The following is a 112,412-nucleotide window of genomic DNA, read 5'->3' on the forward strand; positions in this document are numbered from 1 at the left end:
AGACGATGACCCTTTCCCTAAAATGGGAGAGGGTCATTCGTTACTAACCACTAACCATCAACCACTGCTCTCTATAAAAAAATCTTTATACCGAGGGAGGCGAATTTAAAATCTTGTCAAAGAAATATTTTAAGAGGGTGAATATTAACGAATTATTTTAGGTGCGGAAAAGTTATAAACAAAAATCATTTTTTTGTGGATAACTAAGAAAAAAGCAATAATTTTGCAGCAGGGAAAAACCTCTTATTTAGGGACAAATGATAAATGATTAGCGACTATGAGTCTTTGTTAATCATTGATCATTAACCATTGATAATCAACTATTAATCAATATATCTAAAACAATAAAAAACAGCAAAAAAGTATGGCGATAGAATTTGACAATGCGACATTTGACCTTCCTAGGACTGCAGGAAGTTTGATTAAGGTAATAGGTGTAGGTGGAGGTGGTGGAAACGCCGTGAACTACATGTATAAGCAAGACATCCGCGGGGTGGATTACATTATTTGTAATACAGACCGCCAGGCCTTGGACAAGAGTCCTATAGTGAACAAAATTCACTTGGGTGTGGAACTTACCGAAGGCTTAGGAGCAGGCTCCAACCCAGAAGTAGGAGAGCAGTCCGCTATAGAAAGTATAGAGGAAATAAAGGCTATGTTGGGCAATAATACCAAGATGGCTTTCATCACTGCTGGTATGGGGGGCGGTACGGGTACAGGAGCAGCCCCTGTAATTGCCAAAATATGCCGTGATATGGGGATCCTTACCGTGGGTATCGTTACCAGTCCCTTCAAGTTTGAAGGGGAAATACGCTTGGCACAAGCCCAAAAGGGAATCGAAAACCTACGCGAACAATTGGATTCACTCATTGTGATCAATAATAATAAGCTCAGAGATACTTATGGCAACTTAGGAATCAAAACGGGCTTCGCTAAGGCGGATGAGGTACTTACGATCGCTGCCAAAGGTATTGCAGAGGTGATTACCAAGGAGTTCGAAGTGAATATTGACTTGCGTGATGCCCATACGGTACTTTCCAATAGCGGTACGGCTATCATGGGTACTGGTTATGGGACAGGGGACAACCGTGCCTTGAATGCCGTAAAAGCAGCCTTAGAATCGCCTTTGCTCAATGACAACCGCATCACTGGTGCTAAAAATGTATTGCTACTTATCCTCTATGGGAAGGAAGAAATCACCGTGGATGAAGTGGGTGATATCAACGAATACATACAAAAAGAAGCAGGAAATACCCAAGAACTGGGTGTAGGTTATAAGACCAATATTATCATGGGAATGGGTGAGGAAGCAGCCTTGGAGGATAAGGTGATGGTAACAGTTGTAGCTACCGGATTCTCCACCGAGCAGCAACATGAAATCATAGATGCTGCCCCTAAGAAAATTGTCCATTCCTTGGACGAGGATACTTCCATGGTAAAAGAATTGGATACAACCTCTTCTTTCACCGATATTTCCTTCGAAAATTCAGTAAAGAAAAAAGAAAAGGTGGTATATCATTTGGAAGATACCCCTCAAGCGGCAGTACCTGTTCCCTCTGTGGAGGAGCCTGCTACCAAAAGCAGTATGGGAATTACCCTGCATACAGAAGAGAAGAAGATAAAGACACTAAGGGTAGAGGAGAGTCTCTATCGTGTGCCGGTACATTTTGAAGTCGTGCAACGTATAGTACCCCTACAGCAGGAGGAATTTGTCATCTATCAAGAAAAAAAAACGGCACCCCAGAGACCAGCCCCAGCTAAGGTACAAATGACTATGGCCAAAGAACCTGAGGTGGCCACCGCTACCCTACAAGAAGGAGGAAAAATCGTACATACCCTTGATGATTATATGGAAGTGGAAGAGATGCTCACTCAGGCACGCTCTCCATACGAAGAAGATGACTTCAAGGCTGAAATACGAATCAAAGAACCTGTAAAGGCTAAAGAACAAGTCAAAGAAGCGCCTACAGAGCCTAATCAGAACGTTTATATGGCAGCTCTTAGGGAGAACGCAACCCATCGAAAGGCTACTTTTAAGCATATGAGTCACCAATTCTCCAATCAAAATAACTATAGATTGGAAGATCTAGAGAATACACCGGCCTATATGCGTAAGAATGTGGATATTTCCTCCACAACAGCAACTCCTTCTGTCTCTCGTAGTTCTATTAGTTTAGATTCCAATAATATAGTGCAGATACGTGAGAACAATAGCTATTTGCACGACAATGTAGATTAAAAGTAATGCAAAAACCCAGTATACCCAAAGGTACGCGTGATTTCACTCCAGAGGAGGTGGCCAAGCGTAACTATATTATACAAACCATACGGAAATCATTTGAACTATTTGGTTTTCAACCTATTGAAACTCCCAGTTTTGAGAATATGGAGACCCTCATGGGCAAGTATGGAGAGGAAGGTGACCGGCTTATCTTTAAGATACTCAACTCCGGAGATTTTCTAAAGGAGATACCCGATGCACTTTACCAAGAGCGTAATAGCTTGAAGATCAATTCTTTTATTAGTGAGAAGGCACTTCGCTATGACCTTACGGTACCTTTTGCACGCTATGTAGTGCAACACCAAAATGAAATTACCTTTCCTTTCAAGCGTTATCAGATACAGCCGGTATGGCGTGCCGATCGCCCACAGAAAGGGCGCTATCGAGAGTTCTATCAATGTGATGCCGATGTAGTAGGCTCCAAAGGGCTTTGGCAGGAGGTAGAATTTGTTCAGCTCTATGACCAAGTCTTCACAGACCTGAAGGTAAAGGGAGTTGCCATCAAGATGAACCACCGCAAGATACTCTCCGGCTTTGCTGAAATTATTGGAGCTCCAGATAAGCTGATTGACTTTACAGTGGCTTTGGACAAGCTCGACAAGATAGGCAAAGAAAAGGTAGAAGAAGAGATGCTATCCAAAGGTATTTCTCAGCAGGCTATTGACAAAATCCAACCTGTATTCTCCTTAGAGGGCAATTTTGAGCAGAAAATAAGCCAGCTCAAGGACTTACTTTCCACCTCTTCCATAGGGCAAGAAGGAATAGCCGATTTGGAGTTTGTTCACACACAAATCCAACAGTTAGGCCTACAGACAGCCACTTTGGAACTAGAGGTAACCTTAGCCCGCGGGCTGAATTACTACACAGGCGCCATTTTCGAGGTAGCTGCCCCTAGTGAAGTCGCTTTAGGCTCTATAGGAGGAGGAGGCCGCTATGATGAGCTAACCGCTATCTTCGGGCTCAAGGGAGTCAGTGGAGTAGGTATCTCATTCGGTTTGGATAGGATTTATCTTGTCTTAGAACAACTGGGACTTTTCCCTGAAGCCATAAGCGAGAGTTTGGAAGTGCTATGTGTCAATTTTGGAGATAAGGAGGCTTTGGCTTCGTTTGTCTTGGTACAACAGCTTCGCGCTCAAGGTCATAAGGCCGAGCTCTATCCGGAAGCAGCGAAACTCAAAAAGCAATTGGCCTATGCAGACAGCCGCCATGTGAAGTATGTAGTGCTTATTGGCCAAGAGGAACTCTCCTTAGGTACAGCCATCCTTAAGAATATGCACTCCGGCGAACAAGCCTCTTATCCTATAGGAGAAATAGGAAAAGTAATAGCTGAAAAATAAAAGTAATTACTTATAAATAATGAAGAGTGAAAAGTGTAAGCGCATGATAGCGTTATTCACTTTTCACTCTTCTCTTTTTACTTAAATAGACTGAATGACCGCTTTTTCGGCTTCTTTGCGGGAGCCATCAAAGCCATCAACCCCCGCTACAGTGGTATATTTGAGTACATACTTCTTGGTAGGATAGAGGCGGTTATAGACCCCTTGGCACATCAGGGTGGCCTCATGGAAGCCACAGAGAATGAGCTTGAGCTTACCAGGGTAGGTATTCACATCGCCTATGGCATAGACCCCTTCAATATTGGTTTGATAATCAAGGGCGTTATTGACCTTGATCGCATTGCGTTCGATCTCCAATCCCCAATCGGCAATTGGCCCAAGCTTAGGGGTGAGTCCAAAGAGAGGAATAAAGTAGTCGGTAGGCAATTCCTCTTGAACCCCTTCCTTCTCTAAGACCACGGAGGAGAGTTGTCCTTCTCCTTTGAGAGCGACTACTTCAGCAGGGGTGATAAGATTGATTTTGCCAGCAGCCTTAAGTTCCTTTACTTTCTCTACTGAATCCAAGGCGGCACGGAACTCATTACGGCGATGTACTAAAGTCACCGACTGGGCAATATTGGACAAGAAGATACTCCAGTCCAAGGCAGAGTCGCCCCCACCGGCAATCACTACTCGCTTGCCAGCGAAACGTTCGGGCTGGCGAACGAAGTATTCTACTCCCTTATCCTCATAATCCGCCAAGTTGCTAATTTCAGGTTTGCGTGGCTCAAAGGTGCCTAAGCCCCCCGCGATAGCCACAGCTTTCCCTTTGATCTGAGTACCCTTGTCAGTGGTCACGATAAAGGTGCCATCGGCTTGTTTTTCAAGGGTTACCGCTGTTTCAGAAAGGGTAAATTCCGGCTGGAACTGTTTGATTTGTTCCATAAGGTTATCTACCAGCTCCGCAGCGCCTACACTGGGATAGCCAGGAATATCGAAGATAGGCTTTTTAGGATAGAGCTCAGTGAGCTGTCCTCCCGGTTGGGGGAGCGTATCTATTAGGTGACACTTCAGGCGCAAAAGGCCAGCTTCAAAAACGGCAAAAAGCCCTGTAGGCCCCGCCCCTATGATGATAATATCGGTTTCTTTCATGAAAGTTGGTTTGATTGTGCAAAAATACGAATTTTAATTATTAATAGTTAATGGTTAATTGTTAATTTCTAATTACTTATTTTTCACCTTTCATTGGTGCTGAAAACCATTTCACAAGACAAGGGGTTAGTAAAGTAATTTGACTTCTTTAAGTGAAAAAGAACTCATCAGGGCATCTTCTTGTTCTACTTGGAGTTGGCCGTTGTGATCTACCCCTCTGATATAGCCCATAAAGCGCTGCCCGTTCGGGTACTCAAAGGTAGAAGGCTTGTCCTTTCGAAACAAATGAGAGTGGTACTCCCGTAAAACGGTCTCAAAGCGGGTAGGGGAAAGGCTCAAAAGGGCTGCTTCCAGCTCATGACCTATAAGGAGTAAGATCTCCTCCAAGTCAAAGGGGTGTCCCATGATTTTCTGCAAAGAAGAGACATGTGGGAGCTCTCCAAAAAATAGCTGATTGACATTTAGCCCGATTCCAATAACTGAAGCGGTAATAGCTTCCTTCTGTAGCGTATTTTCTATCAGTATTCCACAGATTTTCTTTTTGGCTGACAGAATGTCATTAGCCCACTTGACAGCCAAGTCGGGGATGTATAATTTTTTTAAGGTGCGGAAGATAGCCAAAGATACTTCCATATTCAGCAAGAAGTGATATTCAGAGGGGAGCGCCTCGAATTTCTTCAAAAGACTGAAAGTAAGGTTTTTACCAGGCTCTGCTACCCAGGTAGCACCCTGTTGTCCCCGCCCTTGGGTCTGTGAAAGTGCCCATACACAACTAAGGTCTTCTACAGGTTTTTCCTTGATGAGATTTTTAAGATAAGTATTGGTAGAATTTGTGGCATTAAGTTTGATAATTTCCATAAAATGTTATACCTTTGTCGCTTTGCAAAAGTAATTAAAAAAATTGAATGTCAGAAAAAAATAACACAGAACAAATCCTCGCTTCTGTACTGGAAGGTATACAGAAAGTAAAGGGTCAGGACATCACCATTTTAGACCTAAGAGGAATAGAAAACGCCGTATGTAGCTATTTTGTGATCTGCTCAGGAGGCTCCAATACCCAAGTGGTAGCCCTATCGGGAGCTGTACAGCGCCAAACACCACAGAAGCCTTGGCATGTAGAAGGCGAACAAAACGCCGAATGGGTACTGTTGGACTATGTGGATGTAGTGGTACATATTTTCCAAAAACCTATACGCGAATATTATGATATAGAGGGCTTATGGGGAGATGCCCAAATAACCCATATAAATACAAACGAATAGTTATGAACGAAAACAAACCCTCTCGATTCTCTGCTTTTTGGTTCTATGCAGGGCTTGCTATTATCTTATTTTTTATCCTTAATCCGATTTCAAGTTCCGGATTATGGAAGCAACCAGAGGAAATCCCACAGACTGAATTTGAGAAATTTCTCCAAGATGGAGACATCTCTAAGGTTGTGGTTGTCAATAAGCATCAGGCACGTATCTATCTTTTCCCAGAGGCTTTGCAGAAGCCGGATCACAAAAAGGTACAAGCTGAAAATCCTTTGTTCAAGCAAGGAGCAGAGGCAGATATTCCCCAATATAAAATGGAAGTGGGGGTCTTGGAGAACTTTGAAAATCGCTTCAATAAGATTGTAGCAGAGAACAACCTCTCCAATACCCAGCTGATCTACCGTACCGAGCAGAATTTCTTGGGAGATATGCTCATCACAGTGATTCTTCCCTTAGTGCTTTTTGTAGGTTTATGGATCTTTATGATGCGCCGAGCAGGAGGCGGATTTGGTGGAGGGCAGTTCTTCAATATAGGTCGCTCACGAGCCAAACTCTTTGACGGGGCTAAGGATAAGAAGATAACGTTCCAAGATGTAGCAGGCCTCGAAGGCGCCAAAGAAGAGATACAGGAGATTGTAGATTTTCTTAAAAACCCTGAAAAATACACCTCTTTGGGAGGAAAAATCCCTAAGGGAGCTCTTTTGGTAGGCCCTCCAGGAACAGGGAAAACCCTCTTGGCCAAGGCGGTAGCAGGTGAGGCACAGGTGCCTTTCTTCTCTCTTTCAGGCTCTGACTTTGTGGAGATGTTCGTCGGGGTAGGGGCTTCTCGTGTAAGAGACCTATTCCGTCAGGCAAAGGAAAAATCTCCTTCTATTATCTTTATTGATGAGATAGATGCCATAGGACGCGCCCGAGGCAAGAATAATATGACCAATGCCAATGATGAGAGGGAAAATACACTCAATCAGTTGCTTACAGAAATGGATGGCTTTGGTACTACTACTAATGTGATTGTACTAGCGGCTACCAACCGAGCGGAGATATTGGATAAAGCCCTCTTGAGAGCAGGACGTTTTGACCGACAGATCTATGTAGACCTCCCCGATCTGAATGAGCGTAAGGAGATCTTTAAGGTGCACCTACGACCCATCAAGATTACCGAGGACTTGGATATAGAGTTCTTAGCTAAGCAGACACCAGGTTTCTCTGGAGCGGATATAGCCAATGTATGTAATGAAGCCGCCCTTATCGCTGCCCGACGAGGCAAAGAATCGGTGGATAAGCAAGATTTCTTGGATGCGGTGGATAGAATTATCGGAGGTTTGGAGAAGAAGAATAAGATCATCACCCCAGAGGAGAAAAAGGCTATCGCTTATCATGAGGCGGGACACGCTACCGTAAGCTGGCTCTTAGAACATGCCGCTCCGCTGGTGAAGGTTACCATTGTACCGAGGGGGCGCTCACTGGGTGCTGCTTGGTACTTGCCAGAAGAGCGACAGATTGTCCGTACCGATCAGATTGAGGATGAGATGTGTGCTGCCCTCGGTGGGAGAGCTGCCGAACAGATTACTTTCGGAAAAATCTCTACTGGAGCCTTAAGTGACTTGGAAAAAGTAACCAAACAAGCACGTGCAATGGTTACCATCTATGGATTGAATGATAAAATAGGGAACCGCACTTATTACGATCCTACCGGTGAGGAATACGGATTTACTAAGCCTTATAGTGAGAAAACGGCTCAAGTGATTGATGAAGAGATTAGCAGTATCATAGAACAACAATACCAAAGAGCTCTAAATATTCTTACAGAAAATAAGGATAAACTCACTGCCTTGGCTGAATTGCTCTTAGAAAGGGAGGTGATTTTCAAGGAAGATTTGGAACATATCTTTGGGAAAAGGCCACATGATAATGACAAATAAAGAGTGAAAAATCAAGAGTGAAAAATGAAGAGTGAAAAGTGTCCCTAATGATAGTAAGAAGTAACAAAATAATAAAAGGTAAAAAGTAGCGACTACTTTTTACCTTTTATTTTTGGCCTTTTCTTACCCTATTAGAATTTGTAGGTGAATCCAGCGCCGAAGGCTTCTCTTATCTGGAAGGCTTTCGCTGCATCGTCATCATAAACGGCTTGTAGGGTAAAGTTAGCAGAAAGGAAGCTATTTACTTTCATCAGTACATTAAGGGTATAGTCTATATCTACATTTTGAGGCTTATCAAGGTAGTTGCTATAGAGACCAAGGGTATTTTCAATTGTTACATTCTTGATCAAGTCGTCAAACTTAGCATACCCATTGACAGCCGCACCGAACTCAAAGCGAGAGGTTTCCCCTTTTTCTACCCCAAAGTGAGGGCCGAACTCGGTGAATTTCTTATCTGTAAAGATAAGTCGAGCAGTAGCAGGAGAGATATTCACCTTTAGGTTGTCGTTTTTCTTCCACAACATACCGGGACCGAAAGAGAAATAAGCAGGAGCTAAGAAATTGGTTGTTTCGGTACGGATTTGGGCACCTGTATTGTCAGTCCCGTACTTATACCCCTTGGCCAATTGTGTCTGGAAATTAGCGAAGAAAGAAACAAACCAAGTATCGGTCAATTGTCGTCCTACCAAGGAAGTGATCGCAAAGCGGTCGTTGGTCTTCTTGGAGAAAGCATCCCCATCTACTCGGGTAAGCCCATAATCGATAAGGAGTTTGTTATCCCAAGTCCAAGCATCTTTTTTGTAGTTGGCATCGTAGGAAAGATTGAGGTTACCTCCGTAGTTATTTGTTCCTCCTCCTGTCCAATCATGGTTAAAGGCTGTTTGGTTGAATAATAAAGAGATAAGTCCAGCTCGTGTCCATGTTTTTTCAGAATTAGCAGAAGGTTCTGGAGCGGACATTACTTCCTGTTGAGCAAAAGCAGCAAATCCCCATAGGGCAAATGCTGAAAGCAACATTTTTTTCATCGTTGATTATTTAGATTATTAAAAAACGGGGCAAAGATACTTATATTTTTTGAATTTGCAAGTTGTTACCACTTATTTTTAAGAAGAATAAAAAAAGAGACTTCCTTGTCAAGGATAGTCTCTATCGAAAAGAATTGCGTTAAGGTTATTTTAGGATTTGAGTTCTTTTTCTTTCTCATAGGCAGACTTGTAGGGTCTGATAATAAGCCTAACCCCTTTGTTGTATTGGAAATACTGTACAATCCAGTTGGCCAAAGCCACCATCTTGTTACGGAATCCGACCAAAAAGGCTAAGTGAATGACCATCCAAAGAATCCAAGCGAACCAACCGGAGAAGCGCATACCGGCAACCTCTACCACGGCCTTGTTACGTCCGACTGTAGCCATGGCACCTTTGTCAAAATAACTAAAAGGAACGAGTGCCTTTCCGGCAATCTTTCTCTTGAGGTTTTTTCCTAATTGCTTGCCTTGTTGGATAGCTGGTTGTGCTACCATGGGATGCCCCTTAGGATACTTGTCGCTGATCATAGAAGCGATATCCCCTATGGCAAAGATATTTTCACAGCCTTTGACTTCATTAAATTCATTAACTGAGTAACGGCCGAATTGGATGCTTTCCTCAGGGAGGCCTTCTATGGTACTTCCTTTTACTCCGGCAGTCCAGATAAGGGTACGTGTCTCGAAATTATGCGTATTGGTTACTACATTGGTACCATCATAATCTTTTACAAAAGTATTGAACCAAATGGTAACTCCCATCTTTTCGAGGTATTCTCTGGCTTTCTCACTCGATTTCTCGCTCATTCCTACTAGCAGACGAGGATCGGCCTGAATGAGGTGAACATTCATCTTACGAATATCCAAATCAGGATAGTCGGTAGGGAGGATATGGCTTTTGAGTTCGGCAAAAGCACCGGCCAGCTCCACTCCAGTAGGGCCACCCCCGACGATAACAAAGTTCATGAGGCTGTTACGCTCTTCAAGGTCATTGGTCAGTATGGCAGCCTCCAAGTTTTGGATAATAAGGCTACGCATATCTATGGCCTCGGGAACGGTCTTCATAGGCATGGCATATTTTTGGATATTGGCATTGCCATAGAAGTTGGTCTGTGAGCCAGTAGCGATGACAAGATAGTCATAGGAGAGGTCACCTAAATCAGTTTCGATATACTTCTTGTCTGGATTAATTTTTTTTACCTCCGTGATGCGGAAGTGAAAGGTTTTTACTTTTTTGAAAATAGAACGCACGGAGTGTGCGATAGAATCAGGCTCGAGTCCAGCAGTGGATACCTGATAGAGGAGCGGCTGGAAGGTGTGATAATTGGTTTTATTGATCAGTACCACTTGCATTTTGGTAAAATCCAGCTGCTTTACAATGTTGATACCCCCGAAACCAGCTCCAATAACGACTATACGAGGGAGGTTGGTGGTAGGAATATTCAGTTGAGTGATAGTACTCATAGGTGTTTGCGTGTTTCTTTTATAATTTTAGTAGCATTGCCCAGTACTAGATGGTCATCGATAACCAAAATAGGTCGTTTTAGGAAGGTGTAATGTTCCAAAATAAGATTTTTGTAATCACTCTCGGAAAGTTCTTTTTCGTTGAGTTGTCTTTCTTTGTAGAGTTTGGCTCTTTTGTTGAATAAGAGCTCATACTTTCCTGTAAAGTTTTTAAGGGTTTCTAAATCTGTCTCGCAGATAGGTTCTTCTTTCACATCTTGAAAGGTGAAATCCTCCAATACTCTGAGTTCATGGAGAATGCGTTGGCAAGTATCGCAACTGCTTAGATAGTAAATTTTCCGAGTGGGTGTCATTTTCTTTTAGGGTCATTAAGGTTAAATGAAAGCCAAGGATTTACTTCGGATAGAGGTATTCTAACCTCTAAGATTCCGGCACTATAAGGGGCAATTTCATAAGGGTTATACAATAATATAAGGTCGTTTTGGTCAAAGCCAATATTTTCAGGTAAGGAAAAGATATTATTTTGGAACATGAAGCCACTTTCATCGAAGTCTTGATCTTCGGAGAGGTGAAAGGTACTTCTGAAGTATTTTTCAGCTATGTCTAATATTTTGTTTCTATCTTTAAATAGTTTTATAGAGGGGATAGGATTTCCACTGGTAGTATCGAAGTTGATATACTTAACCCAAGAGAAAGGATGTATGCCTCCGAAGTCTTCGAATACGGAACGTTCTATAGAGATAAGGGACTCATGCTCTAATAAGATCGTATCCACGATTTGAATATGATAAGGAGCCACTGCATCGAACTGTTGTTTATCAGCCTTGTATTGAGCAAGGAATAGTTCCCCAGCCTCTTTGACACCCATTATGGTATCCTTAGCTGTGAGGATTTTGACCAATTGTCGTTGTATGGTGTCATTGAATACCTTGGCAAAGTCCTTAGAACTTTTGCAAAGCATGTAATTAACAGAGACTTCAGCACAGTCTTCTTCGGGACAGTCGTTGAGTATAATTTCTTGATTTTCAAAATGATACTTTCCGTATTGAGAAAATAAGAAATAGCCACCTACACCAAGGATAACGGCTACGAGCGCAATAATATAGTAATTTTTACGTGACATTTTTATTGAGAATGTGAGGGCAAAAATAGTTTATTTTTTAGAAATAAAAAAGAAAAATCGGACTTATTTGTTTTTTTTAACGTATATATTTTCGGCTACTATGGAAGAGATATTAATAGAATGGCTATCTAATTGAATTTCAATAGAATTGTCGAATGGATGAATTTCCAAAATCTTGATTTCTTTTCCTATGGAAATGTCTATCTTATTGAGATATTGCAAAAATTCTTTAGAAGTATTCTTTACCCCTATACACTGAGCGACTTCATCCTTTTTCATATGGCTCAGCAACTCGCTTTTGAGGGTAGGCATATGGCCATATTTGTCAGGGATAGGGTCTCCATGAGGGTCTTTTTCAGGGTAGAGAAGTAGTTTGTCTAATTCCTCTATGAGCTTATCGGACTGTATATGTTCCAGTTGCTCGGCCACTTCATGAACTTCGTCCCACGAAAAATGGAGTTTTTCCACGAGGAAGACCTCCCAAAGGCGATGCTTTCGGATGACCAAGAGGGCGTTTTTGGCACCTTCCTTGGTAAGGCTTACCCCTTGGTATTTCTTATGTTCTACCCAGCCCTTTTCGTGTAGCTTCTTGAGCATATCGGTTACGGAAGAAGCCTTGGTCTGTATGGCCTCAGCTATAGCATTGGTAGTCACCTCCTCTTGGCGTTCTTGGCCGAGGTGGTAAATGATTTTCAGGTAGTTTTCTTCGGAAAAGGTCATAGTGTAGGGAAATTCTGTTGTAGGATAGTGGCCATTTCTCTTTGTAGCGCATGGGCAGCCTCTGCTGCCTTTTGGGCAAAGTCTTCCCCTTGGGAGGCGTAGATCACCGCACGGGAGGCGTTGACAATCAGACCAACTGATTCGTTGAGGCCATACTTGCAAACCTGCCCTAGGTCGCCCCCTTGGGCGCCTACTCCTGGTACGAGCAGGAAGGCATGAGGGACGATGCGGCGAATTTCGGCCAAGTATTCCGCCTTAGTAGCCCCTACCACATACATGAGGTTTTGGGCATTGTGCCATTGTTGGGAGCGGGAGAGTACCTGCTGGTAGAGGGGTACCCCCTCGGTGGAGAGGGTTTGGAAATCAAAAGCCCCTTTGTTGGAAGTCAGTGCCAAAAGAATGGTCGCTTTGTCCTTGAAAGCCAAGAAAGGTTCTACCGAATCTTGCCCCATATAGGGTGCCACAGTGACACTGTCAAAGTTAAGATCTTCAAAAAAAGCCTTGGCATACATGGTAGCTGTATTGCCTATATCGCCTCGCTTGGCATCGGCGATGGTGAAAATACATGGGTGCTGCTCATTGAGATAGTCAATGGTCTTTCTTAGCGACTGCCAGCCCCGTTCCCCATAGGCTTCATAGAAAGCAATATTAGGCTTATAGGCAATGGTATAGGGGTGGGTGGCGTCGATAATGGCTTTGTTGAAAGCAAAAATAGGATCCTCTTCCTGGAGTAGGAAAGGAGGAATTTTAGCTAAATCTACGTCTAATCCTACGCAGAGGAAGGATTTTTTGGAGAATATTTCTTGACTAAGTGTTTCTAAAGAGAAATTTTTCATATAATAAATGTATATTTTAATAGTCTTTTTCAGATAAATCAATATATTTTTCTATAGGCATCCCCTTCACTTGTATGCCTTTGAGGACAACTTCTCCCTTGTAGATAACCACTTCGGCATAGGCTTCGTTGAGCAAGGTCTCGGCTAAGGGAGCTTTGTTTTCGTTCATATAATAGCGATTGGGAAAGTCTATCTTTATCCAACTCTCGGCATAAGTGGAGCCATAGGAGACTGTTTTTCCTTTGAGGTAGCTATCCGTATCAGTGGGAGGGTATGAACTCACCTGATCATAGACGAGCCTGCCTTGGCTATCTTTTTTTACCCTTACATAAAGTTCTTTCCCCTCTTCTATAGTGTCGTACTCTTGGGATAAGGGAACCTCATCGTCTTCGTAGGAGATCGTTACATAGCGGCCACGGAAGGCATCATAGGGGTCAAGCGGTTTGACCTTCATCAGAAAGGTTTCTCCCTGAAACAGAGATACTTCTCTACCCAGAATCATTTTTAAAGGAAAGGCTAATTGAGCCAAAACCATACAGGCAAAGGCTATGGGGAGGTATTTCTTACGCATTTTTCTTTTTTTGTTTTAAGATGAAATAATTGGCTACAAAAAAGCTCACCCCTAAGAGGATAAAGACAATTCCTTTGAGCACAAAGGGGAAATAACTATCAAAAAATCGTATAGCGACTTCGATAGAGATGACCGTAAGACCATAATTGACCACTAAACTACGTTCGCTTTTAAATCCTTTCCAAACATAGTAAGCGCCAAAGGCTAAAATAACTAAATCATATAGGTAAAGACGCGCTAAATAAACAGAAAAAATATAAAGCATAGGAAAAAATAATACAAGGTCTATTATTTTTTCCTTTTTATCTATATAATAATACTTTGTAATAAGTAAAAAATAGATAAATACTATAGCAATGGTCGTATATAGGGTGTAATTATTGCTAAAAGAAGGAAAATCTTCTATAAAGAAACAAATAGGAATACACAGAAGGGCAGCTATCTTATAAGCATTGTAATAAATACTTGTTTGTAGATATTTTCCTATCATAAGATAAATAGCGGAGAGTAATACAAACCAAAGAATAACATCATCATCATTTCTTATGCTTGTATAGAGGACGAACAAAGCTATTCCGATGAAGATTGCGGTAAGCCAGTGAAGAAAAGAAGTAATTGCACTATTTGCCTTATACCTTATATGCCAGATATAAAAAGGTAAGATAAGCGCAAAGGTAGCCAAAGAAGTATAGTAAGTAGTCCATTCTCTATACCCCAATATACAAAGTGCTCCTATACCTATATAGTAGAGTATAGCCGTAGCCCGAGAGCGCATCAGGTAGAGGGTAGGTAGCGCTAAGAGGAGCCAAAGGCTAAGGAAGCTGGCAAAGGAACTCTCTGGCAAGTTATATACCTGATGCACCATAGCGATGGCTGCACCTATGGCAAGGCTGGTAAAGGCGGCGGCAGCTTCCCTCCACCAAGAGGTAAGCCCTTTGTAGAAAAGCAGGTAGCCACAAGCAGCTTGCCCTATTAGCAAAGGAAGGAAGGAGATGAAGGTCTTTATCCAGCGAGGCAGTTCGTCCCAGTTATGCGCCAAAAGGACAATGATTCCCAAGGCAATGAGGATCGCCCCCAGTGCTCCGAAGACGGTCAGAAGCCTATGGGAGGAGTTACTCTGGGTGCGCTGCTGGGCATAGAGGCGAATGCGCTCGGCCACCTCGAGGGAGATGACCTCGGCGGCGGTGAGTTCGTCCAATTCTTTTAGGATTTTCATACAATTAGGTTTTTAGTAAGGTGATAAACTTGTCTATATACAGTTGTTTCTCCTTGGATTTGTACTGTTCTATATAGCGAGGGTGCTCCAGAACGACCATTTCTTGAAACAAGTTGGCTTCTTGGTTGAGTTTGTCTAAGTAAGTAGCGTTTTTCTTTCCTAAGACAAAGACTTTGTTGGTGTCTAATCCCAAGGCTATATGTTTTTGGAGGGTCTCTATCATATAGGAACGAGTGAGGGCAAAAAGCTCCGGATCATCGTAATAGTTGGCATTGAGCCAATTGCCCTGCGCATTCTTGCGGACAATAGCCAAAGGGAAAGGCGAGTTGATATAGTAATCTTTGTAAAAAGCGCTCACCCCTCCATACTGGGCAATCATATCATAGACGAATACCGAGGAGACTTCATGGGTGCGAGCCGAAAGCATGGGGATACCACAATCGTTTTCCAAGTGCTTGGTATCGGTAAAAGGCACCCCGGTAACCCCCGCCCCATGTCGGCTGGGATTGATACCGATGATAAACTTACGAGGCGCCTGGTCATTATAATATTTGTCATAAAAGGAGGTCATCACCTGTAGTGTCTCCGGATTGTCCAAATAAGGGTTTAGCACAGCAAAGCCCTCGGGGAGCTTGCCTGTATACTGTAAGCCTTTGTTAAAGGTGATGATACGCTGGCCAATGGTAGGGGTATCGGTAGGGGAGAGGTGAGTCATGGTCTATATAAGTTCTTTTTGGCTTAGGTGTTCGATACTTTCTTCTACCACCTGGTACACCCTATCGAGCTGTTTGTCGGTGATGATATAAGGGGGTAATATATATATGGTATGATATACCGGACGCAAGATCACTCCATGGCTGATATAGAAACGATAAAGTTCGTTGCGAATGGCTCCGTAATACTCCCCTGTATCAGGTACTTTCAAGTCCAAGGCGACAATTACCCCCAGGGTACGAGTACGGGCAACCTTAGGATGTTTGTCCATTTTAGCCGCAAAAGTAACATGCCTGCTGTGAATACGCTTGAGGTTGGCTTGCATCTCGTCCTCGGCTAATATCTTGAGGCTCTCCAAGGCAATAGCGCATCCGGTAGGATTGGCCATAAAGGTATGTCCGTGGAAGAGTGCTTTGCTAATATCATCACTATAGAAAGCCTGGTAAATAGCCTCGGTGGTGGTAGTTACTGAAAGAGGAATGGTACCCCCAGTAAGCGCTTTGGAGAGGCAGATCATATCAGGCATTTGCTTGAGGTAGTCACAAGCGAAGGTCTTGCCTGTTTTTCCGAAGCCCGTCATCACCTCATCGGCTATGGTAAGCACTTGGTGTTCGCGGCATATTTGGATCAGCTCGTCCAAGACCTCCGGAGCATACATACGCATACCTGCAGCACCGAGGACTAAGGGCTCAAAGATAAAGGCTGCACAAGGTTCTTTCGCAATGACCTCTAAGAGTCGTTGTTTGCAAGCCTCTTCCTGTCCTTTCTCAGGGATAGGAATGCGTACAACATCCAAGAGCTGTCCCTGAAAAGCAGTGGTATAGAGTGAGATGCCTGATACGGCCATTGCAGCGAAGGTATCCCCATGGAAGGCCTCCTCAAAGGCGATGAAGGTAGTACGCTTCTCTCCACGGTTGTAGTGATATTGTAAGGCTATCTTGACAGCCACCTCTACCGCGGTAGAGCCATTGTCGGAGAAGAAGACCTTGCTTTGGTTCTTAGGAAGGATCTTAAGAAGCGCCTCCGCTAAGTCGCAAGCAGGCTGGTGGGTAAAGCCCCCAAAGAGCACATGCTCCAAAGAGGTGAGTTGTTCGTAGGCCTTTCGAGCTAAGCGCTCGTTACTATGTCCGTACGGATTCACCCACCAAGAGGCGATGGCATCGATATAGGTATTGCCATTTTCGTCCCACAAGAGGGCATCTTTTCCCTTGGTAATGGCAATAGGGGTATCACTGGTTTTGTGTTGGGTATAGGCGTGCCAGAGGTATTGCTGGTCTTTCTCGGTCAGAGTCATGTTTTTTTGAAGGCAAAGGTACGAATAATTCCTCAATTAGCCAATGAGTTGAGGTGTCAATTAATTGGCAAATTGACAAATTGATTTATATTTTTTTGGTAATCTTGCGAAGATATCGTACCTTTGTCCCGATGAGTGAAAAATGAAAAATGAAGTGTTAAAAGCCACTATTCACTGATTCCTATTACTGAAAAAGATATACCGAAATGAAATACAAGAGAATCCTCCTCAAGCTAAGTGGAGAAGCCCTTATGGGAGACCGTCAGCATGGGATAGACCCTGCACGATTGAAGGAATATGCCTTGGAAATAAAAGAAGTAGTCGCACAAGGAGCCGAGGTAGCTATTGTAATTGGAGGAGGGAACATCTTCCGAGGGCTGGCAGGTGCCAGCAATGGTATGGATAGGGTACAGGGCGACTATATGGGTATGCTCGCTACTGTAATCAACTCCTTAGCCTTGCAAAGTGCCTTAGAAGCAGAGGGGGTACTCACTCGCTTGCAAACCGCCATTACAATGGAGGCCATCGCCGAGCCTTTTATCCGCCGTAGGGCAGTACGTCACTTGGAAAAAGGGCGTGTGGTGATCTTCGGAGCAGGTACCGGAAACCCTTACTTTACCACCGATTCGGCGGCAGTACTCCGCGCTATAGAAATCAATGCGGATGTAATTCTCAAAGGTACCCGAGTGGATGGCATCTATACCGCCGATCCAGAAAAAGATCCTCAAGCTACCAAGTATGAACACCTTACCTTCACTCAGGCGATAGACAAAAACCTTAAAGTGATGGATATGACCGCCTTTACCCTGAGTCAGGAAAACCACTTGCCTATTATTGTTTTTGATATGAATAAAAAAGGTAATTTGGCTAAGGTCGTGGCCGGGGAAGCGGTAGGAACGATCGTTAATGATTAGTTGTTAGTTGTTAGTCCATAGCAACTAACCACTAATTACTAATCACTAACCACTAATTACTAAAATTATGGAACATGATCACCACGACCATCATGGTCACCACCATCACCATGTGCCCGATTTGAAACGTATCAATCAGGCCTTTTATGTAGGGATAGGTGCTAATGCACTCTATACCCTGATAGAGTTTGTGGTAGGAATACGTATCAACTCCTTAGCCCTGATTTCCGATGCCAGCCATAACCTAAGTGATGTGGCTACGCTGCTTATCTCTCTGGTAGGTATGAAATTGGCACAGAAAGGAGCTACAGCGCTTTATACCTATGGGTATAAAAAGGCCTCTATCTTAGCCTCATTTGTCAATGCCGTGATACTCTGCTTGATAGTGATTAAGATAGGGGTGGAGAGTATAGAGCGCTTCTCAAATCCTCCTCAGATGCAAGGAGCGATGATTATCATCACGGCGCTGATAGGAATCTTTATCAATGGACTTTCGGCTTTTCTTTTCTATAAGGGACAGAAGGACGACATCAATATCAAGGGAGCTTTCTTGCACCTGATGGTCGATGCGTTGGTTTCCCTGGGAGTGATCGTATCAGGCGCATTGATTGCCCTGACAGGCTGGAATATTATAGACCCTATCATCAGTTTTGTGATTGCCTTTGTGATTCTCTTTTCCACTTGGGCACTACTCAAGGAGAGTGTCAAGCTCATTTTGGATGGAGTACCACACCAGGTCAATAATGAGAAGATACAGCAGCTACTGCTACAGCATCCTTGTATAGCCTCTCTACATCACTTGCATATATGGGCACTAAGCAGCTCGGAGAATGCCCTTACGGCACATTTGGTTATAAAAGAGGGGGTCACCTTAGAAGCTATAATGAAGCTCAAGCAAGAAGTCAAGCATACCCTCTATCATGAAGGGATACAACATGCCACCCTTGAGATAGATATCAGTGGGTATCGCTGTGGGGATACCACTTGTAGTTGTTATCATGAGCATGAAGATTAAAAAAGGGAGCGAAAGTCGCTCCCTTTTCTTTTAAGATTTTATTCTTATTTCAAAGCCTTAAGTGCGGCTTCATAATCTGGCTCGTGGGTGATTTCTTCCACTTGTTCCGTATAGAGGACTCTTTCTTCTTCGTCCAAGACGATAACAGCACGAGAGAGCAGTCCCTTAAGAGGGGTATCCAAGAGTTCCAAAGGATATTTCTTAGAGAAATCGCCACGGAAATCGGAAAGAACCACTACATTGTTCAGCCCTTCAGCACCACAGAAACGAGCCATAGCGAAAGGCAAGTCTTTGGAGATGCACAATACTTTGGTATTGGGAAGGTTGGCAGCTTCTTGGTTAAAGCGCCTTACAGAAGCGGCACATACGCCTGTATCTACGCTGGGGAATATGTTGAGCACCACGCGTTGTCCTTTGTAATCAGAAAGTGATTTTTCTTTCAAATCACTCCCTACAGCTACGAAGTTAGCAGCTATACTGCCTACTTTTGGAAGTTCTCCAGCGGTAGAAGCAGGTTCATTGTGAAATGTAATATTTGCCATAAAAAACTTATTTTAGCGGGTACAAAAGTAGGCAATTATTGTGAAATAAAATACTTCTTTGTCTTTAAACAAATGTTAAAGTTGCCCGTTTAAGTCCAAGCGGCCTAATAAGAATTTTTTGACCTTTTCTTTGTTATATCCTTTGCTTTCTTCCATATCTTCTGTCTTGCGAGTGGTGAGGATATTACCTCTTTTGTCAAGGATCAAAAAGGCAGGGTAGCCATATTTTTCACCAGGGTTTCCATATTTGGCAAAAGCCTTTTCATTCTTGTTCTCTGGGGAAAAATTTAGGTGATAATAGAGATATTTTTTGTCCAAAATCTTTTTCAGTTCGGGATCGGTAGTGACCAAATGGTTGAAGCGTAGGCACCATATACACCAATTGCCTCCGATTTGGACAAGGAGTCTTTTGTTTTTCTTTTTGGCTAATTTGAGTAGTTCATTGATTTTTTCAAGGCCATCTTCTTGAGGATTATAGGGCTTAGGTAAGGCCTCTTTTTCTTGAGCCAACTCCTCCTGTTGTTGGTTCTGTGCCCAAGCTATAGGAGTTCCTATACAGAGTAGCAGGGCTATAAGGAATAGTTTCTTCATAACAAGTCGTTTTTAATGGGGTCTAATAGCTTGCAAAAGTACTGATTAATTTTGAAAAGTGCAAGATAGAAGGGAATTTTATTATGAGAGTATTTGTAAATAATTCACTACCTTTGTCGCCTGAAACACATCACTTATGGCTACGGATAAAAACTACCTTAAAAAGACACTACAGATTGCCCTTCCCCTGCTCTTGGGCTTGTTTCTCTGTTGGTATGCCTTTGCCCAATTTAGTGCAGAGGAACTTACCCTTATCAAGGAACAATTTGTCAAGGCGGATTATTCCTTTTTATGGCTTTCGGTGGGGATGGGGTTTTTAAGCCACCTATCACGGGGGCTCCGCTGGCAATATACCCTAGCTTCCATGCACTACTTTCCCAAGCGGTATAACTTAGTCTTGGCCGTATTTATCGGTTATTTGCTCAATCTTACCATACCTCGTTCGGGAGAGGTCTCCCGAGCCTTGATTATCAATCGCTATGACAAGGTACCTTTCGACAAATCCTTTGGGACTATCCTTACCGAGCGGGCGATTGATATGTGTATTTTGCTCTTGTTCATAGCAGTTGTCTTTATCTTTCAGTTTGATTTGGTATGGCATTTCTTGGAAAGCTATTTTACCTTTTCCTATATGATAGTCCTATTATTAGGACTGGGATTGGCATTTTTAGCCTTTCTTTATTGGATTTACCGCTCCACTACATCTTTGGCACAGAAGGTGCGTCAATTGCTTTCAGGCATTAAGGAGGGGATATGCTCCATTGCTTACATGAAGAAAAAATGGCAGTTCATCGCCCATACCTTGTTTATTTGGCTTATGTATTTTCTGATGTTCTATGTGGTATTCTTCTCCATGGAAGCGACTAAGAATCTATCACTGATACAAGTGCTGACCGCCTTTGTGATTGGTAGCTTTGCCATAGTTTTTACCAATGGGGGCTTGGGTGCTTATCCGCTTTTTATCGCTAAGGTACTGTTGCTTTTTGGCATAACCGAGACAGTTGGTACGGCCTTGGGCTGGGTGATATGGATTGCCCAATTTTTGATGATTATCCTCTTTGGAGGATTGTCCTTTTTACTATTACCTATTATCAACAGACGTCGTTAGTCACTATTCATTGTTCACTATTCATTGTTCACTGTTCACTATTCACTATTCATTGTTCTCTATTCACTATTCACTGTTCACTATTCACTAAAAACTATGCATTGTTATCACTGTGGAAATGATTGTGACCCTAAGCACCCGATAGTCTTTGACGATAAGCACTTCTGCTGTCAGGGCTGCCAGACGGTCTATGAAATCCTTTCTACCAATAAGTTAGGCAAATATTATACCTATGAACAAACACCTGGAGCACGTCCTGAAGTGGCAGGGGAGAAGTATCACTTTTTGGACAATCCCCAGATTGTGGCTAAGCTACTGGAGTTTGACGAGGAAAACACCCAAATCGTCTCCCTCTATATCCCTCATATCCACTGTAGTTCGTGCATTTGGGTATTGGAAAATTTGCAGAAATTGCACCCAGGAGTACTTCATGCTTTAGTAGATTTTCCTAAAAAGACGGTGCGGATCAGCTATCTCAAGGACAAAATCACTCTCAAGGAATTAGTGGAGCTTCTCTCCCAAATAGGCTATGCCCCTTATATTAGTTTGGAAGATTATAACCAAAAGAAGGACAAAAAGGGGCAAAAGCAACTCCTGTATAAGCTGGGAGTGGCAGGTTTTGCCTTTGGGAATATCGGACTACTGTCTTTCCCTGGTTTCTTTGAAGACAACGAATTTTGGTTCAATCGGTATAAGGAATTCTTCCGCTGGCTAATGTTTGCCTTCTCCCTGCCTGTGATGTTTTATGCGGCGACAGACTACTTTGTCTCCGCCTATAAGGGAATTCGCAACCGCTTTCTCACCATTGATATTCCCTTAGCTTTGGGGATCCTCACCATGTTTGTCCGCAGTACTTACGACATCGTATCGGGTAGGGGGCAGGGCTTCTTTGATAGCCTGGCATCCTTGGTTTTTTTGTTGCTTATAGGGAAGTTTTTCCAGCAACGTACCTACTCCTTCCTCTCCTTTGAACGAGATTATAAGAGCTATTTTCCCATAGGGGTCACTCGGATAGAAGGAGGGAAGGAAACCAGTGTGCAGGTATATGACATCAAGGAAGGAGACCGCTTGCTTATTCGCAATGAAGAGCTGATTCCGGTAGATGCCGTACTGATCCAGGGCGTAGGCCAGATAGACTATAGTTTTGTAACAGGTGAATCCAAGTGGACAGAGAAGAATAGTGGGGACAAACTCTTTGCCGGTGGCCGACACAAGGGTACCGCCATAGAGATTGAAGCCACCAAGACGGTTTCTCAAAGCTACCTCACCCAGCTATGGGGACAAGAATCCTTTCAAAAGAATAAAAACGAAGGAATCAAAACCCTGACCGATAGCATCAGTCAGTACTTTACCTTCTTTGTGCTACTTATAGCCTTCCTAACCTTAGGCTTTTGGCTTATTTATGGTAGCCCTACCGAGGCTTTCAATGCCTTTACTGCGGTGCTCATTATCGCGTGCCCCTGTGCCTTGGCTGTTTCAGCCCCTTTTGCCTTAGGAAATATGCTTCGCCTCTTAGGCAAACGCCGTTTTTATCTCAAAGATACCCAAACTATAGAACAAATGGCGCAGGTGGATACCCTTATTTTTGACAAGACGGGTACCATCACCCAAAGTGATACCCAAGAAATTGCTTATGAGGGGCAACCAATGAGCTCGGAACAGCTTATCCTTCTCAAGAGCGTCTTGCGCAATTCCAATCATCCCCTCTCTCGCCAGCTATATGACTATCATAAGCAGGTAGATATACGCCCCTTGGAGCACTATGAGGAACATATAGGCAAAGGGATGGAGGCGATCGTAGGCGGCGAACGCATAAAAATAGGATCCGCTAAGTTTGTAGCGGCTACTGAAAACAAGGAAGAAACGGCTGTATATGTAGCTATAAATGGAGTATTGTTAGGTAAATATACCTTCAAGAACCCCTATAGGGAACATATATTTGATGTTTTTCGACAGCTCGAAGCCCAAGGCTATACATTGGCACTACTCTCAGGAGATACAGAGGCAGAAAAAGGCTATTTGCAAAGCCAGCTTTCTGCAAAAGTAGGCCTCCATTTTAACCAAAGTCCAGCCGATAAGCTCCGTTATATAGAACAATTGCAGAAAGAAGGCAAGAAGGTGATGATGCTGGGTGATGGGCTCAATGATGCGGGTGCTCTCAAGCAAGCCCAAGTAGGCTGTGCCGTAGCAGAAAATAGCAATACCTTTTCTCCTGCTTGCGAGGCCATCCTTCAGGCCTCTGAAATAGAGCAATTGCCACGCTTTCTCTCCCTAAGCAAGCAGACGATGCGGGTGATTAAAATGAGTTTTGTCCTTTCTCTACTCTACAACTGTATAGGTACCTCTTTTGCGGTGACAGGGCACTTAGAACCCGTCGTAGCAGCTATCCTCATGCCTATTAGCTCCATTAGTATTGTGCTCTTTACCACCCTGATGACGAATAAATTAGCCAATTAGTTAATGAGACAATTAGCTAATGAGGCAATGAGCTAATGAGTCAATTGACAAATTATCAAATTGACTTATTGAATATATGTCTTACAAAGAGTAAAATAGATACTTTTTAAAAAAAATAAATATTCTTCTTGTTTTATCAAAAAAAATACGTATTTTTGTGGCATAAATATGTATTTCTATTTTTTTAATGGCTTTTATAGATTTTTATTGATTTATAAAAAGAATTTAAAATAATGGAAAGAATGTTAAATAGCTATTTAAAACACTCTCTAATTACTTTTTTAACTGTTAAACAACTGGAATATGAACAACAAAACAGGATTACTATTGATTTTTGTCTTGTTCCCATGGTGGCTTTTAGCCCAAGAGATGAAAATAAAGGGGAACGTAAAAGACGATGAGGGCTTAGGCATGTTGGGCGTTTCCGTGGTGGTCAAAGGAACTACCAGGGGCGTGGCAACGGACAATCACGGTAACTTTGAACTCAAAGTAGATCGCAACGATGTGCTTGTATTCTCAAGTATGGGATATACAACTCAAGAGGTGAAAGTGGGCAAGCAAACCAATTTGAAAGTGGTGATGCTCCCTGAGGTAGAGGAATTGGTAGGGATAGAAAAGGTAGCCGTGGCCTATGGTACGGCCGATAAGAAGTCCTTTACTGGTTCTATGGCCACTGTTAAGGCAGAGGAGATACAGAACAAACAAACCACTGACGTAGCTAAGGCGCTCGAAGGGAGTGTCTCTGGGGTACAGATCTCCACCTCTACTGGGCAGCCAGGAGCCAATAGTGAGATACGTATCCGTGGGATAGGTTCTATCAACGGAAGTAGTGAGCCGCTTATTATCCTCGATGGGGTACCTTTTTCAGGAAACTTAAGTGCTATTAATAACAACGATATAGAATCGGTCAATGTACTTAAGGATGCGGCCTCCGCAGCCCTCTATGGAGCACGAGGTGCCAATGGGGTAGTAATCATCACTACCAAGTCAGGCGCACGAGGGAAACTCTCCATACATGTGGATACACGTGCAGGGTTCAACTATCGAGCTATTCCGGAGTATGACATCCTAAAATCTCCTGCGGAATATTATGAGACTTATTGGAATGCCCTCTATAATGATAGTTATTTTCAAGCCAGAGGAGGCGGAAATGCAGCGGCTGCTGCGGCTTATGCTTCTAAAAATCTCATCAAAAATTTAGGAGCTGGATATAATGTTTATGATGTTCCTGATGAACAATTGATAGGGGCTGATGGGAAGCTTAACCCTCAGGCTAAGCTTAAGATCACCGATCCGGATTTTAATAATTGGGAAAAAGCCTTGTTCAACTCTCGTGTACGTAAGGAACATAACCTAAGTCTTACCAAAGGAACAGAATTCAATAGCTTCTTTTTCTCCTTGGGTTACTTAGGTGATGAGGGGTATAACCTTAATTCTTATTTTAACCGTTATACGACCCGATTTGCTTACAAAGGAGAAATTACGCCATGGCTTAAGGTCAATGCCTCTACCTTACTTACCCATACCCAAAGACAAGGTAGAGAACAAAAAAATGCCTATGCAAATCCTTTTTCATGGACACGCAATATGGCTCCTATCTATCCTGTATATAAGCAAGGAGATCGCAGCAAAGGATATGACTTTGGGGAGACAAGAGCCTATCTGTCCAATGAGAACCCTGTAGGTACTCAGAATGAGAATCTTGACCTAAGAAAATCTTATTATCTTAACCAATCACTTTCTTTGGATTTGGATCTAACCAAGGAATTGAGATTCTCTACCACGGGGAATTTTTATGGAAATTTCGTAAAAAATAATCGCTTTAGAACTCCTATAGGAGGTTCTGCTAAAAAATATGGTGGAATTATCGAAAAATCTGATTATGATGAGATCGTAATGACCTTCAATCAATTGTTGAAGTATAATAAGAGTTGGGAGGACTATGCTATGGAAGCTCTCTTAGGACATGAGACCTATAAGGAACAGTCAGGCTATATGGAAGGAGGCAAACAAAAAATTGTAGATCCGAGTGGTACTTCTTTCAGGAATGCTGCTAAGATTACCGATCTTGACTCTTATGGTCATACCTATGCTGTGGAAGGTTATTTTGGACAGGTAAATGCTAATTACAAGCAAAAATACTTTGCTTCAGCTAGCTTGCGTCGTGATGCATCTTCTGTCTTTGCCCCTGAAAATCGTTGGGGTACCTTTTGGTCAGTAGGAGGATCTTGGCTGGTAAGTAGTGAAAAATTCCTAGAAAAAGTGCACTTTATCAATAGCCTTAAGCTCAAAGCTAGCTATGGCGTACAAGGAAATGATAATATCTACTTACCTGGAGATGAAAAGGAACGTTCCTATACTCCTTATATGTCCTTGTATAAAATTTCTTCTGATGGTAATGAACCAGGTTTGAAGCCTCAGTATAAAGGAAATAGAGCTATCACATGGGAAGAGAGTGGTAACTTCAATGCAGGAGTTGAAGCAACTTTTTGGGATAACCGTATCGACTTGGATGTAGACTTTTTTATAAAAAAGACTAACAACCTCTTGTTCAATATGCCGATACCTGCCTCTACAGGGTTTACAACTGAGCCTCGTAATGTGGCCGATATGAAAAACCAAGGAGTTGAGCTTACTCTTGGAGTAACTCCAGTGAAAACAGATAAACTTAGCTGGAAGCTTACCTTCAATGGCTTACACTATAAAAATGAGATTACCCGACTTCCTGATGAACTTCGAGAAAAAGGGTTAACTAAAGGAGTACAGAAATTATTAGAAGGAGGAAGTATCTATGATTTCTATTTGGTCAAATGGGGTGGGGTGAATCCTGAAAATGGAGATGCCCAGTATTGGATCAAAAATCCTACCACCGGAGAGTTCGAACTCAAGCCAAGTGCAGCTTATGAATCAGTAAATAGTACTCAATTGGTAGGAAGCGCTATTCCTGACCTACAAGGAGGTTTTGGAACTACTTTTAACTTCTATAATTTTGAGTTGGCCTTACAGTTCTCTTACCAATTAGGTGGAAAGTTCTTTGACTCTCAATATCTAGGACTTATGCATGCAGGAACTGCTGGACATAACTGGCACACTGACATCCGTAATCGCTGGACACCAGAGAATCGTAATACCGATGTACCTCGTTTGCAAGCCAATAGCCAAAATATAGTATCCACTTCGGATCGTTTTCTTATAGACGCTTCTTATCTATCACTAAGAAATGTCTCTTTGGCCTATAACTTCTCTAAAGAGGTAGTTGAGAAACTTCGATTGAGCCAATTGCGCTACTATATCACTGCCGACAATGTATGGTTGTGGAGCAAACGTAAAGGGCTAGACCCACGTGTGAGCTTGGATGGTTCTAATACTTATGCCGTGAATAGTCCTATTCGTACTGTTTCTATGGGATTGTCATTTACTTTTTAATTTTGTAACCTATGAAAAAAGAAATAAAGAAAATAGCTTCTGTAGTTCTACTCTCTGTGATGTGGGTAGGCTGTACCAAGGACTTCTTTAATCCAGAAGTGGATGAATATATCACAGATGAAAGAAGAAAAGAACTTCAGAGCAATGCAGAAACTCAGAAAAAACTCTTGGATGTAGAGCTTAAAGGGATCTATAATAATAATGCAGCTACCCAGAACAGAAATCACGATAGTTTTGGGCTCAAGGCCATAGATGTGGGCTTTGACCATACAGGCTTGGATTTGGTGCAGCAAGCAAGAAGTTGGTTTATCTTTGACTATAATGTTAACAACAAGAAAGCTAACTATCGTCGTCCTTCCTTTGTATGGAATTTCTTATACAAACAGATTAGTGCTATTAACATCATATTGGCTGACAATTTTGCTACAGAACCTTCTGACCCAGGGGTATATCAAAAATATGGAGAGCTAAAGACCTTACGTGCAATTTATTACTATTATTTGGTCAATAGCTTTGCAAAAACCTACCAAGGGAATGCAGGAAGCTTAGGGGTACCCCTGATGCTTAATCCGGGAGATGATAAGCTACCTCGCGCCACCATAGAACAAGTATATGACCAAATGATTCGAGATCTTGAGGTAGTGAATGATGCTCGCTTCCAAACTACAGAAGGCTCTCATGCAGATGCCGACAAGGCTGTGGGGGCTGCTTATTTGGCTAAAATCTATGCCTGCAAAAGAGATTGGAGCAATGTAAAACACTATGCCCTAATCGCTATGGGAGGTACTTCTACTCCTACCCTTACCCCCAGTGGAGATGTAGAGGCAGGAAAATGGGATATCAATATGCCTTCTTGGTTATGGGGATTTGATATCACTAAGGAATCCACTACTTTCTACAACTCTTTCTATTCTCATATGGATAATAGTATGTCTGATAACTATGCAGGAGGAGGCTCTTTTAGATTGATCTATAAGAACTTGTATGATAAGATAGGTGTAGGAGATGTACGTAAAAAGTTGTTCGTCAATTCCACACTTTTCCCTACTTTAGCACGCAAATACAAACAGTTGAATCCTAACTTACCTGAATATGCTAGTATGAAGTATGTGACTAATCCGGACTTTACCGGAGATTATTGCTTTCTACGTATAGAGGATCCTTTCCTACTCTATATAGAGGCTTTGGTGGAATTGGGAGAGGTGGATGCTGCTAAAACGGCTTTGGAACATCTGGTAAAGGACAATAGAGGAGATACCGCTTATGATCCATCTTCTTTTGACCAAGCACGCCTCCGAGAAGAGGTGCGTACCCAACGCCGTATAGAGCTATGGGGAGAAGGAACAGCCTTCTTTGATTGGAAACGCTGGAATGTAGGTATTGACCGCTATGAAGCAGGTTCTAACCACATATTCAAGATAGCTGTACCTGCTGGGGATGAAAAATGGACTTACCAGATTCCTAAAGCAGAAATGGAATCTAATCCTAATATGGTGCAAAACGAATAGTTGTAAGTTAATTTGCTAATTGTGTCAATTTGCCAATGTGTCAATTACGTGTATAGTGATTGACTCATTGGCAAATTGCTTTATTGGCAAATTATCTCATTGTATCATCATCTTGGTAGCTAAGATATGTTTGCATAATCCTCGATTCGTTTGGTGATTGGTATACCAGTTGCAAGTACACTGGGCGTGTTCGCCATCGAGGATAACGGTATGGGTAACTCCCCCTGTTCCTTTTACATGAGCTTTGACAAAGTTATCATGTTGTTCTATGAGCTGCACCTCATTGTTTTCGGTGAGTTTTTTAGCGTTCTGTAGGCGTGGATTGAGGCTGGCCAAGCGTTCTGGCTTGAAGGGAAGGCGGCGATAGAAGTAATTGCGATCTAAGAGGTTGTACCCTAATAGCCCAATACTGGAGAGCGAGGCCTGTAGGGTACTCATCGTACCTAAGTTGATATCATTCTCAATGGAGACCATAATGGGGGAGAAGACTTCATTGGTTTTGAAGAAGTTGTTGATTCCCACGAGCCATTCCATAGGGACGTCCTCTATCATATTTTCTAAATAACGTCCGTCCCCTGAGAAACCGCGATATACATTGTCTGAAAGAAGAAAAAGCAACTCCACTCTTTTGAAATTCAACACAAAAGCCACTGTTTGTTCACTGGGATTGCGATAGATAAAAAGGCTATCGGCTAGCAGCAACAAGCCCTGTAAGAGGTTGAGGCGGTGCGCTCCTCCTACCTTGATAGCATTCCCTGAAGGACTGGGAGCAAAAGTATAGACGATGCCTCGCTTGACCAAGTAATAATCAGTCTTTACCGCTTGTTTGGGCAAGGAACGGAAGAGCTGAATGGCTTCGGCTTTATTGAGCCGATAGGCCAATTCCATTTCAGATAGATATACCTGTACGTTGCCCAATCCCTTAATCCAGCGATTGGGAAGGGTGACTTTCTTTTCTATGGTTTTATGTTTGTCGGTGATAAAGTGGGTTTGTTTCTGTCCCACACCCAAGATCATTTTCTCGGAAGCGGTTACTGCATTGAAGGCACGTACCGTAGCATCATTGAAATCAATATTGGTACAGCCACTTTTGACAAACTCTCCATCGAGTACTTCGTTGTGAAGGGATACGCGTGCATACACGCTATTGCAGGAAGAAAAGGCCTCAAAAAGCAGCTGCTGATTCCCCACTGAGATGATAGGATCGCGCAGCTTGGCCAACATCCCTGGGGCAACGGCAAACTGAGAGGCGACCGTCTTGGCCAGTGTAGCGAGGCACTTAGCTACCACAAAAGGTTGGGTGATATTGCCCCAAAAAAAGCAAGGCACGGCATTGTCTTCTTTCAGTTCCGAACAGTGAGAAAAGATAAAATTCTTCTGGTGAGTGCTCTCCTCTTTTATCATAGAGGCAAACGGATAAGTATATTCAAAATCGTTCATTTCTAATTATTAATTGTAAATCATTAATTATTAATTATTTATAAAAAATCACTAGTCACTAGTCACTATATACTTGTCATTTTCTTGTGGTTTTTCGGTAACTTGTCTTGCTTTTTGACTTCCTCCAAGTAGAGTGCTACTACATCCTTGCCAAAGGCTTTCACGGCTGGTGGATTAGGACGGTCTAAGAACTCTATAAAGCGGGGAATAGTCAGGTAGTCCCAAGCCAGTACTTGAGCGAGATAAGTCTTTAAGTAAGTGAGGTCTTCTCCACGAGCAATCGCCTGGCAAAGGTATTCATAACCTAAATCACGAGACGGGCGTTTCTCAAAGAGCAAACACGCTCCTATATACAGCCAACCGCTATGGCGCACACGCAAATCATAACGCAAAACAGCTTCTAATGGTAGCTGCATATTGCGTATTTCATCTGCTCCACAAGCATTATTGGCTATATAACCTTTAATTTTAGGCGTTCCTCTTGAGAAAGACCAAAGCAAATAGTACGTATCGCAGTAAAATCATGAGCCTTAATGGCGGAAAGTAAGTTTTCTTTCATAAGTAAAAAATTAAAAGTGGATAGTGATTATCGTACCGAGGTCAGGTATTAAAATAAAGAGTTAATTCGTTAGTTTTTTCTCTAAAGACTTTAGGATTTCTAAATAATCTTCTTCTACAGTTGATAAGGTTTTGACTTGATATTTTTTAAATTCAATAGTAGCTTTTTCAATAGCTTCTTGATGGCTTACTCGTCCTGCATTTTGCAATACCTTTTCTCCTGTTGCTGAGAGAATGTTGTCTAATTGCTTGATATAATCAGCCATATACATCGGTTTTCGCTTCATTGCCTGTATTTCGGCAAAGTCAAAATACCCAGAAACTAAATTGTTGAGTACTTTGAGTTCCTCTTCTGTTAGGTAATTTTTAGCAATTACTACTTCTTTTAGTGAAGGGTGATCTCCTGCAAAAACGGTAAGTCCCATAAAAGGTTTATCACTATCGGCACGTTCATAAATTACCTCAGCGGCTGTATGTCCGTGAGCGGCATAGTGTAGTTTGTTCTGTACTATCTTAAAAAATGTAATAGATTCAGGAGTACGGGGGTCATAATCTACACTAGTGGCATACAAGTCAAGCACTTGCCTATACAACACTTTTTCGGAGGAACGAATATCGCGAATACGATTAAGAAGTTCATACCAATAGTTGCCCCCTGCATTCTGTTTCAAACGGTTATCATCTATAACAAAGCCTTTGATGATATACTCTTTGAGTCGCTGAGTAGCCCATATCCTGAATTTTGTAGCAATATGGCTCTTAATACGATAACCTAAAGAGATAATCAAATCAAGATTATAGAAAGCTGTATTATAACTTTTGCCATCAGTGGCAGTTGTTCGGAATTTCCGAACAACTGCTGTTTCTTCTAATTCACCTTCTTCAAAGATGTGTTTAATATGCTCACTTACATTGGCTTTACTTGATTGGTAGAGGGTTACCAACTGTGCTTGTGTGAGCCAAACATTTTCATTTTCAAGGCGTACTTCTATTTGTGTACTACCATTTTCATCTTGGTATAGGAGCATTTCTCCTTGTGATATATCTTTCATAAGTGAAAAATTAAAAGTGAAAAGTGAATAGCGAAAAGTAATTAACGAATGAACTCTACTAACTTCTTATGGTTGGTAGGTTTCTTTTCTTGTTTCTCGGCTAAGGGGAGGTAGGCTTCTACCACTGCCTTTTGGAAAGCCTTTACTTTAGGGTTGCGGGTAGGCATATCCAAAAACTCCACAAATCGAGCGATAGGGGCGTACTTATGGGCTAAGAGTGTCCCGATAGCCTCGGCAAGATAGGTGAGCGTTTCCCCTTTTTGCAGGCTTAGAAGTATATATTCGGTAGCCAGATCACGCAAGTTTTTTCTTTCGGCTAAAAGGCAAGTGGCGACCATTAGCCAACCGCCGTGATAGATAGGTAAGTGGTGCTCAAGGAGTAGACTCATCACACGGGTGGCTTCAGTGAGGCTCTCGCCCTCCACACCTTGGGCGTAAGTGAGTAGGTATTTGCATAGCCAGCCGTCAATATAGCGGGGGTTTAGACTGAGTTGGTAGTCAATATCCTCATCTGTTGCTTTGCTCATAGGAGATACATTGTAATAATTGGCTCCTAGGTCATTGTAGAGCGAATAAGTACTGTATTTTTTATCCCAATTGTCTTCCAAAATAATTTTATTCCGTTCTACACCGTTGATTTTGGTAGGTCTTACTCCATATTTCAGATAAAACGGACGTACTAAGCCCTGTAAGTTGGTTTTTTGAGAGATTTCCAATTCTGGAAATACCCCATCAATATCTTTTAAGCGCAGCACTTGCCCCCAGAGCACTCGTGTAGTATCGGTTACGGAGATGGTTTTGCTCACTTCAAAGTAATACTGTAAGGTAGCAGCATAATCGCCCGTAAGGGAATGAGCCAATTGTTTTTGCGCTTCTGTAATTTCTATAGGTAACAATCGGTTGAGCCCTACGACAACATCTTCTAACATCGGGGTTTTACCAGCTTTTTCATATTGTGCGATACGTTCTAAAAAGGTAAGCGGGTCTATATAAAATGGAGCGTGGGTGGGGGTACTGACAAACGGCAAGGTGTTGCCTTGCTTGAGTTTTAGGAGCAGTCGCTTGGTTTTCTCACGGAGGAACGGTGTAGGATTATAGAGTTTTCCACCGAAAATATCATTGGAGAGAGAGGCCTTGCCCTCCCATACATCAATCACCCAGCGCATACACTTTCGGTAGGTGGTAAATTCAAAAGGCTGCTCGCCCAATTGCTTTTGGTAGGGACTTATCTGCTGAGAGAAATTTTTAGAAATTTGCGCCTGCAACTGGTTCAAGCCCTCAAAGAAAAGATCTAAGACAAGAGGCGAACGCTCACGAATGCAGTCGCCAATGAGGAAGAGGAGGTCGTCCCAAGTGCGAGGAGTGCGAGCGGCAGGAGCAATTTTTGGGGTGCGAGCCGCACAGGCAGTTGGGGAGGTGCGAGCCGCACAGGCAATTTGGGAGTTCTCGGAGTTCTCAGAATTTTCTGAATTTTCCGATGGACTTAGGGTTGCAAGGAGGTCTTGGGCTTTGCCTTTTAGGTAATCACGGTAAGGAGCGATAACCTCTGGGAGACCTTCGTGGTTAAAATAGGTGGTGAGGAGGTTGGCAACTTTTTCTTGGAGTTTTACGTCAGGTATAGTGAAGAGTACCGCTAATTGCTCGCAGTAGTCTATATTTGTAGGGGCTTGTTTTTTGTAGTGCTTTTCTAAGATATTTAAACCTATGAGTTGAGATTTGGCTATTTTTGGGGTAGCAAAACACAGCACAAAGTTATCGGAAAAAGATTGGAAGTCAAAGTCTTTTTCATCAGCTATTTGCTTGATGAGCTTCATCACAAAGTTGATTACCGAGGTCTTATCGCTACTGAGCAGGGCAAAAAGGGTGCTTTGATGAGATAAAAGCTCTTGACGAGTAGGCTCAAATGTTTCAATAATACGACAATAGAAGTCAAGGATATTCTTTTTGTAAGGATTTAGGAGTGCCTCTATATGGCTACCTACGATACTACGGTCTGAGAAATATCCTTTAGCTTGTAAGATATGGTATAACTCCTTCCAAGCATCGGAAGGATAGGGTACCTCTTGGGTGATATGTTGGGGGACTATAGCAAAAATCTTTTCGCTGATTTGCTTGTTTTCCAATAGAAAATCGACAAAAGGTTCATCGGTGATATGCTTATTGTTCCAAAAGAAGAATTTTTCTATAAATAGGTCTTCATCAAAGGCAATGAATCCCTTTTGGTACAAAGTCCAGAGGTTCTGAAAGGTAGTATCTTGCAGAAACTGATTCTTTCTTAGAGATTGTAAGGAAGTGGTAAGGTATTGTCCCTCTTTGGTTGTAAGCAAATCCAATAGGGGCGGGAAATAAAACTGCAAGAACTCAGCTACAATATCTTTATCAGAGCTATAACACCCTTTTACAGCTTTCTTGAGGCTGTCACTACTGCGGGATACACATAAAAATATATAAGAAAAGCATACTATATCAAGGCTTTGTAAGCGTGGTGCACGCTTATCCGTGTTGTGATATAGTTGTTCCCAGCGGGCTGTCTGTAAGGTATGTATAAGGTCATTGCACTCCTGCTCCGACAGCGCAAAGCAAATATTGCGAATGGCGGTAAAATCGTGTGCCTTAATGGCGGAAAGTAGGGAATCGTTCATAGGGAAAAGTTAAAAGTGAATAGTTTTTCACCCACATAGCCAGCTCCAAGTATCAGCTAGCTTTACGCTTCGTTTATCATTCTCCGAAAGCTCTTCGGATAAGGGCATCGGGGGTGGGGTCTTGACCACGGAAGCGCTTGTATAGGAGGCTTTCCTTCTCGCTACTGCCACGTTCGAGGACTTCTCGGCGGAAGCGAGTAGCAACTTCTATGTTGAAAATGCCTGCTTCCTTAAAGGCTTCAAAAGCATCAGCATCCAATACCTCCGACCACTTATAGCTGTAATAGCCTGCGGCATAACCTCCACTGAAAATATGAGAAAAGGCAGGGGAGATACACATGGTTTCAATAGGCGGATAGAGTTGGGTCGCCTTGGTGACTTCCTGTTCAAAAGGGCGTACACTTTCCAAGCGCTCCAAATGAGGGTAGGTATGCCAGGCCATATCAAGGAAACCAAAATTGAGCTGGCGTACGCTTAGGATACCTTCCATAAAGGCGCTGGCTTCTTTTATCTTTTGTACCCATTCTATGGGTAGCGGTTCGCCCGTTTGGTAATGTGTGGCGAAAAGGCGCAAGGTTTCTTCTTCATAACACCAGTTTTCCATCAGCTGACTGGGGAGTTCTACAAAGTCACGGGCTACATTGGTGCCGCTCAGTGAAGGGTAAGTTACCTTGGAAAGCATTCCATGGAGGGCGTGCCCAAATTCATGGAAGAGCGTTGTTAGCTCGTTAAAGGTGAGCAAAGAAGGGGCGGTATCCGTTGGGCGGGTGAAGTTGCACACTATGGAGATATGCGGGCGGGAGTCGTTGCCCTGCTTATCCATATATTGTTCTTTGTAGGAGGTCATCCATGCTCCGTTGCGCTTGCCTGCACGAGGGAAAAAGTCGGTGTAGAAAAGGGCAAGGTAATGGCCATTCTCATCGGTTACCTTGTAGGTTTGTACTTCAGGGTGGTATTTTTCTACCTCATCGGTAGGGGAGAAGTGCAAGCCGTAAAGCTTGTGAGCAACGGCAAACATCCCCTCTACAGCCTTGTCCAAGGATAGATAAGGCTTGAGCAAGGAGTCGTCAATCTGGTAACGCTCTTGCTTGAGTTTTTCTGCATAATAGGCAAAATCCCACTGCTGGAAATCGGTAAGGCCCGAAAAGGTTTTGAGTTGTTCTAACTCCTTAAGGGCTTGTGGTTTGGCTTTGCTTAACAGTTCGCTCAGGAAGTTCATTACCTTTTCTGGAGTTGCTGCCATACGCTCCTCTAAGGCAAGTGCCGCATAGGAAGGATAACCCAAGAGGGTAGCACGGGCTTGGCGTAGCTCGGCAATGCGCAAGACATTTGCTTCGTTGTTATACAAGCTATCTCCCGCACAACGGCTGTGATAATTGGTAAAGAGCTTTTGGCGTAGGGCGCGGTTATCGGCATACTTCATCACGGCGGTATAGATAGGCATATCCAGGGTAATGACCCAACCTTCCACATGGCGTTTTTTAGCTTCTTGGGCGAGCATCTCAAGGACAAAATCGGGTAATCCACTGAGTTGTTCCTTATCGGTAATCACCCATTGGTAGTGTTGGGTTTCAGCCAGTACATTTTCAGAAAACTTTAGCTTGAGCGTAGCCAATTGCTTGTCTATTTCACGCAAACGCTCTTTGTCTGCAAGTGACAAATTTGCCCCATTACGAGTAAAACCTTTGTAGGTTTTCTCTAAAAGAGTTTGTTGCTCGGCGGAGAGTGAGCGTTTTTCACACTGGGTATATACTGCCTTTACCCGCTTGAAGAGCGCTTCGTTCAGGCGGATATCGTTGCTGTAGTCCGAGAGTAGGGGAGAGATACGCTGGGCTTCAGCTTGTAAGGTGTCGTTGGTCTCGGCACTATTGAGATTGAAGAACATAGCTGTAAGCCGGTCAAGCTCCAAGCCTGTGTAAGCTAAAGCTGCTATCGTATTGTCAAAAGTAGCAGTTTCTGGGTTTTGAGTAATATGGTCTATTTCAATAAGGCTTTCAGTAATAGCCTTTTGGATAGCCGGTAGGTAGTCGGTAGGCGCAAAATGCGAGAAAGGAGCGGAATTATACATAATGATTAATGATTAACGCCGATAATAGTTAATGTATAGTAGGCACGAGCTAAAGTCGCTGAATACTTGCAAGTGAGTATGTGACTCGCACCAGCACATGAATTGCTATAATAAAAGAGGGCGAATGACAATTCGCCCCTATATTTGAAATTTGAGATTTTAAAAAGCTTTATCGTTTTCCTCTGGGGTTACGCCCGCATAGCCCTTCATAATACCATGTTGGGAGCGGCGGACGAACTGTAGGATCTCATCGCGCTCGACGGTAGCTTCCATTTCAGCCTCTATATACTCTAAAGCGTGGGAGGTGCTGAGCTTCTTTTGGAAAAGAATACGATAGATGTTCTGTATCTCTCGAATTTTCTCGGTAGAGAAGCCACGGCGATGCAGCCCAATGGAGTTGACCCCTACATAAGAAAGCGGATTACGAGCAGCCTTGACATAAGGCGGTACGTCCTTCCCTACCAAAGAGCCTCCTGTAACAAAGGCATAGCTTCCGATAGAGCAGAACTGATAAACGGCCGTCATACCCGCCATTACAGCACAATCACCCACGGTCACATGTCCAGCGAGGGTGGTACCATTGGAGAAAATACAATTGTCTCCTACGATGCAATCGTGTGCGATATGGGAGTAAGCCATGATCAGACAGTTGTTTCCCACCACGGTACGCATGCGATCCACGGTTCCCTTGTTGATAGTAACACACTCACGAATGGTAGTGTTGTCCCCAATATGAGTGGTGGTTTCTTCCCCCTTATACTTGAGGTCTTGGGGGATAGCAGAGATGACCGCCCCGGGGAAGATCTTACAATTCTTCCCGATGCGTGCCCCCTCCATGATGGTTACATTGGGGCCTATCCAAGTCCCTTCGCCTATTTCTACATTTTTGCAGATAGTAGAAAAAGGCTCTACTACTACATTCTGAGCGATTTTGGCTTCGGGGTGTATATTGACTAAGGGATACATCATACTATTGTTAGTTTTCGTCACGTTTTACAATCTTAGCCATAAGCTCCCCTTCGGTAACAAGTTTACCGTTGGCGTAGGCATAGCCCTGCATATGGCAGATACCACGACGAATAGGAGTGAGTAGTTCCAACTTAAATATCAGCGTATCGCCAGGGAGTACAGGGTTTTTGAACTTGACATTGTCAATTTTCATAAAGTAGGTCAGGTAATTCTCCGGATCAGGAACAGAGCTTAAGATGAGGACACCTCCAGCTTGTGCCATGGCCTCGATCTGTAGAACTCCAGGCATAACAGGAGCCCCAGGAAAGTGTCCTACGAAGAAGGGTTCGTTCATGGTTACACTTTTGGTAGCAATCACATGCTTGTCGGAGAGCTCAAAAACCTTATCCACTAAGAGCATGGGGGGGCGGTGAGGAAGGAGCTTCATGATGCCTACTGTGTCAATCAGTGGGGCTTGGTTTAGGTCTATCTTAGGGATGTCATTCTTGCGTTCGTTGGCAATAATTTTGGAGAGCTTCTTGGCAAACTGGGTATTGGTAAGGTGTCCAGGCTTATTGGCTATCACCTTTCCTCGAATACGCACCCCTACCAAAGCAAGGTCTCCAACGACATCAAGGAGCTTATGGCGTGCCGCCTCATTGGAATAGTGGAGGGTGATGTTATCCAAAACACCATTGGGCTTTACCGTTACGTTATCACGGTTGAACACCTTTTTGAGTTTGTCCATTGTCTCGGCAGAGGGCTCTTTATCTACATAGATAATCGCATTGTTCAGGTCGCCCCCCTTGATAAGGCCTCGGTCAAGGAGTACTTCCAGTTCGTGAAGGAAACTGAAGGTACGTGCAGATGCGATATCTGTCTTGAACTCGGAGAGGGTATTCATATAAGCATTCTGAGTACCTAGAATCTTGGTGCCAAAATCCACCATAGTGGTTATTTGGTATTCATCGGCAGGGATGAGGGTAATCTCAGAGCCGGTTTCTTCATTTTTGTAAGAGATGACCTCACGTACTATATATTCGTTGCGTTCGGCTTCTTGTGCTACAATGCCTACTTTCTCAATAGCTTCTACGAAGTATTTGGCAGAGCCATCCATAATAGGAGGCTCAGGAGCATTGAGTTCGATAGAGACATTATCCAAATTCATACCCACCAAGGCAGCCAAGATATGCTCACAGGTTTGGATCTTCACACCTTTTTTCTCCAAAACGGTACCTCTTTCGGTGCTGGTGACATAGGAAGCATCCGCTTCTATAACGGGGTTACCTTCCAAATCCACCCGTACGAATACAAAACCCGTATTCTCTGGGGCAGGCTTTAGGGTGAGTGTCACCTCTTTTCCTGTATGAAGTCCTTTTCCTTGTAAGGTGATGGGGGCTGTTAATGTATATTGTTTCACAAGCTAATTATTTTAAATTACGTAATTTAAGTTATATTATTTTTCTTCTAGTTTCTTTTCTAATTCATCTATTCTCTTGAGAAGCTCTGGGAGTTTTCTAAAGACTACATAGGACTTGTTGTAGTCCATATAGGTGAAGGCAGGAGAGCCTTGGATGACTTCGTTGTCTTTTACATTGCGGCCAATACCTGATTGTGCCTGTATCTTGACATAATTTCCTATGGTGAAGTGCCCGGCAATACCTACTTGTCCACCTATACTACAGTGTTCCCCTATTTTCGAAGAACCAGCCACACCGGCTTGGGAGGCAATTACCGTATGAGCGCCTACTTCCACATTGTGGGCTATTTGTACAAGATTGTCTATCTTTACTCCTTGGCGAATGATAGTGGATCCCATGGTGGCACGATCGATAGTCGTATTGGCGCCAAGTTCTACATTATCTTCAAGGACGACATTACCTATTTGAGGGATTTTCTTATAAGAGCCATCTTCCTGTGGGGCAAAGCCAAAGCCATCAGCACCGATGACCACTCCTGAATGGAGAATACAATTGGCACCAATGACAGCATCAGCATAGATAGCTACATTGCTGAAAATGATCGTATTATCTCCGATGGTTACATTGTCTCCAATGGTCGTATGCGCATATATCTTTACGTTATTTCCTATTTTGCAATTTGCCCCAATGGAGGTAAAAGCCCCTACATAAGCATTTTCTCCCAAAGAGGCGGAAGGATCAATAGCTACAGGACTTTCTATTCCCACTTTGGCAGAGATCCGCATCTGGTTATAGAATTCGAGTAGTTGTGTAAAAGCAGAATAAGGGTCAGCTACCCTGATAAGGGTAGAAGAAATAGGATGTTCCGGTTGGAAATCATCCTTGACAATCACCACAGAAGCAGTAGTGGTATAGATAAAAGGACGATACTTAGGGTTGGACAAAAAAGTAATAGCACCATGGCCACCCTCTTCAATCTTAGCCAGCTTATAGACTTCTACTTCAGGGTCACCATCGAGTGTTCCTTGGAGGACTTGGGCAATTTGAATTGCTTTGAATTTATGAGACATAAAGACTTAAGTTCTTATGATACAGATGTTTATCTGTAGAAAAGCCTGTGCTTAAGAAAAACACCTACTTTTCATGGCACAAAAATAAAAAATATAATTCATATAGCTGCTATTTTTTTGATAATTTTCTTCACAAAATTAAAATTCGGTAGGGTAGAGCAGGTATTTTCTTCTCATTCTACCAAAGGCCTTGAGAGCCTTTTGCCAGCTTTGTCGGATCTCATTTTCTTCTTTGTGCTGCTGGAGTTGCTCCTTGAGGGTTTTGTTACCTGCTAATTTGTCAAAAGAGGAAGTAAAGAAAGGTGTTTTTATTTCAGAACTTTGCCTATAGGCCTTGATAAGCCAAGAGAGATTCAGCTCCGAGAGGGGAGGGGTTTGGGAAAGGTCTTCTCCGTAGCAGGTACGCCCATTGAATTTAGGGTTTTTATCTCCTGCATTGGGCTTAGGGACAAAGGTAAAGGCTGTTTTCTCGAAGTAGGGAGAGCCATATATCTGGAATTGCCACTTAGTACCACGCCCCATACTCACCTGAGTGCCTTCGAAGAAGCAGAGGCTGGGATAGAGATTCACGGCAGTGGCATTGGGCAAGTTCGGCGAAGGTGGTACCGGAAGTGGATAGATGGCCTTGCGGTCGTAACTCTTTAGAGGGATGATCTTTAGATTGCACTGTATACCTCCCTTGAGCCATTTCTCTCCATTAATCATTTGGGCATACTCGGCTATGGTCATTCCATAGACTACCGGGACGGGGTGCATGCCTATAAAACTCTTATAAGCGGGCTCCAGTACCGGGCCGTCCATATAATATCCGTTGGGATTGGGACGGTCGAGAATAACCAAGGGAATATAATTCTCTGCACAAGCCTCCATCACATAATGTAAAGTAGAGATATAGGTGTAGAAGCGCACCCCTACATCTTGCAAGTCAAAAAGCATGATGTCAATTCCTTTGAGCTGCTCAGCGGAAGGCTTTTTGTTCTTGCCATAGAGAGAGATGATAGGTAGTTTGGTTTTGGTATCTACCCCATCCTTGACAACTTCTCCGGCATCAGCGGTGCCGCGGAACCCATGTTCGGGAGCGAAAACCTTGGCTATTTTCACTTTTTTGGATAAGAGAAAATCTACCAAATGCTCCTGCTGTACGGTGATAGTACTATCCTTTTGGTGGACGATTTTTTGGATAATACCCGTATGATTGGTTACCACCCCCACTTGTTTGCCTGCGAGCATAGGGAGGTATTGGTAGTGTTGGCTGGCACCAGTGCCCACATATTCATATTTCTTGAAAGAAATATTTTGTGCAGAAAGTTGGCCAAAAATGCTGATAAATAATAAAAAAAGTGTAATTTTGCTCATTCTAATTTTGCGTTTTATATTTTGAATACTGAGTTTTTCATAGCTCGTCGTATGGTGCGACATTCGGGGGGCAAAAGTAGTATTTCTTCTCCAATTATCAAAATTGCCATCAGTGCCATAGCTCTTGGGGTGGTGATGATTCTCATAGCTGTGGCCACAGGGCGTGGTTTGCAGGAACGCATTCGTGAGAAAATAGCCTCACTGAATGGTCATATCCAGATATTTAACTATGACACCAATCATTCGGAGGTTTCAGTAGCACCTATTTCTATGGAAGAGGATTTCTATAGAGATCCGCAGTTTTTCAATCATGAAGGGAAAAAGGTGGTTCATATACAAGCGGTGATTACTAAGGGAGGCATTATTCGCACTGAAAAAACCTTCGAAGGGATCATCGCCAAAGGAGTAGGTAAGGATTTTGATTGGCGATATATGCGTGGCTATCTTAAGGTAGGGAAGCTCCCTCATTTTGCTTCAGATAGCATCAGCCATGAAGTTCTTATATCTGAGTACTTGGCCAATCGTTTGGAGCTTTCTGTGGGAGATATTTGTAATACCCTTTTTTTAAGAGAGGACAGCATGGGGATCCCCAACCAACGCAATTTTAAAATAGCGGGAATCTACCGATCTGGGTTCCAGCAGTTTGATGCTACCTATATATTGGTAGATATAAGGCAGCTACAGAAAATCAATAAATGGACAGCGCAGCAAGCAGGGCTTTTTGAAGTTTATATCAAAGACTTTGACCAAATGGAGCCAACAGGTGCCTATATCTACAACCATATTCCAGCAGAGTACGATTCGCAGACCATTGCTCAAAAATACCCTACTATCTTCGATTGGTTTCATACCTTTGATCTCAATATCTTGATTATCATTAGTATCATGGTTATTGTAGGGGGGGTGAATATGATTACAGCGATCTTAGTACTTATCTTAGAACGAACTCCTATGATAGGCACTCTCAAGGCCTTAGGGGCGACTTCCTGGAGTATCCGTAAGATTTTTCTCTACAATGCAGCTTACCTGATAGGATTAGGATTGTTTTGGGGCAATCTCATAGGATTGGGACTGCTTTGGGTACAATATTATTTTACCCCTTTGAAGCTCGATCCTTCTATTTATTACGTGTCAGAGGTGCCTATCTATATACACATGGGATATATACTGGCTCTTAATATAGGTATTTTGGTCATCTGCTTACTGATGCTTTTGATTCCTTCCTATATTGTGAGTAAGATATCCCCGATAAGAGCGATCAAATTTGAGTGAAAGGTGAAGAGTGAAAAACTTAGTTCTTCACTCTTCACTTTTCGCTTTTCACTATTCTATGAATACTCTTTTGATACGTCGGGAGAGGGAAGTGATCAGTTCGTAAGAGATTGTTTGAGCGGTTTCAGCAAGGGCTTCGCTGGTATGTCGCTCATCAAAAATCACCACTTCGTCCCCTTCCTCACAACCGAGGTCTGTGATATCCACCATGATCATATCCATACACACATTGCCTACGATGGGGCAGCGTTGGTCTTTGATAAATACAAAACCGACTTCCTTACCATAGATACGATTGAGCCCATCGGCATGGCCTACCGAAATGGTAGCTATCTCCATAGGTCTTTGGGCTTGGAAGCCAAAGTTGTAGCCTACATAATCTCCTGCTTTGATGGTATGAATCTGAGAGATGATACTCTTGAGCGTGGTGATAGGCTTAAACTCCTGTTGCAAACGAGGGTCATTGGCAAAGCCATACATGCCAATACCACTACGTACCATATCGAAATGCGCCTCGGGATAGTTGAGTATGCCTGAAGTATTGCAATTGTGGTAGATAATCTTGTGAGAGAAATGCGCCTCTAATTTTTTCTGAAAAGCCTTGAATAGGGCGATTTGCTTTTCCATAAAAGGGCGCGCTTCCAAGTCTTCTGAGGCTAAGAGGTGAGAGAAGGCTGTTCTTACCTTGAGCTGTTCATGCCCCTTGAGTAGCTCACAAATCTCATCTATTTCTTCTACTGAGAAGCCCAAGCGGTTCATGCCAGAATTGCACTTGAGATGAAAAGGATACTCATGGAGTCCTTTTTGTTGAGCAAAGTCGATAAAGTGAGTGATGAGCCTTTTGGAATAGAGGGTAGGGGCGAGGTTGTACTGGACAAGTTGCTCGAAATCCACCAATTGTGGGTGGAAGACTAAAATTGGGCGAGTCACCCCTGCTTGGCGTAGTTCGATACCCTCGGAGGTAAAAGCTACAGCAAACTCGTCTGCTAAGTTGTTTTTTTCTAAGTATTTGGCTACTTCTACGGAACTGTTACCATAGGAGTTGGCCTTGACTACTGCCAAGAAGCGAGTTCCTGGCTTGAGGTGTTTTTTGAGTTGGCGTACATTGTGTTGGAGATAGTCCAAGCGAATCTCCAAGGTAGTTTCTTGTACTGACATTTTTACTGTTTTTTATTTTTGTAATAGGAAAACAAAAGATAGCCCAGTATAGCCAATACTGCAAAGGGCAAGAGGCTCCCTATGAGGATACCAATGGCATAACCACTATCGGGAGCATGGGCAATCTTTTCTTGTATCTGTTCTATATTCTGCTGGAGTGGCATCATGAGTTTTTAGGTTTTAATTTGTCTTTGGTATAGGGCGATAAGGCCAAGCGTCCTGTAACGGAGGCATTATCAAAAAGGAGCGGATCCCAAGAGGGGTATCCCTTCCAGAGCATCTGCTTGATTTCTACTAAGGCCTCCAAGGGATAGGATGCGAGTTTGTTGTTAAAGTAGCCCAGTTCCTTGTCAAGGTCGGTGGTATTCTCAAAAACACGTGCATAAAGCCCTTTTTTCTCAGCCCAATACGCATTTTTCCATTGGTCAGGTGTGAGCGAAAGCTCTGCGAGGGCTCCCACGCCCATTTTTCGTTCGATGGCAGGAGCAATCACAAAAGGGCCTATCCCTATACTCAATTCAGGCAAGCGGATGGCAGCCGCTTCGGTCGCAAAGACATAATCACAAGCGGCCAATATGCCTACCCCGCCACCGACCGCCTTGCCATGTGCCCTTGCAATGACCGGTTTTTGACAGTTGCGAATAGCACAGAGTACGCGAGCAAAGCCACTGAAAAAGCACTGGCCACTCTCGGGAGAATCTACCTCTACCAATTCGTTGAAGAAAGCTCCTGCACAGAAGGCTTTTTCACCCTTACTTCTCAAGATGACGATCTTGACCGCTTCATGGGTAGAGAGGGCGTCTAACTCCTTGGCCAAACGCTGGAGTAGCTCCATGGAGAGTGCATTGGCCTGTTCGGAGGCAAATTCTATAGTGGCGATACTGCCGCCGAAGGTAGTGTATACGTAATCCATAGTTTTTAGTTTTTAGTAGTTAGTTTTTAGTAGTTAGTTTTTAGTAGTTAGTTTCTAATCACTAACAACTAATCACTATCCACTAAATCATATTTGATGATTCTTTCAGTTACTAAATAAATACCATTATCGCTGGAGGCGATTTTTTTAATCCAGTTGTCATGAGTGTCGTATAGATAAGTATAGTAAAAAAACGTCTTCTGCTTAACTTTGGGTCTTTCTAAGAGATCACCCTCTTCCTTGAGTTCAATGGTGAGATCGCCTTTTTCGTTATACTCATAGGTGTATTTGATAAAAAGGGTATTGTCCCACCAGTGTTCTTTTCGTATAACTCTCCCTTGGCTGTCATACCTATAAATATCACGATATAAGATATCACCAGAGGAGGTGTTCTCCCAACGGACTTTGGTCAGTTGTCCTTGTGGGTTATAGGTAAAACTAAGACAGGTATCATGAGAAGAAATCTTGTCCTGATTATGTTGTACATGTGTGATATTCTCCTCGATCAGTAGCCCTGAGCTATCATAAGTATAAGTCCGATGTTCGTTCAACAAATCCCCTTGATAGATGAGCGAAGAGATGATATTCGCCTTTGGATTGGGGTCATCTTGAGGATAGATATAGATGGCCGACCAATAGTTATCTCGCTTCTTATAGGAGGGTTCGGCCGTATCATAGAGCTGGTCATAGCCCATAGGACGAGAAAGGCTGTCGTATAAGAACACCTTTTTCATCATACAATGCTTAGGGGTGTCATATTCCTGATAGATCCACGTTCGCCCAAGCTCATCAAAGGTTAGGCTGCGCCTTACCACCTCTAAGGTCTTGTACTGCTTCTCATAGGTACGATTGCGGTAGTGCTCCAAGGAGGTATAGTAATTTTCCTCCACGAAAAGCACCTTACCCTTGAGGCTTTTGAACTCCTCATAGGAGGACACCTGCTGGGCTTTTGCATAAAAGCAAATAAACAATACCCCTAATAGTGACCAGCGGCGAATAACTAATGATAAATTCCAAGACATATCTACACCTCCCTCCTATAATCCTATAATTTAGAAAGTTACTATTTCTCCTCTCCAGAACTTCATAGCTGTTTCGGCAAACTCTTTTACATAGTCGTCTTCATCGTCAAGGAAAGGTTTTATATGGGCATCTACCTCCGAAGCAATAGAAAGAACTATGATAGAGTAGATATGAGAAGAACGGCTTTGATCGTAGCTCTCATCTTCTGTATCAAGGTTGTCAATCTCTTGGTATAACTGTTCTATAATTTGCTTTCTCCCTTGAAAGTCTTCTAAGGTTTTAGAAGGAAAATCAAATACATTTTCAGAGAGTTCTTTTAACTCGTAAAAGTCATAAGCTTCCTTGTGTTGCTCAATAACTTCAAGCAAACGACTGATGCTCTTAAAGCGAGGTTGTTGTTGGTCTTGTTCTTCATGATCAAGATGACAGACCATTCCCTTACGAGCTCCTCCTACAAAGACACACCAATAATTGGAATTTTCATCCGTAAGAATCACTTTCAAATCATTAAAGAGCGTATAATCATTAAAGAAATCCTGCATTCCCTCAAAATCCTTATCTTCAACAGCTATAAAACCATCTCTTCCACGTATAAAACGTTCTTCCCCATAGAATTTTTCCAATTCTTCTATGTCTTTACTATCAATTCCAGCTTTTCTAAGTTCATCAAATACTTTCATATATTTTTTACCCATTAAATGGTTCTATTCATAAGGCTTCGACCAAATTCTTTTAGAATATCCTTTTTCTCCTGAGGAATATCAAGGGTATCTAAGATAGTGAATGCCTCCATGGTGTAGGCTTCTACACGTTCTCTTAGATAAGTATGGCTTTGGGTGGCAACGAAAAGCTCGGTGACACGAGCTATTTTTTCTGCTTCACTCTTAGGCTCGGTCGTATAGAGCGTATGTAGCTCTTGCTTTTGTTCTGGTGTACCTTTCTCTAAAGCCTTGAGATAGAGGAGTGTTTTCTTATTTTGAAGAATATCTCCCCCGATTTTCTTGCCAAAGGTGTCATCGCCAAAGGTGTCCAAATAATCGTCCTGTAACTGGTAAGCAATGCCCAAGGTGAGTCCAAAATCGTATATTTTTTGCTTATTTTCTTCCGTAGTCTGTGCAATGATTGCTCCCATTTTGAGTGCAGCTCCTACCAGAACGGCTGTCTTGTAAGCAATCATCTTGAGATATTGGTCTGTGGAGACTTGTGCTTGTTGCTCGAAATCCACATCATACTGTTGTCCTTCGCATACTTCTACGGCAGTTTTGCTGAATATCTTGGCCAATTCCTGAAAGATAGCCGGTTCATACTGCTCGAAATATTGGTAAGCAAGAATCAGCATGGTATCGCCAGAGAGGATACCCGTGTTGAGGTTCCACTTGGTGTGTACCGTAGGCTGTCCGCGCCTTAGAGGCGCCTCGTCCATAATATCGTCATGAACCAAGGAGAAGTTATGGAAGATCTCCACAGCAAGGGCAGCATAGAGCGCCTTGTGATAATCCGTCCCAAAGATGTCCGCACTGAGCATCGTAAGGGTAGGGCGCAAGCGCTTGCCCCCTACCTGAAGAATATAGTGGATAGGATCGTATAAGTTCTTAGGTTCCCGCTCCACTAAGTGCTTTTTCATAAAGGCGAGAAACTCATTTTGGTAATCCGTAATGATTTGCATAGTTCTTACTGTTTGTCATTATTATCATCTACTCCATAGTATTTGACTCCTATCTCTATGCGTTCTCTGCCATGTTCCAAACGCCAACGATTGGTGTCGCGAAGGGAATAAGCACAACCGCAATACTCCTGCATATAGAAATGCTCGCGCTTGCTAATCTCCAACATACGTGCGGAACCTCCTTTCTTTCGCCAGTTATGTGTCCAATAGGTAAGTCCTTCATAGGGAGCTACTGCACGTAGACCGCTGTCATTGATTTGATCAAAATTCTTCCAACGGGAGATACCCAAGGAGCTAGTGATGGTGTCAAACCCATTTTCGTAAGCATAGAGGGCAGTACGCTCAAAGCGCATATCGAAACACATGGTGCAACGCTTCCCACGTTCAGGCTCGTTCTCCATGCCTTTGGCTCTTTCATACCAATTATCTACATCGTAATCCGCATCAATGATAGGAATGCCGAGTTTTTCGGCGAAACGTATATTCTCATTCTTACGAATTTCATATTCCTTTTTAGGATGGATATTAGGGTTGTAGAAGAAGATAGTGAACTCAATACCAGAGGCACTGATAGCTTCCATAACTTCTCCCGAACAAGGGGCGCAACAAGAATGCAAAAGGAGCTTTTTTCCTCCATTGGGTAAGACTAATTTCTCTCTTATAAATTCTTCCATAGTAAAGACTTTAATCTAAAAAAGACTTTCACGTGAAGATGAAAGCCTTTTTCAATTATCATATTATGAGCAACTATACTAAACGATTAGATCGATGCAAAGGTACGATATTTTTTGAGATATACAATGTTTTTTAGAATTTCTTTTAAGCGGAAAAGACTTGGGCTTCTTTGTTGATTTTCTTAACCAATCCCTGAAGTACCTTCCCAGGAGCGAGTTCATAGAACTCGGTGGCGCCATCGGCAATCATCTGCTGGACACTCTGAGTCCACTTCACCGGAGCGGTAAGCTGTGCGATAAGATTTTGCTTGATGGCTTCAGGATCGGTTACCGCAGTAGTGGTCACATTCTGATAGATAGGGCAGAGTGGTTTTTGGAAGGAAATCTCTCCGATAGCCTTGGCCAATTCCTCCTCGGCAGGCTTCATCAGTACAGAGTGGAAAGCTCCCCCTACCGCAAGAATCTGAGCACGCTTGGCACCTGCCGCCTTGAGGGTTTCACAAGCTTTCTCCACTGCCTCATAGGCTCCAGAGATAACCAACTGTCCTGGACAGTTATAGTTGGCTGGGGTTACCACACCCTCAGTATCCTTACATACTTGTTCAACTACAGCGTTGTCCAAGCCTAAGATAGCCGCCATGGTACCTCGCTCCAATTCGCAGGCCTTTTGCATAGCTTCGGCACGCTTGGCTACCAGGCGTAAGCCCTGTTCGAAGGTCAGTACGTCACTGGCTACCAAGGCGGAGAACTCGCCCAAGGAGTGTCCAGCTACCATATCAGGTTTGAAAGCATCGCCCAAGACCTGACGCTGAATAACAGAGTGAAGGAAAATCGCAGGCTGGGTAACACGTGTTTGCTTAAGAGCCTCTTCATCACCGGCGAACATGACTTCGGTGATAGCAAAGCCTAAAATAGCATTGGCTTCTTCAAAAAGCGATTTGGCAAGAGGACTGCTCTCATACAAGTCCTTTCCCATTCCCACAAACTGGGAACCCTGCCCAGGGAAAATATAAGCTTTTTTCATGGGTATTCTTGATTAAGTGTATCAGAGGGCAAAGATAGGTTTTTTTCGGGAGATGAGCAAGAGAGATTTTGAAATGAAATTTTATAAAAACAGGCTTGTATATTCGAAAAAAATAGTAAATTTGCACTTTGGAATGGCTATCATCTTGCTTAACTTATGAAAATATCAGTTGTTATCAATACCTATAATGCTGAAAAACACTTAGCTACTGTCTTGGAAACGGTGAAAGATTTTGATGAGGTAATCATTTGTGATATGCACAGCAATGATCATACGATTGCTATAGCAGAGCGCTATGGATGCAAAATTGTCTATTGTGAGCGTTTCCCTTATGTAGAACCTGCTAGGAATTTTGCGGTTGCTCAGGCACAGCATCCATGGGTGTTAGTGATAGATGCAGATGAAACCGTTCCTGCAAAGCTTCGAGAATACCTCTATCAAATCACTGAAGATCCTGCCATAGGAGGGGTGTATATTCCCTTCAAGAATTACTTTATAGACCAGTATATGCGGTCAGCTTATCCTGATTTCAAATTGCGTTTTTTCAAAAAAGAAGGAGCCGATTGGCCTAAAGAAATACATTCAACGGTAAAGGTACAAGGGGAGGTAATCAAGATACCACGCCATAGAAAAGACTTAGCTTCAGAGCACTTAGCTAATGATTCAGTAACTACCATTCTTAGTAAGAATAATAATTACAGTACCCAAGAAGTGGAACGTCGTAAAGGCAAGCGGATAGGTTGGGGCAAACTGCTCTTTTCCCCTTTTTTTTGGTTTGTAAAGTATTATTTTATTAAAAAAGGGTGCTTAGATGGCAAGAGAGGATTTATTTTTGCCGTTCTTAAAGCCCAATACAAATTCTCTTGTCTAGCAAAGCTATATGAATACCAGCAAAAAAACAATAAATAAAGAGTTCTTAGAAAAGAAAATTATACTGATAATGCCTCCTGATTTTGAGCTTTATAAAGTATTTGAACAACAGTTGAGCTGTATGGGCTTTGATCAAGTGGAGGTGATAGCGCCTATATTTAAATATAACTTAAAGGGGAAAGTTCTTAATTTTTTTCAAAAGACATTCTTTAAAAATAAGGCCTATAAAAAGCAATTAATAGATACACACTATGCTCAAAAAGTAGCAAAGGTGTTGGATGGGTTCTCCAAAGGAGGAATAGATTATGCAGTGGTAATTCGCCCTGACAAATTGGATATTCAGACTATAGAGAAAATACATCAAGTGGCTCATAAAGTAGTAGCCTACCAGTGGGATGGGCTTGCCCGCTTTCCAAAAGTATTTGATATTATAGGGTGTTTTGAACGTTTTTTTGTTTTTGATCCTCGAGATTTTTCTTTATATAAAGAAAAATATACTAATATACTTCCTTGTACCAATTTTTATATGGATTTTCAACAGGAAAATATTATTTCTGAAACAAAGGAAGTATTATATGTAGGGATGTATATTGAAGATAGGTTCCAATCATTACTGAGAGTAGTGAATAAATTGAGCCAATATGATTTAAACCTAAATATTAATCTCTTTTATGGAAGGAAAACACCTCCTTTTTTTCATCCAAATATCTCCTTCTTTACTAAAGGTATAAGTTTTCAAACATATTTATCCCTTGTCTGCAAGGCTTCAATTCTATTAGATATAAAAACAGTTGATCATGAAGGACTTTCTTTTAGAGTATTTGAAGCTATAAAATATGAGAAAAAACTGATTACAAATAACACAACAATTAAGCAATACGATTTTTATCATCCTAATAATATTTTTGTATTTGAGGAAGATAGTTTTCAAGGGCTTGAGTTATTCTTAAAAGGATCTTACACGCCATTATTAGAAGAAATAAAACAAAAATATAGTTTTACTAATTGGCTAAAATATGTGTTGAATATATCACCATATAAAGCATTGAATTATTGATAAATGAAGGTATCTATTATTGTAACTTGTTATAATCAAGAGGTGTTTTTTGATGAAACGCTTAGTAGCATAGCCCGGCAGACCTATACTGATTGGGAGTGTATTATTATAGATGATGGTTCTACAGATACATCTGGACAAATAGCCAAGAAATGGCAAGAAAAAGATAGTAGATTTCTATATTTCTATAAAAAAAATGGGGGTGTAAGTAATGCTCGTAACATGGGGCTTAGTAAAGTGACAGGTGATTTTATACAATTCTTGGATGGAGATGATACTATACAACCTACAAAATTGGAGGAAAGTATAAAGTTATTTATAGACAAAGGATGTGATATAGTGGTTACTAATTTCTATGAGATGAAGGGTAAAGAGGAGCGCCCTCCCTTCTGTGATCTTACGAAATATAAGTTTATCTATAAAAATATTCTTTTAAGGTGGGATATAGATTTTAATATCCCCATTCATTGTTTCCTCTTTACAAGGGCTATTATAGGAAATACGATTTTTGAAGAAACTATTTTTGCTAAGGAAGATTGGATTATGTGGATAAAAATATTTAAAAAATCTCCTAAAGTACTATTTATAGATTCTCCACTTGCGATATATAGAATTCACGAACAAAATGCAACAAGGAATAAAGAACTTATGGAAAGGAATACAGAGATGGCACTATCTTATATTTTGAAGGAAGAAAACTTGTATTTTGATGCTTTTTTTCTAAAGATAATAGCCCAATACAAAGAAAAAATACATAAAATACAATCACGTCCTTGGTATAAAAAAGTTTTTTATGCACTTATAGGAAAAGAATGAGTGTACTACTACTGTATTTTTGAATATTTAGGGGCAAATAGTATAAAAATAAACAATGGCATAAGGATATATGTACATTCAAATACATAAAAAAGTACATCTGTATTCATAATAGGCAGGAAGGCAAGAAGCATATACTGCTTGAGTATATCCTTTGAAAATAGAATTGCCCCAAGCCACAAAAGGAAAATACTTACTCCTAAGATACCTGTATCTACAAGGGTAGCTACAAAGTCATTATGTACATAATAAACGAAACCATCCATTATATATCTCTGGTAACCAGAGCCATTACCAATCCATATATTACTCTCCTTGATAGCTTGAAAGGCAGTTGTATATATTTGGTTACGAATAGGGTCTGAGAAATAAGCTGTATGAGTTGTCAGATATCCTACAATACCTATAGCCAAAAGACCTAATAAAACGAATAAGCTATATTTTATGGGTCTTGGAATTCTTTGCTCAAAGGAAAGATATACAAAAAAGGCCAATAGTATGAAGAATCCTATCATATTTACACGAGCCTGTATCATAAAGATAAAGCAAAAAAGTAGGATTGCATAGCAAATTATTTCAGCCGTAGAAATAATAGTTTTATTCTTCTTCCATAAAAGAATACCCAAGCCACCTATGAGAAGAACAATCCAAGAAATAAAACTAGGATGCTTAAACTTAGACCAGAATAATACCTCATAATAAGAAAAATATCCCTTGTCTAAGGTAAAAAAACTAAAAAAATGAATATTCTCAACTGCTTTTGTTGCAAAACTATAGAATACTATATTAGCTATTAGTAAAAGTAAAAAACCTTTGAAACAGATACCTATAAAGCTTATCTGTTGTCTTTGGCTTACTGAAAAGCCTAATAGTATAATAGGAATCAATAAAAAGAAAACAATACTCTCTTCTTCAAAAAGTATTCTTACTCCATAATCAAAATACTTTGCCCACGAAAGGGCTATGATTCGTATAATTATAAAGATGAAAAATAGAATAGAAATAGCTGTAGGCTTTATAATTTTTCGATGAATAATACCATATAGGGCACACAAAAAGAGAAATAAAATATCCAAACGGAAAGTAATCTTGTGCTTATAAGTCCATAAAAGAACAACTCCACAGCTTACAATAGTGATGGCATTCCTTAACCATTCACCTCTTTCAAACAAAGAAGAATGATTATGGTAGAGCCATAAAAGGATAAGAGTTATATCATAGCAGAAAATGCCATAAAATAATATATTTTTAGTGGTATCATTCCAGGTAGGTGTCGTCAATTGTAGGATAAAAAAGGTAATTACAAGAGGCAATAAAGCGAGGAGTAAAAACCATTCTTTCTGTAAAAAAGTCTTTATATTCATTTGTTTCTTTTATTGATATAATTATCTAAACTATCTAAAATTTCTCTATCTATTTCAGTATCGAATTTTCTTGCAAAGAGTTTCTCTTTTTGGGAAAGAATCGTTTTTAGGTCTTCTGATAGGAAGATATTATTCCCTCTAAAATAATTCACGTAAGTGATCTGTGGTTTGAGCTTGATTTGAGTGTCTGTTTGTTGTAGATTGATTAGGATGGAGTGGAAATAGATCTCATCAGGAGAGGAGGTATAGCGATAGTAATCTTCTAAAGAGGTACGGTGCTCTTTGATATAAGTGAGTACTTTATAGAAAGTTTTCTCTGAAAAAGCCCAAAACTGACTGCCGGCATATTGTTTTCTGAAAGGTGTGCTCCTGATAGGGAGTTTGCACAATAGCTTAAAGTGCTGCCAGGAGAGTCGTCCTTTGAGTAAGTGAAATAGCGTTCTTCCTTTTTGGAAAAGCGAACAATGTGAAAAAGGGGCATAACAGTTGCTATGGCCTCTCTCTTTAGAATGGAGTATGTGATAGTGCTCAAGCTTGTCCTTGACCATTTTAGTTTTCCATTTTTGTTCTAAGGGTAGGAAATCTATAAAATCAGAGTCATTATATTGTTCTAAAAAAGTGTTTATCTCCTTTTGAGAGGTGATAGGGTAGTCCTGCCCACTCATAAGGATAAAATAGCCTTTGGGTAGCGCCTTAGCAGCAGCTTCCATAAGGTTAATAGTAGCTCTGACGATAGAAAAATCACCCCAAACGCAATCCTCTCTCTGATCGATAAAAGAAACGGGTAGCCCTTGTAGGCATTCCTTAAAGGGAGTGATAGGACTTTTAGCATCTATATGGATATAGAAATGAGAAGTCTTATCGTGAAGTGCTTTCACCATTCTATAGAGTTGGTTTGGGTTTTTATGAGCAAGGATTAAGTAGTTTTTTTGCATAACATTATTGTTTCTAACTATTTTATTATGATAATACTATCCTCTGTAAGGGAATCAAAAGGGACATATTCACCTGTAAAAACTTTTAAAGTGTCAGAGGGAGGGGATAAGAAATTATAGGAACTATTTAGGCTACTTTCTTTGATACCAAGCCATTGGGCAAAACCTTCGATAAAATGATAGCCTGATTTGTTAATATGAACTTCTTTATGTAAGGTATCATTACTATTGATTATTACAAAAGGAACACGAAAGCTCGCTTTGGAAATACCATGAGCTAAGGAGGCTTTTGGAGAATTTCTATCCTTTGTCTCTAAGCCATGATCTGAGAAATAGAGAAGAGAAAAAGGGTGGTTTTGAGTTTGTAAGGTCTGATAGATTTGTTCTAATAGCTTGTCAGTTTGCTCAATAGTTTGTATATAGGAGGATAAATTGGTATTATAATAGCTATAATGGAGAGGAGCTTCCAATCTATTTTCAAAAAGCTGGTGAGAACCTACTAAATGAAGTATGAATAAGCGAGGACCAGTAGCAGGAAGAGATAAATATTCCTTGAAAGGTGCTAATAAACTGCTATCATATACTGGTTTAGATTCATAGTGACCCAATTTCATAAATTTTCTATGGTCAGCCAAAGAAGCTAATCTAGCCATAGGAGTATCCCATTCTCCTACAAGACCTTGATTAGAAAGCCAAAAGGTTTCAAATCCAGCCTTTTTGGCTAAACTGATGATATTATTTTCATATACAAAATCAGTTCCTTTCATTTGGATAAAAGTTCGTAGTAAAGAGGTTGTAGTATTGGCTGCGGTTGAAGTAAAACCTTCTAAAACAGTCCCCTTGACAGCTTTTAAAAAATTGGAATTCTCTACAGGAAACCCATAGAGAGACATATAATCACGGCGTACACTTTCTCCTATGACCAATACATAGTCTTGATAACGAGGAGTAACTGTATCTATTTTCCAAGAAGGAGGGAGATCTATCCCAATACTTTCTCGAAGCTTATAATAGTCTGTAATATCCTTGTAGAGGGAATCATAAAAAGAAAAGATAAGTGTATGTGAATGTCGAAATTCGAATCCTTTTTTTTCATCCCATTTCCTAATGGGGCGCTCAATAGTCAGTATAATAGCAGTCACAGCTATTAGAGAGGTAATAAGGATAGATTTTTTGTTATAGGTATACCTTTTCTTTTTTCCTAAATAAAGTATATATCCTGCAAAAAATAAAACAGCTATTGAAAGTATATAGGCATAGAGAGGTAATGATTGGGTGAATTCTTTGGCTTCTTGAAAATTTGTTTCAAGAAAAGCACTGATCATAGTAATAGTAGGATATCCAAACCATATAGTAGCAGGGAGCAATAGCGTACAAGTAAGGGTTATAAAGGAAAAACAAACAGCAAATAACCAATAATTGATATATCTTAGTACGATAAAAATAAAGAAAGAGGCAATCATCCCACCCACAGTCTCTGAGGTACCTAAGAGGTAAGGAATACCTATTGTAAAGCATAAAAGTAGGATCTCGAAAAGGTATGTTTTTAGATTGTTCATAAATAATATTTTAATTGGATAAGTTAAAATATTTCTCTAAAACCAAAAGACTGCATAGGTCTTCGGTGACAGGATTCCAAAAGGGAGCAGTATGAGCTTGAGCATTTTGGATAATTTCTTGACATTCTTTGGGGTGGCTGATATAGTAGCTTAGTTGTGTTTCAAGGTCGGAATAGTCGTCCTTGATCTCTATATAATGTATACCTCCTTGCAAGCTGCCTTCCATAAACCAAGTCTCTACGGTAGGTCTGGGCATGACAGCTATGGAGTTGGAGGACATAATCCACTTGAGGTTGGTAGCCACGTCATTTCCTTGTAGACTAAGGATAAATTTATAATCCAAGTGCTCTTCTAATTTAGTTTTAGGTTTCTCCCATTCAGGCTTTCCAATGCCATTTTTACTAACACTCCCTAAGTTACATAAGGGATGAGAAAAATATAGGTCATAGAAGTCATATCTATTTTGCTGATAGAGAGCTCCTCGACCTATGAGCATATCTTTTTTTTCACTAAAAGGTTTATCTTGGTTGACACGTATAAAATGTCTAACCTTATCCAGCTTTAGGAGGACGGAATTTTGATTGTTTTCAGTAATAGGGCGACTCTTTACAATACTTGGGGTATTGGGTACATGGATCACATCTCCAAATATGAAATCTATAAACTCATTTTCTGGGAAGTATCGGGTATATTCGTAAGTATCGAAGTAATAGGCCTTGGGGCTTTTAGGATTTTTGAGTTCTTTAAGCTGATGTAGACCGCTATTAGGTGTTTTTTTATCGAGCTTACAATAATAATCGACACGTTTTTGTATTTGTTCGAGAGTCTTAGTGTCTATTTTTTGCTTGAGAGTGTCAATGGCGTTCTTATAATCTCCTTTTTTACCTAAAAATAGGCGAAGATAGCTTTGTATGTAATAAAAGATTTTTATTTGTTTGGTAATATTCATTTCTCTATCAATTTTTTATAACGCTCTACTTTCCAATTTTTCTCTTTAGCAAAGCCAAGGAGCTTATCAAAACGAGTGATCATAGCTTCTCCGGTATTGCGCATGACGTAGGAAGGGAAGTTAAATTCCCTCTGATGTAAGTTGATAAACTCCCATGGGTGGAAGTAGAGGGCGGCATAGCCTAAGCTCCTAATGGTACGAACCAATAGGTACTTGTAATACCATAAGGGGAAGTTATGGAAGGAAAGCCAAAAGAGCGGAATACGCCAGGGGCTTACAGCGGCAGGTATTTGCCAAAGGTCACCCTCTCGGAAAAGGGCTCTGGGTACCTGTAGCTTATTATACCTACCGGGCAGGAAGGTGGGATTGACAGAGGAGTTGTAGCTATAGCCTGCTTGGCTAACATCGGTGGCGCTTACCTCCAGCATACGTGGCATACGGAGTCCCTCAATGCTTACACCAAACTGAGATTCCAAGGCCTCCTTAGAAGAACGCAGGTGCTCTATGGCAAAGTCGGAGTGGTAATAGGTATGTGAAGCCAATTCGTGGCCTTCGCTCAAAAGTCGCAGGATAAGGTCAGAGGCATTTTGAGCAAAAACGACGGTAGAGAAAAAGGTAGCCTTGGCCTCGTGCTTTTGGAGTAAGTCCAAGATAGCAGTAAGCCCCTCTCGAGAGATGGACATCTGTCGCTCAAAAGGAATATCAAAGCCGTATTCCTTAGGCATATCGAACTCTTCTATGTCAAAACTTAAATAAATCATAGGTTAGCTTGTTTTTCAAAAGGTTACAAATGAGCTTCCTGAATGATATAGGCAGGTCTTTCCTTGGTTTGGGTGAATATTTTTCCGATATATACCCCGATGATGCCTAAGATAATCAACTGTAAACCTCCAAAAAAGACAATAGTCATGATAAGGGAAGCCCATCCTGATATTTCCGAGCCATTGAGGAAGGAGTAGATCACATAGGGGATGTACAGTACCGAGAGCAAGGAAAAGAAAAAGCCTAAGAAGACCGCAAAATAGAGGGGTTTTACACTGAAAGAGGTAACTCCACTGAGGGCAAGTTGGAACATTTTCTTAATCGTGTATTTGGTCTCTCCCGAATGGCGTGCTTGCGCGGTATAGGGTATATACACTTGATTGAAACCTACCCAAGGAACCATACCGCGGAGAAAGGGTTCGTTTTCTTTCATCTGACGGATGACCTCCACTACGGATTGGTCAAGTAGGCGGAAGTCGGCCGAGCCTTCTTTGATTTCAATATCAGAAAGTAGGTTTAGCAGTTTGTAAAACTGCTGGGAACTCTTGCGTTTTTTCTTAGATATATCCGAGGGATAGGTGCGTAGGGTAGCCACTACTTGGGCTCCTTCTTCCCACTTGCGGATGAGGGAGGGAATTAGCGCTGGGGGGTGTTGCAAGTCGGCATCCATGGAGATGACCGCAGGGGCAAAAGCATGATCTAAGCCTGCTTTTACAGCGAGTTGGTGGCCAAAATTGCGGGAGAAGGAAAGATACTTCACCCGTCCGTCTTCCTTGGCCAATTGCTCAAGAGCAAGCAAGGAACTATCTTGACTGCCGTCATTTACAAAAAGTAAGTGGAACTGATAGTCGGGAAGTTCAGTGGCGAAGACCTCCTTGATGGCCTGATATAGCGGACGGATATTCTCACTCTCGTTATAGCAGGGTACGACGATATCTATCTTTTTCATGAGGCAACTTCTTTAGGGTTAGTCTCTTGTTTTCCATAATCCAAGCGACACATTTCCCAAATAAGGGTCAGCCATATCAGGGCTACTGGGACAGCCCTAAGGGAATAGCGAATGATATAGGGTTCCTTCAGCGGCTTGAATAGGTCGGTAGGGGAAAGTGAGGCTAAGAAACCTAAAATTAGCAGCGTGATTTTCAGGGCTTTATTTTCGTTAGGAGAAGCCATAAACCATAGGCCAATGCCTACATAGGCAATGATATAGGTGCTATTCTCGGTTCCGGTACTGAATAGGCATAAGAACATGCTCACCGAAGCTAAGAACATGAGCCGAAAGCGTAGGTGCTGGTATTGTCCTATTCGCAAGTAAGGGAGGGCAAAGAGGACTAAGGCAATGGAGATGACTATTAAGTTGTTATTGAACAAGCCTGTACGTTGCAGAAATCCTAAGAGAGAGAGGTTCTGGAGGTTATAGTGAGAGGTATCCATATTCTCTCCATTCTTTTCAGATAGAGAGACGTACCAATCATGATATTGGGAAAGCACATATTCAGGGGAGGAATATAGCATAGGCAAGCAAAAGAGCAAGGCTGCCCATAATAGACCTGACCATACAAAGCGTCCTTTGTCCTTGGCAAAGAAAAAGAAGGCCAAGCCGACAATTCCATAGAGCTTGGTCAAGGTGCCTATTACAATAAAAAGGGTTGCCCAGTGACTTTTCCCTTTTTCTACAAAAACAAAAGCCGCTACCAAAAGGGCGATGACACTGATGTTGAACTGTTGCATAGCCGCTGCTGTATACATATCATGGGCAGCTATCAGTAATATTCCTATAATGGATCCCTTGGACAGAGGCAATTGACGGATAGCCCAGTAAAGGAATGCCGCATTGGCCAAAATCCATAAGGTACATCCCAAAGAGGAGGGCAAAAGGGCAAAAGGAGCTATAATGGCGCTAAAGAATACCCCATAATGATTCATATCCCCATATTCTTCAGGATAGGGGATAAAGAGGGGGAGCTGCTTGAGGGTATGATTGAACACGCCCTCGAAGATAAGGTAATTGTTGAACCTACCTCGAATGACCACATTTTGCAAGATGGTAGCCAGTGCCAATCCTACCCAAAGGATAGCCGTAAAGCGCTCATTATAAAATAGTCTCTTTAGCATAGGAACAAGCTTAAGTTATACTTTCTTTCTCTTAAAGAACAGTAAAAACACCCCAGCCAAGATAAAGGGGATACTCAGCCACTGTCCGGTGGAGAGCAGGCCTAAAGTTTTTTCTATCCCTCCCTGGCTGTCCTTGACGTATTCTGCCAAGAAGCGGATAGTCCAAAGGGCGATTAGGAATACACCAAAGATAAAATAGGGTTGGTCTTTCTTATTTGTTTTCCAATAAAGGTAGTAGAGCAACCAAAAGAGAAAAAAGTAAGCGACAGCCTCATAGAGTTGGACTGGGTGGCGATAGGGTATTTGGTTATAGATCTCTGCAAACTGTAGATTGTGGGCGATGAGCTCGAAGGCATCTTTGGGGGTAGTGGCTCCGGTGAGCTGCATGGCCTCATGAGCGTTGAAGTCGCCTGATTGTAAGAATTTTACGGCAAAGGGAAAAGAGGAGTCAACGACCTTTCCTACGATCTCGGAGTTCATAAAGTTACCAAAACGAACAAACATCCCGCCTATGGTAATAGGAATCACGATTCGGTCAAGCACCCAGGAGAGTTTCATATCGGGATACTTACGGATATAGAGGAACATCGCGATGATGATTCCTACCGCAGCTCCATGGCTGGCCAGTCCTGCAAATCCAGTTACCTCAAAGGTAGGAGAGAAGCGGAAAGGAAGAATGATCTCCAGTGGATGTTGCTTGAAATAGTCCCAATCGTAGAAAAATACATGTCCCAAACGCGCTCCTAAAAGGGTCGCAAGCGCTACATAAATCACCAAAGCATCCAGCTTGTCAAGGCTTTTTCCTTCGGCTAAGAAGATCTTTTTCATGAGGTAAAAACCTAAGGAAAAGGCAATTACAAACATGAGGCTATAGTAACGTATCTGAATAATATGCAGGTCAAGCAATACCTGATCGGGATTCCAGTTCATGAGGGTTATTTTATAAGGGACAAAAGTACGAATTTTAAATGTTAATTGTCAAGGGTTAATTGTTAATTGTTAATCACTTTCTTTTGACAAGGCTTGCTTTGATAGGGTAGTGGTCGGAATAGGGTGTATGGCTATATACCTTGTGGGAGGTGATTTTGAAATAAGGGTCAGCTAAAATGTAGTCGATACGGAAAGGGAAGTAAGGGAAATCATAGGTGCTGCCAAAGCCAGAGCCTGCCTCCTGAAAGCTATCAATGAGGCCTCGGTCTTGGATTTTTTGGTAGAGATAGGAAAAGGCGGTATTGTTAAAATCTCCACAAACGACAATAGGATAGGGAGACCGATCAGCATGGGCATTGAAGAGCTCTACCTGTGCCTGCTGAATGGCAAAACGTCGGGGGAGTTTTAGGAAAATCCGCTTGGAGTTCTCTTGGCTGATCTCGGTGTCTTCTATATGAAAGGATTCAAAATGAAGACTATAGACCCTTAGGGTATCTTTTCCAGTTACGATGTCCGCAAAGATTCCATTGTTGCCCGTATGGGGAAAGTCCAAGGAACCACTCTCTATGATCGGGTAATCGCTTAGGATGGCCTGCCCTATTTTGTCTTTGGGGTTCTTATAGATAAATTTTTTATACTTGTAGAAGGGAAAGCTCTTATTCTCTTTGCTATAAAACTCCTGTAAGGCAAGGATATTGGGGTGCTCTTGCGCTATAAATTGGATAATCTGATCTCTAAGAGAGCTGTCCGGATTCCATTTGTAGTGATTGAAAAGGCGTACATTGAAGCTCATGATACTCAAGTGTTCCTTAGGGGCTTTCTTGCTCTTGGCGAACTGGACAAAGCGATGCATGAAGGGCAATCCGATAATAAACAAAACACTGGAGAAGAGGAACCACCAGCGACGACGTACGATCCATATCCCTATGAATATCATATTGGCCAACATCAGAATAGGAGTAAAGACAGTCAAGGAGGCGTATTCGAAGTATTGAGGAGGCACAAAAGGGAGTAGGTAGGCGAAAAGCAATATTACGCCTACCCCTCCATTAGCTAAAAGAATGATCTTTTCTACAAGGGAGAGTGTTCTCCAAAGATTTTTCATAAGATAGTATTTTTACTCACGGATCACGAGTATTTGGCCTAAATTCAATTTAGGTTCATTCATATTGTTCAGTGCCATAAGATCATTTACACTTACCCCTGAACGGCGAGCAATACTATAGAGGGTATCTCCTTTTTTGACAATATACATCTTGATAAGCTCCATAGCAATCTCTTCTGTAGGGGTATTATTTGCTTCTTTTTGCGCCACTCGTGTGCTGTCTACCTTTTGTACGGTGACGCTTGTATCCTTTTTTGCACTATCATCCTTTTTGGCGACTGTTTTTTGAGTGTTTTTTGCAGTAGTGGTAGGAGCATTTACTTTTTTAGCAGCGTTGCTTTCTTTTTTAGGAGTTGTATTCTCCTTAGCTACGGCCTTTCCTGTCTCTTTTTTCTTTTCTAAGGTAAGGGGAGGACTGTTAGGAATAGGCGAAAGGGGTTTGTCCTCTACAAAAGCATAGCCGAGTACTTCAGTATCATAGGTAAAGAGTTCGTATTTTTTGATAAGAAGCAAGAGCTTTTGTGGATACCCAGGGTCGGTGGCATATCCTGCTTTCTTGAGTCCGTAAGCCCAGCCTTTATAATCTCCAGCCTTTAGCTGAAAGAGGAAGGCATAGCGAGAACGATTGACCAAGAATTGAGAATGGTCTTCGAAGGAGGCTTCCGGATGCTGGTATTTTCTGAAACATTCGCCCTTGGCATCGTCGTCATGAGTGATGGTGTCTCCTTCCCAGTCGTAATGACACTTGATACCGAAGTGGTTACGAGCATGCCGAGCCAAGCGGCCTTGGCCAGAACCACTCTCCAAGATGGCTTGTGCTAAGGTGATACTGGCGGGGATTCCGTAGCGTTGCATCTCCACCATGGCAATATCTTTGTAGGTTTCTATATACTGACGGATTAGGGCAGGGGTCACCTTTACAGCCGAGGTGGCCTCTAATTCCTCAGGGGTTTCCGGTTTTTCCTTATCAATATAAGTCTCACTGGGCTTGGTCTCTGTGAGTATTTTTTCAGGAATACGGGTGATAGGTTTCCTTGCAGAGCCATTCTTATGCCCAGTACTACAAGAGGTGGCCAAGGCCATGAGACCGATAAAGCTAACTAATTTCTTGTTCATAATCCAATGTTTGTTTCTTTTTTTGGTTAAGGTGTTGGTTCATTCCATATATTCCTTGCAATCCACCGGTGTGGATAGCTAAGATTTTGCTGTTTTTTGGAAAAAAACCTTTCTCAATCAGGTCAGTAACGCCATAGATCATCTTCCCTGTATAGACAGGGTCTAAGGGAATATGGGTTTGCCTGAAAAAATCATTGAGAAAGCGGATAAAATCCTCATTAACCTTGGCATAGCCCCCTAAGTGATAATCATGGATCAGTTGCCAATGGCCTGGGGGGTGTATCCATTTTTTAATTTCTTCCTCTAAAAACTGACCACAGAGAGCCGGGAAGCCCAGTACCTTCTGGTGAGGTAGGGCAGTGTTGATCAGCCCTGCGATGGTACCTCCCGTACCTACCGCAGTGGTAATAAAGTCATAGTCCTTGTCCTCTGGAGTGAGAATTTCCTCCGTACCCTTGATAGCCAGGGCGTTGGTGCCTCCTTCCGGGACATAGTAATAAGGGCCAAAACGTTTGGCCAAGTCCTCCTTGAAAGCCTCTGTATGTTTCAGTCGGAACTGTTCTCGAGTCACAAAATGAAAACGCATACCACAGTCCTGAGCAAAGCTTAGGGTAGGGTTGTGGGGGACAGCATTGGCCAATTCGTCTCCTCGAATCACACCAATGGTCTCTATACCCGCCACTTTCCCTGCATAGGCGGTGGCTGCAATATGGTTTGAGTAGGCTCCTCCAAAGGTGATAAGTCTTTCATACCCCTCTTGGATAGCTGCCGATAGATTGTACTTGAGCTTCCGGTATTTGTTACCGGAGACATGTACATGGGTTTTGTCCTCGCGCTTTATATACAGAGTGATTCCATGAGGATAGTTGATAGGGACTTTTTGAGTCTCTATGACTGGAATCGCAATCATTTTTAAGCGTCTATTTTCTTGAACAAAATTACACGCTAATTCCTTATAATGTGTTTTTTAGAAATAGAAGGACAGAGAAGAGCGCTATTTCTTTAAGAAACAGCAGATACTTGATATTTGCTTAAGTGATTGATTATAAATAGGTTGTTTGCTTTAAATAAATCGCTATACAAAAAAAATTAGCAATCAAAAAATAATTTTCAACAATAAAAGGATTGTTGTTAATTAGTTGGTTTTAACGGTTATTTTTGTTGTGAAAAACACAATTGTTTATAAATAAAAGTTGTCAAATGTTGATAACCTAAGGGGAAGTGGTGTTTTATAAGTATTGAAAATCAGTCATTTACTAATGTTGAACTTAGCTATAATTCATGTCTCACAATTCTCCCTTCATGGACTCATTATCCATGAATTGTGAGAGGCTAAAAAGTTTTCTTTTTTTTCTTCAAGGTTTTAAAAAAAGTCGTATCTTTGCACAGACATATTGTGTGTAATAAATCTAATTATTAATAGCGAAAGAACATAAAAAATCTCATACTATGACAAGAAAAAAATGGTTTCTACTGCTCTCGGTATTGTTACTCTGTGGAGTGGGGTATTTTGTGTATCAGCGATTTGTAGCGCCTACACGTATTGCTTTGGTGAATTTTATGAGTTACCAATCTTCCAATATTATCCTATCGAATAAGGATAAGTTTATCAAGTTCGAAGAGGTTTCTACCGATGAATTAGACAAACTCAAGGGGGTGGATTTTGTCTTGGTATGGGGAATGGGGATGAAAGTAACAGAAGAACAACATAATAGACTAATTGAAGTTTCTCAAAAAGTACCCTTTCATAGTTTTGCGGTGACCAATCCGGATAATGATCTTAGCAACCTCTCGAAGGCTGATCTCAAGCGAGTATCCGAATACCTGGAGAGTGGTAGTAAGGAGAACTATCAGAACTTAGCACGCTATATACGTAAATATATAGATAAGAAATGGTTTGCCTTAGAGCCTGCTCCTGCGATAGAGCGTAAGGAAAATGTATATTTTCACCTGGATGATGAGCTTTCGTTTGATAACTTGCAAGCATATGAGGCCTATCTCAAGGAACATCATTTCTACCAAGAGGGAGCGCCTAAAGTGGCTATAGTAGCGGGCTTGCACGATCCTTTTGCAGGAAACAAAGAACACCTCAATGGGGTGATAAAGGCCTTACAAGATGAGGGGATGAATGTCTATCCCTTTACAGCACAGGCCAAGCGCATGACATTTTTAGAAGAAATAAATCCGGATGCCATCGTTTATTTCCCTCATGGACAGATGATGATGGGTGCTCCGGAGCAATTTATCAACTGGATTAAGCAGAAGAATATTCCTTTCTTTACAGGGCTTTCGGTACTGACTCTCAAGGAGAAATGGGAAAAAGACCCCATGGGAATGGCCGGGGGCTTTTTGGGGCAGACGGTAGTGATGCCCGAATTGGACGGGGCTCTTTATCCCTATGTGGTTATTGCACAGGATAAGAATAAGGATGGGTATTATTTCCTCAATGCGATTGGAAATCGTGCGGCTAAGTTTGCCAAAATCATACACCGCTTTACCCAGCTAAAAAAACAAGCCAATGCGGATAAGAAGTTGGCTATAGTCTATTTCAAGGGAGTAGGGCTTAATCCGCCAGTGGCTCAAGGCTTAGAGGTGGTGGAATCGCTTTATAGCTTTCTCAAATCCCTCAAGAGGGAAGGCTATAAGGTAGAAGGGCTTCCCGCTACAGTGGAGGAGTTCAACACTTTGCTCAATACCCATGCCAACACTTATAGAGCGGGCGCCAAAGGTGAGATAGAACGCTTCTTCGCACAGGGACAACCCGCCTTGGTAGAAGCCAATGAGTTGGATACTTGGCTTAAGGCAACTCTTCCGCAAGACCTTTATAAGGATGTAGTGGCTCATAATGGCGCAGTACCAGGCAATTACCTAACAACTCATAAGGAAGGGAAAGATTATTTGGCGGTAGCTCAGCTCACCTTTGGAAATGTCACCGTACTACCACAACCTCCAGCGGCTATCAGCACCGAAGATGACTTCAAGGTACAGCATGGGGTCAAGGAAATTCCTCCTTACGCTTATATAGGGGCTTACCTATGGGTGCAGAATGGCCTCAAGGCGGATGCCTTGATACATTTTGGTACGCATGGTTCCTTGGAATTTACCCCTCATAAGCAAGTTACGCTTTCTGACTATGATTGGGGAGATATCTTGGTGGGGACAGTACCTCACTTCTACTACTATACTATTGGTAATATAGGAGAGGCTATGATGGCCAAGCGCCGTTCCTATGGCTCGATTGTCTCCTACCTGACTCCTGCCTTCACCGAGAGTGATATGCGCAATACCTTCACGGAGTTGGAAAATACAATTCTCTCCTATCAGAAATCAAAAAATCCTACTGATAAGAATGCGATTTCGCTACATATCAAAAAGCTGGCAGTTGGTATGGGCTTGCATCGCGACTTGCGCTTGGATAGCCTTCTTACCCAACCCTATACAGAGGCCGAGATAGATCGCCTCTCCGACTTTGCAGAGGAGATTGCCACCGAGAAAATCAACGGAGAGCTTTATACGATGGGAGCCCCTTATTCAGCGGACAAAATTGCCTCTACAGTAGTGGCTATGTCAGCCGACCCTATCGCCTACAGTGTAGCGGCTCTAAACAAGATAGATGGGAAGGTGAGTGAGAAAGACCTCAAGCGCAAGGTCTTTTTCTCCGAACATTATTTGAATCCTGCCAAAGCACTCGTCAGTCAGGTACTTGCTGGTAAGCCTGTAACAGAAGCGCTTATCTGTACCTATGCGCATATCACCCCTGAGGAATTGGCCAAAGCCAAAGAGACCATGGCCGTAGAAGACCAAGCAGGGATGCCTTATTTTCTTAAGAAACAGTTAGATAAGGAAGCTGCTCAGGCAAAGGAGGCTCCTGGTCAAGCAAAGATAGATAGTGCTAAGGGTAAGAAACCTGATGCGGTTGGTAAAGCTACCAAAACGAAGAAAGCTCCAATGAAGAAAGAGGAACGCAAACCTATTACCGAAAAGGAATTAGCTGAATTAGCAGCTAAAAAAGCAAAAATAGAGCGTGCTCGCGCTATAGTAGCCATAGAAGAGGCGATTACTCATATCATATACTACCGAGATGGCTTACAGCAAAGTCCTTATTTGGAAGAAAAGGCTTTTTTCAATGCACTTAGTGGAGGCTATACCCCTCCTTCCTCCGGTGGGGATGCGGTTGCCAATCCTAAAGGAGTGCCTACAGGGCACAATCTCTATTCCATTAATGCAGAAAGTACCCCAAGTAAGTTGGCTTGGGATAGGGGCGTGGCCTTAGCTCAAGATGTACTCAATGAATATAAGAGCAAACATGGGGAGTATCCCAAGAAGATTGCCTATACCTTTTGGAGTTCCGAGTTTGTAGAAACCGAGGGGGTCTCCATAGCTCAAGCGCTTTATATGCTGGGGGTAGAACCAATATGGGATACTTTTGGACGTGTGGGCGATATACGCCTGATTCCTTCCGAAGAGTTAGGACGCCCTCGTATAGATGTGGTTATCCAGACCTCTGGGCAGTTCCGAGACTTGGCAGCCTCTCGCCTTTTCCTCCTTACCAAAGCGATAGAGATGGTCAGTGCACTTCCTGAAGAGCCTTATGCCAACCAGGTGAGTGCTGGTACTGTGGATATAGAAAAGGAACTGGTAGCGGCAGGGGTACCACCTAAGGAAGCGCGTGAGATGTCCACCCAGCGTATTTTCGGAGGCCTGCAAGGAAGGTATGATACCGGTATCAAAGAGTTGATCAATGCAGGGGATAAGTGGGAGACCCAGCAGGATATCGCCCAAGTGTATATGCACAATATGGGTGCCTTCTATGGAACAAAAGAGAATTGGAGCCAGTTCCAGGAAGGTATGTTCCGTGCTGCGATCAAGCATGCAGACGTGCTCATCCAGCCACGACAGAACAATACTTGGGGTGCTCTAAGCCTTGATCACGTATATGAGTTCATGGGAGGGATGAATGCCGCAATCAAGGAAGTAACCGGCAAAGACCCCGATGCTTACTTGGCCGACTATCGCAACCATAAGAATATGCACCTACAAGAACTCAAGGAAGCCATAGGGGTAGAGGCGCGATCTACTATACTTAACCCTAAGTATATCAAGGAAATGATGAAAGGTAAGGCCTCCGCTGCTGGACAGATTCAAGAGATTGTAACCAATATGCACGGCTGGGAGGCTACCCGTCCTGAACTAATTGATGATGCACTATGGAATGAGGTCTATGATACTTATATAGAAGACAAACAACAGTTGGGTGTCACTGAATTTATCAAACGAGAGAATGCTGTTTCCTTGGAAGAGGTAACCGCAGTGATGCTGGAGGCTACTCGTAAGGGTATGTGGAAGGCATCGGCCGAGCAGATAACTAAGTTGGCAACCCTTCATACCGATTTGGTAAAGCAGTATGGGGTAACCTCCTCCCATTTCTCCTCTGAGAATAAGAAGTTACAAGCCTATATCTCTCAAAAAGCTCCAGAGGCCAATGCGCAAGTATATCAGAAGCAACTTTCTGCAGCCAATGAGGCTACTCAAGAGGAGTATGATACCAAGAATAGCCAAGTGCTTCAAAAAGAAGAAACCTCCACCGCACAGGAAAAGAAGCAAGTTTCCTTAGATGGTGTATGGATAGGAGTGGCGGTACTGGTTGCCCTTGTGGGATTGGTGGTATTTGTCAGAAAAAGAAGGAAATAATGATTAATGCCAATAATACCAGCAATGATTAATAGATTAAGTTTTGTAACTTATTGATTTTAAAAAAAGAGCTTCAATAATAGATTGAAGCTCTTTTTGGTTAATACACAACGAATTGTACCTCTACGGGAGACTATGACAGGAAAGGAATTGTCTTGGTTAGTGCTTGTTTAGAGGTGCAATTTATTGTTTCTTAGTTAGTTAGGTCTGTAGGGCTGATTGTGGAATTAGACAAGTAGCGTGTCTTTGACAATTAACAATTAACAATTGATAATTATACTTGTAGTATCGTATAAATTTTGTAATTTTGAGCCGAAATTTTGAGGCTTTCCAATGAAGCATATCTTTGTTGCTAAAACGTTATTCTTATTGCTGGCTGTGGCTTGGTTGCAGGGGTGCAATCCTACTAAGAAAGTGCCAGAGGGGGCATATCTGCTTCGTAAGAATACGATTTCTGTAAATGATAAGAAACCTAAGAATAGCTATATTTACGGTTATCTAAGGCAGGAACCCAATTCACGACTATTGGGGATCCCTTTGGGCCTGCTTATCTATAACTTAGCCGATGATCACGCAGAAGAAAACTATCAAAAATGGCTGGAACGGCACCCTAAGTGGCATCGCTTTTTGGATGGATTTCTCTCTAAAAAACAGACCCAACGCTTGGGGAAGTCTTTCTTAATTTCGGGGAAGGATCGAATGCTCCAGCATATGGGACAGGCTCCTGTGATTATAGATACCGTACAGACTCGTAAAACGGCACAAACACTCCATACTTATTACAATAGTGTGGGCTATTTTAACAACAAAAGCCATTACGAGATCATCCCTTCGGATAAGAAAAAACAGGCTTCTGTCACTTATGTGTTGGATAGGGGACAGCATTACTATATTGATTCCTTGGATACACAGATCCTCTCTGCCGAGGTCGATTCTCTCTATAAAAAACACATCAAAGAACGTATTATCAAGCCTCATACCGTCTACCGTTTGGAGAATTTTGCCAATGAACGCGCTCGTATTACCAACCTGCTGCGCAACAATGGCTTCTATAATTTCCAACAAAGTGCAATAGACTTCACCATAGCACGAGATACGGTCTTCTATAACAGAGACTCTCTGATCAATGTAACCACTACGATAGCCAACTATTTAGACCGCTCTACAGATCCAGCGGTCGAACGCCCTTATAAGGCGCATCAGATAAAGAAAGTACACCTCTATACCGACTATGAGGCTTCCTTACCTGTAAGTGCTTATGATTCGATAGTGTACAAAGGAATTACTTACTATTACCGCCATAAGCTGCGTTATCGTAGGCAGACCCTCTATGATGCGATAGCCTTGCGCTCAAAGGAGCTCTATCGGGATACAGATCGCAATAATGCTTACCGACAGATTAACAATCTTCGTACCTTCAAATATCCTAATATCCAATACCACTACGCTAAGAATGATACCCTACAGCATATCTTAGAGGCTGATATATTTCTCGAACCTCTCAAGCGTTTCTCTACAGAAACGACCTTAGAGCTTTCCCACTCTACTATACAGGATTTTGGGATAGGTTTTAGTACTTCCTTTATCGCAAGAAATGTCTTCAGAGGAGCAGAAACCTTGGAGGTCACTCCTCGTATCACTATGGGAGCGCAGCAATTTTTGGATGGTAGTTCCGCATTTTTTAATATTTTTGAATATGGAGGGAGCTTGCGCCTTACCATTCCAAGGATATGGTTCTTCGGTCGGATAGAATCTCTGATTCCTTTCTCTAAAACACCTCAAACTATTCTACAGTTCTCCACCAGTGCACAGGAGAATATTGGTTTGGATAGGCAGAAAACCACAGGAGTAATACGTTATACCTGGAATCCTAATATTACAAATCGCAACATATTGGAACTCTTGGATATAGAGTATGTGCATAACAAAAATCCTCGGAATTACTTCAATGTATATGAAAGCTCCTATGAGTTTCTCAATCAAATAGTTAGAAATGAAGGAGCTCCAGCAGGTTTTTTGGATACACATGGTAACTTATACAGGTCCAAAGCCTATGATTTTTTCCTCTACGATATGTTCCGGCGGGACTGGTCGGATCCGGCCCAGAGAAATATAAACTTGCTCAATCTCTATGAACGTTTCTATCACCTTACACGCAATGACCTGATTCTTGCTACGAGCTTCACTTATATGTCGAATAATACGATGAACTACTATGAGCCCAACTATGAACAGTTCCGAGTGAAGGTAGAAACGGCAGGGAACCTTCCCCAATTATTCAATATTATTCGTAAGCTCCCCACCGATGATCAGGGGCAGCGCAAGTTCATGGACGTAGCCTATGCCCAATATGCCAAGGCAGAGGTGGAATATATCAAGCACTTTCCGCTATCGACAAGGAAAAATAGTGGGGAAGTACTGGCCTTACGAGGTTTTGTAGGTTTTGCCAAGCCCTATGGAAATGGAAAGTATGTTCCTTTTTCACGTAGCTATTTTGCAGGAGGAGCCAATGACAACCGCGGTTGGCGTGCTTATTCATTAGGACCAGGCTCTTCAGGGTCTGTTTTGGAGTTCAACGAAGCCAACTTCAAGTTGGCCGCTAATGCCGAATACCGCTTTACCATAGCCAATGCCCTAAAAGGAGCCTTGTTCTTGGATGCAGGGAATATATGGCATCTGTTGGATGAAGAAAATAGGACAGAGGCTATGCTGGATCGCTTTTCTGATATATCGGATATAGCACTTGCCACAGGCTTTGGCTTGCGCTTTGATATGAATTATTTTGTCATCCGAGGGGATTTCGGGATGAAGCTATATAATCCTTCCATAGCGGCTACCTCTCACTGGACGAATGAGTTGAAACTATCTGATTTTGTTTTCAATATAGGAATTAATTATCCTTTCTAAAGAATTGTATAACCCTTAAATAAAAAATAAAGATGAATAAAGGACCAATCTCTCAATTTATTGAGAAGAATTTTCTACACTTCAATGCTGCTGCCTTGGTAGATGCAGCCAAAGGTTATGAAAAACACCTCCAAGAAGGAGGTAAGATGCTTGTAGCACTTGCCGGGGCTATGAGTACTGCCGAACTGGGGATTTCCTTGGCAGAGATGATACGACAAGGAAAGGTGGATATCATCTCTTGTACAGGGGCTAACCTCGAGGAAGATGTGATGAACCTAGTGGCTCACTCTCACTACAAACGTGTACCTCACTACAGAGACCTTACTCCAGAACAAGAGAGAGAACTCTTAGACGGACACTACAATCGTGTAACCGACACCTGTATTCCAGAGGAAGAGGCTTTCCGCCGCCTACAAAAACACTTAGAAGAGGTATGGCATAAGGCCGAGGAAAAAGGAGAACGTTATTTTCCTCATGAATTCCTCTATCAAGTAGTACTTTCAGGGGTTTTGGAACAATACTATGAAATAGACCCTAAGAACTCATGGATACTGGCCGCTGCGGAGAAGAATATTCCTATCATATGTCCAGGTTGGGAGGATTCTACCACCGGAAATATCTTTGCTGCCAATGTAATCAAAGGAAACCTCAAGGCTCATACTGTAAAGACAGGTATAGAGTACATGATCTATCTTACCGAATGGTATCGCAACAACTCAGCCGGTAAGGGAGTTGGTTTCTTCCAAATAGGAGGGGGGATCGCTGGGGATTTCCCTATCTGTGTGGTGCCTATGATGTACCAAGACCTCGAATGGGAGGATGTGCCTTTCTGGTCTTACTTCTGCCAAATATCTGACTCTACCACCAGCTATGGTTCCTACTCAGGAGCTGTGCCTAATGAAAAAATAACTTGGGGTAAGCTGGATGTAGATACCCCTAAGTTTATCGTGGAATCCGATGCGACTATAGTAGCACCGCTTATCTTTGCCTACATACTGAATCAATGATGAATGACCAATGACCAATGATTGATAATATGAAAAAACAAATCACGGATACCGTACTGATGATACGTCCTGTTCGTTTTAGAACAAACGAAGAGACCTTGGTGGATAACTACTTCCAAAAGGGCATTAATATCACCAATGAGCAGATCAACCTCAAGGCGCAAGAGGAATTTGATGCCTTGGTCGGCAAGCTCCGAGCGGTGGGAGTACATGTGATCGTGGTGGATGATATCTATGAAAGAGATACCCCTGATTCTATATTCCCGAATAACTGGATTAGCTTCCACAATAATAAGAATGTGGTATTCTATCCTATGTTTGCCGAAAACAGACGTAGGGAGCGCCGTGAGGACATCTTGGATATAGTGGAAGCGGAAGGCTTCGAGATAGAGAATGTATATGACTATACAGAAGCCGAGGACGAAGGGCTCTACTTAGAAGGAACAGGGGCAATGGTCTTGGATAGAATCCATCGCAAGGCCTATTGTGCGCTTTCTGCCAGGGCTAATGAAGAATTATTCATAGAGTTCTGTGAAGATTTCGAATATACACCTATTATCTTCAAGGCTTTTCAAAAAGATGGAGAAGAGCTCAAGCCTATCTATCATACCAATGTAATGATGGCCTTGGGGGAGACTTTTGCTATCATCTGTCCTGATGCAATAGAGGATAAGAGTGAGCGCAAAAATGTACTGAACCACCTCAAGGAAGATCACAAGGAGATCATCACGATAAGCCAAAAGCAAGTGGACTGCTTTGTAGGAAATATGCTCCAAGTGAAAGGGAAAGATGCCAAATACTTGGTGATGAGTGAAACTGCATACAACGCCCTAACGCCTCAGCAAATAGCTGCTATAGAGAAACATACCCAAATACTCTATAGTGACCTCTCCACCATAGAGGTATGTGGTGGCGGTAGTGCCCGCTGTATGCTGGCGGAAGTCTTTGGAGTGAAAAGTGAAGCGTGAAAAGTGAAGCATGAATATTGAAAAGAGGCTTTCCCAAAAAAGGAAGGCCTCTTTTGTTATAGAGTGAAAGTGCTCCCTATGAAAAAGCCCTAATCTGTATAGTCTATCTATCTTTTCGGATTTTAATCCATTCATCGACTTGCGCGGTATCCTGCGCGGTAATAAGAAGTGTTATTATAACCTGAGTTCGATTTAAGTAACAGCCCCACCTATTTATTAGATGGGGCTGTTATTTTTTGCCTTGCGGGGATTCCGCTATTTAACCTCTTCGAAGTCAACGTCTTGTACGTTGTTATCGGGGCCTTGGTTAGGTTGAGCTCCTGGATCGGAGTAGCCAGCACCTGGGTTGGCACCACCTCCTTGTTGTGCTCTGTAGATATCTTCAGAGGCACTCTTCCAAGCTTCGTTGATTCTTTCCAAGGCTGCATCGATAGTGGTAACATCCTTACTATCGTAGGCACTCTTAAGCTCTTCTAATGCACTTTCGATGGCTGCTTTTTTGTCAGCAGGCAATCTGTCACCGAACTCTTTGAGTTGCTTTTCAGTTTGGAAAATAAGCGCATCCGCTTCGTTGATCTTAGTAGCGACTTCCTGCGCTCTCTTATCCGCTTCGGCATTGGCTTCGGCATCACGCTTCATTCTTTCGATTTCTTCTTGGGTAAGTCCAGAAGAGGCTTCGATACGGATGTCGTGGGTCTTACCAGTACCTTTGTCGGTAGCCGATACGTTGATGATACCATTGGCATCGATATCGAAAGTTACTTCGATCTGAGGTACGCCACGTGGTGCGGGTGGGATACCATCCAAGTGGAATCGTCCGATAGTCTTATTGTCTGCTGCCATAGGTCTTTCTCCTTGCAATACGTGGATTTCCACACTAGGTTGGTTATCAGCAGCAGTGGAGAAGATCTGAGATTTCTTGGCAGGGATTGTTGTATTAGCTTCGATGAGCTTGGTCATCACACCACCCATTGTTTCGATACCGAGGGAAAGCGGGGTGACGTCAAGCAAAAGAACGTCTTTTACATCTCCGGTAAGTACCCCTCCTTGGATAGCGGCTCCGATGGCTACCACTTCGTCAGGGTTTACACTCTTATTAGGTTTTTTACCGAAGAAGTTCTCTACAGCTTCCTGAACCGCAGGGATACGGGTAGAGCCTCCCACGAGGATTACTTCATTGATATCACTTACCTCAAGGCCTGCATTTTGGAGTGCTTTCTTACAAGGCTCAATGGTACGAACTACGAGGTCTTCAATAAGGAGCTCGAACTTAGCACGAGTGAGTGTGCGTACTAAGTGCTTAGGCCCTGTGGCAGTAGCGGTGATATAAGGAAGGTTGATTTCGGTCTGCATAGAGGCAGAAAGCTCGATTTTAGCCTTTTCAGCCGCTTCTTTGAGGCGTTGTAGTGCCATAGGATCCTTGCGGAGGTCGAGACCTTCTTCTTTTTCAAATTCTTCAGCAAGCCAGTTGATGATTTTTTCATCTACATCGTCTCCTCCAAGGTGGGTATCCCCATCGGTAGCGAGAACTTCGAATACACCGTCACCGAGTTCAAGGATAGAGACATCGTGAGTACCACCACCGAAGTCGAATACTACGATCTTATGGTCGTTATGTTGCTTATCAAGCCCATAAGCAAGAGCAGCAGCAGTAGGTTCGTTGATGATACGTTCTACCTTAAGACCAGCGATCTCACCAGCTTCCTTGGTAGCTTGACGTTGAGCGTCGTTGAAGTAAGCAGGAACGGTGATTACCGCACGGCTTACGGTTTGTCCCAAGAAGTCTTCCGCAGTTTTTTTCATTTTCTGAAGAATCATAGCAGAGATTTCTTGAGGAGAGTATAGGCGTCCGTCAATATCTACACGAGGGGTATCGTTATCTCCTTGTTCTACAGCATAAGGAACACGTCCTATTTCTTGACCTAAGTCAGAGTATTTGTTCCCCATGAAACGCTTAATAGAGTAAATCGTTTTCTTAGGGTTGGTCACTGCTTGACGCTTAGCGGCATCCCCTACCTTTATCTCGCCACCTTCTACGAAGGCAACCACAGAGGGGGTAGTTCTTTTGCCCTCTGCATTGGTAATCACCACAGGGTCATTACCTTCCATTACAGAAACACACGAGTTCGTGGTTCCCAAATCTATTCCAATAATCTTACTCATAATCGTATATTATCTTAATTTCTTATTTTGTTACTTATGCCTTATTATAGACAAGGATTATGCCAAAAGTAAAATTGTGACAAAATGGCAGTCCTTATCTCCAATCAATATTTTCTCTGCCAATAGATGTCAAGTATTCGTTGGTTTTGCTAAAATGTCTGTTTCCGAACCAATACCCACGATTGGCACTTAGGGGGGAGGGATGTCCTGAGGTAAGTACACAATGTTTTTGAGTATCAATTAGTTCTATTTTCTTTTTAGCAAAACCTCCCCATAAGAGGAAGACGATATGCTCACCATGGTCGGAGATTGCTTTGATAACCGCATCGGTGAAGGTTTCCCAGCCTTGTCCCTGATGGCTTCCCGCCTTATTGGCACGCACGGTAAGGGTTGCATTCAGCAGCAGCACCCCCTGTCTTGCCCAGCGGGAGAGGTCTCCACTTTCGGGATAAGGTAGCTGTAAGTCTTCTTGGATTTCCTTGAATATATTGACCAAAGAAGGAGGGTGTGCCACCCCTTCTCTTACTGAAAAGGAAAGGCCATTGGCTTGCCCTTCTCCGTGGTAAGGGTCTTGCCCTAAGAGCACGACTTTTAGTTGCGCTACAGGGCACTGGTCAAAGGCCGCAAAGATTTCTTTTCCCTTTGGATAACAAGTATGTTCGCTATATTCTTTTTTGACAAAATCAGTCAGTGATTCGAAATAAGGTTTTTCGAATTCATGGTGAAGTAGGGAGTTCCAAGAGGGATCGATGCGTACAATCATAAGAGTCTATATTTCTTGAGCGGCTAAATAACGTTCGGCATCCATAGCAGCTATAGCACCACTTCCTGCAGCAATAATAGCTTGTCGGTAGTGCTTGTCAGCAGCATCACCCGCTACAAATACCCCTTCTACATTGGTACGGCTGGAGCCTGGTACATTCTCAATATATCCTTCCTTATCCAAAGAGAGGTAAGGAGCGAAAATATCCGTATTAGGCTTATGACCGATAGCTACGAAGAAGCCTGTGATAGGAAATTCGGAAAGTTCTTGAGTCTTGTTGTTACGTACTCTGATAGCAGAAACCACTTGTCCATCACCGAGGATCTCCTCGGTTTCTGTATTGAACAAAATAGTAATATTTTCCACTTTTCTTACACGTTCTTCCATAATCTTGGAGGCACGGAAAGCATCACGGCGTACAATCATGGTTACCTTCTTACAGATTTTGGAAAGGTAGAGCGCTTCCTCACAAGCAGAGTCTCCTGCTCCTACGATAGCCACCTCTTGGTTTCTGTAAAAGAAGCCATCGCATACGGCGCAGGTAGATACCCCTCCTCCTGTTCGCAAATAATGTTGTTCGGAAGGTAGTCCGAGATACTTGACCGAAGCTCCTGTACTAATGATGATACTATCGGCATGAATTTCCTTATCCTCCACCCATACTTTGAGGGGTTTGGCAGAGAAATCTACTTTGGTAACCCAGCCAGAACGAATATCAGCCTCAAAGCGGCGGGCTTGTTGTTCGAACTGCATCATCATCTCAGTTCCTGTAATTCCTTCAGGGTAGCCAGGGAAGTTCTCTACCTCATTGGTAGTGGTGAGCTGTCCTCCAGGCTGTTCCCCTTGGTATAATACAGGTTTGAGATTGGCTCTTGAAGCATAAATAGCGGCAGTGTATCCGGCAGGGCCAGAGCCTATAATTAAGCATTTGATTTTTTCTACAGACATAATAATATTGGTTAAAAGTGAATGTTTTTATTCATCCTCTTCGCTCTTAGGCTGGAGAACAAACTCTTCCATGAACTTAGTGGTATAGTTACCGGCGACATAGTCGGGGTGATCCATAAGTTGCTTGTGGAAGGGGATGGTAGTTTTGATTCCTTCGATGACAAATTCGTCCAAGGCGCGCTTCATCTTAGCGATGGCCTCTTGTCGGGTTTGCGCTGTTACGATGAGCTTGGCGATCATAGAGTCATAGTTGGGCGGGATGGTATATCCGGCATAGACATGAGTGTCGAGGCGTACTCCGAAGCCACCAGGGGCATGGAAAGCGGTGATACGTCCAGGAGAAGGGCGGAAGTCATTGAAAGGGTCTTCGGCATTGATACGGCACTCGATAGCGTGTAGTTTTGGAGTGTAGTTACGTCCGGAGATAGGCACTCCGGCAGCCACGAGGATTTGTTCTTTTATCAGGTCATAGTCAATCACCTGTTCTGTGATAGGGTGTTCTACTTGGATACGGGTATTCATCTCCATAAAGTAGAAATTGCGGTGCTTATCCACGAGGAATTCCACTGTACCAGCCCCTTCGTATTTGATAGATTCGGCAGCTTTGACAGCAGCTTCTCCCATTTTTTGACGTAGTTCGTCGGTCATGAAAGGGGAGGGCGTTTCCTCGGTAAGTTTTTGGTGACGTCTCTGTACAGAGCAGTCGCGTTCGGAGAGGTGGCAAGCCTTACCGAATTGGTCACCAACGATTTGGATCTCGATATGTCGGGGTTCTTCGATAAGTTTTTCCATATACATACCATCGTTTCCGAAGGCAGCGGCAGCCTCTTGGGTAGCACTTTCGAAGGCCTTTTCGAGGTCTTCCTCTTTCCATACAGCACGCATCCCTTTTCCACCTCCTCCGGCGGTGGCCTTGAGCATCACAGGATAGCCCATTTCTTTGGCTATTTTCTTTGCCTCGTGGATATCCTTGAGTAGGCCATCAGAGCCAGGAATGGTAGGCACTCCAGCTGCTTTCATGGTCGCCTTAGCGGTTGCCTTATCTCCCATTTTGTCAATCATCTCGGCAGAAGCCCCGATGAACTTAATCCCATTTTCAGCACAAATCTTAGAGAACTTGGCATTTTCGGAGAGGAATCCATAGCCAGGATGGATGGCATCCGCATTGGTAATTTCAGCAGCTGCGATGATATTGGTGATTTTAAGGTAAGAATCCTTACTTGGGGCGGGGCCGATACAGACCGCTTCATCGGCAAAGCGCACATGAAGGCTATCGGCATCCGCAGTAGAATATACAGCCACCGTTTTGATTCCCATTTCACGGCAGGTACGGATGACCCTAAGGGCAATTTCTCCACGGTTGGCTATTAAGATTTTTTTAAACATTTTCTAAGAATTTTAAGGAACACTACTTATACAGGACACCTCGAGACTAAGAAGGGTCTACCAAGAAGAGTGGTTGGTCATATTCTACAGGAGAAGCACCATCCACGAGTACTTTCACGATCTTACCGGATACTTCGGATTCTATTTCATTGAATAGCTTCATGGCCTCGATTACGCAAAGGGTCTGTCCTTGTACGATATTGTCGCCTATTTCCACAAGGAGTGGCTTGTTAGGCGCTTGTCGTCGGTAGAAGGTACCAATGATAGGAGACTTGATAGTGATATATTTTCCATTTTCCTCATCATCGTGCTCTTTGGTAGCCACAATATTAGCAGGGTCGCTCACTGGGAATACAGGTTGCGCTATAGGAATCTGAGTCTGAGGGAGTCCTTGTGCTACATAAGGTTGTTGGACAAATACCGTTTCGGGACGCCCTTCTTCGCCGGAGGTTTTAATTGTAATTTTTACATCCTCCATTTCAAGTTTTACTTCGCTGGCGCCCGACTTGGCTACGAATCGGATTAGGTTTTGAATGTCTTTTAAATCCATAGTAAATAATTATATTTTCAATGAGTTAAACATTATCTGCAATAGGTTCTGATGAAAATCATTTATTCAGGGCACAAAAATACTAAAAAGATTTTATATGCCTCCTGTTTTTTTAGGAAAAAATTAAAACTTCAGAGAGATTTAATATTTTTCAACAAAGATTATAAAAAATAAGTTCTTACAATTATTTATTTAGGATCATAAGCCCACTTCATATATAGGGATCCCCAGGTGAATCCGCCTCCGAAAGCCACAAAGATGATATTATCTCCTTTTTTGAGTTGTTTTTCATAATCATAAAGGGCTAAGGGTAGGGTAGCGGAGGTGGTATTGCCATATCGTTGGATATTGACCATTACCTTCTCGTGAGCAAGTCCCATGCGATCGGCAGTAGCATCGATAATACGTTTGTTGGCCTGATGGGGTACGAGCCAGTTGAGGTCGTCTGCCGATAACTGATTGCGTTCAAGAATCGCATCGGTGGCATCGGCCATACGGGAGACGGCATATTTGAAAACCGTTTTTCCGTCCTGATAGAGGTTGTTCTGCCCGGCCTTGAGTGTTTCGGGAGTGGTAGGGAGTATGGAGCCTCCGGCATCTATTTTAAGATATTCGCGCCCGGCACCATCACTACGGAGGTATTCGTCCTGTACGCCCAATCCTTCGTAGTTAGGCTCGAAGAGTACGGCACCCGCCCCATCACCGAAGATGATACAGGTAGCACGGTCGGTATAGTCTATAATGGAGGACATTTTGTCAGCTCCTACCAGAAGAACCTTTTTATATCTGCCTGATTCTATATAGCGAGCAGCTACGGACATTCCATAGAGGAAGCTGGAGCAGGCCGCTTGTAGGTCTATTGCGAAGGCGTTGATGGCTCCAATCTGAGTGGCTAAGTAGGCACCCGATATAGCTACCGGCATGTCGGGGGTTACGCTAGCAAAAAGTACCAGGTCAATATCCGCAGGGTTGGTACCTGTCTTGCGGAACAAATCTTCAACCGCCTTAATGCCCAAGAAGGAAGCTCCTTTTCCTTCTTCCTTTAGGAGTCTTCTCTCCTTGATACCTGTACGGGTAGTAATCCATTCATCGGTAGTATCGACCATAGTTTCTAATAAACTATTGGACAAGACAAAGTCGGGGACATATCCGCCTACACCAGTTATAGCAGCTGTAATTTTTGTCATAAAAATCAAATTTAGAGGGCTCACAATAAGAGCCTATAGAATAGAGGCGCAAGTTACAAAAAAAATACGAATTATAATGTAAAAGAAGCTGTTTTTATCATTTGTTGTCAAAAATTAGGTTTTGAAGTGCTGATAGAGATATACATCTTGGTATTTTCCATCGAAAAACAGCCAGTCTTTCAGTAAGGTAGTACATAAGAAACCTTGTCCTTCGAAGAGTTTTTGGCTAGCAATATTTTTTTGAGGAATATAGGCCGTAAGCTGGTGTAGGTCAATAAAAGTAAAAGCATACGAGCAGAGCGCTTTTAGCGCTCGGGTTGCAATTCCTTTTTGCCGGAAAGGAGCTACAATGGCAATTCCTACAGAGGCACGCTTGTTCTTGGGCTGAAAATCATATAGGTCAGCGCAGCCTACCGCCTCTTTTTGGTAGGTAATCACCAAGCGCTGTTGCCGAGCTTGATAGATATCTTCGTGGGCATTTTCGATATAGGCTGTAAGCACTTTTCGAGAGAAAGGAGACTGGGTCTCACTCACTTCCCATAAGGAAGGGTCATTCTCTAACTGATAGAGAAAATCTATATCTTCAGGTTCTAAGGCTCTTAACGCTACCATGTTGGGTTATACATTTATATTGCCTTCAAATACAAAATCAGCCCCTCCGATAAGCCAAACATTGGAATATTCTTTTATTTTTAGACCAAGAAATTCTTTTTTGACCTCGAAAGTAACCTCCAAGGTACCCCCCTTGGTCTCCAGAATGATATATTCAGCCTTGGTTTTGCCTGTTTTGTGCATGGCAATAGCCGTAGCGGTAGCTCCAGTTCCACAAGAATAGGTCTCATCCTCCACGCCACGCTCATAAGTACGCAATTTGAAGCGGTTATCAGCAATAGGTTCTACAAAATTGACATTGACTCCCTCAATATTGAAAGGGACTCCATAACGGATTTCAGCTCCTTTTTTCTTGACATCAAGGTTGTCAAGGTTCTTGACTACCTCCACATAGTGGGGAGAACCGGTATCCAAGGTTACCCCTTTTTTTACTTTAGAGATATCACTGACATCTTGCATCTGAAGATGGATGAGGTTATTCTTGAAAAGGGCTTTGTGTAGGCCATCAGGAGCGGAAAAAGTAGTTTCTTCCTTTGAGATAATCCCCAGCTTATGGGCAAAGGCAACGATACATCGCCCTCCGTTGCCACACATGGTGCTGGGATTGCCATCCGAGTTGTAATAGAACATGGCAAAATCGCTTTCAGGGTCATTCTCCAGTAGAATCAGCCCATCGGCACCGATGCCAAAATGACGATGGCAGAGGTGAGCTACTAACTTGACATCTTCTTTAGGGAAGGTGTTGGTACGGTTGTCAATCATGATGAAATCATTACCGGCACCTTGATATTTGTAAAAATGTATCAGTCTCATGATTTTTATTTTTAAGGGCAAAAATAGAAAAAAATGATATAATAAACAAAAGAATGAAAAAATATTTTCAGGAAAGTATTTTTTTATTTTGTCTTTTACTGAAAAGATTGTAAATTTGCCACCCAAAAATAATGAAAAGTGAACAGAGAAAAGTGAATAGTTCTATTATAGTATAAATCAATAGTTAAAATGTTGTTAATAAATTAGACTATACAATTGTTTTCTACTATTGGTATTGTTAGTTTTTCACTTTTCACTAAATGGCTTTTCATTTTAAAACTAAATAGTTGTGTGGCGAGAGAGAACAAAATTGGTCGTTAAAGACGAAGGCTTAGAGAAATTAGAAAAATCGCATGTCCTTGTGGTAGGACTGGGCGGTGTGGGTGCTTTTGTAGCTGAATTTTTAGCCCGAGCAGGGGTAGGAGCGCTTACCATAGTGGATGGAGATGTGGTGGATGTCACCAATAAGAACCGGCAGCTCATAGCCCTTGATTCTACCATAGGGCAACCCAAAGCGACCCTTGTAGCTACACGACTTAGGGATATCAATCCTCAAATAATACTTCATGTCATCACAGATTTTCTCACTCCTGAAACGGCTTATGATTTGGTAGATAGTCGGTTCGACTATGTTGCGGATTGTATAGATAGTATTTCGCCCAAGATAAGCCTACTGAGGGCTTGTCATGATAGTCGTGTGAAGGTTATCAGCAGCATGGGAGCGGGAGGGGTACTGGATCCTTCCAAGGTAAAGGTGGCCGATATATCCCAAACACGTGACTGTCCCCTGGCGCGAACCATCCGCAAGCGCTTGAAAAAAGAAGGAATACAACCTAAATTCAAGGCGGTCTTTTCGCTTGAACTTCCTGACAAAGATATGATGGCACTGACCGATGGTACTAACTTCAAGCGTTCCTATTATGGCACCATGAGTTATATGCCTGCTCTCTTCGGTATCCATGTAGCTGGAGTGATTGTACGTAAACTCATAGAATAGCTTAGAACCAAAAGCCAATATTGAAAAGCCAAATGAACTTATCCGTTTCTGGTGAATAAGTAGCCTTAAGCTCAATAGGGCCTAAGAAAGAATTGGCACTTAGGCCTAAGGCATATCCTGTATATCGAGGTAGTGAAAACCAATTTCGTTCGGCAAACATATTCTCATCCGCATTGGCTACATTGGCAATGGCTTTGAGATAATAGCGCTTATAGAAGCGGTAGCTGAAAGAAAGTTCCCCCTTGAGGAAGTCATAATTTCCAAAACTCAAGTAATCATATCCGTAAAAAGGCAGCAGATTTCCAAAAAAATTATCCCCTTGTCCTCCAAACACATACTGCAAGAAAGGGGCATTGGGCAATCCTAAGTGAAAGCCTGCCGAACACATGGCTTTTCCTGAAAGCCGATCGGTAACCTTCCAAGCGCCTCCTATATCTCCTTTTACTAAAATCAAAGGGTTGATTCGCTCTCCAAATCCTGTAGAATGAAGATACCAAAGCCCACGCGCATCGAAATACACCCCCTCGGTAGGGAAGAGCGCATTGTCCAAGGAATCATAGCGGAGGTAGCTGAAGAGAGAGTAATAATTAACCTTTCCTTCGAAGTTCTCAGGCTGTATTTTTACCTTATATAATTCATGCTGTAGCCCAAGCCCCGCCAAGAACTTACGCTTAAAAAGAATAGACTGCAAGTACACCTGATTCTTTAGGCGAGAGAGGGTTAAGTTCGTATCTCCCGTATTGAGAGAAAACCCTCTGAAGGAGATGTCACGACGGAAATGGTCGTATCTGCTCTGTATCCCATAACTGGTATAAAATCCTTTATCTACATAATAATCAAACTTATAGCGCAGGTTGTCTCCGGCAATGAAATCAAAGGAGATGAAGTCATCTTTCTGAAGAATACTCGAACGACTCAGGTTCAGCAAAAGGGCTGTTTGGTAAAGATTGTCATAGTGCAAGGACATCTTAACCCAGGTCTGTGCAGGGGCTTCATCCAAAACAAAGCGCAACTCTTCCCCTTGCTCAGTGGAGCAAATATGATAGTTGATCCCCTTGAAGTTTTGGGTAGCCATGATATTCTGTACGCCATCCTTGAGGTCTTTGAAAGAGATTTTTTCATCCCATTGGAAGCCCAATTTACCTCGGAGGTAGGCATCCGAATAGTGGTTGTTCCCTGAAAAAGTAATATTACTGATCCATAAGGAATCGGGGATTTTGGTATTGATAAGTTCCGGATCTTTTCTCTTGAGATATCGCTTAAGCCAATAGAGGTGGGGGAGTACCTTCTTGGTAGCTACTCGCCCAGAATCAATAATAGCCTGTCCTTCATTGAAAGAGATGACATTGTATCCCTTCATATCAGGATGGATATAGATGTCTGTTTTCTCTCGCTTCTCCTTCATGTCATTGGCTATTTTGTAGCCAGTAATCTGGAGCAAAACACTATTGGCAGAGCGCAGTTCCTCACGTGTCTTCAAGGGGGACTGTACATCTACCCCTATGATCACATCCATTCCTTTGGCCCTGACCTCATCAATAGGATAATTGTTCATCACCCCTCCATCGGTAAGGTAACGTCCATCAATATCCACGGGAGCAAAGAGGGTAGGGAAGGAGCCACTGGCCATCATTGCCTGCGCAAGGTCACCATGTTCTAAGATGACTTCCTGCCCCGTCTCCACATCGGTAGCCATACATAGGAAAGGGATGGGGAGCTTGGAGAAGTCGTCGATTTTGCGAACCCTATAGGTGAGTTGGCTTAGGAAATTATAGAGATTGACCCCTTGGGTAAGCCCTGCTGGGAGTGCAAATTTTCCATTCTGTAAGGCCAAGGACACCATATAGCGGTCACGATTCTCCTTTTCATAAAAGGTTTGAGCCGAGCGAGGTACATTATCTTGAATAATTTCCTCCATATCGGTGGCATGGAAGAGCGAATCAAGCTGTCGGGCACTATAGCCAGCCGCATATAATCCCCCTACGATAGCTCCCATACTGGTTCCTCCTATATAGTCAATCTCCACTCCTGCTTTTTCGATAGCCTCCAGGGCGGCGATATGAGCCAAGCCCTTGGCACCCCCTCCACTGAGCACCAGCCCTACCTTGAGGTCTTTCTTTCCTCGAAGGTCGGAGAGCGAACGAATTTTTTCCTGAGCGAGCAAACTGCTTGTACAGAGTAACAGGAGAAAGAGATAACATTGCTTCATAAAGAAGGGAAAAGGTTATGATTTTAGCTTAGGGTTGTTCTGGTGACGGTCGTGGTCGCGCTTGGTTTTGGCCTCCATTTTTTTATCAAAGGCAGCTTGTAGGTCAATGCCGGTTTGGTTGGCCAAGCAGAGTACTACAAAGACCACATCGGCCAGTTCTTCGCCGAGGTCTTTGGCCTTGTCGCTTTCCTTTTCCGACTGTTCGCCATAGCGGCGTGCTATAATACGGGCTACCTCGCCTACTTCTTCGGTAAGCTGCGCCATATTGGTCAGCTCATTGAAGTAGCGGACTCCGTGTTCTTTAATCCAATTATCTACGGCAATTTGGGCGTTTTTTAGGTTCATAAGGTTAAGGTTTTTGTTCGCTTACATAGAGGGTTTGGTCAAGGACGTCAAAGGAGAGTGTCTTGTCGTCATTGAGGGTCATTTTGATCAGCAATTCGCCCCAGTCCAGTCCGTCGGAGAAATCGCAGATCACCCAGCGGTGGTTGAGCAATTTTATCTTATTAATTTGGAACTTAGCGTTGCGGCGAGGCCTATAGGAGATCAAGGGATGGTTCTCGTCCTTAGTCACATTGGTAGCCATAAGCTGTTGGCGGACGAACTCTTCGGGGTCATCTATCCCATTTTCATGGAAGAAATAGCGGCTATCTTCGTTAAAGCGAATGTCAAAATACCGTTCTTCAGCCAGCTCATCGGAGAGTTTTTGGATAGAATCCTGTAGGCGTTCAGCCGATAGGGCAGCGGGGGTATCCTGCACCTCTGTCGGAGGGAGTGCCTCCCCTTTGTTCTTGCAAGCGACCCCCAAGGCTCCTATGACCAAGAGCAACAAAGGCCATTTGAATCGTTTCATATAAATAGGATTTAGGTTATTTTACTTCTGTTCCGTTGGCAATGCCATCTGCATCAGGGTTTAGAAATACATATTTGCCTTCCTTGTTTTCTACCATAAGGATCATACCATGGCTCTCGACCCCACGGAGCTTGCGAGGAGCAAGGTTGGCCAATACAGTAACCTTTTTCCCGATAATCTCCTTAGGGTCAAAGCTCTGTGCGATTCCCGATACGATAGTCCGCTCGTCAAGACCGGTATCCACCTTTAAGATCAAGAGCTTGTCCGCCTTAGGCATCTTCTCTGCTTCTAAGATGGTACCGATGCGGATGTCCATCTTAGCAAAATCCTCGTAGGAGATCAACTCTTTCTGCGGGGCAACATTTGTATTGTTGGCTGCGGCGGCTTGTTGTTTTTCTCGCTTGCTATTTTCCAACTTATCAATCTGTTTTTGGATCACCTCATCTTCTATTTTTTCAAAGAGGAGGACAGATTTTCCGATGGTATGTCCAGGTGCGATCAGGCTATCGGTGTGTAGGACATCCTCCCACACAGGAGCTTTGCTCATGGTTGCAAAATTGAGCATTTGCTTGAGTTTGGCAGAGGTAAAAGGCAAGAAAGGCTCGGAGGTTACCGCCAAGGCAGTAGCGATATGTAGGGCTACATACATGATGGTCTCCACCCTTTTGGGGTCTTCCTTGATGAGCTTCCAAGGCTCCTCATCGGCCAAGTATTTGTTTCCCAAGCGAGCGATGTTCATCAGCTCCTGTTGGGCTTCACGGAAACGATAGCGCTCCAAGGATTGTTCTATCTTCTGGATAAGTTCCTTGATTTGGGCGATTGCCTCTTTATCCACTTGGATAAGGGTGCCTACGGCAGGCGCTACCCCTTTGTAATACTTTTCGGTCAAGACCATCACACGGTTGATAAAATTTCCATAGATGGCCACCAATTCATTGTTATTTCTGGCTTGGAAGTCACGCCAGGTGAAGTCATTGTCCTTAGTCTCAGGCGCATTGGCGGTGATAACATATCTTAGGGTATCCTGCTGAGAAGGAAATTCCTCTAGATACTCATTGAGCCATACAGCCCAGTTCTTGGAAGTGGAAAGTTTGTTGCCTTCGAGGTTGAGAAACTCGTTGGCAGGGACATTCTCCGGTAAGATATAAGAGCCCTCGGCCTTGAGCATGGCAGGGAAGATGATACAATGGAAGACAATATTGTCCTTACCAATGAAGTGGATGAGCTTGGTCTTTTCATCTTTCCAATAAGGTTCCCAATCCTTACCCACGCGGGCAGCCCATTCTTTGGTAGAGGAGATATAGCCGATAGGCGCATCAAACCATACATAGAGCACCTTACCCTCGGCACCCTCTACAGGTACAGGGATTCCCCAGTCGAGGTCACGTGTTACGGCACGAGGACGTAGGCCGTCATCCAGCCAACTCTTTACCTGACCGTATACATTGGGTTTCCAATCGTTCTTATGCCCCTCAATAATCCATTTTTCGAGAAACTCGCTGTAATTCTGCAAGGGTAGGAACCAGTGCTTAGTCTCCCTTAGTACAGGTTTGCTTCCTGTAAGGGTGGATTTCGGATTGATAAGGTCGGTAGCATTGAGCGAGGTACCACAGCGCTCACATTGGTCCCCATAGGCCTCCTCATTACCACACTTAGGGCAGGTACCGATTACAAAGCGGTCGGCCAAGAACTGTCCGGCCTGTTCGTCATAGAGCTGTTCGGAAGTCTCTTCTATAAAGTCCCCTTTTTCATAGAGGGTACGGAAGAACTCTGAAGCCGTTTGGTAGTGAATAGGCAGCGAGGTGCGGGAATAATTATCAAAGGAAATACCAAAATCATAGAGAGAATCCTTGATAATCTTATGATATTTGTCAATAATCTCTTTAGGAGTGGTGCCTTCTTTCTTTGCTTTGATAGAGATAGCCACCCCATGCTCGTCGCTTCCACAGATAAAAGCCACATCATTATTTTTCAATCGCTGGTAGCGTGCAAAGATGTCAGCAGGGACATATACTCCTGCCAGATGACCTATGTGTATAGGCCCATTGGTATAAGGCAAAGCTGCCGTAATGGTATAACGTTCGGACATTTAGATAGTTTTTAGTTTTTAGTTTCTGTAGGGGCGAATTACAATTCGCCCCTACAATCACTCATTAAATTAGGACTGCAAAATTACAATATTTTTGTGCAAAAGTCAAGTTTTTTCTTATACTTTAGCGTGTATAAGCCGAGTGAGCTTGATGGATAGGTCGGTGAGGATCAGCTTAGAGTTCCCATTGCGTTCAATATGGTAGATAGCCTCTTCCAGCTGACTCTGGATTTGCTCGATGTTGTTATGATGGACGAAGGGGGCAAAGTTCTGTAGCTTGAAATTGGAATAGAACTCCATATATACCAAGCTCTCCGCACCATAGTTGGCCAAGAGTGCCTGTCGGAACACCTCCAAACAATATTCGAGGAAGAGCTTTTGGGTTTCCCGTCCTTCTTTGGCGATTTTCTCACACCAAGCCAGTAGGTTGGGCAGTACCCCCTTGTTGCCACGAGCACTATAGGCCATACGTACCCACTCGACGAACCATTCTTCAAAGATGCGATCGTTGTCCTTTCCGATAAAAGAAAGCGCCTTGCGGTAGTTGCCTTGGGAACGTAGGGCGATTTTCTGCGCCTCGGGCTGGCTAAGGCCTTTTTGGATGAGCGCTTCAGTGATTACCTCCTGAGAGAGCTTGTGAAAGCGCGTGATCTGGCAGCGAGAGAGAATTGTATCGAGCAAGTCGTTCTCATTCTCCACCACCAAAATAAAGACGGTCTCGGCCGGAGGCTCCTCCAGAAGTTTTAGGAGCTTATTCGCGCAATCGGTATTCATCAGCTCCGCCATCCAGATAATCATCACCTTATATCCGCCCTCGAAGGACTTTAGGGAGAGCTTACTGGTGATTTCCTTGGCATCATCGACCCCTATTTTTCCTTGTTTGTTGGCAATATCAATAGCCTGATACCAGTCAAAAAGACTTCCATAGGGCGTTTCCAAGACGAATTGCCGCCATTCTTCCAAAAAAGCCGAGCTGGAGGGGTGGTCTTTCACCTTGGTTGTAGCTGCTGTAGGATAGGCAAAATGCAAATCAGGATGATTCAGGTGGGCACACTTAACAGCTGTATGCGTATCCCCAGTCTTGCAAAGCAGTTCCGTAGCATAGGCTATGGCCATAGCAAGCGTACCGACTCCTTCCTCTCCGACAAAGAGCTGGGCATGGGCAATACGATTGGTTTCAATCGTTTCTTTTAGGTATTTCTTTGTATGTGAATTACTTAGAACGCTTTCAAAATCCATGGGTCATTATAATGGGTTGTCGTGATAATTAAGGTCACAAAAATACATATTTTTTTGGCAATAAGGAGGAATCTATAGAAAAATAAGTATAAGTTATTTTGTTCATAAATAATAGTTAAACAAGATATGTAGTTGCGATAAAAATAGTAATTTTACCCCTATTTAAATCAAAACATTCAAGACAATGGAAAATACTTATGCAGGTATACCTGCCGAAAACGCAACCTATGAGAACTCAAAAGTAGTCTTGGTTACTGTTCCTTATGATGGCACCTCTACTTGGGGAAAAGGGGCTGATAAGGGGCCTGAACTATTTTTGGATGCCTCCGAAAATATGGAGCTTTATGATATAGAAACCGACTCCGAGCCATACCTACAAGGGGTGTACAGAGCCGGAGAAGTATCGGAGAACAGCACTCCGGAGAAGATGGTGGAGGCTGTCTATCAAAAGACCAAAGAATTGGTCAAAGACCGAGAAAAACTCTTTACCCTCATAGGAGGAGAACATTCCGTATCCATAGGTTCCATAAGAGCCGTAGGGGAGGAGTATAAGCAACTGACAGTGTTACAATTGGATGCGCATACTGACTTGAGACCTGAATACCATGGCTCCAAGAACAACCATGCCTGTGCCGTATTCGAAGCCAACCAAAAGCACAAGCTCGTACAGGTGGGTATCCGCTCGATGGACGCCGAGGAAAAACAATACTTGCCCCCTAAGCGAGTTTTCTTTGCCCATGAGATTGCTAAAAATGAAGATTGGATCAAAGATGTATTGGATAAGGTGACCGGAAATGTGTATATTACGATCGATTTGGATGCCTTTGACCCTTCTATAGCCCCCTCTACAGGAACTCCAGAACCTGGAGGCTTGCAGTGGTACCCAACCCTGAAGCTGCTTAGAAAAGTATTCAAAAAATGTAATGTAGTGGCCTTCGATATTGTAGAACTGATGGATAGCCCTGCCGCTAAGCCGACCGCTTTCTTAGCTGCTAAGCTATACTATAAGATGCTCGCTTACTACCACAAGTATAATAAAAATAGTAAGGAGACAAAGAAGAAAAAATAATAAATAGTTTTGAGTTTTGAGTTCGAGTTATACAACAACTCAAAATTCAAAACTCAAAATTCAAAACTCAAAATGTTATGTTCTTAGAGCAAGTCATTGAGGATTATTTGGAAAACTACGCCGAAATTCCTACCGAAAACCTTATATTTGTAACTCCTCATAGGCGTTCAGCCCTCTTCCTACGGCAAATATTTGCTAAAAAATACCACAAAGCTACCATCTCTCCCGAATTTATCACCTTAGACAATCTATTAGAACGTATCTCTGGAATAAAAAAGATGTCAGAGGTACAAGGCTTGTTTGAGCTTTATAAAGTGTATAAGGAAAATACAAGCACCGAGATAGATGAGTTCGAAAAATTTGTCGGTTGGGGGAAGATGTTGTGGAAGGATTTTGATGATATCGATCAGTATCTGATAGAATATAAAAAGATATTTCCTTACATGGAAGCCATTAAGGAGATGGAACATTGGAAACCAGGCGTGGAGCTATCCGAAATGCAAAAAAGACACTTGGAGTTTTGGCGCACCTTGGGGACGTATTACAATGCGCTCCAAAAAGAGATGTACCAACAGAAAAAAGGACACCAAGGCTTCATAGCCAAAGTGGCTTACGAACAATTGGATACTTATAAAAGCGAAAATAAAGAAAAATGCCATCTATTTGTAGGGTTCAACGCCTTGACATTAGCGCAAGAGAAGATCATACAATTTATCTTACAGGAGATGCAAGGCGATATCTATTGGGATATAGAAAAACATTTCCTCAACACTAAGCATAGTGCGGGTTATTTTATAGAAAAATACTTAGATAGTTGGAGATACTACAAAAATGGAGCACCTATTAAGTGGAAAAAAGAAGAAGCGCTCAATACAACTATAGAAATATATGGAACACCTAAGCAGGTAAATCAAATACACTTACTCACGAGCCTATTGGAGGAAATTCCTTCTGAAGAACTCGAACAAACGGCTATTGTACTTAGTGATGGTGATATGCTATTGCCCTTATTACAAGCGATAGATACGAGCAAGCGCTCTGTCAATATTACCATGGGATACCCCTTGCAACAAACACCCGTACACGATCTCATATCAGCCTATCTCAAGCTATATATTTCAGGAAGATGGTATCATAAAGAGATAAAAGCACTCTTAGAACAACCCTTCTTGAGTAATTTGCTCTCTGAAAACTATAAAAAAGATACTATAACCTATATCAACAAACATAACTTGTCTTATGTATATAAGCAAGCGTTAAACATTTACAAAAAAGAAGAAGATAAGGTTATCATAGATCTGCTTTTTGATGATGAAAAGAATATATCGGTAAGTAAATTGATAAAAAATATCATAGAATTATTGTTCGTGATTAAAGAATCTTTGGAAAAGGAAGAAAATGAAAATCTTTTGAATTTAGAATACATCTATAACTTCTATGAACTTTTCAATCAGATTTATTACTTGCAAGAAAAGCATCATTTTATCGATAGTGTGAAGTCTCTGTACTATATCTATAATGATTTGCTTGTAAAACAAAAGCTAAACTTCAAAGGAGAGCCGCTTAGAGGCTTGCAAATAATGGGAATACTGGAGGCGCAGAATATTCATTTTAAAAATGTACTAATGGCTTCCATGAATGAAGGTATATTTCCTAAAGGGAACACTCATAATTCATTGATTCCATTCGATGTAAGAGCCAATTTAGGTTTGCCAACTTACAAAGAGTCGGATTATACTTATTCTTATTACTTCTATAGAATACTCCAGCATTCAGATAAGGCAACACTTTTCTATAATACAGAAACCGATAGCCTGAAAGGAGGAGAAAAAAGCCGATTTATACTACAATTGTTGGCTGACTACAAAGTAACGCCTCAAGTGAGGTTCCCTGAGGTGAAAATTGTAAAACAACAGCCTATTGAAATCGTAAAAGATAAGACTATTTTAGAAAAATTGGTGTCTATAGCTACAGGAAATGATCCAAAGCATAAGAAAGGATTCTCTCCTTCCTCTCTGACAACCTATGTAAGAAATCCTATGGACTTCTACCAACAGCAAATATTAGATATAAGAGATGAAGTCGAAGTAGAGGAGATTATAGAAGACCGATCACTGGGGACAATTATCCATAGAATATTGGAACTACTTTATGATCCTTATAAAAAGAGTATCATTTCTAAACATAATATAGCTGAGATAAGAGAAAATGTAAAGAAAAAGACAGAAGAAGTATTTAAGGAATATCAACAAAATACAGAAATAGCAGGAAAAAATATCTTTGTACAGCGAACCATAGAAGAATATGTAAATAAATTCTTGGATATAGATGAAAAAAATGTATCTCATCAGGTAGTCGAATTGATTTCTGTAGAACAAAAGATACAGACAGATATAAAATTTGATGAATTTCCTTTTCCTATACGCTTCAATGGAACCATTGACCGAGTAGAAAGACGAGGCAATGATGTTTATATAGTCGATTATAAAACGGGTATTGTAGAAAGAGATGATGTAAAACTTTCCGATAGAGGATGGGAAGACCTTCTCTTAGATTACAAATATTCCAAAGCATTCCAATTGCTGATGTATGCTTATCTTCTCTTCAAGATAGGGCAGATAAAGGAAACGGATAATGTATATATAGGTAATTACTCCTTCAGAAGATTGAAATTGGGCTTTATAGGCTTTCGAAATGGCAAAGATAAGGAACCAAGTCTTATAGATAGCCAGGTACGTACCGACTTCGAACAGAAATTGATAACCCTCCTTCAGGAGATATACAATCCTGAAATTCCCTTTGTTGAAAAGTAGGTTAATGAAATTATGGTTTTAGCAGGTTGCTATTCTATTTTTATTCCTATATTTGCACCCAAAAAATATAGCAAATGTCTCCTAAAAAAATAGTAATCTTTATGCTCGGTGTGTTGCTTACCCTTCTGTGGCTTACCTTCGTTAGTCGTGAATATATGGATGAGGAGAATGAAGTAGCCCATGGAATAAGAATAGGTAGTTTTCAGATGAAATATCCTATCTTTTGGGATATTTTCTCCCGAAGACAGCATATTGAGAATGATAAGGCAATGGCAATTGTACAAGGGAAAACCCCTGAGGAGAAGTCCCTTCCTAAAACAGAAGATACGCTTTCTGTTTCAGGACTTGTCAATAAGACAAAGTTTGTTTTCCCAGAGGATATGAACCAGTTACGGGATTCTATAGGTGCTTTCCTTGCTGGAGGGAATTCACAGTTGGTAAGCAATGTGGAAGGGCGACTATATTATCCAGAACCTGCTCAGGACTTTGTAAAAAAATTGCATGCCAAGCTTAGCCAGCCTTCTTGTCGTATCCTTCACTATGGAGATTCTAAGATAGAGGGGGATCGTATCACGGCGTATTTGCGCAATGGATTGCAAACCCTCTATGGAGGAACCGGGCCTGGCTACTTTCCTATCAAGATGCCTTACGGACAGCGTAGTATCATAGAACAAACCTCTGGGAATTGGTACCGCTATGCCCTCTTCAATGCAGAACAGCGCAAGAATAAAGACCTATTGCAGAACAATCAATATGGTCTTTATGCCAATGTATGTCGCTTTGCTCCTGCTCGAGGAGAAGCAGCAGGCCTGAAGACGGCTTCCTTCACCATTTCTCCATCCCATTCTTACTATAATAGGCTGAGTCAGTATACTGATGTGGCAATTCATTATGGTAATTGTACTGCCCCTGCTATCGTAACGGTATTCGATGGGAATACTGAGATAAAGAAGGATACCCTGGTGTCCGATGGGGCGTATCATGCTTACAAACTGAAGTTCTTGACTACTCCTAAGAAGCTCCGGGTGCAGTTCTCCAGCACCAAAAGTCCTGATTTCTATGGGGTAACAGTAGGTAGCGGGGAAGGAGTACAAATGGACAATATCCCTACCCGAGGAGATTCTGGCTTCCACTTCACCCGTATTCAGGATACTTATGATGCCATGAGCCGTGAGCTCAAGCCCGATATTATTATTTTCCAATTTGGAGGTAACCTCGTCCCTTATCTGACGAAAAACAAGGTGGCCTCCAGTGTGAAGCGTATCATTACCAATATGCAATGGGTACAAAAGCGCAATCCCGATGCACTCTTCCTACTGATAGGCCCCAGTGATATGCTCAAGCGAAGCACCAAGACCACCTATGAGATCCTCCCTGAACTGGTAGCGGAAATGAAAAAGCAAACCGCCGAGAATGGATTTGCCTTCTTTAGCATGTATGAGGCCATGGGGGGCAAGAACTCTATGAAAATATGGTATGACAACCGTATGGCTGCCAGTGATTTGGTGCATTTCTCTGATAAGGGTACCGAACGTATGGCACAACTACTATTCCAAAGCTTGGTAGAGGACTTACTCTCGGTACAGCCGCCCCAAATGTACAGAAAATAAATACCTCTAGAAACCACCCAACCAGCCTTCTCTATCAAGGCTACGGTATTGTATAGCTTCGCCTATATGGTGCTCCTTGATAGTTTCACTATTCTCTAAATCTGCTATAGTACGAGCGACCTTCAGGATACGGTCATAGGCTCGAGCCGAAAGGTTTAGCCGCTCCATGGCTTTCTTGAGCATAGCCAAGGAGGAGGCCTCCACATGGCAGTATTTGCCTATCTGCTGGCTGCTCATTTGGGCATTGTAGTGGATATGTTCGTATTGGGCAAACCGCAGGGTCTGTATCTCTCGGGCACGAATTACTCGCTCTCGTATCGCAGTACTGCTCTCGGCCTTTTCGGCTTGGGCGAGCTTCTCGAAGGGAACAGGATTGACCTCTATATGGATATCTATCCTATCAAGCAAAGGTCCTGATATCTTGCTCAAGTACCGCTGCATCTCGGCCGGAGAGCTGGTCATCGGGGCATCAGGGTCGTTGAAATAACCACTGGGGGAAGGGTTCATACTGGCAACCAACATGAACGAAGCGGGATAGGTGATGGAGAACTTGGTACGAGAGATAGTTACCTCTCTGTCTTCCAAAGGCTGGCGCATCACCTCCAGTACACTACGCTTGAACTCTGGGAGTTCGTCCAAAAAAAGCACTCCATTATGCGCCAAGGAGATTTCCCCAGGCTGTGGATAGCTACCCCCTCCTACTAGCGCCACGTCTGATATGGTATGGTGTGGACTGCGAAAAGGCCGCTGACAGATAAGCCCATTGTCTTTGACCCGCCCCACGACACTATGGATCTTGGTGGTTTCCAAGGCTTCCTGTAAGGTCATAGGGGGGAGTATGCCAGGAAGGCGCTTGGCCAGCATCGTTTTTCCTGAACCAGGAGGTCCTATCAGGATAATGTTATGTCCGCCTGCGGCAGCAATCTCCATACAGCGCTTGACACTCTCTTGGCCTTTGACATCAGCAAAGTCAAACTCAGGGGTCTCCACATGCTTGAAGAACTCCTCACGGGTGTTTAGCTCCACTCGCTGCAAGCTATCTTCTCCATTGAGAAAATCAATAACCTGCTTGATATTCTCTGCTCCATATACCTCTAAGTTATTCACTATAGCAGCCTCCTTGGCATTTTGCATAGGAAGAATAAAGCCTTTGAAGCCTTCTTTTCTCGCTTGAATGGCGATAGGGAGCGCCCCTTTGATGGGTTGCAGACTGCCATCCAAGGAGAGTTCGCCCATGATAACATATCGCTCCAGCTCCTCACACTGTATCTGTCCATTGGCGGCCAAGATGCCAATGGCAAAACTCAGATCATAGGCCGATCCCTCCTTACGCATATCGGCTGGTGCCATATTGATGGTGATCTTTTTTCCAGGAATTTTGTATTGATTATTGTGTAAGGCAGCTTCTATACGGATATGACTCTCCTTGATGGCATTGTCGGGTAGACCAACTAAGAAATAGCCGATACCCTTATCGATATTGACCTCAATGGTAATGGTGATCGCCTCTACGCCATAAACAGCACTGCCATAGATCTTTACTAACATGCTTTTTGTTTTTGAAAAAGATTTTTTGTCTATAGCAAATTTACAAAAAAATAATGACTTTTTGGCTATAAAAGTAATTTTCTTTTTCAGTGTGCCTATGTGCGTAATTTTTATTACTTTTGTCCTTGTTAATAAAGAAGTAATCTATGGAGTCTATTTTTACCTATTGTCCTCATTGTGGCAGCAAGGAGGTGGAGTTTCCTCGCTTAGTTCGTTTTCTCTGTCACCATTGTGGTTTTGTCTATTATCATAATATAGCCGCTGCGGTAGCGGTTATCTTCAGGCGCGAGAATGAGATTCTCTTTGCAGTGCGCAATATAGACCCCGATAAGGGCAAGCTTGACCTGCCTGGAGGCTTTATAGACCCAGATGAGAATGCCGAAGCAGCTGCTTGTCGTGAGGTAAATGAAGAATTGGGCTTACAGATAACCCCAAGCCAACTAAAATATGTGACGACTCAGCCTAACAACTATCTGTATAAGAAGGTACCCTATCGCACTATGGATATTTTCTACGAATGTCCCTTGGAGGTACCGGTCTCCGTCAGGGCAGAAGATGAAATCAAATCCTTACAATGGATTCCTATCCCCGAAATAGACCTTAGTAAAATAGGTTTTGTCTCTGTACGAACCGTTATGGAAAAATATTACCTAAACCTATGAAATTCAATTCCAAATACTTCTTTGCTGCCCTGATTATCTTTCTAGTAGAGGTAGCCATAGCCACTTTATTCAAGAGTGTTTCCTTTGTACGGGCATACTTGGGAGATATTTTAGTAGTGATACTAATTTATTGTTTTATAAGAGCCTTTTTCCGTATCAAGAACACCAAGAAATTACTTATAGGGATTTTCTGCTTTGCCGTATTTGTGGAAATACTACAGTATTTTAAGCTCGCTACTTTCTTTGGCTTTGGCAAAGGTACTCTTGGCTATATTCTTTTAGGGAATTACTTTTCCTTTGAGGATATTCTCTGCTATGCTACAGGCTGTTTTTTAGCACTTGTATTTGATAAATAAAAATTACTTGTCGTTAATCATCAAAGTTTTATTCGTAATAAGTAATCCTGCGTTCTATAACGTAGGTAGCATTATTATAGTCTGCTATATCATATCTTTTTTCATATAGTACTTTTACATATTTACCATTAATTTCTTCTATATCATATTTCATTATATGAATAGATTTTATCTTTCCTTTGAGTGTATCAGGAAAATCGTGTTCAATGATAGAGGGTATATGATACGTTTTCTTTGTATTTTTTATTTCTTTGTTATTTTCACAAGACCATAAAAAAGCTATAAAAATAAAAAAACTTATTTTAGTTACTAAAAAGGTATTTTTCATACTATTTTTATATTTTATTCGTAATAGGTAAAAGTTCTTTCATAGATATTAGTTAGTTTTCCTTTATAATATTCTTCTATTTTTATACAATTTCCTATAGCATCATAATAGTAAAGTGATTTTGGATTCCCTTTTTCTTTTTTCCAAGCCTTTTCGATAAGGTACCCTTCAGGAGAATACTTATTTTCCCAAGTGGATTTTTCTTGTCCTTTCTTATAAGAAGTACCTTTGATTTCTTTTCCTTTTTCATCGTATGAATAAGTAGTTTCTTCCTCTAAAGTATCGAAACTGTATTCTAATTTTTTAATTATTTTACCTTTTTCGTTATATTTGTTAATAACTTTTCTATCTATGATATAGTCAATTCCAATTCCTGTATAGTAACTTTCTGTTTCTATAAGTTTTCCTTCTTTATAAGTGTATAATACGTAGGAATGATCATCATATTCTTTAATAAGTGTATTATTTTCATAGATTCTATTGGTAAGGATATGGGGCTTTTCTCCTTTTTCTTTTTCTGTAACACGAATAAGATTTCCTAAGGTATCATATTCATATATAGTAGTGGAATGTTTTTTAGGATTTTTCTCTTTTTCTTTTTTTCGAGGAGTTTACTCTTAGCATCATAAGTATAGAGAGCAGTATAGAATAATTTGTTTTTATAATAGTCTTCCTCTTTGATTATATTGTCTGCTTCATTATAGAAATATAGAGAAACTTTTGAGCCGTAACGGTCTATGTCTTTTCTATCTACAAGTAAGTTTTTATCATTATAGAAATTAAATCTTTCTGCAGAGTGGCGAATACTATCTATAACATAAGAGATTTTTCGGTAGGTGAGACTGTCTGCTTTATTGAAAGTTTTTATCTCCCAGTCCATCAGATTTCCCAGCGCATCATAAGTATAAAAAGCTATATCATTGCCTCTTTTATCAAAGTGATAGGTGTAGGTATAAGGATCAATCTTATTCTTATGGAAAAGATGATATACAGCAACAGGAGTATCTCCCTGATATTCTATCCTGCAACCGACCGTATGCATCGTTTTTATTTTTCCACGAAGAGGTTTAGGAAAAAACTGATCGTATTTTTCATTTGTTTTATAGGCAATAGTATCTTTATTAGCTGTATTTTGAGCAACTAAAGTACTACAAAAAAATAAAAAGGAGAGTAAATAGTTTTTCATAGCATTACAAATTAAAATTATCTTACAGAACGGAGTATTTTTGGTAGTGATTCTTTCCAAAACTTCCAGTTATGAGTACCTTGTCGGAATATTTCAGTTAGCCAAATAGGTGCGCGATGACCTCTTCTACTTTGGCATAAGTGATAACATTGATATTGCTTTTGGTGGCGGTGAGCTTGCAGTATTTGGAGATAAAGATGGTGTCAAAACCGAGCTTTTCAGCCTCTGAGATACGTTGTTCTACGCGCTGTACGGGTCGTATTTCTCCCCCTAAGCCTACTTCGGCAGCAAAGCAAAAGGTCTTAGGAATAGCTACATCTTCGTTGGAGGAGAGTATCGCCATAGCCACGCCTAAGTCAGTGGAAGGGTCATCTACCGAGATGCCTCCTGTGATGTTCAGGAACACGTCCTTGCTGCCTAAGCGAAAGCCTGCGCGCTTTTCCAGTACCGCAAGGAGCATATTTAGGCGCTTGGCATTGAAACCTGTGGTGGAGCGCTGGGGGGTACCATATACAGCACTGCTTACAAGGGCTTGTATCTCAATCATGAGGGGGCGCATCCCCTCTATAGTAGCCACGATAGCTGTGCCAGAGCTATTTTCATCGGTCTTGGAAAGGAGTACCTCGGAGGGGTTACTCACTTCCCTAAGGCCTGTGGAGAGCATCTCATAGATACCCAATTCGGAAGTAGAGCCAAATCGGTTTTTCAGTGCTCTGAGGATACGGAATACATGGTTGCGGTCGCCCTCAAATTGTAAGACGGTATCTACCATGTGTTCCAAGATTTTAGGTCCTGCTATGGTGCCATCCTTGGTGATATGCCCTACGATAATCACGGGTACTCCTGTGAGCTTGGCATACTTGATAAGCTCCGCCGTACATTCCCGAATTTGGGAGATACTCCCTGCCGAGGCTTCTATATAGTCCGAGTGGAGTGTCTGAATGGAGTCTATGATAAGGATTTCAGGATCCAGGTCTTTGATTTGCTGGAAGATGTTTTGGGTCTTGGTTTCAGTAAGTATATAGCAGTTGTTACGAGCATTGGTGATACGCTCTCCTCGCATCTTGATTTGTTTTTGGCTTTCCTCGCCCGATACATATAGGGTTTTGTAGGGCATACGCATGGCTATTTGTAGCAGCAACGTACTCTTACCTATCCCAGGTTCGCCTCCTATAAGTACGACCGAACCAGGAACAATGCCCCCACCCAGTACATTGTTCAGCTCTTGATCGCCACTATCCAAGCGCATTTCTTTTTCAGTGGTAATTTCATGTAAGGGGACGTATTTGTTAGTTTTCCTTGAGCGGGGGGTGTCATCCTGCTCATCATTCTTTTTCCATTGGTGTTTTTCCTCCTTTTGGATGACTTCCTCCACGATGGTATTCCACTCCTTACAAGCGTAACATTGTCCTTGCCATTTGCTGTATTGTGCGCCACAGTTCTGGCAGAAAAAAGCAGTTTTTGTCTTTGCCATTTCTTCTTGTGTTTGAAGAGCAAAGATAAGAATAATTTGTCAATTGGCTAATTTGCGAAGGAGTTATTTTGCTAAAAACGAATTTACTGCTGAATATATGCTAAATAATTGGTAAATTACCAAATTATTTTTATCTTTGCACCTCGCTATTAGGGTGAATAGCTATTCACCCTAATAACGTTAATCATTAACTATTAATCATTAACCATTAATGAATTTCCTAACTGCCTCCCCTCTTTTTTATTATACACTCATCAGAGAAAGATATAAAAACTCCTACTTGGCCGAGGACGTCAATCAGGTGATTATCGGTATTGATTGTCATTACTTGGATGCACATCAGTACAGTTATGCCTCCTTGGAGCAATACCACCAAAGGCAAAAGGCTATTGCACCCTTTGCGGGACTCTTTGGAGTGTTTTCTTATGAGACCATTCATTTCTTTGAACAAATTCCTGAAAAAAGTCAAAGACAATACGACTTTCCTGCTTTTGTTTTTGCTCATGCCAAGGCTTACCTGCACTACTCCAAGGTGAGTAAGGTATATTCCTTCTATGGGGACGAACAGCAGTATTTCCGCTTTTTAGAAGAAGCCTCTACTCCCCAAGAACCTACAGGTCAAGAGGCTTTCTATCAGTTACAGACCGACCTTACCCAAGAGCGAGCACATTTCTACCAAATGGTGGAGAAGGCTAAGGAGTACATCCGCTCAGGGGATGTCTTCCAAGTGGTACTCAGTGAGCAGTTGTCTTTGGAGAGTAATTTGGATTCGCTTGATTTCTACCGCTACCTAAGCAAGACCAATCCTTCTCCTTATATGTTTCATTTTCCGACACCCTACGGGGAGGTGGTAGGCTCTTCGCCTGAGATTTTGGTAGATATCACCGGCAGCCAGATTCATATAGCTCCCATAGCAGGCTCACGCCCGCGCGGAAAGGATGCCAATGAGGATTTGCGATTGGAGCAGGAGCTTTTAGCCGACCCGAAAGAGTGTGCCGAACACCGTATGTTGGTGGATTTGGCACGCAATGATATTGGTAAGTTTGCCGAAAAAGGCTCCGTCGTGGTCAAGGACATGATGCATATACTTCGTTATGAGCATATCATGCATATAGAATCCCATGTATATGGCACTAAGCGGGCGGAGGTGTCGCCCTTCGAGGTGATTTCTATCGTCTTTCCAGCCGGCACCCTCAGTGGTGCTCCTAAGATACGAGCGATGGAGATTATTGGCGAACTCGAATCCTTCCGGCGCAATGTCTATGGAGGGGGAATCGGTTTTCTACACTTCAATGGCAATGTACAGCTGGCTATCGTTATACGCAGTGCCTTTTTTGAAAAAGTAGATGAGCACACGCAGCTCTCAAAGGTCTTTATCCAAGCAGGGGCAGGTATCGTCTATGACTCTGCTCCAGAGAGGGAGTATGACGAAATCTGCCACAAACGCGCTTCTGTACTGAATGTATTTACCAAAAACTGTAAAGAGAAATGATACTACTGATAGATAATTACGATTCTTTTGTATTCAATGTCGCCCAATACCTCCAAGAGCTCACCGACGAGGAGGTGAGAACCGTACGCAATGATGCGATTACTTGGGAGCAGATCACCGCCCTACAGCCCTCTCGCATTATACTCTCCCCAGGACCTAAACATCCTAAGGATAGTGGTGTCTGTTTGGAGATTCTTCTAAAGACAACCACCATCCCTGTCTTGGGGATTTGCTTGGGACATCAGGCCTTTGGGCTGGTCAATGGGGCTGAAATCAAGCGCATGGAGGTGCCCCTACATGGGAAGACCTCTACCCTTACAGTGACAGACGACAATACACTGCTTTTCAGGGGATTACCCAAGCAGTTTCAGGTGATGCGTTACCACTCGCTCTATGTAGGTAAGGAGCAGCTCCCTGAAAATATTCGTGTGACAGCTCTTTCGGAAGATGATATTATCATGGCTTTGGAGCATCAGCAGAAACCTATCTATAGCATACAGTTTCACCCTGAATCATTCTTTACCGAATATGGCAAGCATATCATCAAGAACTTTATCACCCATACCCAAAAACCAAAACCTTCAACAGCGGAGGACTATGCACAGGAGAAAGCAAGAGCCAATGAGGTATTCAAGGCCGCTCTAAAGAAGTTACAGGAGAATATTCCTTTGGTCAACGAAGATTTTAGGGAGATCTGTGCTGTGATTAGTGAAAAGCAATATGATATGGTTCAGTTAGGGGCTCTTTTGGTGCTAATCTCTGAGAAAAGCCTTTATCCTGAATCTCTGACGGCTTTTGTAAGGAATATTTTGGCTTATAGCACCACCTTTGCCGACGAAAGCCCTATGATAGACCTCTGTGGTACTGGGGGGGATGGCCTTAGAACGATTAATATCTCCACTACAGTGGCCTTCATCGTGGCAGCTATGGGGGTAAAGGTGGCCAAGCATGGCAATCGCTCGGTAACCAGCCAAAGTGGTAGTTCCGATGTGTTGGGGCAGCTCGGAGTCCCTTTGGAGAACAACCTCTTGACCCAATTGGAACACCTACAGAAGGAGCACTTGGCCTTCTTCCATGCGCCCTTCTTCCATCCCTTGGTAGGAGAGGTGAAGGAGGTAAGGCAAAGGTTGGGTATTCGTACCGTGTTCAATGTCTTAGGCCCCTTATTGCACCCCAATACCAAGCTCAAGTATCAGTTAGTAGGGCTCTATCACGAGCCGGTACAGCGCCTCTATGCCGAGACACTCCAGCTATTGGGTAGAAAACACGCCTTGGTGGTTAGAGGGAATGATGGACTGGACGAGATTACCCTCTGCGATGAGACTAAGATTGTGGAAGTCAAGGACGGAAAGATACTTGAATATACCATCGCCCCTGAGATGTTTGGCTTTAAAAGGGCTTTCCATGCCGATATACAAGGAGGTACTCCAGAGGAGAATGCAGCTATATTGCTAAGAATGCTCAAGGGAGAGGAACAATCGCCTAAGTCGGATATTGTGATACTCAATGCTATGTTTGCGCTCTATACAGCAGACTTTGTCAAGCACCCTGCCGAGGCCAAACCGCTGATTGAGGAGGCTATCCGCAGCGGAAAGGTGTACGAGCACTATCTGAAAATGATTAATACCGACAATGATTAATGAGACAAAAGCTACTAAAATACATACTATTTCTAATAGCTGTTTTTGTAACAGATGTTATTTTCCTATTCTTATCCATGAAGGATTATAAGGGGGGTATGTCCTCTTCTTGTTTAGAATGTTCCTTAGGAGAGGATATTTTTGTATTTTTACTCATAAAGATAGGCGTTTTAGCGGTACTGCTCACTCTTTTGTTTAGAGTAGTGAAGAAGAGCGTGTATTTGTATGGATTGATTTTATTATTTCTATTATCCACACTCTACTATATTAATTATATACTCTTTGTAGATAGAGTCGCTGCTTGGAGTACTTATTCTTTTGAAGAGACATGGATTACCATATTTTGGGATTCTTATAGATATTTCCCTATGCTTATGATTATATATGTTCTTTTGACAAATAAGTTCATTAAAGAAATAGAAAGCATTAACAATTAACAATTGATAATTAATAATTACTTTGGATATACTATCACAAATAAAACAGCAAAGAGACCTACAACTCCAGCGAGAGCTGGCCTCTGTGGAGCGCCCTTCTTTTTTTAAGGCGCTCTCGCAGGAAGGCATACGTATCATAGGAGAGATCAAGCGGGCTTCTCCCTCCAAGGGACAGATAGCCCTTGAGGATTTTGACCTCTTGAAACAAGCGGAACACTATGTGGAGCATGGGGTGGCGACTTTCTCTATATTGACCGAAGAGGCTTATTTCAAAGGAGATAATAGCTTTATCCCTCAGGTGGTAACGGCTTTCCCTCAGGTGCCAATCCTTAGAAAAGACTTTATCTATACCCCTTTTCAGGTAGCACAGGCTAAGTTCTTAGGGGCTTCGGCTATCTTGCTGATAGTGAGAATGCTTTCCGATGAGCAGTTACAGGCACTCCATGCCTTGGCCTATGACTTACAAATGGACGTGCTGGTGGAGGTACATGATGAGGCTGAACTGCAAAGAGCATTACGTATCCCTCAGTTGAAGCTATTAGGAATTAATAACCGTAATCTCAATACTTTTGAGGTTTCTTTACAGACCACCGAGCGACTGCTTTCCCAAATTCCTGAAGGACAACGCGCTTCACTGTTGGTAGTGAGCGAAAGTGGTTACTTCTCTAAGGAAGATGTACATTATGCCGAAACCCTCGGGGTGGATGCACTCCTGATAGGAGAAGCGCTCATGAAAGGACTTTTATTCTAATGGGAAAAACAGCTTTGAAAATATGCGGTATCCGTAGCTTGGAGGAGATACAGGCCTTGAAGGACTTGCCTATTGATTATTTTGGGTGTATCTTTGCCCCCAAAAGTCCCCGCTGTGTATCGGTAGACTTGGCCAAAGAAATTACCGATGTAGCCCATAGCGTAGGCAAGCGGACGGTAGGGGTCTTTGTCAATGCATCCCTTGAACAGATAATGGATACGATACGCCTTACAGGAATAGATGTCGTACAACTGCATGGGGCGGAGTCAGCGGCGTTTTGCGAAACACTAAAACCCTTAGCAGTACAGCTCTGGAAGGTCTTTCCTGTATGGGACAAACTCCCTATGATGGAGGAGTACCTACCCTATATAGCATTCCCCTTGTTAGATACCAAGGGAGCCGCCGAAGGGGGCAATGGCTTGGCTTTCAATTGGCAACTGCTGAAGGGACTGGTGCCCTATAGCTTTATCTTGGCAGGAGGTGTCTCCACAGCAAATGTACAAGAAGCGCTCCAGTATAAGCCTGCAATTATAGATGTCAATAGCAAAGTGGAGCAAGGTAACCGAAAAAGTCGCTCCCTGATAGAAAAACTTATAGAAGAAATACATAAACACAATAAATAGCCTAATCATATGACAAATAAAGCCTACTTCGGAAACTTTGGAGGGCAATATGTGCCTGAAACAGCCATGTTCGCCCTAATAGAGTTGGAAAAAGAATACGAGAAAGCTAAAAATGACCCTCAGTTCCAAGCAGAATTAGCGGATTTGCTCAAAAATTATGTAGGTCGTCCTACGCCCTTATATTATGCCAAAAACCTTAGTGCGCACTATGGACATGATATCTTCCTGAAGCGGGAAGACCTCAACCATACAGGGGCACATAAGATTAATAATGCCTTAGGTCAGGTACTTTTGGCCAAGCGAATGGGCAAGAAGAAAGTGATTGCCGAGACAGGAGCAGGCCAACATGGGGTGGCTACCGCTACCGCAGCTGCCCTTTTGGGACTCGAATGTGAGGTGTATATGGGGGCGGTGGATATGGAGCGCCAACAGCTGAACGTCTTTCGTATGGAGCTCTTGGGAGCTAGGGTAGTTGCCATAGAGGATGGACTGAAAACGCTCAAGGAGGCTACCACAGCAGCGATACAGTCTTGGGTGGCTGAGATAGAAACCGTCTTCTATGTGATAGGTTCTGCTGTAGGGCCTCACCCTTATCCGACAATTGTAAAGGACTTCCAGTCAGTTATAGGTCGTGAAGCAAGGGAGCAGCTCACCGCTTTGGGCAAGCATGCCGACCATATCATCGCTTGTGTAGGGGGTGGAAGCAATGCAATAGGTATTTTCTCAGGCTTCTTGGACGATACTTCCACTGAGCTCTATGGCGCTGAAGCAGGGGGCGAGGGGATAGATACCGAGCGCCATGCGGCTACTCTTACCCTGGGGCGCGAGGGAATTATCCATGGGATGAAAACCTATGTCCTGCAAGACAAGTACGGGCAGATAAGCCCCGTACACTCTATCTCCGCAGGCTTGGACTACCCAGGAATAGGCCCCGAACATGCTTACTTGTTCCAAACCAAAAGAGCCCACTATGTTCCCATTACCGATCAGGAGGCCATGGATGCACTGCTGCTAACCACTCGCAAGGAAGGGATTATCCCTGCTATAGAAAGTGCCCATGCCTTGGCCTATTTAGACAAATTGTGCCCAACCCTTCCTAAGGACAAGAAGCAAATCATAGTGGTAAATGTATCAGGTAGGGGAGACAAGGATATGCACACCGTTTTTTCAATCTTAAAAGGAGAAAAATATGAATAACAATAGCATAGCTGCGGTATTTGCCGCAAAAGAAAAGGTTAATATAGGCTACATTGTGGCAGGTTACCCCTCTGTGGATTTTACCAAATCGTTCCTCTCTAATTTGGATAGCACAGCCATAGACATCTTAGAGATAGGAATTCCTTATTCCGATCCCTTGGCCGATGGCAAGCTCATCTCTCAGGCTTCTTTTGCCGCCTCCCAAGCAGGAGTTACCACCGATACGGTCTTTGACTTGCTTGCTTCGGTAAAAGATACAGTACATAAGCCCTTGGTGTTCTTGGTCTATTACAATCTTGTCTTTGCTTATGGGGTAGATGCCTTTTTGCAGAAATGTGCAGCGGTGGGTATCCGTGGGCTGATTATCCCTGACCTCCCTTATGAAGAAGCACAAGAGCTGGTAGAAAAGCTCAGGGAGCACCATATTGCTTTTATTCCTTTGGTGAGTGTGACCTCCGAGGGGCGCATTGCCTCTATAGCTTCCTTAGGGGACGGTTTTGTTTATGCGGTTGGTTCTCTGGGGGTTACCGGAAGCAAACAGGTGGATTTGCCACGCCTTAAGGAATTTATTACCCAAATAAGAGCACAGACCTCCTTGCCCGTCTCGTTGGGCTTTGGGATCAAGACCCATGCTGACGTGGAGCAGATGCGCCAATATGCCGATGGGGTCATCGTAGGTACCAGTATTGTAGCGCTTACTGCCTCCAACAAGCTCGAGCAGACAATCACTCAAATAAATGAACTCTTTAAATAATGATTAATTGTTAATGGTTAATTGTTAATTAGCCAATTGGCTAATTTGTCAATTTGTTAATTGGCAATTTACCAATTGGCTAATTGTCTCATTGCCAAATTATCTCATAGTCTCATTGCCAAATTATCTCATTGCTTCATTGGCTAATTATCTCATTGTCTCATAGTCTCATTGTTCAAAAGTAGTTTTTGCGATGGGGGCTATTTTTCCTTATTTTTGCCCTTTAAAATAAAAAGCAAAATGAGATTTTTTTTCTTACTGTTTTTCTCCTCTTTGGTAGCTTTCTCTCAGCAGATAGACCCACTTCGTACCAAAGACGAACAAGCACAAACCCGCTGGGTAGATAGTCTGTATAACGCCATGAACTTGGATCAAAAAATAGGGCAACTATTTATGGTTCAGTCTTTTAGTTCACATACGCCCAAGCAGCAGAAGCCCATCAAGGATTTGATTAAGAAATATCATATTGGGGGGGTTATCTTCTCCAAAGGTGCTCCTGTGGCTCAGGCAAAACTTACCAATGAGTTCCAGTCCATGGCCAAAACACCGCTTTTGGTGGCTATGGATGCCGAATGGGGACTGGCCATGCGTTTGGATTCTGTCTATGCCTTTCCTTGGAATATGACCCTGGGCGCCCTCAAGGACAATGCCTTGGTGGAACGAGCAGGCAGGCATATCGCCCAGCACTGCAAGCGCTTAGGGGTACATATTGATTTTGCCCCTGATATTGACATCAATACCAATCCGAAAAACCCGATCATAGGCAACCGCTCCTTTGGCGAAAGCAAGTTCAATGTGGCCCAGAAAGGCGTAGCCTTCACCAAAGGGATGCAGAGCGTAGGGGTCTTGGCTTGTGGCAAGCACTTCCCAGGGCATGGGGATACTGAAAAGGACTCTCATAAGACCCTCCCTACCGTCTCCTTCTCCCGCGAACGCTTGGAGAGTACTGAGTTCTACCCCTTCCAACAGCTTATCAGTGCAGGAGTGGCCTCCCTTATGGTGGGTCACCTGAATGTACCTGCCTTGGATGAGGGAAAACCTGCTTCTATATCTTATAAAATTGTCTCTGGACTAATTAAGCAACAAATGGGCTTTCAGGGACTGATCTTTTCCGATGCCTTGGGAATGAAGGGCGTGGCCGATTATGCCGAGTCTTCCCAAGTGGATTTGCAGGCTTTCTTGGCTGGGAATGATGTCCTTTTGATGTCCTCCGACCCTATCAAAGGAATAGAGATACTCAAAAAGGCTTACGAGAAAGGGGAAATCAACGAATATCGTTTGGCACATTCAGTAAAAAAAATCCTCAAAGCTAAGTACTGGGCAGGGCTTAATAAGTACAAACCTGTGTCACTAACCAACCTCACTCAAGACCTGAATACCAAGGAGGATGACCTACTTGTAGAAAAAATCTATGAAAAGGCCATTACCTTAGCCCAAAATGCTAAGAATGTACTACCGTTGAAGAATTTAGATGCCAAGAAAACCGCTTATATCAAGTTTGGTGATGATTCTGGCTGGGAGTTTTTCAAGAATTTGCGCTATTATCAGGATGTCGTACAGCTTAAGAGTGGCTCATGGGAGTCGCTCAAGAAAGAAATGGCACCCTATGACCGTATTATCATAGGTTTGCACCGCTCCAACGCTTCTCCTTGGGCAGAATATAAGTTCAACACCCAAGAGTTAGCCCTTCTCCAGAACATCGTCAAGGAGAAAAAGGAAATAATTCTCACTATCTTTACCAAGCCTTATGCTCTTCTCGATTTGCCTGACCTCAGCCCTTTTGCCGCTGTGGTGGTCGCTTACCAGAATGCGCCTTTTGCGCAGCAGAAAGCAGCCCAACTCATCTATGGAGCGCTTCCCTTTGAGGGAGTCTTGCCGGTAACAGCCCATAAGAACATCCTATTTGGCCGCAACTTGCCTACCAAACCCCTTAACCGTTTGGCCTATGGCTTGCCAGAGAATGCGGGCTTGAACTCAAAAAATTTCTACAAGATAGACTCTATAGTAACCGAAGCTATTCAAAAGCAAATGACTCCCTCGGCTCAAGTATTGGTGGCCCGCAATGGGGTCGTGGTCTATCAGAAGAGTTTTGGCCGCTATACCTATGATAAGAATGCCGAACAGGTAACCAATAACACCTTATACGACTTGGCTTCACTGACCAAGATTCTCTCTACCCTGCCTGAGCTAATTGACCTATATGACAAACAGAAAATAAAGCTCAATGCCTCCCTCTCTACACTACTGCCTATGCTCAGTGGTACCAATAAGGCCAATATCACCGTCAAGGAAGCGCTCTCTCATTATGGGCAGTTGCAGGCTTGGCTGCCTTTCTATCTTAGAACGATGGATAGAAAGACCAAAGTCCTATCCTCGGATATCTATAATGCAACAATGACTTCAAAATATCCTACCCAAGTGGCGGAAAATATCTTTATCACAGACCATTATCGCGATACGATCCTGCAATCTATTGCGAAAAGTGACCTAATCAAGCAAAAAAAATACCTTTATAGCGACCTTTCCTATTATTTGTTTCAAAAATATATAGAGAATACCAAGGGCAAACCGCTGAATGAGTTGGTAGAAAAAGATTTCTATAAGAGTATGGGCGCCTACCAACTTACCTATCGCCCTTTAGACTACTTTCCTAAGGAACAGATAGCCCCTTCAGAGGAGGATAAGAATTTCCGCCAACAGCTTCTCCGCGGTTATGTAAATGATCAAGGAGCAGCCATGCTCGGTGGAGTAGCAGGTCACGCAGGACTTTTTGGTACAGCCAATGATGTGGCTAAGATGATGCAGCTCTACCTGCAAAAGGGCTATTACGGAGGAGTGCGCTACTTCTCGGCCAATGCCTTTGATGCTTTCAATAAGAGCTATTTCATCTCTGAACGCAACCGCCGTGCCTTGGGCTTTGACAAACCCCAACTCCCAGGACAGGGCGGCTATACCTGTGGCTGTGTATCCCCTGAGAGCTTTGGACATACAGGCTTTACAGGTACCTTGGCTTGGGCAGACCCCGCCACTCAGACCATCTATGTCTTCCTCTCCAACCGTACTTTCCCTACTGCCGACAACAAAAAGTTGATTACCGAAAATATCCGCGCCAAGATCCAAAGGGTAGTACAGGAATCTATCATGTAGTTTTGAATATATGGAAAAGAATTTTTATGACTTAGAGCTTATCAAAATATTAGAAAAACATATAGAAAATGGAGATTTTCAAATAATAGAATCTAATATCTATGTTGATAAGGTGAATGCTAACTTGCCTTTTAAAGGGAGTAGAGTTAATTTTGAGCAATTAGAAGAGTATCAAAGAATATTTTTTGATGATTATGAAACACTTGTTCCTTTTATAAGGGATATTGCAACTAAGGTAGGTATAAAACCAGATGAAAAAGTGGTTTATATGGGAGATAATGTATCGAACCTAACCTATATATTCTCATTTGAATATTTAGATAAAGTCATTGTAGATATATTAGATAATATACCTGAACATCATTACTTTCTATCTCAAGATATGAAGTGGATTCTGTATATATCGTATGAAGATTGTGCAGAATTTGCGTTGATAATTTAATTTCCTATTATAGAACAGCTTATGGCAAGTTATCAATCTTTATTAATAGACAGAACAGTATGTATACTGTACAAGGCAGTAGAAGAGAAAACACCTCTTATTTCGGGTTGGATAGGAGGAAATCCTCCTGAATATTTTGACAATCATCTAATCTCAAAGGAGAATAATAATTATAGCTTTTATCTCTCTTTATTAAATCCTTTTGATGAAGAGAGAATGATATCTATTTTTATTCCTGATTATGATTCTTACTTAGAACATGCTATATACCCTGATTGTTCTATAAAAGTTTTTGAACATCCTACTACACAAGAAAGTGAATTGTCTAATCTGAAAAGCTCTTTTATGATAGACAAGAAATATATAGTAGAGTCAAGAATTTGCAATACTAATGAAGCTATTAACATTCCTTATCTTATTAAATTTGGCGGAACCCCTGATTTTATACAACGAAAGGAATATTATTATAAAAACCTTGATAAAGATGCCTTTAAATTTCTTTTTCAAATAGATGAAGGGGGATATCCTGATGGTTTGATTAAAGGAAATTACCCTTTTAGCTTTGGAGGAGTATATATTTATGCAAATATAACACAGAATAGTTTTTCTAACCCTATAGCTGGTTTTTGGCAATACACATAAATGGAAGTTGGAAGTGGCACAGAGGTTACGTTTAATATCCGAATTTAAATCTCATGAATAAAATCATCAATAGAACCCTACTTTTGGAATGGGGAGAAAGCGACACTTGCTTAGAAGAAGCAGGCGATGTATTTTTCTTTGACATCAATAATCACCTTAGTGGTGTGAATATTACCTTGCAACACAATGTAGGGAGTTGTATACTTCCCTCTCTACCCTCCTTCTTATTGGAAGAACAAAAACCTACAACACTTACCACGCTTTCACGAGAGGATTTTACTTTTGAAGTGGATGATTATACTCATACACGTTCGTACTTATGTGAAGATAACCTTGTATTTAGTTATACCAATTGTAATAAACTATTAGATTTGGTGATTTTAAAGATTACGGAAAATCTTTATTTTATTCTCAATCAAGAAAAAGTATTACAATACATAGTTGTAACTGATATATCAACTATACTTTTCAATGATCTTTACTATTTGAAAGAAAAGGAAGTAAGAGAACTGTATTACTTAACCTATACTTTAAACTCCTATGATGTAGTACAATATGTAAGTATTTTAGAAAAAATACAGAACAATAAGTATTATCGCCAACAAATACTTGAAGATGTGGCAGATGATTTAGTAAATGATTTAAACGAATTGTTGGAAGATTAAGTATGACCCCATTATATGCACAATGTATCCCCTATAACGAAAGTAGTAAGGGACGTATAGGAGGAAACCCTCCCATAAATATAGAAACGGAAATCCCTGAAGGATATGCTTTCTATGCAACACTTGTTCATCCTGAGAAAGAAGATAAGATGTTATCTATTTTGGTTTCCAATGATTTTGAAATCCTTATAGAAAATAATATTTATCCTTCGATAGCAGTGAAAGTAATAGAACATAAATATTCCGAAATGGGAAGCGATATAAATAAGGCTATTACAAGTTTGTCTGTAAATTCAATTACTGATTATAAAGAGATACAGGATGGTGATTTTCAGTTTATTAAAGTAAGAGGCGAACCACGTTTTATCCAATATAAAGATTATTATTATGAGGAATTGGAAAAAGACGGTTATTCCTTTTTTTTACAAATAGATGAAGAGGGGTATAGGGAAAATATGGAATATGTATTTATATATGGAGCTTTATATCTCTATAAACAGAATATAACAGGAGAGATAATTGCAGGCTTTTGGCAATATTCATAAATGAAAGTTGGAAAATAACTAGTTGATAATTAGTAATGCGAATCAATAGTTAAAATAATACACTTTATATAGTAATTCATTGATATTCAATATATTTTTTTCTACATCCCCCTAGCCCTCCTCAAGGGAGGAATAGGATACAGTTGAACTATCATGCTGGCGTCCAGTATATTCAAGTGTGATTGTTCAATACTCTACCTGATACCACTCTGTAATTCCCCCCTTGAGGGAAGTCCGCGAGAGCGGAGTATGTGAAGGGGGATGTAATTACACATCGTTGATAATGAGTTGCTTACAACTTTTCTAGATGTATATATTTCTAGTTCTTTAACTATTGA

93 protein-coding genes and 1 pseudogene are annotated in these 112,412 nt (G+C 42.3%); 35 read left to right on the plus strand and 59 right to left on the minus strand.

All coding sequences use genetic code 11. The features are described from left to right. Positions 1-364 precede the first annotated feature (364 nt). Positions 365-2,239, plus strand: coding sequence for a cell division protein FtsZ (ftsZ, locus tag HMPREF1551_RS09400; protein ID WP_021628890.1), 1,875 nt, complete (start codon positions 365-367; stop codon positions 2,237-2,239). 5 nt (positions 2,240-2,244) lie between these two features. Next, positions 2,245-3,618: a histidine--tRNA ligase gene (gene hisS / locus HMPREF1551_RS09405; protein WP_021628891.1), complete on the plus strand. Its 1,374-nt coding sequence runs from the start codon at positions 2,245-2,247 to the stop codon at positions 3,616-3,618. An 81-nt stretch (positions 3,619-3,699) separates the two neighbouring features. On the opposite strand, the gene HMPREF1551_RS09410 is transcribed toward hisS, so the two are convergent. Continuing rightward, positions 3,700-4,749, minus strand: a complete 1,050-nt coding sequence (locus tag HMPREF1551_RS09410) for an NAD(P)/FAD-dependent oxidoreductase (RefSeq protein ID WP_021628892.1) — start codon at positions 4,747-4,749, stop codon at positions 3,700-3,702. Between the two features lie 126 nt (positions 4,750-4,875). Beyond that, positions 4,876-5,607, minus strand: a complete 732-nt coding sequence (locus HMPREF1551_RS09415) for a biotin--[acetyl-CoA-carboxylase] ligase (protein WP_021628893.1) — start codon at positions 5,605-5,607, stop codon at positions 4,876-4,878. 47 nt (positions 5,608-5,654) lie between these two features. Between HMPREF1551_RS09415 and rsfS the strand changes: the two genes are divergently transcribed. Further along, positions 5,655-6,011, plus strand: coding sequence for a ribosome silencing factor (gene rsfS, locus HMPREF1551_RS09420; protein ID WP_021628894.1), 357 nt, complete (start codon positions 5,655-5,657; stop codon positions 6,009-6,011). 2 nt (positions 6,012-6,013) lie between these two features. Next, a complete protein-coding gene (gene ftsH, locus HMPREF1551_RS09425; RefSeq protein WP_021628895.1) occupies positions 6,014-7,927 on the plus strand; it encodes an ATP-dependent zinc metalloprotease FtsH in 1,914 nt (637 codons plus the stop codon). Positions 7,928-8,058: 131 nt separating this feature from the next. Here the strand turns inward: ftsH and HMPREF1551_RS09430 are convergent, their stop codons facing one another. The 10 genes from HMPREF1551_RS09430 to bioA form a co-directional block, all read right to left on the minus strand. After that, complete coding sequence (locus HMPREF1551_RS09430) at positions 8,059-8,952, minus strand: DUF3078 domain-containing protein (RefSeq protein ID WP_021628896.1); 894 nt, start codon at positions 8,950-8,952, stop codon at positions 8,059-8,061. Positions 8,953-9,102: 150 nt separating this feature from the next. After that, positions 9,103-10,413: an NAD(P)/FAD-dependent oxidoreductase gene (locus HMPREF1551_RS09435; RefSeq protein ID WP_021628897.1), complete on the minus strand. Its 1,311-nt coding sequence runs from the start codon at positions 10,411-10,413 to the stop codon at positions 9,103-9,105. Beyond that, on the minus strand, positions 10,410-10,766 hold the full coding sequence (locus HMPREF1551_RS09440) for an arsenate reductase family protein (protein WP_021628898.1): 357 nt from the start codon (positions 10,764-10,766) through the stop codon (positions 10,410-10,412). The genes HMPREF1551_RS09435 and HMPREF1551_RS09440 overlap by 4 nt, the downstream gene beginning before the upstream one ends. Further along, a complete protein-coding gene (locus tag HMPREF1551_RS09445) occupies positions 10,763-11,536 on the minus strand; it encodes an RsiV family protein (RefSeq protein ID WP_021628899.1) in 774 nt (257 codons plus the stop codon). The genes HMPREF1551_RS09440 and HMPREF1551_RS09445 overlap by 4 nt, the downstream gene beginning before the upstream one ends. A 63-nt stretch (positions 11,537-11,599) precedes the next feature. Next, positions 11,600-12,256 carry a metal-dependent transcriptional regulator gene (locus HMPREF1551_RS09450; RefSeq protein ID WP_021628900.1) on the minus strand — a complete coding sequence of 219 codons (657 nt, stop codon included), beginning with the start codon at positions 12,254-12,256 and terminating at the stop codon, positions 11,600-11,602. Continuing rightward, positions 12,253-13,092, minus strand: a complete 840-nt coding sequence (gene pyrF / locus HMPREF1551_RS09455; RefSeq protein ID WP_034544613.1) for an orotidine-5'-phosphate decarboxylase — start codon at positions 13,090-13,092, stop codon at positions 12,253-12,255. The genes HMPREF1551_RS09450 and pyrF overlap by 4 nt, the downstream gene beginning before the upstream one ends. A 16-nt stretch (positions 13,093-13,108) precedes the next feature. Beyond that, the gene (locus HMPREF1551_RS09460) at positions 13,109-13,663 is read right to left on the minus strand and encodes a GDYXXLXY domain-containing protein (protein ID WP_021628902.1); all 555 of its coding nucleotides are present in this window, start codon (positions 13,661-13,663) and stop codon (positions 13,109-13,111) included. After that, complete coding sequence (locus HMPREF1551_RS09465; RefSeq protein ID WP_021628903.1) at positions 13,656-14,879, minus strand: DUF2157 domain-containing protein; 1,224 nt, start codon at positions 14,877-14,879, stop codon at positions 13,656-13,658. Before HMPREF1551_RS09465 ends, HMPREF1551_RS09460 begins: the two co-directional genes overlap by 8 nt. Before the next feature lie 4 nt (positions 14,880-14,883). After that, positions 14,884-15,594: an SMUG2 DNA glycosylase family protein gene (locus HMPREF1551_RS09470; RefSeq protein ID WP_021628904.1), complete on the minus strand. Its 711-nt coding sequence runs from the start codon at positions 15,592-15,594 to the stop codon at positions 14,884-14,886. A 3-nt stretch (positions 15,595-15,597) separates the two neighbouring features. Further along, positions 15,598-16,887, minus strand: a complete 1,290-nt coding sequence (bioA, locus tag HMPREF1551_RS09475; RefSeq protein ID WP_021628905.1) for an adenosylmethionine--8-amino-7-oxononanoate transaminase — start codon at positions 16,885-16,887, stop codon at positions 15,598-15,600. Between the two features lie 206 nt (positions 16,888-17,093). Between bioA and pyrH the strand changes: the two genes are divergently transcribed. Next, on the plus strand, positions 17,094-17,801 hold the full coding sequence (gene pyrH / locus HMPREF1551_RS09480) for a UMP kinase (RefSeq protein WP_021628906.1): 708 nt from the start codon (positions 17,094-17,096) through the stop codon (positions 17,799-17,801). A gap of 67 nt (positions 17,802-17,868) precedes the next feature. Further along, positions 17,869-18,816: a cation diffusion facilitator family transporter gene (locus HMPREF1551_RS09485; protein ID WP_021628907.1), complete on the plus strand. Its 948-nt coding sequence runs from the start codon at positions 17,869-17,871 to the stop codon at positions 18,814-18,816. 44 nt (positions 18,817-18,860) lie between these two features. Here the strand turns inward: HMPREF1551_RS09485 and tpx are convergent, their stop codons facing one another. Both tpx and HMPREF1551_RS09495 read right to left on the minus strand, forming a co-directional pair. Beyond that, positions 18,861-19,358 carry a thiol peroxidase gene (gene tpx, locus HMPREF1551_RS09490; protein WP_021628908.1) on the minus strand — a complete coding sequence of 166 codons (498 nt, stop codon included), beginning with the start codon at positions 19,356-19,358 and terminating at the stop codon, positions 18,861-18,863. A gap of 75 nt (positions 19,359-19,433) precedes the next feature. Then, complete coding sequence (locus HMPREF1551_RS09495) at positions 19,434-19,949, minus strand: thioredoxin family protein (protein ID WP_021628909.1); 516 nt, start codon at positions 19,947-19,949, stop codon at positions 19,434-19,436. Between the two features lie 136 nt (positions 19,950-20,085). On the opposite strand from HMPREF1551_RS09495, the gene HMPREF1551_RS09500 reads away from it, so the two are divergent. The 4 genes from HMPREF1551_RS09500 (at position 20,086) to HMPREF1551_RS09515 (ending at position 28,448) form a co-directional block, all read left to right on the plus strand. Beyond that, positions 20,086-21,057 carry a lysylphosphatidylglycerol synthase transmembrane domain-containing protein gene (locus HMPREF1551_RS09500; protein ID WP_021628910.1) on the plus strand — a complete coding sequence of 324 codons (972 nt, stop codon included), beginning with the start codon at positions 20,086-20,088 and terminating at the stop codon, positions 21,055-21,057. Between the two features lie 96 nt (positions 21,058-21,153). Then, the gene (locus HMPREF1551_RS09505; protein ID WP_021628911.1) at positions 21,154-23,514 is read left to right on the plus strand and encodes a heavy metal translocating P-type ATPase; all 2,361 of its coding nucleotides are present in this window, start codon (positions 21,154-21,156) and stop codon (positions 23,512-23,514) included. A 303-nt stretch (positions 23,515-23,817) separates the two neighbouring features. Continuing rightward, positions 23,818-26,940: a SusC/RagA family TonB-linked outer membrane protein gene (locus HMPREF1551_RS09510; protein ID WP_021628912.1), complete on the plus strand. Its 3,123-nt coding sequence runs from the start codon at positions 23,818-23,820 to the stop codon at positions 26,938-26,940. A gap of 11 nt (positions 26,941-26,951) precedes the next feature. Continuing rightward, the gene (locus tag HMPREF1551_RS09515; protein WP_021628913.1) at positions 26,952-28,448 is read left to right on the plus strand and encodes a RagB/SusD family nutrient uptake outer membrane protein; all 1,497 of its coding nucleotides are present in this window, start codon (positions 26,952-26,954) and stop codon (positions 28,446-28,448) included. 96 nt (positions 28,449-28,544) lie between these two features. Here HMPREF1551_RS09515 and HMPREF1551_RS09520 read toward each other — a convergent pair whose 3' ends face one another. From HMPREF1551_RS09520 to HMPREF1551_RS09560, 9 genes and pseudogenes are all read right to left on the minus strand, one after another. After that, a complete protein-coding gene (locus tag HMPREF1551_RS09520; RefSeq protein ID WP_021628914.1) occupies positions 28,545-29,888 on the minus strand; it encodes an SWIM zinc finger family protein in 1,344 nt (447 codons plus the stop codon). Positions 29,889-29,953: 65 nt separating this feature from the next. Continuing rightward, positions 29,954-30,322, minus strand: a pseudogene (locus tag HMPREF1551_RS09525) (DUF6493 family protein); the annotation flags it as partial. 186 nt (positions 30,323-30,508) lie between these two features. After that, entirely contained in the window at positions 30,509-31,498 is a 990-nt protein-coding gene (locus HMPREF1551_RS09530; RefSeq protein ID WP_021628916.1) for a virulence RhuM family protein, read from the minus strand. A gap of 41 nt (positions 31,499-31,539) precedes the next feature. Continuing rightward, positions 31,540-34,140 (minus strand): DUF6493 family protein, encoded by a 2,601-nt coding sequence (locus HMPREF1551_RS09535; RefSeq protein ID WP_021628917.1) that lies wholly within the window; start codon positions 34,138-34,140, stop codon positions 31,540-31,542. A 76-nt stretch (positions 34,141-34,216) separates the two neighbouring features. Beyond that, positions 34,217-36,208 (minus strand): M3 family metallopeptidase, encoded by a 1,992-nt coding sequence (locus HMPREF1551_RS09540; RefSeq protein ID WP_021628918.1) that lies wholly within the window; start codon positions 36,206-36,208, stop codon positions 34,217-34,219. A 159-nt stretch (positions 36,209-36,367) separates the two neighbouring features. Then, positions 36,368-37,177 carry an acyl-ACP--UDP-N-acetylglucosamine O-acyltransferase gene (lpxA, locus tag HMPREF1551_RS09545; RefSeq protein ID WP_021628919.1) on the minus strand — a complete coding sequence of 270 codons (810 nt, stop codon included), beginning with the start codon at positions 37,175-37,177 and terminating at the stop codon, positions 36,368-36,370. 7 nt (positions 37,178-37,184) lie between these two features. Further along, complete coding sequence (locus tag HMPREF1551_RS09550) at positions 37,185-38,576, minus strand: bifunctional UDP-3-O-[3-hydroxymyristoyl] N-acetylglucosamine deacetylase/3-hydroxyacyl-ACP dehydratase (protein WP_021628920.1); 1,392 nt, start codon at positions 38,574-38,576, stop codon at positions 37,185-37,187. Positions 38,577-38,612: 36 nt separating this feature from the next. Continuing rightward, positions 38,613-39,647, minus strand: coding sequence for a UDP-3-O-(3-hydroxymyristoyl)glucosamine N-acyltransferase (lpxD, locus tag HMPREF1551_RS09555; protein WP_021628921.1), 1,035 nt, complete (start codon positions 39,645-39,647; stop codon positions 38,613-38,615). 138 nt (positions 39,648-39,785) lie between these two features. Next, positions 39,786-41,003, minus strand: coding sequence for an exo-beta-N-acetylmuramidase NamZ domain-containing protein (locus HMPREF1551_RS09560; protein ID WP_034544638.1), 1,218 nt, complete (start codon positions 41,001-41,003; stop codon positions 39,786-39,788). Positions 41,004-41,024: 21 nt separating this feature from the next. On the opposite strand from HMPREF1551_RS09560, the gene HMPREF1551_RS09565 reads away from it, so the two are divergent. Continuing rightward, entirely contained in the window at positions 41,025-42,275 is a 1,251-nt protein-coding gene (locus HMPREF1551_RS09565; RefSeq protein WP_034544614.1) for an ABC transporter permease, read from the plus strand. Between the two features lie 51 nt (positions 42,276-42,326). Here HMPREF1551_RS09565 and alr read toward each other — a convergent pair whose 3' ends face one another. From alr to fabD, 8 genes are all read right to left on the minus strand, one after another. Continuing rightward, positions 42,327-43,433, minus strand: a complete 1,107-nt coding sequence (gene alr / locus HMPREF1551_RS09570; protein ID WP_021628924.1) for an alanine racemase — start codon at positions 43,431-43,433, stop codon at positions 42,327-42,329. Between the two features lie 2 nt (positions 43,434-43,435). Then, positions 43,436-43,600, minus strand: coding sequence for a hypothetical protein (locus HMPREF1551_RS14050; RefSeq protein ID WP_021628925.1), 165 nt, complete (start codon positions 43,598-43,600; stop codon positions 43,436-43,438). After that, positions 43,597-44,346, minus strand: a complete 750-nt coding sequence (locus tag HMPREF1551_RS09575; protein WP_021628926.1) for an enoyl-CoA hydratase/isomerase family protein — start codon at positions 44,344-44,346, stop codon at positions 43,597-43,599. Before HMPREF1551_RS09575 ends, HMPREF1551_RS14050 begins: the two co-directional genes overlap by 4 nt. 68 nt (positions 44,347-44,414) lie before the next feature. Continuing rightward, complete coding sequence (locus HMPREF1551_RS09580) at positions 44,415-45,368, minus strand: hypothetical protein (protein WP_021628927.1); 954 nt, start codon at positions 45,366-45,368, stop codon at positions 44,415-44,417. A gap of 30 nt (positions 45,369-45,398) precedes the next feature. Further along, positions 45,399-46,049 (minus strand): hypothetical protein, encoded by a 651-nt coding sequence (locus tag HMPREF1551_RS09585; protein ID WP_155851623.1) that lies wholly within the window; start codon positions 46,047-46,049, stop codon positions 45,399-45,401. Between the two features lie 14 nt (positions 46,050-46,063). Continuing rightward, complete coding sequence (locus HMPREF1551_RS09590; protein WP_021628929.1) at positions 46,064-47,035, minus strand: polyprenyl synthetase family protein; 972 nt, start codon at positions 47,033-47,035, stop codon at positions 46,064-46,066. A 5-nt stretch (positions 47,036-47,040) separates the two neighbouring features. Beyond that, on the minus strand, positions 47,041-47,709 hold the full coding sequence (locus tag HMPREF1551_RS09595) for an epoxyqueuosine reductase QueH (RefSeq protein ID WP_021628930.1): 669 nt from the start codon (positions 47,707-47,709) through the stop codon (positions 47,041-47,043). A 145-nt stretch (positions 47,710-47,854) separates the two neighbouring features. Further along, positions 47,855-48,733, minus strand: coding sequence for an ACP S-malonyltransferase (gene fabD / locus HMPREF1551_RS09600; RefSeq protein WP_021628931.1), 879 nt, complete (start codon positions 48,731-48,733; stop codon positions 47,855-47,857). A 156-nt stretch (positions 48,734-48,889) separates the two neighbouring features. On the opposite strand from fabD, the gene HMPREF1551_RS09605 reads away from it, so the two are divergent. The 3 genes from HMPREF1551_RS09605 to HMPREF1551_RS09615 are packed head-to-tail and all read left to right on the plus strand — an operon-like array spanning position 48,890 to position 51,476. Then, positions 48,890-49,642 carry a glycosyltransferase family 2 protein gene (locus HMPREF1551_RS09605; RefSeq protein WP_021628933.1) on the plus strand — a complete coding sequence of 251 codons (753 nt, stop codon included), beginning with the start codon at positions 48,890-48,892 and terminating at the stop codon, positions 49,640-49,642. Beyond that, positions 49,614-50,660 carry a hypothetical protein gene (locus HMPREF1551_RS09610; protein ID WP_021628934.1) on the plus strand — a complete coding sequence of 349 codons (1,047 nt, stop codon included), beginning with the start codon at positions 49,614-49,616 and terminating at the stop codon, positions 50,658-50,660. The genes HMPREF1551_RS09605 and HMPREF1551_RS09610 overlap by 29 nt, the downstream gene beginning before the upstream one ends. Before the next feature lie 3 nt (positions 50,661-50,663). Continuing rightward, positions 50,664-51,476 carry a glycosyltransferase family 2 protein gene (locus tag HMPREF1551_RS09615; protein ID WP_021628935.1) on the plus strand — a complete coding sequence of 271 codons (813 nt, stop codon included), beginning with the start codon at positions 50,664-50,666 and terminating at the stop codon, positions 51,474-51,476. An 8-nt stretch (positions 51,477-51,484) separates the two neighbouring features. Here HMPREF1551_RS09615 and HMPREF1551_RS09620 read toward each other — a convergent pair whose 3' ends face one another. From HMPREF1551_RS09620 to HMPREF1551_RS09670, 11 genes are all read right to left on the minus strand, one after another. Beyond that, positions 51,485-52,840: an O-antigen ligase family protein gene (locus HMPREF1551_RS09620; protein ID WP_021628936.1), complete on the minus strand. Its 1,356-nt coding sequence runs from the start codon at positions 52,838-52,840 to the stop codon at positions 51,485-51,487. After that, a complete protein-coding gene (locus HMPREF1551_RS09625) occupies positions 52,837-53,775 on the minus strand; it encodes a beta-1,6-N-acetylglucosaminyltransferase (RefSeq protein WP_021628937.1) in 939 nt (312 codons plus the stop codon). The genes HMPREF1551_RS09620 and HMPREF1551_RS09625 overlap by 4 nt, the downstream gene beginning before the upstream one ends. A 17-nt stretch (positions 53,776-53,792) precedes the next feature. Continuing rightward, positions 53,793-55,334, minus strand: coding sequence for a sulfatase-like hydrolase/transferase (locus tag HMPREF1551_RS09630; RefSeq protein WP_021628938.1), 1,542 nt, complete (start codon positions 55,332-55,334; stop codon positions 53,793-53,795). 10 nt (positions 55,335-55,344) lie between these two features. Beyond that, positions 55,345-56,283: a glycosyl transferase family 90 gene (locus HMPREF1551_RS09635; protein ID WP_021628939.1), complete on the minus strand. Its 939-nt coding sequence runs from the start codon at positions 56,281-56,283 to the stop codon at positions 55,345-55,347. Next, positions 56,280-57,044, minus strand: coding sequence for a polysaccharide deacetylase family protein (locus tag HMPREF1551_RS09640; RefSeq protein WP_021628940.1), 765 nt, complete (start codon positions 57,042-57,044; stop codon positions 56,280-56,282). Before HMPREF1551_RS09640 ends, HMPREF1551_RS09635 begins: the two co-directional genes overlap by 4 nt. A 23-nt stretch (positions 57,045-57,067) precedes the next feature. Next, complete coding sequence (locus HMPREF1551_RS09645) at positions 57,068-57,994, minus strand: glycosyltransferase family 2 protein (protein WP_021628941.1); 927 nt, start codon at positions 57,992-57,994, stop codon at positions 57,068-57,070. Then, positions 57,991-59,160, minus strand: a complete 1,170-nt coding sequence (locus tag HMPREF1551_RS09650; protein ID WP_021628942.1) for a glycosyltransferase family 87 protein — start codon at positions 59,158-59,160, stop codon at positions 57,991-57,993. The genes HMPREF1551_RS09645 and HMPREF1551_RS09650 overlap by 4 nt, the downstream gene beginning before the upstream one ends. A gap of 15 nt (positions 59,161-59,175) precedes the next feature. After that, positions 59,176-60,090 (minus strand): prolipoprotein diacylglyceryl transferase, encoded by a 915-nt coding sequence (gene lgt / locus HMPREF1551_RS09655; protein ID WP_021628943.1) that lies wholly within the window; start codon positions 60,088-60,090, stop codon positions 59,176-59,178. A 73-nt stretch (positions 60,091-60,163) separates the two neighbouring features. Next, on the minus strand, positions 60,164-61,195 hold the full coding sequence (locus HMPREF1551_RS09660) for an endonuclease/exonuclease/phosphatase family protein (protein ID WP_021628944.1): 1,032 nt from the start codon (positions 61,193-61,195) through the stop codon (positions 60,164-60,166). Positions 61,196-61,207: 12 nt separating this feature from the next. After that, positions 61,208-62,311: a glucosaminidase domain-containing protein gene (locus tag HMPREF1551_RS09665; RefSeq protein ID WP_021628945.1), complete on the minus strand. Its 1,104-nt coding sequence runs from the start codon at positions 62,309-62,311 to the stop codon at positions 61,208-61,210. Next, a complete protein-coding gene (locus HMPREF1551_RS09670) occupies positions 62,292-63,221 on the minus strand; it encodes a 1-aminocyclopropane-1-carboxylate deaminase/D-cysteine desulfhydrase (RefSeq protein ID WP_021628946.1) in 930 nt (309 codons plus the stop codon). The genes HMPREF1551_RS09665 and HMPREF1551_RS09670 overlap by 20 nt, the downstream gene beginning before the upstream one ends. A gap of 539 nt (positions 63,222-63,760) precedes the next feature. Between HMPREF1551_RS09670 and HMPREF1551_RS09675 the strand changes: the two genes are divergently transcribed. The 4 genes from HMPREF1551_RS09675 (at position 63,761) to ctlX (ending at position 72,884) form a co-directional block, all read left to right on the plus strand. After that, complete coding sequence (locus tag HMPREF1551_RS09675; protein ID WP_021628947.1) at positions 63,761-68,002, plus strand: cobaltochelatase subunit CobN; 4,242 nt, start codon at positions 63,761-63,763, stop codon at positions 68,000-68,002. A gap of 333 nt (positions 68,003-68,335) precedes the next feature. Then, on the plus strand, positions 68,336-70,909 hold the full coding sequence (locus HMPREF1551_RS09680; RefSeq protein ID WP_021628948.1) for a BamA/TamA family outer membrane protein: 2,574 nt from the start codon (positions 68,336-68,338) through the stop codon (positions 70,907-70,909). A 32-nt stretch (positions 70,910-70,941) separates the two neighbouring features. Continuing rightward, positions 70,942-71,916 carry a deoxyhypusine synthase family protein gene (locus HMPREF1551_RS09685; RefSeq protein ID WP_021628949.1) on the plus strand — a complete coding sequence of 325 codons (975 nt, stop codon included), beginning with the start codon at positions 70,942-70,944 and terminating at the stop codon, positions 71,914-71,916. Positions 71,917-71,945: 29 nt separating this feature from the next. After that, on the plus strand, positions 71,946-72,884 hold the full coding sequence (gene ctlX, locus HMPREF1551_RS09690; protein WP_034544617.1) for a citrulline utilization hydrolase CtlX: 939 nt from the start codon (positions 71,946-71,948) through the stop codon (positions 72,882-72,884). Positions 72,885-73,139: 255 nt separating this feature from the next. Here the strand turns inward: ctlX and dnaK are convergent, their stop codons facing one another. From dnaK to dapF, 8 genes are all read right to left on the minus strand, one after another. Continuing rightward, positions 73,140-75,047 (minus strand): molecular chaperone DnaK, encoded by a 1,908-nt coding sequence (gene dnaK / locus HMPREF1551_RS09695; RefSeq protein WP_021628951.1) that lies wholly within the window; start codon positions 75,045-75,047, stop codon positions 73,140-73,142. A gap of 94 nt (positions 75,048-75,141) precedes the next feature. After that, on the minus strand, positions 75,142-75,810 hold the full coding sequence (locus HMPREF1551_RS09700) for a uracil-DNA glycosylase (protein ID WP_021628952.1): 669 nt from the start codon (positions 75,808-75,810) through the stop codon (positions 75,142-75,144). A 6-nt stretch (positions 75,811-75,816) separates the two neighbouring features. After that, positions 75,817-76,761, minus strand: a complete 945-nt coding sequence (gene trxB / locus HMPREF1551_RS09705; RefSeq protein WP_196800722.1) for a thioredoxin-disulfide reductase — start codon at positions 76,759-76,761, stop codon at positions 75,817-75,819. A gap of 24 nt (positions 76,762-76,785) precedes the next feature. After that, positions 76,786-78,144 (minus strand): acetyl-CoA carboxylase biotin carboxylase subunit, encoded by a 1,359-nt coding sequence (accC, locus tag HMPREF1551_RS09710; protein ID WP_021628954.1) that lies wholly within the window; start codon positions 78,142-78,144, stop codon positions 76,786-76,788. A gap of 46 nt (positions 78,145-78,190) precedes the next feature. Continuing rightward, positions 78,191-78,694, minus strand: a complete 504-nt coding sequence (accB, locus tag HMPREF1551_RS09715; protein ID WP_021628955.1) for an acetyl-CoA carboxylase biotin carboxyl carrier protein — start codon at positions 78,692-78,694, stop codon at positions 78,191-78,193. 188 nt (positions 78,695-78,882) lie between these two features. Beyond that, positions 78,883-79,881, minus strand: coding sequence for a beta-ketoacyl-ACP synthase III (locus HMPREF1551_RS09720; RefSeq protein WP_021628957.1), 999 nt, complete (start codon positions 79,879-79,881; stop codon positions 78,883-78,885). 114 nt (positions 79,882-79,995) lie between these two features. Continuing rightward, positions 79,996-80,493: a GNAT family N-acetyltransferase gene (locus HMPREF1551_RS09725; RefSeq protein ID WP_021628958.1), complete on the minus strand. Its 498-nt coding sequence runs from the start codon at positions 80,491-80,493 to the stop codon at positions 79,996-79,998. A 6-nt stretch (positions 80,494-80,499) separates the two neighbouring features. Then, positions 80,500-81,306: a diaminopimelate epimerase gene (dapF, locus tag HMPREF1551_RS09730; protein WP_034544618.1), complete on the minus strand. Its 807-nt coding sequence runs from the start codon at positions 81,304-81,306 to the stop codon at positions 80,500-80,502. 289 nt (positions 81,307-81,595) lie between these two features. Here dapF and HMPREF1551_RS09735 point away from each other — a divergent pair, with 289 nt between their 5' ends. Next, positions 81,596-82,303, plus strand: coding sequence for a ThiF family adenylyltransferase (locus HMPREF1551_RS09735; RefSeq protein WP_021628960.1), 708 nt, complete (start codon positions 81,596-81,598; stop codon positions 82,301-82,303). A gap of 1 nt (position 82,304) precedes the next feature. Here HMPREF1551_RS09735 and HMPREF1551_RS09740 read toward each other — a convergent pair whose 3' ends face one another. The 5 genes from HMPREF1551_RS09740 to HMPREF1551_RS09760 form a co-directional block, all read right to left on the minus strand. Then, positions 82,305-84,512: a patatin-like phospholipase family protein gene (locus HMPREF1551_RS09740; protein ID WP_021628961.1), complete on the minus strand. Its 2,208-nt coding sequence runs from the start codon at positions 84,510-84,512 to the stop codon at positions 82,305-82,307. 15 nt (positions 84,513-84,527) lie between these two features. After that, positions 84,528-84,857, minus strand: coding sequence for a nucleotide pyrophosphohydrolase (locus HMPREF1551_RS09745; RefSeq protein ID WP_021628962.1), 330 nt, complete (start codon positions 84,855-84,857; stop codon positions 84,528-84,530). 4 nt (positions 84,858-84,861) lie between these two features. Further along, positions 84,862-85,365 carry a hypothetical protein gene (locus tag HMPREF1551_RS09750; protein WP_021628963.1) on the minus strand — a complete coding sequence of 168 codons (504 nt, stop codon included), beginning with the start codon at positions 85,363-85,365 and terminating at the stop codon, positions 84,862-84,864. A gap of 16 nt (positions 85,366-85,381) precedes the next feature. Then, positions 85,382-87,454, minus strand: coding sequence for a methionine--tRNA ligase (metG, locus tag HMPREF1551_RS09755; RefSeq protein ID WP_021628964.1), 2,073 nt, complete (start codon positions 87,452-87,454; stop codon positions 85,382-85,384). 117 nt (positions 87,455-87,571) lie between these two features. Continuing rightward, positions 87,572-88,693 carry an ATP-binding protein gene (locus HMPREF1551_RS09760; protein ID WP_021628965.1) on the minus strand — a complete coding sequence of 374 codons (1,122 nt, stop codon included), beginning with the start codon at positions 88,691-88,693 and terminating at the stop codon, positions 87,572-87,574. A 184-nt stretch (positions 88,694-88,877) separates the two neighbouring features. Here HMPREF1551_RS09760 and speB point away from each other — a divergent pair, with 184 nt between their 5' ends. The 3 genes from speB to HMPREF1551_RS09775 all read left to right on the plus strand — a co-directional run bounded on the left by speB (position 88,878) and on the right by HMPREF1551_RS09775 (position 94,185). Beyond that, positions 88,878-89,762, plus strand: coding sequence for an agmatinase (speB, locus tag HMPREF1551_RS09765; protein ID WP_021628966.1), 885 nt, complete (start codon positions 88,878-88,880; stop codon positions 89,760-89,762). A gap of 77 nt (positions 89,763-89,839) precedes the next feature. Next, entirely contained in the window at positions 89,840-92,575 is a 2,736-nt protein-coding gene (locus HMPREF1551_RS09770; RefSeq protein WP_021628967.1) for a PD-(D/E)XK nuclease family protein, read from the plus strand. Between the two features lie 74 nt (positions 92,576-92,649). Then, entirely contained in the window at positions 92,650-94,185 is a 1,536-nt protein-coding gene (locus HMPREF1551_RS09775) for an SGNH/GDSL hydrolase family protein (RefSeq protein ID WP_021628968.1), read from the plus strand. A gap of 6 nt (positions 94,186-94,191) precedes the next feature. Here HMPREF1551_RS09775 and HMPREF1551_RS09780 read toward each other — a convergent pair whose 3' ends face one another. Then, complete coding sequence (locus HMPREF1551_RS09780) at positions 94,192-95,733, minus strand: YifB family Mg chelatase-like AAA ATPase (RefSeq protein ID WP_021628969.1); 1,542 nt, start codon at positions 95,731-95,733, stop codon at positions 94,192-94,194. 146 nt (positions 95,734-95,879) lie between these two features. On the opposite strand from HMPREF1551_RS09780, the gene HMPREF1551_RS09785 reads away from it, so the two are divergent. Both HMPREF1551_RS09785 and HMPREF1551_RS09790 read left to right on the plus strand, forming a co-directional pair. Continuing rightward, positions 95,880-96,395 carry an NUDIX hydrolase gene (locus HMPREF1551_RS09785; RefSeq protein WP_021628970.1) on the plus strand — a complete coding sequence of 172 codons (516 nt, stop codon included), beginning with the start codon at positions 95,880-95,882 and terminating at the stop codon, positions 96,393-96,395. Then, positions 96,392-96,751, plus strand: a complete 360-nt coding sequence (locus HMPREF1551_RS09790) for a DUF2809 domain-containing protein (protein WP_021628971.1) — start codon at positions 96,392-96,394, stop codon at positions 96,749-96,751. The genes HMPREF1551_RS09785 and HMPREF1551_RS09790 overlap by 4 nt, the downstream gene beginning before the upstream one ends. 28 nt (positions 96,752-96,779) lie before the next feature. Here HMPREF1551_RS09790 and HMPREF1551_RS09795 read toward each other — a convergent pair whose 3' ends face one another. The 3 genes from HMPREF1551_RS09795 to radA all read right to left on the minus strand — a co-directional run bounded on the left by HMPREF1551_RS09795 (position 96,780) and on the right by radA (position 99,739). Continuing rightward, complete coding sequence (locus tag HMPREF1551_RS09795) at positions 96,780-97,079, minus strand: hypothetical protein (RefSeq protein ID WP_021628972.1); 300 nt, start codon at positions 97,077-97,079, stop codon at positions 96,780-96,782. A gap of 538 nt (positions 97,080-97,617) precedes the next feature. Continuing rightward, entirely contained in the window at positions 97,618-98,265 is a 648-nt protein-coding gene (locus tag HMPREF1551_RS14250; protein ID WP_021628974.1) for a hypothetical protein, read from the minus strand. A 97-nt stretch (positions 98,266-98,362) separates the two neighbouring features. After that, entirely contained in the window at positions 98,363-99,739 is a 1,377-nt protein-coding gene (gene radA, locus HMPREF1551_RS09805) for a DNA repair protein RadA (RefSeq protein ID WP_021628975.1), read from the minus strand. 211 nt (positions 99,740-99,950) lie between these two features. Here radA and HMPREF1551_RS09810 point away from each other — a divergent pair, with 211 nt between their 5' ends. The 11 genes from HMPREF1551_RS09810 to HMPREF1551_RS09865 all read left to right on the plus strand — a co-directional run bounded on the left by HMPREF1551_RS09810 (position 99,951) and on the right by HMPREF1551_RS09865 (position 112,074). Further along, positions 99,951-101,231 carry an anthranilate synthase component I family protein gene (locus tag HMPREF1551_RS09810; RefSeq protein WP_021628976.1) on the plus strand — a complete coding sequence of 427 codons (1,281 nt, stop codon included), beginning with the start codon at positions 99,951-99,953 and terminating at the stop codon, positions 101,229-101,231. Then, positions 101,228-102,871: an anthranilate phosphoribosyltransferase gene (trpD, locus tag HMPREF1551_RS09815; protein ID WP_021628977.1), complete on the plus strand. Its 1,644-nt coding sequence runs from the start codon at positions 101,228-101,230 to the stop codon at positions 102,869-102,871. Before HMPREF1551_RS09810 ends, trpD begins: the two co-directional genes overlap by 4 nt. Positions 102,872-103,330: 459 nt before the next feature. Continuing rightward, positions 103,331-104,059: an indole-3-glycerol phosphate synthase TrpC gene (locus HMPREF1551_RS09825; protein ID WP_021628979.1), complete on the plus strand. Its 729-nt coding sequence runs from the start codon at positions 103,331-103,333 to the stop codon at positions 104,057-104,059. Beyond that, a complete protein-coding gene (locus tag HMPREF1551_RS09830; RefSeq protein WP_021628980.1) occupies positions 104,059-104,682 on the plus strand; it encodes a phosphoribosylanthranilate isomerase in 624 nt (207 codons plus the stop codon). Before HMPREF1551_RS09825 ends, HMPREF1551_RS09830 begins: the two co-directional genes overlap by 1 nt. A 9-nt stretch (positions 104,683-104,691) precedes the next feature. Then, positions 104,692-105,879 carry a tryptophan synthase subunit beta gene (trpB, locus tag HMPREF1551_RS09835; protein ID WP_021628981.1) on the plus strand — a complete coding sequence of 396 codons (1,188 nt, stop codon included), beginning with the start codon at positions 104,692-104,694 and terminating at the stop codon, positions 105,877-105,879. After that, entirely contained in the window at positions 105,872-106,633 is a 762-nt protein-coding gene (trpA, locus tag HMPREF1551_RS09840; RefSeq protein ID WP_021628982.1) for a tryptophan synthase subunit alpha, read from the plus strand. Before trpB ends, trpA begins: the two co-directional genes overlap by 8 nt. Positions 106,634-106,873: 240 nt before the next feature. After that, on the plus strand, positions 106,874-109,780 hold the full coding sequence (locus HMPREF1551_RS09845; protein ID WP_021628983.1) for a glycoside hydrolase family 3 N-terminal domain-containing protein: 2,907 nt from the start codon (positions 106,874-106,876) through the stop codon (positions 109,778-109,780). 10 nt (positions 109,781-109,790) lie between these two features. Then, entirely contained in the window at positions 109,791-110,222 is a 432-nt protein-coding gene (locus HMPREF1551_RS09850; RefSeq protein WP_021628984.1) for a hypothetical protein, read from the plus strand. Between the two features lie 21 nt (positions 110,223-110,243). Beyond that, a complete protein-coding gene (locus tag HMPREF1551_RS09855) occupies positions 110,244-110,864 on the plus strand; it encodes a hypothetical protein (protein ID WP_021628985.1) in 621 nt (206 codons plus the stop codon). A 53-nt stretch (positions 110,865-110,917) separates the two neighbouring features. After that, the gene (locus HMPREF1551_RS09860) at positions 110,918-111,529 is read left to right on the plus strand and encodes a hypothetical protein (protein ID WP_021628986.1); all 612 of its coding nucleotides are present in this window, start codon (positions 110,918-110,920) and stop codon (positions 111,527-111,529) included. A 2-nt stretch (positions 111,530-111,531) separates the two neighbouring features. Then, the gene (locus HMPREF1551_RS09865; protein WP_021628987.1) at positions 111,532-112,074 is read left to right on the plus strand and encodes a hypothetical protein; all 543 of its coding nucleotides are present in this window, start codon (positions 111,532-111,534) and stop codon (positions 112,072-112,074) included. Positions 112,075-112,412 lie beyond the last annotated feature (338 nt).

Source organism: Capnocytophaga sp. oral taxon 863 str. F0517, from assembly GCF_000466425.1.
In the GTDB taxonomy this organism is placed as follows: domain Bacteria; phylum Bacteroidota; class Bacteroidia; order Flavobacteriales; family Flavobacteriaceae; genus Capnocytophaga.

Coding starts and splice junctions, on each gene's coding strand:
- HMPREF1551_RS09645 (WP_021628941.1), bottom strand. CDS start 57,994: ATGAAAAAGATAGATATCGTCGTACCCTGCTATAACGAGAGTGAGAAT.
- HMPREF1551_RS09535 (WP_021628917.1), bottom strand. CDS start 34,140: ATGAACGATTCCCTACTTTCCGCCATTAAGGCACACGATTTTACCGCC.
- HMPREF1551_RS09615 (WP_021628935.1), top strand. CDS start 50,664: ATGAAGGTATCTATTATTGTAACTTGTTATAATCAAGAGGTGTTTTTT.
- trpB (WP_021628981.1), top strand. CDS start 104,692: ATGACAAATAAAGCCTACTTCGGAAACTTTGGAGGGCAATATGTGCCT.
- HMPREF1551_RS09775 (WP_021628968.1), top strand. CDS start 92,650: ATGTCTCCTAAAAAAATAGTAATCTTTATGCTCGGTGTGTTGCTTACC.
- HMPREF1551_RS09560 (WP_034544638.1), bottom strand. CDS start 41,003: ATGAGCAAAATTACACTTTTTTTATTATTTATCAGCATTTTTGGCCAA.
- radA (WP_021628975.1), bottom strand. CDS start 99,739: ATGGCAAAGACAAAAACTGCTTTTTTCTGCCAGAACTGTGGCGCACAA.
- HMPREF1551_RS09725 (WP_021628958.1), bottom strand. CDS start 80,493: ATGGTAGCGTTAAGAGCCTTAGAACCTGAAGATATAGATTTTCTCTAT.
- HMPREF1551_RS09660 (WP_021628944.1), bottom strand. CDS start 61,195: ATGAAAAATCTTTGGAGAACACTCTCCCTTGTAGAAAAGATCATTCTT.
- HMPREF1551_RS09410 (WP_021628892.1), bottom strand. CDS start 4,749: ATGAAAGAAACCGATATTATCATCATAGGGGCGGGGCCTACAGGGCTT.
- accB (WP_021628955.1), bottom strand. CDS start 78,694: ATGGATTTAAAAGACATTCAAAACCTAATCCGATTCGTAGCCAAGTCG.
- HMPREF1551_RS09780 (WP_021628969.1), bottom strand. CDS start 95,733: ATGTTAGTAAAGATCTATGGCAGTGCTGTTTATGGCGTAGAGGCGATC.
- HMPREF1551_RS09590 (WP_021628929.1), bottom strand. CDS start 47,035: ATGCAAATCATTACGGATTACCAAAATGAGTTTCTCGCCTTTATGAAA.
- HMPREF1551_RS09770 (WP_021628967.1), top strand. CDS start 89,840: ATGTTCTTAGAGCAAGTCATTGAGGATTATTTGGAAAACTACGCCGAA.
- HMPREF1551_RS09485 (WP_021628907.1), top strand. CDS start 17,869: ATGGAACATGATCACCACGACCATCATGGTCACCACCATCACCATGTG.
- pyrH (WP_021628906.1), top strand. CDS start 17,094: ATGAAATACAAGAGAATCCTCCTCAAGCTAAGTGGAGAAGCCCTTATG.
- trpA (WP_021628982.1), top strand. CDS start 105,872: ATGAATAACAATAGCATAGCTGCGGTATTTGCCGCAAAAGAAAAGGTT.
- HMPREF1551_RS09740 (WP_021628961.1), bottom strand. CDS start 84,512: ATGAAGCAATGTTATCTCTTTCTCCTGTTACTCTGTACAAGCAGTTTG.
- accC (WP_021628954.1), bottom strand. CDS start 78,144: ATGTTTAAAAAAATCTTAATAGCCAACCGTGGAGAAATTGCCCTTAGG.
- HMPREF1551_RS14250 (WP_021628974.1), bottom strand. CDS start 98,265: ATGAAAAACTATTTACTCTCCTTTTTATTTTTTTGTAGTACTTTAGTT.
- ctlX (WP_034544617.1), top strand. CDS start 71,946: ATGAAAAAACAAATCACGGATACCGTACTGATGATACGTCCTGTTCGT.
- HMPREF1551_RS09435 (WP_021628897.1), bottom strand. CDS start 10,413: ATGAGTACTATCACTCAACTGAATATTCCTACCACCAACCTCCCTCGT.
- HMPREF1551_RS09745 (WP_021628962.1), bottom strand. CDS start 84,857: ATGAACCTAAAAAACGCCCAAATTGCCGTAGATAATTGGATTAAAGAA.
- HMPREF1551_RS09510 (WP_021628912.1), top strand. CDS start 23,818: ATGAACAACAAAACAGGATTACTATTGATTTTTGTCTTGTTCCCATGG.
- HMPREF1551_RS09830 (WP_021628980.1), top strand. CDS start 104,059: ATGGGAAAAACAGCTTTGAAAATATGCGGTATCCGTAGCTTGGAGGAG.
- HMPREF1551_RS09865 (WP_021628987.1), top strand. CDS start 111,532: ATGACCCCATTATATGCACAATGTATCCCCTATAACGAAAGTAGTAAG.
- HMPREF1551_RS09785 (WP_021628970.1), top strand. CDS start 95,880: ATGGAGTCTATTTTTACCTATTGTCCTCATTGTGGCAGCAAGGAGGTG.
- tpx (WP_021628908.1), bottom strand. CDS start 19,358: ATGGCAAATATTACATTTCACAATGAACCTGCTTCTACCGCTGGAGAA.
- HMPREF1551_RS09750 (WP_021628963.1), bottom strand. CDS start 85,365: ATGAAACGATTCAAATGGCCTTTGTTGCTCTTGGTCATAGGAGCCTTG.
- HMPREF1551_RS09500 (WP_021628910.1), top strand. CDS start 20,086: ATGGCTACGGATAAAAACTACCTTAAAAAGACACTACAGATTGCCCTT.
- HMPREF1551_RS09540 (WP_021628918.1), bottom strand. CDS start 36,208: ATGTATAATTCCGCTCCTTTCTCGCATTTTGCGCCTACCGACTACCTA.
- HMPREF1551_RS09610 (WP_021628934.1), top strand. CDS start 49,614: ATGAATACCAGCAAAAAAACAATAAATAAAGAGTTCTTAGAAAAGAAA.
- HMPREF1551_RS09495 (WP_021628909.1), bottom strand. CDS start 19,949: ATGAAGAAACTATTCCTTATAGCCCTGCTACTCTGTATAGGAACTCCT.
- HMPREF1551_RS09430 (WP_021628896.1), bottom strand. CDS start 8,952: ATGAAAAAAATGTTGCTTTCAGCATTTGCCCTATGGGGATTTGCTGCT.
- HMPREF1551_RS09860 (WP_021628986.1), top strand. CDS start 110,918: ATGAATAAAATCATCAATAGAACCCTACTTTTGGAATGGGGAGAAAGC.
- metG (WP_021628964.1), bottom strand. CDS start 87,454: ATGTCCGAACGTTATACCATTACGGCAGCTTTGCCTTATACCAATGGG.
- HMPREF1551_RS09635 (WP_021628939.1), bottom strand. CDS start 56,283: ATGAATATTACCAAACAAATAAAAATCTTTTATTACATACAAAGCTAT.
- HMPREF1551_RS09760 (WP_021628965.1), bottom strand. CDS start 88,693: ATGGATTTTGAAAGCGTTCTAAGTAATTCACATACAAAGAAATACCTA.
- HMPREF1551_RS09460 (WP_021628902.1), bottom strand. CDS start 13,663: ATGCGTAAGAAATACCTCCCCATAGCCTTTGCCTGTATGGTTTTGGCT.
- HMPREF1551_RS09845 (WP_021628983.1), top strand. CDS start 106,874: ATGAGATTTTTTTTCTTACTGTTTTTCTCCTCTTTGGTAGCTTTCTCT.
- alr (WP_021628924.1), bottom strand. CDS start 43,433: ATGTCAGTACAAGAAACTACCTTGGAGATTCGCTTGGACTATCTCCAA.
- HMPREF1551_RS09575 (WP_021628926.1), bottom strand. CDS start 44,346: ATGGATTACGTATACACTACCTTCGGCGGCAGTATCGCCACTATAGAA.
- HMPREF1551_RS09620 (WP_021628936.1), bottom strand. CDS start 52,840: ATGAATATAAAGACTTTTTTACAGAAAGAATGGTTTTTACTCCTCGCT.
- HMPREF1551_RS09595 (WP_021628930.1), bottom strand. CDS start 47,709: ATGGAAGAATTTATAAGAGAGAAATTAGTCTTACCCAATGGAGGAAAA.
- pyrF (WP_034544613.1), bottom strand. CDS start 13,092: ATGAAAAATTTCTCTTTAGAAACACTTAGTCAAGAAATATTCTCCAAA.
- lpxA (WP_021628919.1), bottom strand. CDS start 37,177: ATGATGTATCCCTTAGTCAATATACACCCCGAAGCCAAAATCGCTCAG.
- lpxD (WP_021628921.1), bottom strand. CDS start 39,647: ATGTCTCATAAATTCAAAGCAATTCAAATTGCCCAAGTCCTCCAAGGA.
- HMPREF1551_RS09605 (WP_021628933.1), top strand. CDS start 48,890: ATGAAAATATCAGTTGTTATCAATACCTATAATGCTGAAAAACACTTA.
- HMPREF1551_RS09450 (WP_021628900.1), bottom strand. CDS start 12,256: ATGACCTTTTCCGAAGAAAACTACCTGAAAATCATTTACCACCTCGGC.
- HMPREF1551_RS09530 (WP_021628916.1), bottom strand. CDS start 31,498: ATGAAAGATATATCACAAGGAGAAATGCTCCTATACCAAGATGAAAAT.
- speB (WP_021628966.1), top strand. CDS start 88,878: ATGGAAAATACTTATGCAGGTATACCTGCCGAAAACGCAACCTATGAG.
- HMPREF1551_RS09795 (WP_021628972.1), bottom strand. CDS start 97,079: ATGAAAAATACCTTTTTAGTAACTAAAATAAGTTTTTTTATTTTTATA.
- HMPREF1551_RS09470 (WP_021628904.1), bottom strand. CDS start 15,594: ATGACTCACCTCTCCCCTACCGATACCCCTACCATTGGCCAGCGTATC.
- HMPREF1551_RS09585 (WP_155851623.1), bottom strand. CDS start 46,049: ATGAAAGTATTTGATGAACTTAGAAAAGCTGGAATTGATAGTAAAGAC.
- HMPREF1551_RS09520 (WP_021628914.1), bottom strand. CDS start 29,888: ATGAACGATTTTGAATATACTTATCCGTTTGCCTCTATGATAAAAGAG.
- HMPREF1551_RS09680 (WP_021628948.1), top strand. CDS start 68,336: ATGAAGCATATCTTTGTTGCTAAAACGTTATTCTTATTGCTGGCTGTG.
- dapF (WP_034544618.1), bottom strand. CDS start 81,306: ATGAGACTGATACATTTTTACAAATATCAAGGTGCCGGTAATGATTTC.
- HMPREF1551_RS09670 (WP_021628946.1), bottom strand. CDS start 63,221: ATGATTGCGATTCCAGTCATAGAGACTCAAAAAGTCCCTATCAACTAT.
- HMPREF1551_RS09515 (WP_021628913.1), top strand. CDS start 26,952: ATGAAAAAAGAAATAAAGAAAATAGCTTCTGTAGTTCTACTCTCTGTG.
- fabD (WP_021628931.1), bottom strand. CDS start 48,733: ATGAAAAAAGCTTATATTTTCCCTGGGCAGGGTTCCCAGTTTGTGGGA.
- HMPREF1551_RS09440 (WP_021628898.1), bottom strand. CDS start 10,766: ATGACACCCACTCGGAAAATTTACTATCTAAGCAGTTGCGATACTTGC.
- HMPREF1551_RS09790 (WP_021628971.1), top strand. CDS start 96,392: ATGAAATTCAATTCCAAATACTTCTTTGCTGCCCTGATTATCTTTCTA.
- HMPREF1551_RS09465 (WP_021628903.1), bottom strand. CDS start 14,879: ATGAAAATCCTAAAAGAATTGGACGAACTCACCGCCGCCGAGGTCATC.
- HMPREF1551_RS14050 (WP_021628925.1), bottom strand. CDS start 43,600: ATGATGCCACTCCAGCAGAATATAGAACAGATACAAGAAAAGATTGCC.
- HMPREF1551_RS09625 (WP_021628937.1), bottom strand. CDS start 53,775: ATGCAAAAAAACTACTTAATCCTTGCTCATAAAAACCCAAACCAACTC.
- dnaK (WP_021628951.1), bottom strand. CDS start 75,047: ATGAGTAAGATTATTGGAATAGATTTGGGAACCACGAACTCGTGTGTT.
- bioA (WP_021628905.1), bottom strand. CDS start 16,887: ATGACTCTGACCGAGAAAGACCAGCAATACCTCTGGCACGCCTATACC.
- HMPREF1551_RS09675 (WP_021628947.1), top strand. CDS start 63,761: ATGACAAGAAAAAAATGGTTTCTACTGCTCTCGGTATTGTTACTCTGT.
- ftsZ (WP_021628890.1), top strand. CDS start 365: ATGGCGATAGAATTTGACAATGCGACATTTGACCTTCCTAGGACTGCA.
- HMPREF1551_RS09630 (WP_021628938.1), bottom strand. CDS start 55,334: ATGAACAATCTAAAAACATACCTTTTCGAGATCCTACTTTTATGCTTT.
- HMPREF1551_RS09720 (WP_021628957.1), bottom strand. CDS start 79,881: ATGACAAAAATTACAGCTGCTATAACTGGTGTAGGCGGATATGTCCCC.
- HMPREF1551_RS09665 (WP_021628945.1), bottom strand. CDS start 62,311: ATGAACAAGAAATTAGTTAGCTTTATCGGTCTCATGGCCTTGGCCACC.
- trpD (WP_021628977.1), top strand. CDS start 101,228: ATGATACTACTGATAGATAATTACGATTCTTTTGTATTCAATGTCGCC.
- lgt (WP_021628943.1), bottom strand. CDS start 60,090: ATGAACTGGAATCCCGATCAGGTATTGCTTGACCTGCATATTATTCAG.
- HMPREF1551_RS09415 (WP_021628893.1), bottom strand. CDS start 5,607: ATGGAAATTATCAAACTTAATGCCACAAATTCTACCAATACTTATCTT.
- HMPREF1551_RS09640 (WP_021628940.1), bottom strand. CDS start 57,044: ATGATTTATTTAAGTTTTGACATAGAAGAGTTCGATATGCCTAAGGAA.
- rsfS (WP_021628894.1), top strand. CDS start 5,655: ATGTCAGAAAAAAATAACACAGAACAAATCCTCGCTTCTGTACTGGAA.
- hisS (WP_021628891.1), top strand. CDS start 2,245: ATGCAAAAACCCAGTATACCCAAAGGTACGCGTGATTTCACTCCAGAG.
- HMPREF1551_RS09850 (WP_021628984.1), top strand. CDS start 109,791: ATGGAAAAGAATTTTTATGACTTAGAGCTTATCAAAATATTAGAAAAA.
- HMPREF1551_RS09580 (WP_021628927.1), bottom strand. CDS start 45,368: ATGTCTTGGAATTTATCATTAGTTATTCGCCGCTGGTCACTATTAGGG.
- HMPREF1551_RS09650 (WP_021628942.1), bottom strand. CDS start 59,160: ATGCTAAAGAGACTATTTTATAATGAGCGCTTTACGGCTATCCTTTGG.
- ftsH (WP_021628895.1), top strand. CDS start 6,014: ATGAACGAAAACAAACCCTCTCGATTCTCTGCTTTTTGGTTCTATGCA.
- HMPREF1551_RS09505 (WP_021628911.1), top strand. CDS start 21,154: ATGCATTGTTATCACTGTGGAAATGATTGTGACCCTAAGCACCCGATA.
- HMPREF1551_RS09700 (WP_021628952.1), bottom strand. CDS start 75,810: ATGATTGTACGCATCGATCCCTCTTGGAACTCCCTACTTCACCATGAA.
- HMPREF1551_RS09445 (WP_021628899.1), bottom strand. CDS start 11,536: ATGTCACGTAAAAATTACTATATTATTGCGCTCGTAGCCGTTATCCTT.
- HMPREF1551_RS09810 (WP_021628976.1), top strand. CDS start 99,951: ATGAATTTCCTAACTGCCTCCCCTCTTTTTTATTATACACTCATCAGA.
- HMPREF1551_RS09855 (WP_021628985.1), top strand. CDS start 110,244: ATGGCAAGTTATCAATCTTTATTAATAGACAGAACAGTATGTATACTG.
- HMPREF1551_RS09685 (WP_021628949.1), top strand. CDS start 70,942: ATGAATAAAGGACCAATCTCTCAATTTATTGAGAAGAATTTTCTACAC.